This is a genomic window from Muricauda sp. MAR_2010_75, from assembly GCF_000745185.1.
GTDB lineage: Bacteria > Bacteroidota > Bacteroidia > Flavobacteriales > Flavobacteriaceae > Flagellimonas.
In genome coordinates this window covers 346029-461371 of sequence record NZ_JQNJ01000001.1, presented here as the reverse complement: position 1 = coordinate 461371, position 115343 = coordinate 346029, and the positions used below count along the sequence as shown (strand labels likewise).

At 41.8% G+C, this 115343-nt stretch carries 90 protein-coding genes, 2 tRNA genes and 4 pseudogenes (2 of these 96 cut by a window edge); 56 read left to right on the top strand and 40 right to left on the bottom strand.

From position 1 onward, the window contains the following. Positions 1-1566, top strand: partial view of a translational GTPase TypA gene (typA, locus tag FG28_RS02190; protein ID WP_036379545.1) — the 3' portion only. The gene continues 234 nt to the left of window position 1, outside the view; 1566 of the gene's 1800 nt are visible here — the last part of the coding sequence; the start codon falls outside the window, past its left edge; the stop codon is at positions 1564-1566. Positions 1567-1792: 226 nt separating this feature from the next. Here the strand turns inward: typA and ppgK are convergent, their stop codons facing one another. Next, entirely contained in the window at positions 1793-2554 is a 762-nt protein-coding gene (gene ppgK, locus FG28_RS02185; protein WP_036379544.1) for a polyphosphate--glucose phosphotransferase, read from the bottom strand. 346 nt (positions 2555-2900) lie between these two features. Then, on the bottom strand, positions 2901-3584 hold the full coding sequence (locus FG28_RS02180) for a cell division ATP-binding protein FtsE (protein ID WP_036379543.1): 684 nt from the start codon (positions 3582-3584) through the stop codon (positions 2901-2903). Between the two features lie 145 nt (positions 3585-3729). Here FG28_RS02180 and FG28_RS02175 point away from each other — a divergent pair, with 145 nt between their 5' ends. The 4 genes from FG28_RS02175 (at position 3730) to FG28_RS02160 (ending at position 11378) form a co-directional block, all read left to right on the top strand. Beyond that, on the top strand, positions 3730-6753 hold the full coding sequence (locus FG28_RS02175) for a tetratricopeptide repeat protein (RefSeq protein ID WP_036379541.1): 3024 nt from the start codon (positions 3730-3732) through the stop codon (positions 6751-6753). Positions 6754-6766: 13 nt separating this feature from the next. Beyond that, the gene (locus FG28_RS02170) at positions 6767-8518 is read left to right on the top strand and encodes a TonB-dependent receptor (RefSeq protein WP_036386056.1); all 1752 of its coding nucleotides are present in this window, start codon (positions 6767-6769) and stop codon (positions 8516-8518) included. A gap of 77 nt (positions 8519-8595) precedes the next feature. Further along, on the top strand, positions 8596-9711 hold the full coding sequence (locus FG28_RS02165) for an OmpA family protein (protein ID WP_051947153.1): 1116 nt from the start codon (positions 8596-8598) through the stop codon (positions 9709-9711). A 47-nt stretch (positions 9712-9758) separates the two neighbouring features. Beyond that, positions 9759-11378 carry an amidohydrolase gene (locus tag FG28_RS02160; protein ID WP_036379540.1) on the top strand — a complete coding sequence of 540 codons (1620 nt, stop codon included), beginning with the start codon at positions 9759-9761 and terminating at the stop codon, positions 11376-11378. A gap of 45 nt (positions 11379-11423) precedes the next feature. On the opposite strand, the gene FG28_RS02155 is transcribed toward FG28_RS02160, so the two are convergent. Continuing rightward, on the bottom strand, positions 11424-11954 hold the full coding sequence (locus FG28_RS02155) for a DUF2911 domain-containing protein (protein WP_036379537.1): 531 nt from the start codon (positions 11952-11954) through the stop codon (positions 11424-11426). Positions 11955-12196: 242 nt separating this feature from the next. Between FG28_RS02155 and asnB the strand changes: the two genes are divergently transcribed. From asnB to FG28_RS02140, 3 genes are all read left to right on the top strand, one after another. Then, positions 12197-13867: an asparagine synthase B gene (gene asnB / locus FG28_RS02150; RefSeq protein WP_036379535.1), complete on the top strand. Its 1671-nt coding sequence runs from the start codon at positions 12197-12199 to the stop codon at positions 13865-13867. 250 nt (positions 13868-14117) lie between these two features. Beyond that, complete coding sequence (gene gyrB / locus FG28_RS02145) at positions 14118-16058, top strand: DNA topoisomerase (ATP-hydrolyzing) subunit B (RefSeq protein WP_036379533.1); 1941 nt, start codon at positions 14118-14120, stop codon at positions 16056-16058. A 72-nt stretch (positions 16059-16130) separates the two neighbouring features. Continuing rightward, positions 16131-17141, top strand: coding sequence for a DUF6588 family protein (locus FG28_RS02140; protein WP_036379531.1), 1011 nt, complete (start codon positions 16131-16133; stop codon positions 17139-17141). 82 nt (positions 17142-17223) lie between these two features. Here the strand turns inward: FG28_RS02140 and FG28_RS02135 are convergent, their stop codons facing one another. Further along, complete coding sequence (locus FG28_RS02135) at positions 17224-17595, bottom strand: hypothetical protein (protein WP_036379529.1); 372 nt, start codon at positions 17593-17595, stop codon at positions 17224-17226. Between the two features lie 241 nt (positions 17596-17836). Here FG28_RS02135 and mdh point away from each other — a divergent pair, with 241 nt between their 5' ends. Together mdh and secDF are read left to right on the top strand one after the other, a co-directional pair. Then, positions 17837-18763: a malate dehydrogenase gene (gene mdh, locus FG28_RS02130; protein WP_036379527.1), complete on the top strand. Its 927-nt coding sequence runs from the start codon at positions 17837-17839 to the stop codon at positions 18761-18763. A gap of 244 nt (positions 18764-19007) precedes the next feature. After that, on the top strand, positions 19008-21977 hold the full coding sequence (secDF, locus tag FG28_RS02125) for a protein translocase subunit SecDF (protein ID WP_036379524.1): 2970 nt from the start codon (positions 19008-19010) through the stop codon (positions 21975-21977). A 77-nt stretch (positions 21978-22054) separates the two neighbouring features. Here the strand turns inward: secDF and FG28_RS02120 are convergent, their stop codons facing one another. The 8 genes from FG28_RS02120 to folE form a co-directional block, all read right to left on the bottom strand. Next, the gene (locus FG28_RS02120; RefSeq protein ID WP_036379522.1) at positions 22055-23518 is read right to left on the bottom strand and encodes a glycosyltransferase; all 1464 of its coding nucleotides are present in this window, start codon (positions 23516-23518) and stop codon (positions 22055-22057) included. An 80-nt stretch (positions 23519-23598) separates the two neighbouring features. Beyond that, positions 23599-24849 (bottom strand): ATP-binding cassette domain-containing protein, encoded by a 1251-nt coding sequence (locus tag FG28_RS02115; protein WP_036379519.1) that lies wholly within the window; start codon positions 24847-24849, stop codon positions 23599-23601. Positions 24850-24878: 29 nt separating this feature from the next. Continuing rightward, on the bottom strand, positions 24879-25403 hold the full coding sequence (locus FG28_RS02110) for a GNAT family N-acetyltransferase (RefSeq protein WP_036379518.1): 525 nt from the start codon (positions 25401-25403) through the stop codon (positions 24879-24881). Further along, the gene (locus FG28_RS02105; RefSeq protein ID WP_036379515.1) at positions 25404-25886 is read right to left on the bottom strand and encodes a DUF192 domain-containing protein; all 483 of its coding nucleotides are present in this window, start codon (positions 25884-25886) and stop codon (positions 25404-25406) included. Positions 25887-25890: 4 nt separating this feature from the next. Then, positions 25891-26853 (bottom strand): prolipoprotein diacylglyceryl transferase, encoded by a 963-nt coding sequence (gene lgt, locus FG28_RS02100; RefSeq protein ID WP_036379514.1) that lies wholly within the window; start codon positions 26851-26853, stop codon positions 25891-25893. Positions 26854-26992: 139 nt separating this feature from the next. Further along, positions 26993-27220, bottom strand: a complete 228-nt coding sequence (gene yidD, locus FG28_RS02095; protein ID WP_036379512.1) for a membrane protein insertion efficiency factor YidD — start codon at positions 27218-27220, stop codon at positions 26993-26995. A 19-nt stretch (positions 27221-27239) separates the two neighbouring features. Next, positions 27240-28721 (bottom strand): cysteine--tRNA ligase, encoded by a 1482-nt coding sequence (gene cysS / locus FG28_RS02090; protein ID WP_036379509.1) that lies wholly within the window; start codon positions 28719-28721, stop codon positions 27240-27242. A 14-nt stretch (positions 28722-28735) separates the two neighbouring features. Continuing rightward, positions 28736-29416 (bottom strand): GTP cyclohydrolase I FolE, encoded by a 681-nt coding sequence (folE, locus tag FG28_RS02085; protein WP_036379507.1) that lies wholly within the window; start codon positions 29414-29416, stop codon positions 28736-28738. 132 nt (positions 29417-29548) lie between these two features. Here folE and FG28_RS02080 point away from each other — a divergent pair, with 132 nt between their 5' ends. Together FG28_RS02080 and FG28_RS02075 are read left to right on the top strand one after the other, a co-directional pair. Then, the gene (locus FG28_RS02080) at positions 29549-31360 is read left to right on the top strand and encodes a T9SS type B sorting domain-containing protein (protein ID WP_036379505.1); all 1812 of its coding nucleotides are present in this window, start codon (positions 29549-29551) and stop codon (positions 31358-31360) included. A gap of 115 nt (positions 31361-31475) precedes the next feature. Then, positions 31476-32909: a T9SS type B sorting domain-containing protein gene (locus FG28_RS02075; protein ID WP_036379503.1), complete on the top strand. Its 1434-nt coding sequence runs from the start codon at positions 31476-31478 to the stop codon at positions 32907-32909. 60 nt (positions 32910-32969) lie between these two features. Here FG28_RS02075 and FG28_RS02070 read toward each other — a convergent pair whose 3' ends face one another. Further along, positions 32970-34469, bottom strand: a complete 1500-nt coding sequence (locus FG28_RS02070) for an OmpP1/FadL family transporter (RefSeq protein WP_036379501.1) — start codon at positions 34467-34469, stop codon at positions 32970-32972. A 39-nt stretch (positions 34470-34508) separates the two neighbouring features. Further along, positions 34509-35786, bottom strand: a complete 1278-nt coding sequence (locus tag FG28_RS19980) for a hypothetical protein (RefSeq protein ID WP_051947152.1) — start codon at positions 35784-35786, stop codon at positions 34509-34511. 95 nt (positions 35787-35881) lie between these two features. On the opposite strand from FG28_RS19980, the gene proS reads away from it, so the two are divergent. The 4 genes from proS to rpsT all read left to right on the top strand — a co-directional run bounded on the left by proS (position 35882) and on the right by rpsT (position 37926). Beyond that, positions 35882-37357, top strand: a complete 1476-nt coding sequence (proS, locus tag FG28_RS02060; protein ID WP_036379499.1) for a proline--tRNA ligase — start codon at positions 35882-35884, stop codon at positions 37355-37357. 81 nt (positions 37358-37438) lie between these two features. After that, positions 37439-37510: transfer RNA gene (locus tag FG28_RS02055), tRNA-Glu, on the top strand. Between the two features lie 59 nt (positions 37511-37569). Next, a tRNA-Glu gene (locus FG28_RS02050) sits at positions 37570-37641 on the top strand. Between the two features lie 33 nt (positions 37642-37674). Further along, entirely contained in the window at positions 37675-37926 is a 252-nt protein-coding gene (rpsT, locus tag FG28_RS02045; protein WP_036379498.1) for a 30S ribosomal protein S20, read from the top strand. 70 nt (positions 37927-37996) lie between these two features. Here rpsT and FG28_RS02040 read toward each other — a convergent pair whose 3' ends face one another. From FG28_RS02040 to rho, 3 genes are all read right to left on the bottom strand, one after another. Further along, entirely contained in the window at positions 37997-38689 is a 693-nt protein-coding gene (locus FG28_RS02040; protein WP_036379496.1) for a hypothetical protein, read from the bottom strand. A gap of 790 nt (positions 38690-39479) precedes the next feature. After that, the gene (locus FG28_RS02030) at positions 39480-40151 is read right to left on the bottom strand and encodes a hypothetical protein (protein WP_036379491.1); all 672 of its coding nucleotides are present in this window, start codon (positions 40149-40151) and stop codon (positions 39480-39482) included. Positions 40152-40283: 132 nt separating this feature from the next. Next, a complete protein-coding gene (gene rho, locus FG28_RS02025) occupies positions 40284-41879 on the bottom strand; it encodes a transcription termination factor Rho (RefSeq protein ID WP_036379489.1) in 1596 nt (531 codons plus the stop codon). A 195-nt stretch (positions 41880-42074) separates the two neighbouring features. Here rho and FG28_RS02020 point away from each other — a divergent pair, with 195 nt between their 5' ends. After that, on the top strand, positions 42075-42485 hold the full coding sequence (locus tag FG28_RS02020; protein ID WP_036379487.1) for a DUF4293 domain-containing protein: 411 nt from the start codon (positions 42075-42077) through the stop codon (positions 42483-42485). Between the two features lie 65 nt (positions 42486-42550). On the opposite strand, the gene FG28_RS02015 is transcribed toward FG28_RS02020, so the two are convergent. Next, a complete protein-coding gene (locus FG28_RS02015; RefSeq protein WP_036379485.1) occupies positions 42551-43045 on the bottom strand; it encodes a metallophosphoesterase in 495 nt (164 codons plus the stop codon). Positions 43046-43133: 88 nt separating this feature from the next. On the opposite strand from FG28_RS02015, the gene truA reads away from it, so the two are divergent. Together truA and FG28_RS02005 are read left to right on the top strand one after the other, a co-directional pair. Further along, the gene (truA, locus tag FG28_RS02010) at positions 43134-43886 is read left to right on the top strand and encodes a tRNA pseudouridine(38-40) synthase TruA (RefSeq protein WP_036379482.1); all 753 of its coding nucleotides are present in this window, start codon (positions 43134-43136) and stop codon (positions 43884-43886) included. Next, positions 43873-45645: an ABC transporter ATP-binding protein gene (locus FG28_RS02005; protein WP_036379479.1), complete on the top strand. Its 1773-nt coding sequence runs from the start codon at positions 43873-43875 to the stop codon at positions 45643-45645. Before truA ends, FG28_RS02005 begins: the two co-directional genes overlap by 14 nt. Position 45646: 1 nt before the next feature. On the opposite strand, the gene FG28_RS02000 is transcribed toward FG28_RS02005, so the two are convergent. From FG28_RS02000 to folP, 3 genes are read right to left on the bottom strand one after another with little or no spacing between them, the layout of a single operon-like run. Further along, entirely contained in the window at positions 45647-46411 is a 765-nt protein-coding gene (locus FG28_RS02000; RefSeq protein ID WP_036379478.1) for a DUF3667 domain-containing protein, read from the bottom strand. Then, positions 46411-47196: a diadenylate cyclase CdaA gene (gene cdaA / locus FG28_RS01995; RefSeq protein WP_036379476.1), complete on the bottom strand. Its 786-nt coding sequence runs from the start codon at positions 47194-47196 to the stop codon at positions 46411-46413. The genes FG28_RS02000 and cdaA overlap by 1 nt, the downstream gene beginning before the upstream one ends. A gap of 44 nt (positions 47197-47240) precedes the next feature. Next, positions 47241-48074, bottom strand: a complete 834-nt coding sequence (folP, locus tag FG28_RS01990) for a dihydropteroate synthase (RefSeq protein ID WP_036386051.1) — start codon at positions 48072-48074, stop codon at positions 47241-47243. Between the two features lie 95 nt (positions 48075-48169). Here folP and FG28_RS01985 point away from each other — a divergent pair, with 95 nt between their 5' ends. The 6 genes from FG28_RS01985 (at position 48170) to FG28_RS01960 (ending at position 52522) form a co-directional block, all read left to right on the top strand. Next, positions 48170-48712 carry a DUF1599 domain-containing protein gene (locus FG28_RS01985; RefSeq protein WP_036379474.1) on the top strand — a complete coding sequence of 181 codons (543 nt, stop codon included), beginning with the start codon at positions 48170-48172 and terminating at the stop codon, positions 48710-48712. Next, positions 48709-49803 carry a BT_3928 family protein gene (locus FG28_RS01980; RefSeq protein ID WP_036379472.1) on the top strand — a complete coding sequence of 365 codons (1095 nt, stop codon included), beginning with the start codon at positions 48709-48711 and terminating at the stop codon, positions 49801-49803. Before FG28_RS01985 ends, FG28_RS01980 begins: the two co-directional genes overlap by 4 nt. 27 nt (positions 49804-49830) lie before the next feature. After that, on the top strand, positions 49831-50580 hold the full coding sequence (tpiA, locus tag FG28_RS01975; protein WP_036379469.1) for a triose-phosphate isomerase: 750 nt from the start codon (positions 49831-49833) through the stop codon (positions 50578-50580). 8 nt (positions 50581-50588) lie between these two features. Then, positions 50589-51422, top strand: a complete 834-nt coding sequence (gene prmA / locus FG28_RS01970; RefSeq protein WP_036379467.1) for a 50S ribosomal protein L11 methyltransferase — start codon at positions 50589-50591, stop codon at positions 51420-51422. A gap of 21 nt (positions 51423-51443) precedes the next feature. Next, positions 51444-51719, top strand: coding sequence for an ATP-dependent Clp protease adaptor ClpS (locus FG28_RS01965; protein WP_036379465.1), 276 nt, complete (start codon positions 51444-51446; stop codon positions 51717-51719). Between the two features lie 194 nt (positions 51720-51913). Then, positions 51914-52522 (top strand): hypothetical protein, encoded by a 609-nt coding sequence (locus tag FG28_RS01960; RefSeq protein WP_036379461.1) that lies wholly within the window; start codon positions 51914-51916, stop codon positions 52520-52522. Positions 52523-52555: 33 nt separating this feature from the next. Here FG28_RS01960 and FG28_RS01955 read toward each other — a convergent pair whose 3' ends face one another. After that, positions 52556-54085: a DPP IV N-terminal domain-containing protein gene (locus FG28_RS01955; protein ID WP_036379459.1), complete on the bottom strand. Its 1530-nt coding sequence runs from the start codon at positions 54083-54085 to the stop codon at positions 52556-52558. Positions 54086-54411: 326 nt separating this feature from the next. On the opposite strand from FG28_RS01955, the gene FG28_RS01950 reads away from it, so the two are divergent. From FG28_RS01950 to FG28_RS01930, 5 genes are all read left to right on the top strand, one after another. Next, positions 54412-54996: a Crp/Fnr family transcriptional regulator gene (locus FG28_RS01950; RefSeq protein ID WP_036379457.1), complete on the top strand. Its 585-nt coding sequence runs from the start codon at positions 54412-54414 to the stop codon at positions 54994-54996. A 372-nt stretch (positions 54997-55368) separates the two neighbouring features. After that, positions 55369-58620, top strand: coding sequence for a SusC/RagA family TonB-linked outer membrane protein (locus FG28_RS01945; protein ID WP_036379455.1), 3252 nt, complete (start codon positions 55369-55371; stop codon positions 58618-58620). A gap of 19 nt (positions 58621-58639) precedes the next feature. After that, complete coding sequence (locus FG28_RS01940; RefSeq protein ID WP_036386050.1) at positions 58640-60373, top strand: SusD/RagB family nutrient-binding outer membrane lipoprotein; 1734 nt, start codon at positions 58640-58642, stop codon at positions 60371-60373. 2 nt (positions 60374-60375) lie between these two features. Next, positions 60376-61305, top strand: a complete 930-nt coding sequence (locus FG28_RS19975) for a hypothetical protein (RefSeq protein ID WP_051947151.1) — start codon at positions 60376-60378, stop codon at positions 61303-61305. Between the two features lie 96 nt (positions 61306-61401). Then, positions 61402-61980, top strand: a complete 579-nt coding sequence (locus FG28_RS01930) for a DUF1579 family protein (RefSeq protein ID WP_036379452.1) — start codon at positions 61402-61404, stop codon at positions 61978-61980. 32 nt (positions 61981-62012) lie between these two features. Here FG28_RS01930 and FG28_RS01925 read toward each other — a convergent pair whose 3' ends face one another. Beyond that, a complete protein-coding gene (locus FG28_RS01925) occupies positions 62013-63080 on the bottom strand; it encodes an AraC family transcriptional regulator (RefSeq protein ID WP_197062538.1) in 1068 nt (355 codons plus the stop codon). Between the two features lie 556 nt (positions 63081-63636). On the opposite strand from FG28_RS01925, the gene FG28_RS01920 reads away from it, so the two are divergent. From FG28_RS01920 to FG28_RS01870, 11 genes and pseudogenes are all read left to right on the top strand, one after another. Further along, a complete protein-coding gene (locus tag FG28_RS01920) occupies positions 63637-64530 on the top strand; it encodes a sigma-70 family RNA polymerase sigma factor (RefSeq protein WP_051947150.1) in 894 nt (297 codons plus the stop codon). A gap of 62 nt (positions 64531-64592) precedes the next feature. Beyond that, positions 64593-65189: an FMN-dependent NADH-azoreductase gene (locus FG28_RS01915; RefSeq protein WP_051947149.1), complete on the top strand. Its 597-nt coding sequence runs from the start codon at positions 64593-64595 to the stop codon at positions 65187-65189. A gap of 2 nt (positions 65190-65191) precedes the next feature. After that, positions 65192-65707, top strand: coding sequence for a cupin domain-containing protein (locus FG28_RS01910; protein ID WP_036379446.1), 516 nt, complete (start codon positions 65192-65194; stop codon positions 65705-65707). A 37-nt stretch (positions 65708-65744) separates the two neighbouring features. Next, positions 65745-66491: a Rid family hydrolase gene (locus FG28_RS20395; RefSeq protein ID WP_156102176.1), complete on the top strand. Its 747-nt coding sequence runs from the start codon at positions 65745-65747 to the stop codon at positions 66489-66491. A gap of 119 nt (positions 66492-66610) precedes the next feature. Further along, positions 66611-67105 (top strand): GNAT family N-acetyltransferase, encoded by a 495-nt coding sequence (locus FG28_RS01900; protein WP_036379444.1) that lies wholly within the window; start codon positions 66611-66613, stop codon positions 67103-67105. Positions 67106-67296: 191 nt separating this feature from the next. Then, on the top strand, positions 67297-68598 hold the full coding sequence (locus FG28_RS01895; protein ID WP_036379441.1) for a mandelate racemase/muconate lactonizing enzyme family protein: 1302 nt from the start codon (positions 67297-67299) through the stop codon (positions 68596-68598). 853 nt (positions 68599-69451) lie between these two features. Further along, positions 69452-70334 (top strand): annotated as a pseudogene (locus FG28_RS20390) (IS481 family transposase). A 108-nt stretch (positions 70335-70442) separates the two neighbouring features. Next, positions 70443-72182: a sulfatase gene (locus FG28_RS01885; RefSeq protein WP_051947148.1), complete on the top strand. Its 1740-nt coding sequence runs from the start codon at positions 70443-70445 to the stop codon at positions 72180-72182. Positions 72183-72188: 6 nt separating this feature from the next. Further along, the gene (locus FG28_RS01880) at positions 72189-73832 is read left to right on the top strand and encodes a sulfatase (RefSeq protein WP_036379439.1); all 1644 of its coding nucleotides are present in this window, start codon (positions 72189-72191) and stop codon (positions 73830-73832) included. Between the two features lie 54 nt (positions 73833-73886). Then, positions 73887-74996: a formylglycine-generating enzyme family protein gene (locus FG28_RS01875; RefSeq protein ID WP_036379437.1), complete on the top strand. Its 1110-nt coding sequence runs from the start codon at positions 73887-73889 to the stop codon at positions 74994-74996. Between the two features lie 283 nt (positions 74997-75279). Continuing rightward, positions 75280-76125: a glycoside hydrolase family 3 N-terminal domain-containing protein gene (locus tag FG28_RS01870; protein ID WP_394297318.1), complete on the top strand. Its 846-nt coding sequence runs from the start codon at positions 75280-75282 to the stop codon at positions 76123-76125. Between the two features lie 52 nt (positions 76126-76177). Here FG28_RS01870 and FG28_RS20385 read toward each other — a convergent pair whose 3' ends face one another. Continuing rightward, the gene (locus FG28_RS20385; protein ID WP_394297317.1) at positions 76178-76483 is read right to left on the bottom strand and encodes a transposase; all 306 of its coding nucleotides are present in this window, start codon (positions 76481-76483) and stop codon (positions 76178-76180) included. 286 nt (positions 76484-76769) lie between these two features. On the opposite strand from FG28_RS20385, the pseudogene FG28_RS01860 reads away from it, so the two are divergent. Next, positions 76770-76910 (top strand): annotated as a pseudogene (locus FG28_RS01860) (ATP-binding protein); the annotation flags it as partial. Positions 76911-77210: 300 nt separating this feature from the next. Here FG28_RS01860 and FG28_RS01855 read toward each other — a convergent pair. From FG28_RS01855 to FG28_RS01845, 3 genes are all read right to left on the bottom strand, one after another. Next, positions 77211-78632: a RagB/SusD family nutrient uptake outer membrane protein gene (locus FG28_RS01855; RefSeq protein WP_036386028.1), complete on the bottom strand. Its 1422-nt coding sequence runs from the start codon at positions 78630-78632 to the stop codon at positions 77211-77213. Positions 78633-78648: 16 nt separating this feature from the next. After that, a complete protein-coding gene (locus FG28_RS01850) occupies positions 78649-82011 on the bottom strand; it encodes a TonB-dependent receptor (RefSeq protein ID WP_163634982.1) in 3363 nt (1120 codons plus the stop codon). Between the two features lie 182 nt (positions 82012-82193). Beyond that, positions 82194-83255 carry a FecR family protein gene (locus FG28_RS01845; RefSeq protein ID WP_156102175.1) on the bottom strand — a complete coding sequence of 354 codons (1062 nt, stop codon included), beginning with the start codon at positions 83253-83255 and terminating at the stop codon, positions 82194-82196. A 215-nt stretch (positions 83256-83470) separates the two neighbouring features. On the opposite strand from FG28_RS01845, the gene FG28_RS01840 reads away from it, so the two are divergent. Further along, positions 83471-84064 carry an RNA polymerase sigma factor gene (locus FG28_RS01840; RefSeq protein ID WP_036379429.1) on the top strand — a complete coding sequence of 198 codons (594 nt, stop codon included), beginning with the start codon at positions 83471-83473 and terminating at the stop codon, positions 84062-84064. A 120-nt stretch (positions 84065-84184) separates the two neighbouring features. Here FG28_RS01840 and FG28_RS01835 read toward each other — a convergent pair whose 3' ends face one another. From FG28_RS01835 to FG28_RS01800, 8 genes and pseudogenes are all read right to left on the bottom strand, one after another. After that, positions 84185-84994 (bottom strand): sialate O-acetylesterase, encoded by an 810-nt coding sequence (locus FG28_RS01835; protein ID WP_197062537.1) that lies wholly within the window; start codon positions 84992-84994, stop codon positions 84185-84187. Between the two features lie 319 nt (positions 84995-85313). Further along, positions 85314-86096 carry an IS3 family transposase gene (locus FG28_RS01830; RefSeq protein ID WP_141673372.1) on the bottom strand — a complete coding sequence of 261 codons (783 nt, stop codon included), beginning with the start codon at positions 86094-86096 and terminating at the stop codon, positions 85314-85316. A 127-nt stretch (positions 86097-86223) separates the two neighbouring features. After that, positions 86224-87312 (bottom strand): hypothetical protein, encoded by a 1089-nt coding sequence (locus tag FG28_RS01825; protein ID WP_036379426.1) that lies wholly within the window; start codon positions 87310-87312, stop codon positions 86224-86226. A gap of 193 nt (positions 87313-87505) precedes the next feature. After that, a pseudogene (locus tag FG28_RS21105) lies at positions 87506-88279 on the bottom strand (IS3 family transposase); the annotation flags it as partial. Between the two features lie 204 nt (positions 88280-88483). After that, positions 88484-88696, bottom strand: coding sequence for a transposase (locus FG28_RS21100; protein ID WP_220123573.1), 213 nt, complete (start codon positions 88694-88696; stop codon positions 88484-88486). Between the two features lie 191 nt (positions 88697-88887). Next, a complete protein-coding gene (locus FG28_RS01810; protein ID WP_036379425.1) occupies positions 88888-89769 on the bottom strand; it encodes an esterase family protein in 882 nt (293 codons plus the stop codon). Positions 89770-89779: 10 nt separating this feature from the next. Beyond that, on the bottom strand, positions 89780-90667 hold the full coding sequence (locus tag FG28_RS01805) for a hypothetical protein (protein WP_036379423.1): 888 nt from the start codon (positions 90665-90667) through the stop codon (positions 89780-89782). Between the two features lie 34 nt (positions 90668-90701). Beyond that, positions 90702-92348, bottom strand: a complete 1647-nt coding sequence (locus FG28_RS01800; protein ID WP_051947143.1) for a sulfatase — start codon at positions 92346-92348, stop codon at positions 90702-90704. A 383-nt stretch (positions 92349-92731) separates the two neighbouring features. Here FG28_RS01800 and FG28_RS01795 point away from each other — a divergent pair, with 383 nt between their 5' ends. From FG28_RS01795 to FG28_RS01765, 7 genes are all read left to right on the top strand, one after another. Next, entirely contained in the window at positions 92732-93331 is a 600-nt protein-coding gene (locus FG28_RS01795; RefSeq protein ID WP_163634980.1) for an RNA polymerase sigma factor, read from the top strand. Positions 93332-93421: 90 nt separating this feature from the next. Beyond that, positions 93422-94498, top strand: a complete 1077-nt coding sequence (locus FG28_RS01790; RefSeq protein WP_036379419.1) for a FecR family protein — start codon at positions 93422-93424, stop codon at positions 94496-94498. Between the two features lie 92 nt (positions 94499-94590). Beyond that, complete coding sequence (locus FG28_RS01785) at positions 94591-97998, top strand: TonB-dependent receptor (protein WP_197062536.1); 3408 nt, start codon at positions 94591-94593, stop codon at positions 97996-97998. Positions 97999-98024: 26 nt separating this feature from the next. Beyond that, the gene (locus FG28_RS01780) at positions 98025-99452 is read left to right on the top strand and encodes a RagB/SusD family nutrient uptake outer membrane protein (protein ID WP_036379417.1); all 1428 of its coding nucleotides are present in this window, start codon (positions 98025-98027) and stop codon (positions 99450-99452) included. Positions 99453-99636: 184 nt separating this feature from the next. Beyond that, a complete protein-coding gene (locus FG28_RS01775) occupies positions 99637-101091 on the top strand; it encodes a sulfatase (RefSeq protein WP_036379415.1) in 1455 nt (484 codons plus the stop codon). Between the two features lie 59 nt (positions 101092-101150). Next, complete coding sequence (locus tag FG28_RS19970) at positions 101151-102257, top strand: alpha/beta hydrolase family protein (RefSeq protein ID WP_051947140.1); 1107 nt, start codon at positions 101151-101153, stop codon at positions 102255-102257. Positions 102258-102425: 168 nt separating this feature from the next. Beyond that, a complete protein-coding gene (locus FG28_RS01765; RefSeq protein WP_036379412.1) occupies positions 102426-103382 on the top strand; it encodes a hypothetical protein in 957 nt (318 codons plus the stop codon). 357 nt (positions 103383-103739) lie between these two features. Here FG28_RS01765 and FG28_RS01760 read toward each other — a convergent pair. Beyond that, positions 103740-104841: pseudogene (locus FG28_RS01760) on the bottom strand (IS3 family transposase). Positions 104842-104944: 103 nt separating this feature from the next. Here FG28_RS01760 and FG28_RS21030 point away from each other — a divergent pair. Next, a complete protein-coding gene (locus FG28_RS21030) occupies positions 104945-105067 on the top strand; it encodes a hypothetical protein (RefSeq protein WP_255307434.1) in 123 nt (40 codons plus the stop codon). A gap of 163 nt (positions 105068-105230) precedes the next feature. Here the strand turns inward: FG28_RS21030 and FG28_RS01750 are convergent, their stop codons facing one another. From FG28_RS01750 to FG28_RS19965, 4 genes are all read right to left on the bottom strand, one after another. After that, positions 105231-105827: a TetR/AcrR family transcriptional regulator gene (locus FG28_RS01750; RefSeq protein ID WP_036379408.1), complete on the bottom strand. Its 597-nt coding sequence runs from the start codon at positions 105825-105827 to the stop codon at positions 105231-105233. A gap of 137 nt (positions 105828-105964) precedes the next feature. After that, positions 105965-106177 carry a hypothetical protein gene (locus FG28_RS01745; protein WP_036379405.1) on the bottom strand — a complete coding sequence of 71 codons (213 nt, stop codon included), beginning with the start codon at positions 106175-106177 and terminating at the stop codon, positions 105965-105967. A 161-nt stretch (positions 106178-106338) separates the two neighbouring features. After that, positions 106339-106896 (bottom strand): lysophospholipid acyltransferase family protein, encoded by a 558-nt coding sequence (locus FG28_RS01740; protein WP_036379403.1) that lies wholly within the window; start codon positions 106894-106896, stop codon positions 106339-106341. Positions 106897-106965: 69 nt separating this feature from the next. Beyond that, positions 106966-107574, bottom strand: a complete 609-nt coding sequence (locus tag FG28_RS19965) for a TetR/AcrR family transcriptional regulator (RefSeq protein WP_051947139.1) — start codon at positions 107572-107574, stop codon at positions 106966-106968. A 79-nt stretch (positions 107575-107653) separates the two neighbouring features. Here FG28_RS19965 and FG28_RS01730 point away from each other — a divergent pair, with 79 nt between their 5' ends. The 5 genes from FG28_RS01730 to FG28_RS01710 form a co-directional block, all read left to right on the top strand. Further along, positions 107654-108094, top strand: coding sequence for a PaaI family thioesterase (locus tag FG28_RS01730; protein ID WP_036379402.1), 441 nt, complete (start codon positions 107654-107656; stop codon positions 108092-108094). A 100-nt stretch (positions 108095-108194) separates the two neighbouring features. Continuing rightward, a complete protein-coding gene (locus FG28_RS01725) occupies positions 108195-109532 on the top strand; it encodes a TolC family protein (RefSeq protein ID WP_036386003.1) in 1338 nt (445 codons plus the stop codon). 8 nt (positions 109533-109540) lie between these two features. Beyond that, positions 109541-110605, top strand: coding sequence for an efflux RND transporter periplasmic adaptor subunit (locus tag FG28_RS01720; RefSeq protein ID WP_036379401.1), 1065 nt, complete (start codon positions 109541-109543; stop codon positions 110603-110605). Between the two features lie 36 nt (positions 110606-110641). Beyond that, positions 110642-113812, top strand: coding sequence for an efflux RND transporter permease subunit (locus FG28_RS01715; protein ID WP_036379400.1), 3171 nt, complete (start codon positions 110642-110644; stop codon positions 113810-113812). 392 nt (positions 113813-114204) lie between these two features. After that, on the top strand, positions 114205-115343 hold the 5' portion of the coding sequence (locus tag FG28_RS01710; RefSeq protein ID WP_036379398.1) for an ABC transporter permease. The gene runs 706 nt beyond the window's last position; only the first 1139 of its 1845 coding nucleotides appear in the window; its start codon is at positions 114205-114207; the stop codon falls past the right edge of the window.

The window sequence follows — 115343 nt, the reverse complement described above, 5'->3', positions numbered from 1 at the left end:
GATTTTGGTGGGGAGGTAGAACGTGTTCTCAACATGGCCGATGGGGTGTTGTTGTTGGTGGATGCTTTTGAAGGACCCATGCCACAGACCCGTTTTGTGTTGCAAAAGGCTATTGATTTAGGTTTGAAGCCTTGTGTGGTCATCAATAAAGTTGATAAGGAGAACTGCACACCGGAAGAAGTACACGAGAAAGTGTTCGATTTGATGTTTGAGTTGGGTGCCGAAGAATGGCAGTTGGATTTCCCAACCGTTTACGGCTCTGCCAAGCAGAACTGGATGAGTGAGGATTGGCAAAAACCAACAGACAATATAGAACCGCTTTTGGATATGGTATTGGAACATGTTCCCGAATTTAAACCGGAGCAAGGTTCTACCCAAATGTTGATCACTTCCTTGGACTTTTCTTCTTTTACAGGTCGAATTGCCATTGGTCGTTTGCAACGTGGAACTTTGAAGGAAGGCCAGCAGATTTCCTTGGTGAAAAGAGACGGCAGAGTCGTGAAATCACGAATCAAGGAGCTGTACACTTTTGAAGGTTTGGGAAGAATTAAAGTGCAGGAAGTAAGAGCTGGAGATATTTGTGCTATTGTGGGTGTTGAGGGTTTTGAAATTGGTGATACCGTTGCCGATTTTGAAAATCCCGAAAAATTGAAAACCATCGCCATTGATGAGCCTACCATGAGCATGTTGTTTACCATCAATGACAGCCCATTTTTTGGAAAGGATGGTAAGTTTGTGACCTCTAGGCATATCAAGGAGCGTTTGGAGAAAGAGTTGGAGAAGAACTTGGCCCTTAGGGTACAGCCAACGGACAGTGCCGATAAATTCATGGTTTTTGGACGTGGGGTATTGCACCTTTCCGTGTTGATCGAGACCATGCGCCGAGAGGGATATGAACTTCAAATTGGTCAGCCCCAAGTTATCATTAAAGAGATTGATGGCGTAAAATGTGAGCCTGTGGAGCACCTCACCATCGATTTACCTGAGGAGGTTTCTGGAAAGGCTGTGGAAATGGTATCCATCCGAAAAGGGGAGATGACCAGTATGGAGGCCAAGGGTTCCCGTATGATCTGTGAATTTATTATTCCATCCCGTGGAATCATTGGTTTGCGAAACCAATTGTTGACCGCAACGGCAGGAGAAGCCATCATGTCCCACAGATTTAAGGAATACCAACCCTTAAAAGGAGAAATTGCACAGCGGCAGAACGGTTCTTTGGTTTCCATGGAGAATGGTACCGCCATTCCATATTCCATTGACAAATTGCAGGAACGCGGTAAGTTTTTCATTGACCCGGGAGAGGATATTTACGAAGGACAGGTCATTGGTGAAAACTCACGTGGAGATGATATGACGGTGAATGTGACCAAGACGAAAAAATTGTCAAACGTTCGCTCTTCAGGTGCTGATGAAAAGGCCAAAATTGTACCGGCCATCAAATTTTCATTGGAAGAAGCCTTGGAATACATCCAAAAAGATGAGTACGTTGAGGTAACACCAAATCACATACGACTTCGAAAGATTTACTTGAAGGAAGTAGATCGGAAAAGAAACAAGATTGACTAGGGAGTCAGTGTCATTTTGAGTTTCGCGAAAAATCTCTACCGTTGGTTCTCGACTTCGCTCGAACTGACCATTGTAAATTGATTATTGCAGATACTCTTGTTTTTGTTATTGAACCTGAATTTTACACTTGAACTTGTAAAGAGATTTCTCTTTGCTCCGTCGAAATGATGACCAGTCTTGTTTCCTGGTTCTTGAACTTTACCCTTTGTGCTTGTTTTTTTAAGTCCTAAGAACTTAAGTGCCCGTGGTGTTGTTCGCGAAGACATGCCACGGCCGCGCCAATAATCCCGGCATGGTTCATCAATTCGGCCTTGATTACATGGGTTTCAATGTCAATATGGTGACTGAACTCTTCCCAATCCTTTGAGGTGCCCCCACCGATGATGATCAAATCTGGGGAAACGATGAGCTCCACCAATGTCAAAAACTTATTGAAACGTTTTCCCCACTTTTTGTAGCTAAGGCCTTCCCGCTCTTTGGCTGAGGCAGCTGCCCATTTTTCAATCTTCTTGTGCTTTTTATAAGGAATCTGGCCTAGTTCAAAATTAGGAATGAGTTTTCCGTTGAAAAAGGCACCACTACCCAATCCGGTTCCAATGGTGATCATGATTACCAAGCCATCCTTTCCTTTTCCAGCACCGTAGTTCATGGAAGCATATCCGGCCGCATCTGCATCGTTCAGTACAGTAAATTCCTGTCCAGTGACTTCGGTAAATAGTTCATCAACATTAACACCTACCCAACTCGGGTGAAGGTTTCCTTGAGAAAGACAGACCCCATTTTTTACGATGGATGGAAAGCCGCAACCAACAGGGCCTTTGTAGTCAAAGTGCTCTACAATTTTGGCTACTACTTGGGCCATTTCGTCAGGTTTTCTGGATTTTGGGGTTGGGATTCGGTAGCGTTCCGTCAACATTTCACCAGTTTCGGCGTTGACCAAGGCACCTTTTATACCCGATCCGCCAATGTCAATTCCAAGAATATCCATATAGGAAAGAAAATTTATTTAGGCAAAGAAACAAAAAGTTTTGCGGTTCCTAGATATGTGAGGTAAATCATTCAAATTGATGGGTAAAGGGAGAAGGTTGAAAGGGTAATCTGTTTCTTGAGTGTACTTTTGATTCTTGCTCTTGAACTTGACACGTGCTCTTGGAAAGAGACTTCTCGTCGCTCATTCTTTGTTCTGTCGAAATGACCAGTCTTGCTTCTTGTTTCGTGACGCTTGATATTTGACACCAATCACACGAATGGTCACGAATTAGACCCAAAGTAGCCTAAAGTTTTATCTAGATCAGAACTGTAAATTGGATATTGTTAATTGTTTATTATTGGTATCACATTGCTTTTTGTATCACCTCAAACATTTTACTATCGTCGCATTTTAAGGTTTTGTGGGGATATTTAAGAATAAGCGCATAATCATGGGTGGCCATTACAATGGTACGTCCATTTTGATTAATGTCCTGCAATACCTTCATAACCTCAACACTGGTCTGTGGGTCCAAGTTTCCTGTCGGTTCATCGGCGAGAATGAGTTCTGGATCGTTCAAAAGTGCCCGTGCAATGGCAATGCGCTGTTGCTCCCCTCCTGAAAGTTCGTGGGGAAATTTAAAGCCTTTGGTTTTCATGCCCACCTTTGTCAATACCTCCTCGATTTTAGAGTCCATTTTGGAATCATCCGTCCACCCCGTGGCCTTGAGTACAAAACGAAGATTGTTATTGACGTTTCGGTCTGGCAGCAATTTAAAATCCTGGAATACGATGCCCAGTTTCCTTCTCAAAAAGGGAATATCCTTTTCTTGAAGTTTTTTCAAATCGAAATCGACCACCATGGCATTACCCTGTTTTAAGGGGATATCGGCATAAAGGGTTTTCATAAAACTACTTTTTCCACTGCCGGTCTTTCCAATGACATAGACAAATTCCCCCTGCTTTACTTCCAGATTTACATCCTTTAAAACAAGGTTCTCATTTTGAAATACGGCAACATCCTGTAATTTTACGATTGTCTCGGACATAATATCACTTTGAGTGAATAAAAGTACTAAGTTCTGAAATAATGTATGATTTTCGAGCATAATTATCACATCTTCGTTTTTAAATATACTTTGGCTCAAATTTTGACGTTATGGTAAAAGTCAGTCGAGAACAGCGTAGAACACTATGAATCGAAAAAACCTCCTTTTGTTTCCCATTCTTTTGGGAACTTTTTTTGTGCTTTCCGCACAGGAAACCAAGATATATACCCACGAAAATAAAGCGTACCAAGATGCTTTGGCCCTTTACAACAATGAGCAGTACCAGGCGGCCCAAACCATTTTTGAAAACGTAAAGTCTTCCACAACAGATTATGAAACCGAGGCCAACAGCGCTTATTATGCTGCCAATGCCGCCATTCGGTTGAACCAACGTGGTGCTGATAAAATGATGGAGGATTTTGTGGAGCGATATCCCACCTCCACCAAGCGAAACTCCGCTTTTTTGGATGTGGCCGATTACTATTTTGAGACCGGAAAATATCCCTATGCCCTAAAATGGTACAAAAAGGTGGATGAGTCCGCCATGTCCTATTCCGATCAGCAGCGGTTTAATTTTAACAATGGATATGCCCTTTACGCTTCCAAAAGGCCCAAGGAGGCGGAGCGTTATTTGAACAAGGTGAGCACTTCCCAAAAATATGGTTCGCAGGCCAAATATTATTTGGGATATATCGCTTACGAACAGGACGACTATGACCAAGCAAGTGCCCGGTTCGACCAAATTACCGATCCCAACCTGCTCAATGAAAAGCTATCCTACTATCAAGCCGACCTGAATTTTAAGCTGGGCAATTTTGAGGAAGCCATCGCTATGGCAGAAAAGCAAATGGGAAAATCGAATCGCAACGAGCAATCCGAACTTAATAAAATTATTGGCGAAAGCTATTTCAATCTAGAACAGTACGACAAGGCCATCCCGTATTTGGAAAAATATCGTGGCAAACGCGGTAGAATGAACAACACGGATTATTATCTGTTGGGGTACAGCCATTACAAACAGGGTGATTACCAGGCGGCCATTCAGCAATTCAACAAAATTATCGGGGAGACCAACAGCGTTTCCCAAAACGCTTATTACCATTTGGCGGAGTGTTATTTAAAGTTGGATAAAAAATCCGAGGCGCTCAATGCGTTCCGAAATGCATCCCAGATGGATTTCAGCCCCGAAATTCAAAAAGATGCTTGGCTGAACTATGCCCGATTGAGCTATGAAATCGGGAATGCCTACGAACCCGTTCCGCAGGTATTGACCTCCTATCTTGAGAAATATCCAAAGGATGGGCACCAACTGGAAATCCAGGAACTTTTGGTGGATTCCTATATCACCTCCAAGAATTTTGAGGGAGCCATGCAATTGTTGGAAGAAAACAAAAACTATGCGAGCAAGGAAACCTATCAAAAAGTAGCCTACTATCGGGGCATTGAACTTTTTATTGATGGCGATTACGAGGCGGCCGTTGAGCGCTTTTCCAAATCATTAAAAAGTGCCGAGAACAATGCCTTTAAGGCTAGAGCTTTATATTGGAAAGGAGAAGCGGAGTATCGATTAAACCGATTTGAAGAGGCCTTGGTGGATTTTGTGAAATTTCAGCAACTTCCCTCGGCCCGTTCCATGACAGAATACGAAGAGCTGGATTACAGCTTGGGCTATTGTTATTTTAAGTTGAAGGACTATAATAATGCAATAGCCTATTTCAAAAACGTGGTCAATTCCAATGCTTTGGATGACCAACGGAAAAACGATGGCTATTTGCGATTGGGGGATAGTTATTTTGTGACGAGCAACTATCAATTGGCCATGCGGGCCTATGATGAATCGTCCAAAATGAACGGTCCGGAGCGGGATTATGCTGCATTCCAAAAAACATTGTGTAACGGATTTTTGGGAAACAGTTCCGCCAAAATTGAGGGCTTAAATGAATTTTTGACCATGTACCCCACCTCATCACTGCGTGATGATGCGCTATTTGAACTGGGAAATTCATACGTCACAGGAGGCCAAGAAGCCATGGGATTGCAAACTTATGATCGCTTGATTGAGGAATATCCCACCAGCAAGTTTGCACCGCGCGGAATGCTTCGTCAAGGATTAGTACACTACAATGCCAGCCGAAATAACGAGGCATTAGATAAGCTAAAATTGGTAGTCCAAAAATACCCCAACACCCAAGAAGCAAAGCAAGCTGTGGCAACGGCCAAACTGGTCTATGTGGATGAAGGTCGCGTGAGCGAATATGCCGCTTGGGCCCGAAATCTCGATTTTGTTGAGGTCACTGATACTGAACTGGACAACGCCAGTTTTGAATCTGCGGACCGAAAATACGTGGAAGGGAAAACCGAAGCCGCCATAAAGGGCTACGAGGATTACCTCAAGGAATTTCCCAATGGGTTGCATGCCCAAAATGCCAACTTTTCTTTAGCTCAGCTCTATTTTTCCAAAGGGGAAAAGGATAAGGCTTTGCCTAAGTATCAAGCCGTGGCCAATGGAGGTACTGGAGAATACACGGAGCAGGCGTTGACCCGTGTCTGTGAAATTTATGTGGAAAAACAGGATTATCAAAGTGCCATTCCCTATTTGAAAAAATTGGAAAGCACAGCGGATATTTCAGAGAACCGCACATTCGCCCAATCTAATTTGATGAAAGGATATTATGGTCAAAAAGAGTATGGCCAGACCATTGCCTATGCCGAAAAAGTGTTGAACGCGCCAAAAATTGATGACCGCATTAAAAGTGATGCCCAGATTATGATTGCACGTTCGGCCATCGCCACCAAGAATGAAGCCTTGGCAAAAACGGCTTATCAGGATGTAAAGCAGATTGCCACGGGAGAACTGGCCGCTGAAGCTTGGTATTATGATGCCTATTTTAAAAATCAAGATGGGAATTACGAAGCTTCCAACGAATCCGTTCAAAAATTGGCGAAGGATTATTCGGCCTACAAGAAATGGGGCGGAAAGGGACTCGTGATCATGGCCAAAAACTTTTACAATTTAGGCGATGCCTTCCAAGCCACCTACATTTTGGAAAGCGTGGTTTCCAACTTTTCCGAGTTTGATGGGATTGTGACGGAGGCAAAAGAAGAACTGACGCGGATAAAGGCCAAGGAAGCGGAGAGCAATTCATCGGTTAACCCGGATGAAAACTAAATCGAGACACAGCATGCAAAAGAGAACCTATATATTTTCAACACTTTTTTTGAGCCTTTTTGGAGCCTTGGTGGCACAGGAAACCGACAATATTGGTACTGAAACGGTAACGGTGGTAAAACCGTATTCCCCTACCGTTTCGGATGCCTTTAAGATAAAATCGGCGCCGAGTCTCAATGACTCCATCGTGCTTCAAAAAAAGGATATCAACTACAACATATTTTCTGTTCCCGTGGCATCAACTTTTACCCCAGCCAAGGGTAAGGCCTCCGGTGTGGAGAAGACCCCGCCGCCCACATTGTATAATTCATATGCTTCGGTAGGACTTGGTAATTATAACAATGCGTTGGTGGATTTTTATACCAGCAGAGAGTTTAATCGAGGAGAGGACTTGTTGGATTTTGGTTTGATTCATCATTCCTCACGGGGAGATATGGATTCAACCCCGTTGGATACCGAGTTCTACAACACCAAACTCGATGCTTCCTATGCCAAAAAGGATCGTTATATGGATTGGGGAGCTAGTCTTGGGCTTCAACACCAACTCTACAATTGGTACGGAATTGAAAACGGTGAATTTGCCGAAACCACGGTAGCCGATATGGATGAGCAACAGAATTACTTCAATGCCGAGGCAAAGGCCCATTTGAACATGGAAGATTCCTTCTTTAAAAAAGGAAATGTTTTGCTTCGTCGTTTTTGGGATGCCACGGAATCTGCAGAGAATAGGGTTGTGGTAACCCCGACCATAGAGTTGCCGATCACTGAAGAATTGATCACCATCGGGGCAAAACTGGACTATGTGGGTGGAAATTTTAAGAATGCCTCGCTCAGCAACACAGCCAATGACGGTGAAATCAATTACAGTCTTTTTCAAGCGGGAGTAAATCCCAGTTTATTGATTCTTCGGGATGATTTGACCGTAAATCTTGGTGCCAATTTTGTTTATGGAATGGATACTGAAAACAGCGACAGTGACTTTTATATCTATCCGGCCATTACCGCTTCGTACCGTCTATTGGATGAAAACGTAATCGCTTACGGAGGAATAGAAGGCGATTTAAAGCAAAATTCCTATCACGATTTTGTGAATGAAAACCCATACGTATCACCAACCTTGACCATCTTGCCCACCGACCAACAATACATCGGCTATGTGGGGTTGAAGGGACAGTTGCTATCCAATGTGGGGTATAACATCAAAGGCTCGTATACCGCCGAGAACAGAAAGCCTTTGTTCCTGTTGAATCCAGAGAACCTCTTTCGAAATGATGAAAGCAGCTATTATTATGGAAACTCTTTTCAAGTTTTTTATGATGATGTAAAAACCTTGGGGATTTTTGGAGAATTGAACGTGGATGTCAACCGAAATTTTACTCTGGGTATCAACGCCGAATTTTATGACTATGACACGGAAACCGATAATCCTGCTTGGAACTTACCCTCCATAAAAGGGTCCGTGTTTATGGATTATCAAATAAACGACCAATGGTATATGGGCGCCAACCTGTTTTACGTAGGTGAACGTGATGATTTGTTGGCCGTGGCCCAGGAAAATGCCACACCATCCGAATTTCCCGCAGCCATAGTTACCTTAGACGGCTATTTTGATGCCAATGCCCACTTGGGCTATCACTTCAATGAACAGCTTTCCATTTTTGTAAAAGCAAGCAACATTGCCAACAGCGATTATCAGCGTTGGGCCAATTTTAGGGTACAAGGTTTTCAGGCTTTAGCAGGGGTCTCCTATAAGTTTGACTTCTAAATCCTGTAGGATATTACGCAATAAAATGTTAAAAAGGGCGTTTTAACCCCTCTGCCAGTATGTTTTTTTAATTCGTATTGGCAGTTCCAAATCAATTGGAAATCATGTTGTTGCGATTCTTTTACATAGTGTTCGGCTTAGTGGCCGCATTGTTTTGTGCAGAACTTCAATCCCAAAATTTGGTAAAGAACGGAGGGTTTGAGGATTACCTTCAATGTCCTACCAAAATGAGTAATCTGAACAAAGACGCAAAACATTGGAGTGCCCCAAGTTTAGGGACAACCGATTATTTTAACGAATGCAGCAGGACTAAGTTGGGAATCCCCATGAACTTTAAGGGAAAACAAGAAGCTTTTGAAGGTTCGGCCTATGCCGGACTTTACTTGTTTGCTCCGGATGATTACCGAGAATATATTCAAGTGCCTTTGACCGAGACTTTGGAAAAAGGACATAGGTACAGATTGAAACTTTCCTTGAGTCTCTCCGAAAAATCAGATGGAGCCGTGATGGATATTGGAGCCGTGCTTTCGGAAAAACCATTGTCTATCCATACCAAAAGGCACCTCTCCCATGCCGCATTGACCTCACAGAGCATTCAGACCACACACATGAAACAATTTTCAGCCGAGGGATTCTATGACAATAAAGAAAAATGGATGCAATTGAGTCTCGATATTGTGGCCAAAGGTTTTGAAAACTACTTGATCTTGGGTAATTTTATGAGCAATGCCGGCACGCATTATATGGATTTCAAAGATTCATCCCCTAGGGCAGAAGGCTATTCTTACTATTATATTGATGATATTTCCCTAACCTATTTGGGACCGGATTACAAGCCCAATGAAGTTTACGTGTTGGACCATGTAAATTTTAATTTTGATAGGTTCGATTTACAGCCAAAGGCCAAGCAAAGCCTCAAAGATGTTTTTGATTATCTCATAAAGAATCCCAATTTAAAGGTTTCCATTAGTGGTCATACAGATGACTTGGGTTCAGATGACTATAACGATGTGCTTTCTCGAGAAAGGGCCAATACCGTTGCAAAATACCTTATGGCATTGGGGCTGGAGAAAAATCGCATCACTTCAAAAGGATATGGGGATAAAGTGCCACTGGACAGTGCACAAACCGACCAAGCTCGACGAAAAAATCGCAGGGTGGAATTTGTAATGACCGAGTTTGTGGATCAATAGGTTGTCCATTCACTAGCATTTTCTATTTTTGGAGAAACCAGCTCTCCATGAAAAAGTTGCTTCTTTTTTGTTCCGTTTTGTTCTTTTTTGCTTGTACTTCCAAGGAAGAAGTGGACCTTATCGTTTACAATGCCAATATCTATACAGTTGATAAAGACTTTTCCAAGGCCAGTTGTGTGGCCATAAAAGATGGAAAGTTCGTGGCGGTTGCCGAAACTGCGGACATCTATAAAAAGTACACCGCCTTAGAAGAACTGGATGCCGAAGGCAAGACCATTGTACCCGGCTTAATGGATGCCCACTGTCATTTCTATGGATTGGGGTTGAACCAACAGGTTGTGGATTTGGTGGGGACTACCAGTTTTGAGGAGATTTTGGAGAAAGTGGTGGCTTTTCAAAAAGAGCGCCCTTCCAATTTTATCATGGGTAGTGGTTGGGATCAAAATGATTGGGAAGTGAAGGAATTTCCAACCAAGGAAAAGTTGGATGAGCTTTTTCCAGATATCCCGGTTGCCTTGGAGCGTATTGATGGCCATGCCCTAATTGTGAACCAAAAGGCATTGGACTTAGCAGAAATTACTGCTGAAACAGAGGTCGAAGGTGGTGAAATTGTTAAAAGAGACGGTAAAATAACGGGTGTATTGGTAGACAATCCTATGGGACTGATCTATGCCGTGATGCCACAATCCAGCAGGGAAACCCAGATTCAGGCCCTAAAAGATGCTGAAAAAATGTGCTTGGATTATGGCTTGACCACTGTAAATGATGCCGGTCTGGACAGGAAAACCATCGAACTGATTGACAGTCTTCAACAGTCGGGCGAATTGTCTATCCGTGTCTATGCCATGGTGAGCAATTCCCCGGATAATCTTGATTATTTTCTCAGTAAGGGAATAATCAAAACGGACCAATTGAATGTCCGCTCGGTAAAAGTATATGGCGATGGTGCTCTAGGTTCTAGGGGAGCTGCATTGCGTGCACCATATGCTGACCAACCAGGGCATTATGGTGCCATGGTCACCCCTGTAGACCAAATTGGAGCTTTGGCGGAACGGATTGCAGCTTCAGACTATCAAATGAACACCCATGCCATTGGTGATTCTGCCAATATTGTGGTATTACGCGCCTATCAAAAAGCCTTGGAAGGCAAGGAAGACCGTCGTTGGAAAGTGGAACATGCACAGGTCATTCCACAATCGGACTTTGATTATTTTGAAAATGGGATAATCCCTTCCGTGCAGCCTACCCATGCCACCAGTGATATGTACTGGGCCGAGGACCGTTTGGGGCCAGAACGTGTCAAAGGTGCCTATGCGTACAAACAATTATTGGACAAAGCAGGACTTGTGGCATTGGGAACCGATTTTCCGGTGGAGCAAGTCAGTCCATTTTTAACATTTTACGCAGCCGTGGCACGTCAAGATTTGGAGAACTATCCCGAAGGCGGGTACCAAATGGAGAATGCACTGTCCCGAGAGGAAACTTTAAAGGGAATGACCATTTGGGCGGCGTACTCCAATTTTGAAGAAAATGAGAAAGGAAGTATCGAGCCCGGGAAATTTGCAGACTTTGTCATTTTAAGCGATGACATCATGACCATGCCCATTGATAGCGTTCCCAACCTAAAAGCGGAGCAGGTTTTTGTGGGGGGTGTTTCCATGAAATAAAAAAGCGGACACAAGGCCCGCTTTTCCATAAGTTGTATAGCTTTTTTAGAAGCTCATCGGTAATGTAGCTCTAGTGGTGCCCCATCCCATGACCATATCACCATTGTCATCAAAAGCAATTGAAAACGCTTCCAATTCCTCATCATCGGTGCTGGTTTTGGCAGTTACCCTTGCAACATCAGCAGCGCTGTCATAGGAATAAGCGCCCCATTGGTGCAAATTGTTGTTCAGGATAACGGTCCATTCATCATCACCAGGAATGGTGAACAAGGAATATGTTCCCGCTTTCACGGCTTGGCCTCCCACTGTGGCATCTTTGTAAAATGTGATTTCGGTGGCCTCATTGGCTCCGGTTCTCCAAACCTTTCCCTTAGGGGCCAGTTCATCCAAGCTACGTCCTTTTAATTGCGGACGACTATAGATGATTCGGGCTGCTTTGTCCATTTCCCTGGAACTGGATGGGTAATAGGCAATATCTGCTGGACTTTTGTCCAAACCACTGAATTTCTGTGCTGTGGCTTCAGTGGTGAAAACCATAGCAAGGGTTAAAAAAGTAAATAATAGTACATTCTTCATGATTGCGATTTTAGTTGTTCTCAAAACTAGGATGTAATTAAATGGTGTTTTTATAAAAAGACGTTAAAATTTATGAACCTTACAAAACGATCAATTTTATGCCAATGCCCAATAATTCAATTACAATGTAATATATAAAAGTGTTTTTATATTTCATTTTATAACTTATATTGATTTTAAGCTTTTATTTAAAAAGGATAAGGTCAATATTTGCATCAAAATTGTTATAAAAATATTTTGATATGTGTGGAATTGTATGCGCGTTTGATGTGAAGGAAAGCACGGAAGTGTTACGCCCCCAATTATTGGAGATGTCCAAGAAGGTTAGGCACAGAGGTCCAGATTGGAGCGGTATTTATTCGGACGACAAGGCCATTTTGGCCCATGAAAGATTGGCTATTGTAGATCCAGCATCAGGAAAGCAACCTTTGTTCAGTGCCGATGGCAAGTTGGTATTGGCCGCAAATGGCGAAATATATAATCATCAAGAACTCAGAAAACAGTTTGATGGGAAATACGAGTTCAAAACACAATCCGACTGTGAGGTGATTTTGGCGCTCTACCAGGAAAAAGGACCTGAGTTTGTGGATGAAATGAACGGCATTTTTGGATTTGCCATCTACGATAGTGAAAAAGACGAATATTTTATTGCCCGTGACCACATGGGCATTATCCCCCTATATATTGGTTGGGACAAAAACGGAACGTTTTATGTGGCTTCCGAGTTGAAAGCTTTGGAGGGTACTTGTTCCAAAATTGAATTGTTCCCTCCCGGACATTATTTACACAGCTCCACCGGTGAGTTTGTAAGATGGTACCAGCGCGATTGGATGGAGTATGATGCCGTAAAAGAGAACGAAACCAGTATTCAGGCCATCAAAGATGCCTTGGAAGCTGCGGTGCACCGTCAATTGATGTCCGACGTACCTTACGGAGTATTGTTGTCCGGTGGTTTGGATTCTTCCGTAACCTCCGCCATTGCAAAAAGATATTCGCAAAAACGAATTGAATCTGGCGATACCGTTGATGCATGGTGGCCACAGTTACATTCGTTTTCAGTTGGACTGGAAGGTTCTCCGGATTTGGCTGCGGCACAAAAAGTGGCGGACCACATCGGTACGGTGCACCATGAGATAAAATTTACCATCCAAGAAGGTCTGGATGCCATCAAAGATGTCATCTACAACTTGGAAACCTATGATATCACCACTGTGAGAGCATCCACTCCAATGTACTTAATGGCGAGGGTCATTAAATCCATGGGGATTAAAATGGTACTTTCCGGAGAAGGAGCTGATGAGCTATTTGGGGGATATCTGTACTTCCACAAGGCACCGAGTCCAAAAGACTTCCATGAAGAGACGGTGCGAAAACTGAGCAAGTTGCACATGTACGATTGTCTTCGTGCCAACAAATCTTTGGCCGCTTGGGGAATTGAAGGTCGTGTTCCATTCTTGGACAAAGAGTTTATGGACGTGGCCATGAGCATCAACCCAAAAGACAAGATGATCAACGGGGAACGTATGGAAAAGTGGGTGGTACGAAAGGCTTTTGAGTCCTATTTGCCCGAAAGTGTTGCTTGGAGACAAAAAGAACAGTTTTCGGATGGGGTGGGATATAGCTGGATAGATACCTTAAAAGCTGTAGTGGCCGAGGAAATTACCGATGAGCAATTGGAAAACGCACATTTTAAATTCCCAATTCAGACCCCTACCTCTAAAGAAGAGTATTACTACCGTTCCATTTTTGAAAGTCATTTTCCATCCGATGCTGCTGCACTGAGCGTTCCACAGGAGCCTTCCGTAGCGTGCAGTACCAAAATAGCTTTGGAGTGGGATGAAGCGTTTAAAAACATGAACGACCCATCAGGAAGGGCGGTGGCCAAGGTTCACTCTGATGCCTACGTAAAATAACCAATCCTTTATAAGAAAATGTAGTGTGAAGATGCTGTTTTGTTTCATTTTCAATTAGTCGGAAAAGCCCCTTGCACAAGGGGCTTTTTGCATTTCATCGATAGATCTGCAAGACATCCTGAAAATGCTTTGTTTTCCACAGGTTTTTGTTGATAACTTAGGGTGTGCAAAGGGCTTCAACGACCTTATTTCGAGGGGTATTCTTTATATTTGTAAGATTTGAAAAATTCAAGGCAAATACGAAGAATATATGAGCGAAGAAGCGAATAAAAAAATGTACTCAGCGGACAGTATCCAGGCCCTTGAAGGTATGGAACACGTGCGTATGAGGCCTTCCATGTACATTGGCGATGTTGGGGTACGTGGACTTCACCATTTGGTATATGAAGTCGTTGATAACTCCATTGATGAAGCCATGGGAGGGCACTGTGACTCCATTCAGGTAATCATCAATGAGGACAATTCCATTACTACAAAAGATAATGGACGGGGTATCCCTGTTGACCTTCACAAAAAAGAGGGTGTTTCCGCTCTTGAGGTTGTAATGACCAAAATTGGGGCAGGAGGTAAATTTGATAAAGACTCTTATAAAGTTTCCGGGGGGCTTCATGGTGTAGGGGTCTCCGTGGTCAACGCGCTTTCTGTCCATTTAAAAGCAACTGTTTATAGGGATGGAAAGATTTGGGAACAGGAATATGAAAGGGGCAAGACCCTTTACCCGGTAAAAAGTGTTGGGGAAAGCAAGGAGACCGGTACGGTGGTCACCTTCAAGCCGGACGACACCATCTTTACCCAAACCATTGAATATAGTTATGAAACCTTGTCCAACAGGATGCGTGAGCTGTCCTATTTGAACAAAGGTGTCACCATAACCCTTACCGATAAGCGTCATAAGGACGATAAAGGAGAGTTTATTTCTGAAACCTTTCATTCAGAAGAGGGCCTTAAAGAATTCATCCGATTTTTGGATGGAAACCGTGAGCCATTGATTCAAAGTGTCATTGCTATGGAAGGCGAGAAAAATGGCATTCCTGTTGAAGTGGCCATGGTCTACAATACCGGATATACCGAAAACCTCCATTCCTATGTGAACAATATCAACACCCATGAAGGTGGGACACATCTCTCTGGCTTTAGAAGAGGATTGACCACTACCTTGAAAAAATATGCCGACAACTCTGGTATGTTGGACAAGTTGAAGTTTGAAATTGCAGGGGATGATTTTAGGGAAGGACTTACGGCTATTGTGTCCGTCAAAGTCGCAGAACCCCAATTTGAAGGTCAGACCAAGACCAAACTCGGGAACCGTGAGGTGACCAGTGCGGTGAGCCAGGCAGTATCAGAAATGTTGACCGATTACTTGGAAGAGCATCCAGAGGACGCCAAGCAAATCGTTGAAAAAGTAAAATTGGCCGCTCAGGCCAGACATGCCGCTGCCAAGGCTCGCGAAATGGTTCAGCGTAAAAACCCAATGAGCGTTGGGGGATTGCCCGGGAAATTATCAGATTGCTCCGAACAAGATCCAACCAAATGTGAAGTGTTCTTGGTTGAGGGGGATTCTGCGGGTGGTACCGCAAAGCAAGGCCGCGATAGAAACTTTCAGGCGATTTTGCCACTTCGGGGTAAAATTTTGAATGTGGAAAAAGCCATGCAGCATAAAGTTTTTGAAAACGAGGAAATCAAGAACATTTATACCGCATTGGGTGTGACCATCGGTACCGAAGAGGACAGCAAGGCCTTGAATTTGGACAAGTTGCGTTACCATAAAGTCGTGATTATGTGTGATGCCGATGTTGATGGTAGCCACATTGAAACTTTGATCCTTACCTTCTTTTTCCGTTATATGAGGGAGTTGATAGAGGGAGGTCACGTGTATATCGCCACTCCACCCTTGTATTTGGTTAAGAAAGGGGCAAAGAAACGATATGCATGGAATGATAAGGAACGTGATGCTATTATGGCAGAGATGAATGGAGGGGCAAGTATCCAACGTTACAAAGGTCTCGGTGAGATGAATGCGGAACAATTGTGGGATACCACGATGAACCCGGAATTTAGGACTTTGCGCCAAGTTAGCATAGACAATGCTACGGAATCTGACCGAATCTTCTCCATGTTAATGGGAGATGAAGTGCCACCAAGACGTGAATTTATAGAGAAAAATGCCGTCTATGCCAACATAGATGTATAGATAACGGTTGTTTCACAACAAAAACTCGCTCTTACAAAGCGAGTTTTTTAGTTTTAGGAAAAATTTTACAAAATGAAAAGAATTCTTTTGTTGGTTGCACTCTCAATTGTGACCGTTTCTAAAGCGCAAGATTTGAATGACCTCTTTGTTGCCGGTGTCAATGATGCCGAACGTTATGCCAATTCCTATTTGGCTCCCGTTTCAGAAGCAACAATTTACAGTATCTCCAATGGATGGTACAATACCGCCGATGCCAAGCCGCTGGGCGGCTTTGAAATATCCATTGTGGGAAATATGACAGGGTTTAAGAACAAGGATGACAAAAAGGCCTTTATTTTGGACCCCAATGAGTATGAAAACTTGGATTTTGTGGACAATCCGGGGCAGGCCAGACCAGTGTCAACGGCATTGGGAGATATTCAAGGGATAGAAGTTTTTGTAGAAGATGAAAGCGGACTGTTCCGGGAAGAGTTTGAATTGCCTTCCGGATTGGCTTCCGAGAATTTCAACTTTATCCCATCAGGATATATCCAAGCAAGTGTGGGATTGGTAAAAGGACTGGAGGTAAAAGCCCGTTTTTTACCAAAGATAAAATTTGATGACGATGCCAAAATCGGACTTTTCGGTGCTGGTATCCAATATGATTTTACCAAATTACTTCCCGCCGATAAAGTATTGCCTGTTGCCGTTTCTGCGGTAATTGGATATACAGGACTTTCAGGCGAGTATGATTTTACGGATACTGGAGTGATTGCCGGAAGTGATCAGCGTATTGATGCCAAGGTTAAAACATGGAACTTCAGTGCAGTGGTTTCCACTAAAAATATCCCTGTAATCAATTTTTATGGTGGACTGGGGTATATTACGGGTAAATCGGACATTGATTTGTTGGGAACCTATGAGGCCAACGGACCTTTCTTTACGGAAACCATTGAAGATCCTTTTACGGTATCTAAAAAAGCCAGTGGCGTAGCAGCTACACTGGGTACCAAAATAAAACTGGGCTTCTTTAGGCTCAATGCAGATTACAATTTTTCCGAGTTCAGTACCTTTACCTTTGGTATAAACTTCGGATTCAGATAGTATCAAACCAAATAATCAGCCATTAAAAAGGCCCCAACAATCACGTTGGGGCCTTCTATTTTCATATAAGTAGTCTTCCTGTCTATTCCCTGGTGGCGAAGACCGAACCGTTCTCCAGGGCTAAAATTTCAGGGTCGCTGCTTTGTTCCAGACTTACCGTAATGTCCTCAACTTGGGGATCACCGTATATAATGGTATACGTCCCTTTTTCTTCGGACCATTTAAAATCGGTATAAAAAACCAGTTTGTTGTTGGAATAACTTTGGTATCTGCCCAAATAAACATCGTTGAAAATCCATTCCTCCCGAGTGGAGTCGGTACCTTTACCATCTATTGAAGAAGATTCGGTTTTGGCCCAGATACCCAAAATGGGATCATTGTTTTCAGGCACACGGGTACAGTTGCTTATGGCGATTATGCCAATAATGGACAACAATGAAAAGAGCTTTTTCATAGGTCAAGTAGGTTTAATTTGGGACTAATAGAACGTAAGTTTGTAAGAAATTATTGCTAAAGCATTGCAAAAGATTTCATTGAAATCAAATTCTTCGATAAACGGTACATTTTGTTAACATGCCCATAGATTTCAGCGAATTGTGTTAAGGGTCAAAATCCTTCCTTAAAACTGGCGGAAGTCAGCTTTTTTCTGACCTAAATGCCTTATTTTTGAGCGATTAAAATTTAAACCCATAAAAATGAAAGTTACCGTAGTTGGAGCAGGCGCAGTGGGAGCAAGCTGTGCAGAGTATATAGCGATAAAGGATTTTGCAGCAGAAGTTGTTTTGTTGGATATTAAGGAAGGATATGCCGAAGGAAAGGCCATGGATTTGATGCAAACCGCATCCCTGAATGGTTTTGATACCAAGATCACCGGAAGCACCAATGATTATTCCAAAACAGCCAATAGCGATATTGCGGTAATTACCTCGGGGATTCCACGTAAACCGGGAATGACCCGTGAGGAACTTATAGGGATCAATGCAGGAATTGTAAAAACCGTGGCCACCAATCTTTTGGAACATTCTCCGAATGCAACGATCATTGTGGTGAGTAACCCAATGGACACCATGACCTATTTGGTGCACAAGGCCACTGGTTTGCCAAAGAACAAGATTATAGGAATGGGCGGTGCTTTGGACAGTGCCCGTTTTAAATACAGATTGGCCGAAGCCTTGGGCGCGCCCATCTCTGATGTGGACGGAATGGTAATCGGAGGACACAGCGATACGGGAATGGTGCCATTGATTGCCCATGCCACCAGAAATAGCATAAAAGTATCAGAGTTCCTTTCCGAAGAAAAAATGCAATGGGTAGTGGAAGAAACCAAAGTAGGGGGTGCCACCTTGACCAAATTGTTGGGCACCAGTGCTTGGTACGCTCCCGGAGCCGCAGTTTCAGGCTTGGTGCAGGCCATTGCGTGCGACCAAAAGAAGATGTTCCCATGTTCCACATTCTTGGAAGGAGAGTACGACCTTGACGATATCTGTATCGGGGTGCCCGTAATTTTGGGTAAAAATGGTATTGAAAAAATCGTTGAAATTGAACTGACCGATGCCGAAAAGGCAAAAATGCAGGAAAGTGCTGCCGGCGTTAAAAAGACCAATGGTCTGCTAGACGTTTAATAGCAACGAACCACATTAATAGGAATTGTCATTTCGAGCTGGGACCCTGAGTAAAGTTGAGGGAAAAGCGAGAAATCCCATAATACAATTGGAGATTTTTTGCCCCTTGGTTCGAAATGGCAATTTTATTTTTGGGCATGACCATGGGATCAAATTGCAATTACATCAATTTCTATTGGCAAATCTTATGGGAAATGATATATTTGCACGCTGTTTAAGAAAACTTCTAAAAATTTAATAATCAATGCAAAATAAAGGACTAATAAGGCTTTTCGCTATCCTTTTTGGCTTGGTGAGTATCTATCAGCTATCCTTTACTTTCATAACAAGTAAGTTGGAAAAGGATGCTGAGGCTTACGCAGTTAGCCAAATTTCGGAGGCAGAGGAAGATTATGTGGCTAAGCGTGAAGCTTTAGAGGCATCGTATTTAGATTCCATCAGCGATAATTCCGTTTTAGGTTTTACCAGCTATGAAGATGCCAAGACAAAAGAGTTGAACAAAGGTCTTGACCTTAAAGGGGGAATCAATGTTACCCTACAGATTTCCGTAAAGGATATTTTAAAAGGATTGGCCAACAATACCAAAAACCCCGTTTTCAACAAAGCATTGGCAGATGCCGATAATGCCTCCAAAAGTAGTGATGCTACCTATTTGGAGCTGTTCTTTGAAGCGTTTGACAATATTAAAGGAGATACCAAATTGGCTTCTCCCGATATCTTTGCCAACAAAGGATTGAGTGATGACATCAATTTTCAAATGACGGATGATGAGGTTAAACCCGTCATCAGAAGAAAGATTGATGAATCCATTGTTTCTGCATTTGAGGTACTTCGTGAACGTATTGATGGTTTTGGGGTGACCCAGCCCAACATTCAGCGAGAAGGAAATTCTGGTCGTATTTTGGTAGAGCTTCCAGGCGCAAGGGATATTGCCAGAGCTCAGGAATTGTTGTCCAGCACCGCCCAATTGGAATTTTGGGAAACCTATACCCAAGGCAACCAAAGCTTGGGAACGTTTTTTGTAAACGCCAATGAAAGGTTGAAAGAAATTTTGGAACCAGTCGAGTCTAATCAAGATGAGCTTTCCAAACCAGAATCTGAAATAGATTCCTTGTTATCTGATGTAGCACAGGATTCTTTGGATATGGCTCCCCAGACCAATCCATTGTTGGGAAAATTGATTCCAGCAGACCCCGGAAGTCACGCCATTGCCCGGGCGATGGTGACCGATACGGCTGAAATTGGCGGGTATTTAAGAATGCCCGAGATTAAGCGGTTGTTGCCCAATGATGTACAGTTCACCAAATTTTTATGGGAAAGGCCTTCTCAAGATTCTGAAGTTGTTGAATTGTATGCCCTAAAATCCAATAGGGATGGAACTCCACGAATCAGTGGTGATGTAGTTTCCGATGCACAGGACACTTTTGATCAGTTCAACAAACCGTCGGTGAATATGACCATGAACACCCGTGGTGCCAAAGAATGGGAGGAACTGACAGGGGATGCCTACAACAACCAGACCGGTATTGCCATTGTATTGGACAACAAAGTATACACTGCACCTGGGGTTTCTTCAGGTCCAATTTCAGGTGGACGTTCCGAAATTACGGGAACCTTTACCGTAAACGAAACCAAAGATATTGCCAATGTATTGCGCGCTGGTAAATTACCGGCATCTGCAGAAATCATTCAATCTGAAGTAGTGGGACCATCTTTGGGTCAAGAGGCTATTGACAGTGGGTTTATGTCCTTCGTCATTGCCATGCTATTTGTATTGGTATGGATGATCTTCTACTACGGTAAGGCCGGTATTTTTGCCGATATTGCCTTGGTGTTCAACATCCTGTTGATTTTTGGAGTGTTGACCAGTTTGGGAGCGGTATTGACACTTCCCGGTATTGCCGGTATCGTTTTGACCATAGGAATGTCGGTGGATGCCAACGTACTTATTTTTGAACGAGTAAAAGAAGAATTGGCTCGTGGTAAAGGAAAGGCACAAGCCATTGCCGATGGTTTTGGTAACGCTTTGTCTTCCATCTTGGATGCCAACATTACCACAGGTTTGACCGCGATTATACTGTTCATCTTTGGTTCTGGCCCCATTAAAGGATTTGCCACAACCTTATTGATTGGTATCGTGACATCGCTGTTCACAGCTATTTTTGTGACCCGTTTAATGGTCGATGCGTACTCAGCCAAAAAAGGCAGACGATTGGATTTCTCTACTGGAATCACTAAAAACTTGTTCAGTAAAATGAACATTGATTTCTTGGTGAAGCGTAGGATTGCTTATGTGGTTTCTGGAATTTTAGTGGCTGTAAGTATTTTTTCTTTGGTTACGACTGGTCTTAATCAAGGAGTGGATTTTATCGGAGGACGTTCGTACCAAATTCGTTTTGAGAAAGCGGTGAGCCCTTCTGAAATTGCCACGGAGCTGAACGAGGTATTTGGTAGTGGTACCAATGTAAAAACGTTTGGTGATGCCAATCAGATAAAAGTGACTACACCTTATAAAGTGGATGAAGAAGGTATTGAAGTCGATACCGAAATTCAAAACAAACTTTATACATCACTGCAAAAATATTTGCCAGATGGCACCTCTTTTGATGATTTCACCGTAGGAGCCTCTGAAAAATCAATAGGAATATTGCAATCGGTAAAGGTTGGACCAACCATTGCCGATGACATTAAAAAGAACGCCTTTTTGGCCATTTTGGGGTCTTTGGCGGTTGTGTTCCTTTATATCTTATTGCGATTTAGAAAATGGCAGTTCTCTTTGGGGGCCGTTGTTGCGGTTTTCCACGATGTAATGGTAGTTTTGGGAATTTTCTCCCTTACCGGAAGCATCATGCCATTTAATATGGAGATTGACCAAGCTTTTATTGCGGCAATCCTTACGGTAATTGGGTATTCCTTGAACGATACCGTAGTGGTGTTTGACCGTATTCGCGAGATTGTTGGACTGAAAGGTTGGAAGGCCGGTGAAAATATCAATGAAGCCTTGAACAGCACCTTGAGCCGTACGTTGAATACGTCATTGACCACTTTGATCGTACTGTTGGCCATCTTCGTATTCGGAGGTGAAAGCTTAAGAGGATTTATGTTCGCTATGATCGTAGGTGTTATTGTGGGTACCTATTCTTCGGTATTCATTGCAACGCCCGTCATGTTCGATTCATTAAAAAAGAAAGTTGCTCCTGCTGATAAAGCATAGCAATAGTTTTGGATTACACCTTAAAAGGCCGTTCTTTCCTAATAGAACGGCCTTTTATTTTTTGGAATCAAACAGCACTATTTTTTGTTAAGGGACAATACTTCCAACCATGAAATCAATTGGCTAAAAAGGGTGAAGTTTTGTATGACCCTTAACTGCCCATTAAACCCCCATTTGTCCCTGTCTTTTGGGTGATTGAGCATAAAGGTGAGTGTTTTGGTCAGACTTTCAATATCAGTAGGATCTTCATTGATCATCCCAGTTTTATTGTGCTCTACCTGCAACTTAAGCCCAGCAGCACCTGACACCAAAACGGGTTTTCGCTTCCACATGGCCTCTGTTGCCGTAAGTCCGAACCCTTCTTGGATGGAATTCTGAACAATGATACTGGAAGTCCTTTGTAGAGCATTTACGATCAGTGCATTTTCTTTAGGATTGTCCAGGGGTAGAAGTAGGATGGCAATATCATTTTTCATATCATCATCTACAGCTTTATAGGCCTCTGTAAGTTCCTTCAATACCGCTTCACCTTCTGGATCGTCCGAAACAAATGCAGGATCTGGTCCAGCCATGACCAAAAGGGTCATTTCAATGCGTTTATATTCCAAACTCTTGGGATCCCCATTTTTTCGGTTATCCTGTTTCATTTTAATGAAGGCCTGCATAAGTTCCTTAAAACCTTTAAGGCGGTCCCAACGCGATATTTCTGTGACAATGGGCCGATAGATTAGATCTAGGTTTTCATCAGCATCCAGAAAATCAAAAGTGCCATCGGGCATAACTTTCCGTACTTTGTGCTCATATCGGTGGTACAACATGGCCTTGTGGTCATCCAAAACCCCGGATTGGTAAAGAATCCCGATGCATTTGTGCAATTGCAACTCTCTATTCTTATGGCTTAAAGGGTCTATGGCAGGAGGGATAATGGTAGTTTTCTTTTTTAGCCCTTTGGGCACGTATGAAGGCAAACTAAAGATAAAATGATCGTAGTCATTGGTGTACGGTTTTAAAAAATTCCAGACCGCATCGGTTACTTCGGTATCTTCCTCTAGACCAATATGGCAACGCCAAATAATGGAAACTTTTTTTTCTTTTTTGATCATGGCGGCCAAGGGCATGGGCTGGGGGTCGTGTACCACCACAATATCACCTTCATTGATAAGTTCCAGTGCCTTTGAAAGGTTCTGACGGTTCACTTCTTCAAATATTGTACGGTCTTTCTCAGTAAAAATGCCATCACCACTGCCATGAATGGCATTGTGGATACGCTTGGTGATATCAAAAAAGGCCTTCTCCTTTGCCTCAATGACCAACCATTCTATAGAGACACCGAGTTCTCTCAGAATCCGCATTTGACTTGGGAGCATTTCGGCAACCCCACCGCCAATTGCCGTAGAGTTGATCATCCAAACAGTTGTTCCTTTAAGGGTTTTGGTTGGTTTCTTGGCCTGTTCCAAGAAGTCCAGAACGGAAGAATAGAGAGAGCCATAGGCCTTATAATCTTCTATTTTGGCCCCTGGCTTTACATTGATTTTTTGCATGGGAAGGAAGGTTAGTTTTTGAAATCTTTATAAGATAAAAAAAATAATACGAACCTTACAGCAAGGATTGGAGAAGGTGGTCAATGCGAAGTTTGTTTGCCAACAGACCCTTCGGGTGAAGGAAGAAGTTCAAAAATAAATTGGGGATCAAGATAAGGTTCCTTTCTGTGGGAAACAAATAAGATGGCCGAATCACTTTCCTTTGCAATTTTGTTCACCAAGGCTACGAACAAAGCTGCGCTTTTATCATCCAGACCAGCGGTGGGTTCGTCCAAAATAAGAAGTGGAGGATGTTTCACCATGGCCCTGGAGGTCATGACCAATCGTTTTTCACCTGGGGTAAGCTCACGGAAATGTGTATCTCGTTTATCGTAAAGTCCCAATAATTTTAACCATTGTCCGGCAAGTCGTTTTTCCGTTTCGGTTGGGAGAACGTACAAACCAATGGAATCATGTAGGCCCGATATGATCATGTTCTCCAAACTGTGGTATCCTCTAAACTTATCGGTCACCGAAGGGGTAAAGTAGCCAATCTTTTGCTTTAGGTCCCATACGCTTTCACCACTGCCTTTCTTTTGACCAAATAAGGTCAGGTTTTGTCCATAACCTTTATGGCTATCCCCCGTGATCATGGACAACATTGTGGTTTTTCCACTACCGTTGGGGCCAATCAATTGCCAAAACTCGCCCCGCTTTACAGACCAATTGATGTTCTTCAAGACTTGACGACCATCAAAACTCACGGAAACATTGGTGAAATTGACCAATTCAGTATTTTCTACTTTAATGGGATTGATGGGAGCGGGGATTGTTCCCGTAAATTGATGTGCATTCCGTTTGTTTGCTTCCCAAAAAGCCTCTGGGGACGGATATTTTTCCAATTCACTACCATTCAGCGAGAAAAAATCGGTGGTTACAGGAAGAATGTCAACCAATCGGCTGACCAATTGTACCAAAGTCCTTGAAGTTGAAATGGTGCACAACCGTTCCTTTAAATTGGCCTGTGTGTCCACATCCAAATTATCAAACGGGTTGACGAGCACCAAAAAATCAGGTTCTTGCTTCAACAAATGGCTCAACAGGGCTTTTTTCTGTTCACCACTGCTCATTGTTTTTAAGGATTGGTCGGTGTCCTTAGTCAGGATTTTAATATCGTGACGCTCTTCCTCATCCATAAACCGCTCTATTTCAGATCTGGAAAAAAGAAGCCCTCTCATATTTTTTAGGGACTCCAGTTGGTTTATGGCGGTGTTGCCCAGCAATTTGGCGACCAATTCCTTGGTCCGCGATGTGTTGTTGGTAAGAATTGCGTAGTTTTTCGGTTGGCTCATGCGAAGAGAAATCTCCCTCAAAATTACGATTATCCTTTGGTAACTCTAAAAATATGGACGGGATTATCCTTGTACGTAGTGGTTTTATCCAAATGCATCCCATTTTTTAAAGCCACTTTTTGGGAGGGAACATTGTCCACATGGACAATGGAGATCAAGGAATCTGAAAAGTCATTGGCAAAGGCAAAATCCTTGCATTTTTGGGCGGCTTCAATGGCAAAACCCTGAAGCCAAAATTTAGGTAACACCGAGTAGCCTATTTCCAGCTCTTCCACATCATCAACCACCTGCACCAAAAGGCCACAAATGCCAACCAGCTCATTTGTTTCTTTCAAAATCAAGGCGTTCATGCCGCCCAAATCGTTCTCGTAGCGTTCAAAGATTCGGTTAAATTGGATTTGGCACGCTTCAACAGGGTCGGAGGGGAGCCCTTCCCAAAATTGGGTTGATTTGGGGTTATGGTAAAAGGGGAGCCAATCCTCAAAATCCGAAGATGATATCTTTCGGAACAGCAAACGTTCCGAACTTTGGTTTTCCAATAGATATTTTGGCATCTAGTTTCGGGTAAAGGAAATACTATCGCCCACCTGAAGCCCCAATTGGTCAGATACCCCGGCATTGACCTCGAGGACGTATTGGACAGGAACTTTTGAAGGTAGGCTACTTTCATTGTACGGTTGGGCATTCTTCTGAAAGCTGGCAATTTTTTGGTTGCCATCAATATAAATGATGTCCAACGGAAATTCTGTATTTTTCATGTAAAAGGAATGCATGGCCTCTTTTGGAAAAATAAACAACATACCCTGATTTTCTTCCATGGAAGCCCGATACATAAGGCCGGTCTGGGTTTCATAGTCCGTATCAGCAATTTCAATATCAAAATTTGATACGATGGAATCCGTACCTACTTTAAAAATAGACAGGTCACCTTCTTTTTTGAAGGCAATGGTCTCAGTCTTGATTTCACGTTTTGATTCGGTTTTGCACGAAATCAACACAAAAAATGAAACGGAAACAAGAAGAAAAATGTTTCGCATGGTATTATGCTTTTGATTGTATTGGCCTGAACATGAAGTACAGTCCAATAATGATCATGGGAATGCTCAACCATTGTCCAGTGGAGAGGAGACCCAAAGATTCCTCAAACCCACCTTGACTTTTCTTGAAGAATTCCACAATAAATCGAACGACAAAAAGGAGCACCATAAACAGGCCGAAAAGATAACCGGTCTTGTCTTTTTTATCCGTTTTCCAATACAACAAGTATAGGGCAATGAAGACAAAAACATAACAAATGGCCTCATATAACTGTGCCGGGTGCCGAAAAGGAATAGACTCCAAAATATTGGCAAAATCCGGATTGTGCTCAATGGCTTTGTAGGCTGCATTGGCACTTTGTTCATTGGTATAGCCCATAGCCTTATAGGCAGGCATATCATCGGAATCCCTGATAAATCGTGTGGCCATAAAGAAGGACTCGTCCACCACTTTTCCATTGATTTCTGAATTAAAAAAGTTTCCCAATCGAACAAAACAAGCTCCAATGGCCGAAGGGATCACCAAGCGGTCCAACAACCAAAGCATATTGATATCTTTCCATTTTCGGGTATACAGCCAAACACCAAGAATAGCCGCAATGGTAGCACCGTGGCTGGCCAATCCGGTAAATCCGGTAAATTCATACCCGTTTATGATGCCAAACAAGGATTCATTGGCATTTTCCCTGATGGGCAGCAAAATTTCTGCCAAATGGTTTTTGTAGTAATCCCAGTCGTAAAAGAAAACGTGCCCCAAACGTGCCCCGAGCATAATGGAAACCACGGTGTAAATGAAGAGGGAGTCCAACTTTTCCATTGACTTTTTCTCGTTCTGGAAGATTCGTTTCATAATAAACCAGCCCACTACAAAAGCGGCAATCCAAAGTAGATTGTAGTATTTTATCTGAATAAAACCCAGTTTGAATAGGGTGCCTTCGGGGTTCCAGTTAAAGCCTAGGAAATACATCGATATAAATTTTGGACTAATATAACTACTTTGTGCGGTTGGGCAGTTGGATTGTTTAATTTTTGGTCACTATTAACCTTTTTGAAACCTTTTTGAACTTATGCCTGAACTTGATTCTTGCACTTGGTGCTTGAACTTATTAAGGCACAGGATCATACCCACTACCACCCCAAGGATTACAACTTACAATTCGTTTTATGGAAAGCCAGCCTCCTTTAAAAAGACCATGCTTTTTTAAAGCTTCCAAAGTATAGGCTGAGCACGTAGGGGTATATCTGCAGGTAGCCGGAAGATAAGGGGAGATAAGCAGTTGGTACCCTCTGACCAAGAATACAAAAGGGGCAATTAGAATCTTTTTTAATGTCATAATTCCCCAATTATGCTGTTTAATTTATACTGAACGTAGTTCCGTCCTTACCATCTTTGAGTTGAATTCCCAGAGCAGTAAGCTCGTCCCGAATCTTATCTGAAGTGGCAAAATCCTTATTGGCCCGTGCTTCGTTGCGCAATTGGATCAAGAGTTCCATAACCCCTGTCAACGCATTGGAGTCGTCTTTGGCCATGGATTGGCTTTCAATGCCCAAAACCTCATAAACAAATCCTTTAAGAGTGTTTTCCAACTCCGTTTTGTCCTCCTCTGTGATATTCTCCTTTCCTTCCTTTATCAAATTGATGTGCTTTACGGCATCAAAAAGGTGTGCAATGAGAATGGGCGTGTTAAAATCATCGTTCATGGCGTCGTAGCATTTCTGCTTCCATGTGGCAACTTCAAAATCAGATTTTGAGCCTGATTTGAGTGAACCAAGACTGCCCATGGCTTCCATCAAACGATTATATCCCTTTTCGGAGGCTTGCAATGCTTCATCACTCAAGTCCAAAATGCTGGTGTAATGGGCCTGCATCATAAAAAATCGAATTACAGCGGGTGAGTACGCTTTGCTCAAAATATCATTGTTACCACTGATGATTTCTGATGGATAAATATTATTTCCCGTGGATTTGGACATTTTCTTTCCGTTCAAGGTCAGCATATTGGCATGCAACCAATACTTTACGGGGGATTTTCCTGTACTGGCCTCGGCTTGTGCGATTTCGCATTCGTGGTGCGGAAATTTAAGGTCCATTCCACCACCGTGGATGTCAAAAGTTTCTCCCAAATACTTGGTGCTCATGGCTGTGCACTCCAAATGCCATCCAGGGAAACCATCGCCCCAAGGAGACGGCCAGCGCATAATATGCTGGGGTTCTGCCTTTTTCCAAAGTGCAAAATCCTGCGGATTGCGTTTTTCATCCTGTGCGGTAAGCTCACGGGTGTTGGCGATCATATCCTCCAACTTTCTTCCGCTGAGTTTACCGTATTCATGGTCCTTGTTGAATTTGATCACATCAAAATAGACAGAACCATTGGCTTCATATGCATATCCTTTTTCAAGAATTTCCTTGATGATCTCTATCTGCTCAATAATATGTCCCGTTGCGGTAGGCTCAATACTGGGAGGTAATAAGTTGAACTGTTGTAGGGTATTGTGAAAATCCACGGTGTAGCGTTGCACCACTTCCATGGGTTCAATCTGTTCCAGTTTTGCTTTTTTGGCGATTTTATCCTCGCCATCATCCGCATCATTTTCCAAATGCCCGGCATCAGTAATGTTGCGGACATAACGCACTTTGTAGCCCAAATGCTTAAAGTACCTGAAAATCATATCGAAAGACATAAACGTACGGCAGTTCCCTAAATGCACATTGCTGTACACCGTTGGTCCACAGACATACATGCCAATATGGCCTTCATTTATGGGTTGAAAAACCTCTTTTTTTCCTGTAAGTGAATTGTGTACTCTAAGGGTTTGGTCCTTGTAAAGTTGCATTGAAAAACGTGGCGTTAAAAGTCGGTATCCAGATTGATGTAGTCCAAAAATTCCCTTCGTATGGCTTCATCCTTGAATTTACCACCATATTCTGCGGTAACGGTGCTGCTTTCAATATCGCGAATGCCTCGGGAATTCACACATAAATGTTTAGCATCTATGACACAGGCCACATCTTCGGTTCCCAGAACCTGCTGGAGTTCTTTTACAATTTGTATATTCAATCGTTCCTGAACCTGTGGACGTTTGGCATAGTAATCCACCACGCGATTCATTTTCGACAAACCAACCACGGTACCATTGGAAATATAGGCAATATGGGCCCTACCAATGATGGGCAACAAGTGGTGCTCGCAAGTGGAGTAAAGCACAATGTTCTTTTCCACCAACATTTCACCGTACTTGTATTTGTTTTGAAAAGTGGACGATTCAGGTTTGCGCTTTGGGTGCAATCCGCCGAACACCTCTTTCACATACATTTTGGCCACCCTTTTTGGGGTGCCCGCAAGACTGTCGTCGTCCAAATCAAGTCCTAAAGTCAACATGATTTCACGGACATTTTTCTGTATTCTTTCGATTTTTTCCTCATCGCTCAATACAAAAGCATCATCCCTGATTGGAGTCTCCGTTGAAGAGCCAACATGGTCGTTGCCCCTTTCCTCATACTGTTCTTCCAAAGCCTGCTCTAATTTCATAGCTGTTTCTTCAAGACAGCAAAGATAACATTAATGAATGATTTAACATCCGCTATGGGGAGTTTGACAACATAAATTATTGTTAAGGCAAGTGCTGTACTACTTTTATAATGCCCAAACCTACAGTCTTTTATGGTAAAATCGGTTACTGGAACTTTACTCTTTTGCCTTTTCTGGCAATTTTCGCATGCCCAGGTCTCCCAAGAATGCGTCAATGCCATACCTATATGCAGTAATACGCCCATTAACGGAGGAACGAATGGCTTTGGAGTGGATGATTTTAATGGGGCAGCTTCCAGTGGCTGTTTGGAGCAGACCTTGTCCGGAGCCATAGAATCCAACTCTGCCTGGTATAGATTCAGAACTTCAGCCTCAGGTCAATTGGGCTTTAATATTGGGCATAACAGTAATGAAGATTGGGATTTTGCATTATATCAAGCTTCTGATTGCAATAATTTGGGAGAACCCGTCCGCTGTAATTTTTTCGACAATAGCGAAAACAAAAGTTTCATTGGGGTAGGCGTAGACCCAATGGGAGACGAAGATTCGGTACATTACGAGGACTGGCTCGACGTAAACGCCGGAGAGGATTATTATCTCTTCATCAATAATTTTAGCAACGCAAATTCCGGTTTTTCCATTCAATTTACCGGAGATATTTGGGTAACCAACCCTACCGACGCGTTGGACTGTTCAATCATCAATAACCTTTTGGGGCCTCCCATAGCGGCTTGTGAAAACGATACCGTTGTTTTGGATGCCACTACTTCAGGAGCCATGAGCTATGAATGGTATAGTGATACAGGAAGTGGATTCCAACTCATTTCGGGGGCTACAGCATCCACCTATACAGCAACAAATTCGGCACAATATCGCGTGGTGGTCACCACCAGTATAGAGACTATTATTAGTGATGTCCAGGTTGGATTTACCCCTGTGCCTTTTACTCAGGTCATGGCAGATGAGGTGTTTTGCCATGTTCCTGATATGATTTTTGATCTTGGTACCAAAGATTCAGAAGCTTTGGGTTCGCAAAACCCCGATGATTTTGTGATAAGTTACCACGGTTCCCAAACGGATGCTAATTTGGGAATCAATCCCTTGCAAAAAGAATATGCAAAAAGTTCAGGTCAGGAGACAATTTATGTACGAACTACCTCTTTGGCCAATCCAAATTGTTACGATGCTTCTGAAAACTTTGTTTTGGATGCTATTGAGACTCCTGAGCTCACTTTTTCGGAGGAAGCAGTTATTTGTGAAAGCATGGGCTATGTTGAAATTGGGGAAACCATGCCCAATCCGGCCTACACGTATCAGTGGAGCACTGGGGAACAGACCCCAACTATTATGGTCTCCAATGCGGGAGAATACACAGTAACAGCCACAAATTCTTCCAGTGGATCATCCTGTGAGGTGAGCAGAACCGTTATGGTGAGCATATCCACTTTGCCGAGCATAGCCGATGTAACCATAGACGTTCAAGATTTGCGGACCAATAATACAGTTACCATTATTACCGAAACGGATGCCACAAATCTGGAATACCGGTTAGATGATGGTCCCTATCAAGCCAGTAACATTTTTGAAGGTGTCTCCCCGGGCGACCACAAAGTATACATGCGAGATATTTATGGCTGTGGTGAGGTTGAGGACGATATTGTTGTGGTTGGATTTTTGACGACTTTTTCACCAAATGGGGATGTGCTCAACGAAAGCTGGCATATTGATGGATTATCAGAACTCAATTCTCCTATCGTGACCATTTACGATAGGTATGGAAAGTTGATCAAGCAGATGACCGAATTTGATGCTGGATGGGACGGAAGCCTTAATGGCCAACCACTGCCATCTACCGATTATTGGTTTAAATTGTCCTATGTGGATGATAATGGGAATCGGGTCAATGCCAAATACCTTCAGAGTCATTTTTCATTAGTGCGATAGGCTGATGCGCATTTTGTCGATTAACTGCACATTTTTTCGACTAGCGTATACTAAAATAGTGGTAGTGGGAGTTATACAGGTTAGATTGTAGAATAACCTTTAGCCCCAAAATTCTATGAGAGCTCTATTTAGCGCTATCTGTTTATTGCTATTCTCCTTTGCAGCCAGCGCCCAAAACTCCCCAGATTGTAGAACAGCCATACCTGTTTGTGCAGACGCCCCTATTTTGGGGACTACGGATGGAAGCGGTGATATTGATGATTTTGACCCAGAAGTGATTACCCAGACCGGTTGTTTGGAAAAAGGGAGCAATAGTTCGGCGAATATAGAAAACAATACAGAATGGTACGTTTTCAGAGCCGGAACGGATGGGCAGATAGGTTTTGATATTGAGGCGCTCCCAGGCCCTACCGGAATTATAACTGCTGAATGGGATTTTGCGTTGTACGGACCTTTTGATGAGACCTCGGGACAGACCTTTTGTACCATTATTGGGGATGGAAGCGCCCAACCCATTCGATGCAACTATGAAACCAACGATACCAATTTTACCGGAATAGGGGTAAATCCTGTGGATGGAAGGGAAGGGGCCCCTTTTGTAAAGCAAAGCCAGAATACCTACGATGAATGGTTGGATGTAACCGCTGGTGAAATCTATTATCTCTATATCAACAACTACAACACCAATTTTGATGGAGACCCAGAATCGTTTGAGTTGACCTTTACCGGAAGCTCTGTTGATGCCGATCAAGACAATGCGTTGGACTGTACCCTTCGCGATGAATTTTTGGGATTGGATATTGTGGCCTGTGAAGGTGATCCCGATATTGTGCTCAGTGCATTGAATTCGCCGGCAGGGCCCAATATTTCCAATATTACCTGGACTTTGGACAGGGATGATGACGGTACCATTGACGAAATTTTAGCCACTGGCGCCACTGAGACCGAATATACAGTCACCAGTCCAAACTCTGGTCGTTATTTTGTTTCCATTGAAAACAATGTAGGGCAAATTTATTCTGATGATATTCTCATCACTTTCCACGGAGAACCCGTTTTGGAAGATATCGTGATAACAGACCTTGAAACCAGCAATCAATCCGACCCCTATAGTGTTGAATTTATAGTGGAAGGCAATAGTGATTATGAGTATGCCATCAATGGGGGAGAGTTTCAGGATGATCCCGTATTTCCAGATGTGCCACCGGGCATGAATGAGGTCACTGTTAACGATAAAAATGGATGCGGGACCCTGATCAGTCAGTTTTTGGTGGTGGGCTACCCTAAATTCTTTACACCCAATGGCGATGGACTACACGACAACTGGAATGTTTTTGGTATAGAAAGGCTCACGGACCCTGTTATCTATATTTTTGATCGTTACGGTAAATTGTTAAAAGAACTAGATCCCAGTCTTGGATGGGACGGTACTTTTAATGGCAGGGATTTACCTTCTTCCGACTATTGGTTCCGGTTGGATTATGATCGTGATGACAGCGGTGTGATAGTGGCGCGTTCTGTGCGCAGGCACTTTTCTTTAGTGCGATAAGATTTAAACAGAAAAAGGCCGGAATTCCTTCGGACCTTAATTTTTTTTCTTTACTAGCTGTTAGAATTTAAAGGTATACCCCAATGAAATATTAGTGTTTATCCGGTTTACCATGGCAGCACTGTTTATACCAGAATCAAAAAAGAAGGCATTCACATCTTGTTCTGTTCTGCTGAAGGCCAAATCCAACCTGCTTCCGCCAAAACTATAGCCAATACCTCCAGAGAAGCCATTAAGGTCGCCTACAATGTCCCCATTTTCATAGGGACTACTTTCAAAACGGTAACCACCTCGTAGACTAACTTCATCAAAACGGATTTCGCCTCCCAATCTATAGGTATTTACCACGCCCAATGCATCGGCGATGAAATCGTTTTCAGCAGAAAAATTTGGGTCCGAGGTAGGTCGAAGTTCTGCTTGCGACATATCCTGATAGCCGTAATCAAAACTCAAAAGTCCGTCCTCCCCAAAAACAACAGCAACACTACCGGTAAGTTTTCCTGGCGTTTTTATTCGGTATTCATCATAAAGGTTTACGATGCCAAAGTCTATAAAATTGATGTCGGAAACGGCCAAACTGGAGTTGATGCGTTGCGAAAAATCATCGGTCAGTTCATACCAGGTAGGGGACTGATAGCTGCCGCCAACACGGACACTTTCGTTCAATTTTGCTATAGCTCCCAAACTAAAAGAGAACCCAAAACCTTCGGTGTGCAAGAGATTGTCAAATGAGGTAAACTGAACGGGGGAATCTTGATCATACCCATCTTCATCCAAAAAAGTTATCCGATCGTAAAGCACGGTGTGAAAATTCAAGGACGCCCCCAAATAGAGATTTTCCTCATACTGGCTAGCAAAGTTCAGGGTAAATTTACTGTTATACCCTGATGTGCTACGTAAATACTCTTGTCGCACATTACTGTAGGAAGCATTTGAAAAATAAGACGTATTGGCATCGTCATCCTCGGTAGGCTCGATAAGCCCTGCCTGAAAGCCCAAAAAGGCCTGCTGGGCTCCAAAACCAAGACTTGACCCTATATCCAAATAGGCCTCCTCAATGAATTCGCCTTGCTGCACACGAAGCGGCCCCAAAGGCTCTCCATCAGCAAAGTTCAAGAAATAATTGTCTATGCCCAATGCTGTATTTCCGGCGGCATAAAACTCATTGTCAAAGTTTTGAGCCATATCATAGTTAAAGGCCAGTGCAATTTTTTTCCAAGGGCTATTATTGGATTTAAAGATAAGAACGCCTCCCACTTGGTTCAAATCCAAAGAGTTGATTGTTGTGTTGCGGACATTGTTACCGAAAAGCGCATCATTGTTCCTGTGGTAATTGGAACCGGTCACGCTCAGCTCGCTGTAATTGAAAACTGCAGAGCCAGCTGGGTTGACATTTAGGGAGGAAAGGTCGCCGCCAAGGGCTCCAAAAGCCCCGCCCATGGCTTGAAATCTTGCCGTTCCAATAAGGTCTTCCGTGCTATATCTAAGTACGTCATCTATGATTTGGGCACTTGAGTATGCGCATACCAACACCATAATGAGAGTTGAAATTCGTTTCATTTCCCGAGATTTAGTTTTACGATAAATTTTATAGGAATATTAGTTTCTTCCGTTACCTCTTCCAGATCTGGAACCACCTGATCTACTTGCACCTCCTGAACTTCTTGAGCTGCCACCAGAGCTTCTGTAGCTTCCGCTACTGGAACTTCTAGATCCGCTACTTCTATAGCTTCTGGAACTGGAACTACTTGAAGACCTGTTATAGCTACCTCTACTAGGTGCTGAAGTCCTTGGAGCAGATTGATAACTTCTAGTGCTTCTTCCAGAGCTTCGGTATGTTGGAGAAGAGGAACTCCTGTTCAGGTTTCCACTCCTGCTATAGGAGCTATTGCTTCTGGATGATGGTGAAGTACCGTACGATCGGTAGTTTCTGGAACTATTACTGTAGTTGGGAGAAGTACGGGTACTTCTACTGGTCCTGTAATTTCTGTTTCTTGCAATGGCGTCGGCGCTGACATTTCTTCTGGCCGTTGTTCCACTGTTATATGATCGAGACGTTCTGGATGCACCCACAGATCTATTGGAACGACCACTATCGGTACTGTACCTTGAGGTGTATCCACTTGTTCTTGAGGCCAAGTTGGATCGTCCCCGCAATGCGGTACCTGGGATTGTGGAAGAGGAATATCCTCTACGTCCACGACTGAAGGCATAGTTTCTTCCGTAGTAATTATTATAGTAATAGGGTCTCCAACCGTAATTGTAATAGCCTCCCCAGCCCCAATAACCGGCATAGCCCCAGCCCCAATATGGACTGTTCCAACCACCGTAGTAGCCACCCCAGCCCCAACGGTTCCATCTCCAGGGGTTGTTCCATCCCCAATTGTAATAGGGATATCCACCCCAACCATAGCCAAAGCCCCAGTATGGACTGTTCCAGCCCCAACCATAGCCACCCCAGCCCGAGTTGTCATAGACATTGATAGTCAGGCTTTGGGGGTTATCACCCCATCCAGGATTACCATTATAGGTATTGTTGTAAGCGAAATAATCGGTTTGTTCACCATAAGGAATGGAGTCATTTTGTGCTTGACTGGAATAGCTATCAACATCGGTGAAAATATCATCATCAAGAATTTCTCCATATTCATTGGCCTTATCGCCAAAATAATCACCATAAAGGTTGCTTTCTCGGTCCTCAAGGCGAACGGCTTCTGCAGATTTTTTCTCTACATGTACCACTCTATTGCTGCTGGCATAGATGCCATCATCATAATATGAGGCTTGCTGATACGATCCACAGGAAGCCGCAAGTAGAGCGACCACAGGGAGTATGGCAAATGCCTTAAATTTTGGAAGGGGTGTAGACTTTATCATTGTGCAATTTTTATTGTTGAACATACTAAAAATAATTAGTTTTACCGAATTATTCTTGCTAATAAAAACACAAGTTTTGTGCCAAACTACAGTAGATGGGTAAAAATTTAACAAGTCGCGCCGAAGATTATTCCAAATGGTATAATGAACTTGTCGTAAAATCGGATTTAGCTGAAAACTCTGGAGTTAGGGGTTGTATGGTGATAAAACCCTACGGGTACGCCATATGGGAGAAAATGCAGGCGCAACTCGATAAAATGTTCAAGGAAACGGGTCATGAAAATGCCTATTTCCCACTTTTCATTCCAAAATCATACCTTAGTAAAGAAGCAAGCCACGTAGAGGGTTTTGCCAAGGAATGTGCCGTTGTGACGCACTATCGCCTGAAGAATGCCGAGGATGGCAGTGGTATTGTGGTTGATGAAGATGCAAAGTTGGAGGAGGAGCTTATTGTTAGGCCTACATCAGAAACCATTATTTGGGATACCTATAGAAGATGGGTACAGTCCTACCGTGATTTGCCCATATTGGTGAACCAATGGGCCAATGTGGTACGTTGGGAAATGCGGACTCGTCTGTTTCTGAGAACTGCTGAATTTTTATGGCAAGAAGGCCATACCGCCCATGCTACTAAACAGGAAGCTGTAGAGGAAGCGGAATTGATCATGAATTTGTACGCAGAATTTGCGGAAGAACACATGGGGGTACCTGTAATAAAAGGGACCAAGACCGAGAGTGAACGTTTTGCCGGAGCGGAGGAGACCTATTGCATTGAGGCATTGATGCAAGATGGAAAGGCGCTTCAGGCTGGAACATCACACTTTTTGGGGCAAAATTTTGCCAAGGCATTTGACGTGAAATTTGCCAACAAGGAAGGGCAACAAGAATATGTTTGGGCCACATCTTGGGGGGTCTCTACCCGATTGATGGGCGCTTTGGTGATGACGCACAGTGATGATAACGGATTGGTACTTCCTCCAAAATTGGCTCCCATTCAGGTGGTGATCGTGCCTATTTATAAGGGATTGGACCAACTGGATGCCATTTCAGAGAAAGTGGAACCTTTGGTGAGGGAACTAAAGGCCAAAGGCCTTTCCGTAAAATACGATAAAAGGGATACCCATAAGCCCGGGTTCAAATTCAATGAGTACGAATTGAAGGGGGTTCCCGTACGTTTGGCTGTGGGGCAGCGCGATTTGGAGAATGGCACGTATGAGGTGGCCCGACGTGATACGCTTCAAAAAGAATCGGTGAAGGCCGATGAGGTTGTAGATAAAGTAGTTTCCTTGATGGACGAGATTCAGGAAAACATCTTTAACAAAGCACTGGATTACAGAAAAGAGCATATCACCGAGGTTGATTCTTATGAGGAATTCAAGCAAGTGATTGAGGAAAAAGGTGGATTTGTTTCGGCACATTGGGATGGTACTTCGGAAACCGAGGATAAGATAAAAGAGGAGACCAAAGCAACCATTCGATGTATTCCCTTGGATGCAAAACAGGAGGATGGAAAATGTATGGTGACGGGAAATCCATCCAACCAAAGGGTGCTGTTTGCGAAGGCCTATTAAGCAGTGGTCAAAAAATAAAAATTACTGTTGCAAGACTTAAAAATAGTTGTATTTTTGCATCCGCAATTGTGCAACCTTAATGGCCCGTTCGTCTAGGGGTTAGGACGCCAGGTTTTCATCCTGGTAACAGGGGTTCGATTCCCCTACGGGCTACAACGTTTATTGAAATTGGGAAAACGAGGTTGAGTAGCCTGGGTTTTTCCGAAAATAATGGCCCGTTCGTCTAGGGGTTAGGACGCCAGGTTTTCATCCTGGTAACAGGGGTTCGATTCCCCTACGGGCTACTAAAAAAGAATTAGAAAGTATAAATCAAGACAATGGCAAATCATAAGTCAGCATTAAAGAGAATCAGAAGAAACGAAGCGGTTCGTTTGCGTAATAGATATCAGCATAAGACCGTGCGTAATGCCATCAAAAAATTGCGCACCGAAGAGGACAAGAAAGCTGCTGAAGCCTTGTTGCCCACTGTTGTTGGTATGATCGATAAATTGGCCAAGAAAAACATTATTCACAGCAACAAAGCGGCCAACTTAAAGAGCAAATTAATGAGCAAGGTTGCTGCCATGTAATCCATTTGTTCATTTAAGTATATAAAAAAGCCCCAATTTTGGGGCTTTTTTATTGGTATTAAATCAATTTTTATTGAAAATTCCTTCTTCTATGGATAATCACCCCTACCAAAAAAGTTCCATATAAAACGAAGATGAGCCCGATTAACCAATCATGCAAATGAAATTTGGTATATAGTTCAGGTGCCCAATATAGGAACAGTAATGTAAATGGAAAGTAGGCATAGAATATGCCCAACCCCACGCTGGTCCAAAACATTAAATTGTATTTCAATGATTTGAAACTGTTCCACTGAAACTTCTCCTTCAAATATAAGGCTATGGCAGACAACAGAATCAATGCGGAAATGAGTTCGGCAATGTACAAATGGGAGTAATGGGGATTTTGAAAAAATAAACTGATCAGAAAACTCCCCATACTGACGGATGCGCCATACAGCACCCATTTTTTATGTTTTTTGTCATTTAAAATTTTCCAATAAATGTAGAAGAAATAGCTATAGGTGACCACCGAATAAATATTGTAAATAATCACATTGTACCAGTGATACCTATCATCTGAAACCAATTGGAAACTATCGGTGAACTTTACCAAATACCCCAGCAATTCGGTGAGCAGGGTGTACATAAGGTATATAGGGTAATATTTTAAAACCGTGTCGTAGTAGGTGCGATACCATATAACCGAGGCCAGCCACACAATGAAGTAAAAGGGGAGGATTATAAAATCCGTATTTAAAGTTTCAATGAATTCCTCAATCATTTATGTGTTGGCATATTGGGCAAAGAAATTAGATTTATGCTGAAAATATAAAAAAAGCCCCAATGTTTGGGACCTTTATTTTTTCAACGGCGTTGAAACTATCGAAATGCTTTTCTTTTTCCCGCCAAAAGACCTATAATGAAACATCCGTACATTATTCCAATTAGACTGAGCAATGTACGTCTTAAATAAAATTGTACATCAATACTGATATTCCCAAAAATCAAAACCAAGGGAAAAATCAGATAAAAGGTAAGTAGACCCATACTGACCCAAAACAATAAATTATGTTTTTGGGGATAAAAACTTTCTTCGGATTTCTTTTCAAGAAAATACAAGACAAGTATAAAAATCAGGATAAAGGAACCAACAATATGTGCATAGCTTAATCTATTGTGCAGAGGGTTGGCAATGATAGAATTGACGATGTACGCCAAAATGCAAAGATAACTACCATACTTCACCCATTTTTTATGAGATTCTTTTTTAAGCGCTCTATGATAAACACGGTAGAAAAACAAAAAGAAGATCAATTGGTAAATGTTATAAATAATCACATTATGCCATGCGTATCGATCATCGGAAAAAAACAAAAATTGATCGTTGTACTTGATAAAATAACCCAAAAGCTCAGTGAAAAAGGTATAGATTACAAGCATGGGAAGGTACTTCAAAGGCGTGTCAAAAAACCTCTTATATCGAATTACTGAAATTATCCAGGTGATTAAATAAAGAAATAAAGGAAACTGACTGCTAATTAGTTTGACAAGATTTTCGGTAGTCATCCTTTTTAGAAATCTCCATCAGGTGGTGGCCCTGAATTACTATGGTTTAGGTTAAGACTTTTGCCTTGTTGTAGTATTGCCGGAGTGGCAAAACTGGGGGCAAAACTGGCATAAGACTTATTTCCATCTTTGGTAGTACTGCCTACGGCAGTTTGTCCAACAGCATTTTTGATGAGTTTGGCCTTGCCATCTTCACCAATATAAAAGCCGTATTCCCCATCAGCTGTTTCCATGGTGGGTACTATAAAAATGGAATTTTGTCTCGGGTGCACTATTTTTTTTCCATCGGGAAAATCCGCCTTATCAGGATAATTGGCAAAATAGAACCGCAATGAAGAAATATCCACCTCGGCGTCTTTGGCCTCCTGTTCAATATAGTCCATATATTGCTTAATGTCGGCATAACTGAATGAACTAAAACGGGCAGCTTCAAATTTTTCGGTACTCCGCTCGGCTTCATATTTATGAATGATGTCCAAACGGTTCTTGGTGTAATTGTCATACAGGGACTTTGATTCCTCCAAGGAGATGATTCCCTCCGGTGGTGCAACAGGTTCTTGCTCTTCCGCTGCTTTTGATTCGGCGGGTTCCTCTTTCTTAGGGCCTTGTTGGCATGCAGTAAGTGTGAATAAAAAAGCACCTAGCAATACAGTGGCAACTTTTTTGAGGTTTTTCATAGTTAAAGTGTTTTAGAGTTCGGTTTTGGGGAAACTGATTTAAAGATAGGTTTTTTCTTTAAAACTATTCAAGAAAAAACCCTTTGAGATTTCTCAAAGGGTTTTTAAATAGCTGTATATCAATCATTTGATTTAATTGTTCATCGTAAGCAGAAACTCTTCGTTGTTTTTGGTCTGCTTAATGCGCTGCTCCATAAATTCCATGGCCTCCACAGGATTCATGTCTGCCAAATACTTACGCATGATCCACATACGTTGAATGGTGTTTTCGTCCAACAATAGATCGTCCCTTCGGGTAGATGAAGAAATAAGGTCGATGGCAGGGAAAATTCTTCGGTTGGAAATACGTCTGTCCAACTGAAGCTCCATGTTACCGGTACCCTTAAATTCTTCAAAAATTACCTCGTCCATTTTAGAGCCGGTCTCTGTTAACGCCGTAGCAATAATGGAAAGCGAACCTCCATTTTCAATGTTACGGGCCGCACCAAAGAAACGTTTCGGTTTATGCAATGCATTGGCATCCACACCACCACTCAATACCTTACCAGAAGCAGGTTGTACAGTGTTGTAGGCACGGGCCAATCGGGTAATGGAATCCAAAAGGATCACCACATCATGGCCACATTCCACCAAACGTTTGGCTTTTTCCAACACAATATTGGCCACGCGAACGTGTTCAGTAGCTTCTTTGTCGAATGTTGAGGCAACCACCTCGCCACGCACATTACGTTGCATGTCGGTAACTTCCTCAGGCCGCTCATCAATCAAAAGGATGATTTGGTATACCTCTGGGTGATTGGCAGCAATGGCATTGGCTATATCCTTCAACAACATGGTCTTACCCGTTTTGGGCTGGGACACGATCATACCACGTTGTCCCTTGCCAATAGGGGAGAACAAGTCCATAATCCGGGTGGAAATGGTGCTCTGACGTTCTGCCAGTTTAAATTTTTCCTTTGGAAACAAGGGGGTAAGGTGCTCAAAGGATACCCGATCCCGAACCACTTGTGGATCTAGACCGTTGATTTTGTTCACCTTGATCAGGGGGAAATATTTCTCACCTTCTTTTGGAGGTCTAATGTTACCCAAAACCGTGTCCCCGGTCTTCAGCCCAAACAATCTGATCTGCGATTGCGATACATAAATATCATCGGGTGAAGAAAGGTAGTTGTAGTCCGAAGAGCGCAAGAACCCATAACCATCCTGCATGATATCCAAGACACCTTCACTCTCAATAATGCTGTCAAACTCAAATTCAGGTTCTTTGTACCTATTTTTTAAGTCTTTGTCAAAATTGCTGTTCTTTTTGTCGTGGCTACCACCTTTTTGGTGCTGGCTGGTTCTTCTATTGTTGTTTTGTCCCTTTGAAGCAGTGTTGTTCTGCTTGTGATCCTTTTTTTGAGGCGGACCTTTAGGCTCCTCTTTTTTGGAGTTGGTGTCATCTTGCACGGATGCTGGTTTTTCGCTGGCCTCGGCCACTTTTTCCTTTGGCTCATTTTTTTTTGGCCTTGGGGCTCTGGTACGCTTTGGTTTTGGGGTGGGGGTACCATTGTTTTGCGGTGCTGAGGTGCTTTCTGCTACGGCCTTTGGGTTGGAAGCCTGGACATCTAGTATTTGATAAACTAGATCAAGCTTTTTCAATGATTTGAATTTGGGAACGTTAAGACCCTTGGCAATCTCTTGCAACTCAGGAAGCTTTTTAGCTTTTAGATCTGAAATCTCGAACATTAAGTAATGAATAAGTTAAACTGTGTATAATCTGAAAATATTGAAGTAAAAAAGTTATTTGAGTGCTACTGGAGGAAAGATTTCCTAGGTAAGTGCTTCGCTAATAACACCACAAGTATACAAATTATTTTTCAAGAATAAGGCCTGATTTCTCAAAAAGACGCCTATTTTTGCATTTTGAAATCAAATTACACAATGATTCAACGAATTCAGACGTTTTTTTTGGTGGTTGTTGCACTTATTACAGGTGTACTGCCCTTTTTTCTGAATTTGTGGATTGATGTGGATGGGAAGGAAATCTATGCCGAAAACGAACTGTGGATCAGTATTGCATTTTATGCCTCGGCAGTGTTGGCAGCGGTTTCAATTTTTATGTATAAGAACAGACAAAATCAATTTGTGGTAAACAGATTGAATATGATATTGAACCTTTTTTTACTAGGATTTTTCGTTTATCGATCGCTAAGCTTATCCGGAGAGACCGTGGTTTCTGAGAAGGGTATTGGGATGCTGATTCCTGTATTTTCTATCGTTTTTCTGGTCCTGGCCAACAGGGCCATCAAAAAGGATGAAGATCTTGTAAAATCTGTTGATCGCTTACGTTGAACCTAACATCTTAGTAGTATTAGTGCGAAAAAACCCTGGCCTCGGCCGGGGTTTTTATGTTTTATTCATCGTTTTCCCAACTCCACAACCTCCAAATCTGAAATTTTATCTCCATCAATCGCAAACCGTAACATGGTACGAACTTGGTGAAAACCATGTTTCCCGCACGCACCGGGATTCATGTGAAGCAATCCCAATTTTTTGTCGTTCATCACTTTAAGGATATGGGAATGCCCACAAATGAATAGTTTTGGGGGATTCAACTTGATTTCTTCGCGTATTCGTACATCATATCTATTAGGGTAGCCACCTATGTGTGTGATCCAAACATCCACCCCTTCGCACATAAACCTATTGTGTTCAGGGAATTCTTTTCGCACATTGTGGTCATCGATGTTACCATACACCGCCCTGACTGGTTTCAATGCCTTAAGTTGGTCAGTTACGCTGATGTCTCCAATGTCCCCAGCGTGCCAGATTTCATCGGTCTGGGCAGCGTATTTTAAAATAGTTGGATCTATATGGCCATGAGTGTCCGATAGCAATAGAATTTTGGTCATAACGCTAAAAATATGCTAAAAAATAGGGGTTGGATTCCTATTGGAAGGGATTGAATTATCTTTAACGACTTAAAAGTAAGGCATTCCATTGAGATATTTTATCCAATTTTCCTATTTCGGAAAAGCATACCACGGATGGCAGAACCAACCCAACGCCATTACCTTGCAAGAGGTATTGGAAAAAGCCCTATCTACCTTATTGCGACAAAAAGTGGAAGTCGTTGGTGCGGGCAGGACCGATACTGGGGTGCATGCCAAGGAAATGTTTGCCCATTTTGATTTTGATGAAATTGAAAATAAGGAGGATTTGGTCTATCGGCTCAATGCCTTTCTGCCCGGAGATATTGCTGTGCAACAACTGTATCAAATGGTTTCTGAGGCACACGCCAGGTTTGATGCTTTTGAACGGACTTACGAATATTGGGTGGTACAGGAAAAGAATCCATTTTACTTTGATTCTGCCCATTTTGTGAAATATCCATTGGATTTAGAGGTCATGAACAAAGCGGCAACCTATTTATTGGATCATACGGATTTTGAATGTTTTTCCAAATCCAATACCGATGTAAAGACCTATAGATGTGATGTGCGTCAGGCCATTTGGGAAGAAAAGAAAGATAAATTAGTGTTCACCATTACCGCAGACCGCTTTCTAAGGAATATGGTGCGGGCCGTAGTGGGAACCTTGTTGGATGTAGGGATGGGCAAGATGGCTCCCGAGGAAATCCACACCATAATTGAAAGCAAGAGCAGAAGTGAGGCCGGGGCGTCTGTCCCCGCAAAAGGATTATATTTGACCAAGGTTTTGTATCCTAAAGAAATATTTGATGAGCAAAAGTGAAGAAATAGGCAAAGCGTTTGATTTTAGACTTTTCAAACGTGTATTTGCGCATACCAAACCCTACAGGGTCATTTTTTGGGTAGTAGCCATTGCAGCCATATTATCTGCTGCATTTGCCGTAGAGATTCCCATTTTGGTAAGGGATATCATCAATGAGGCGCTTGACAATAAAAACTCCCAAGAATTATTGACCGCTGTTCTGTTGATGCTTGCCGTACTCGTTGGTCAGGTGACCACACAATTGGCCTTTAATTACTACGCCAACCTTTTGGGGGAGTCCGTGATCAAGGATATTCGGGTAAGGCTCTTCAAAAAAATGATGGGTTTTAAAATGACCTATTTCGATAATTCCTCAATCGGGGTATTGGTGACACGAGCCGTGGCCGATATGCAGCGTATCGGGGAGATTTTCAGTCAAGGATTTTTTATGATTGTGGCCGATGTACTCAAAATGTTATTGGCGGCAGCCATAATGCTCTACACCAGTTGGAAATTGGCGCTCATTGTTTTTGCTATTTTGCCAGTGATCCTTATCGCTACGAGACTCTTTCAGCAAGCCATGAAAGTGGCCTTTATTGAAGTGAGGGCCCAAGTGGCCAATCTCAATTCCTTTGTGCAGGAACGCATCGCCGGAATGAAGATCGTACAACTTTTTAATCGTGAAGAGATTGAAAAGGAAAAATTCAGGGTCATCAATGAAAAACACCAAAATGCTTGGTTGAAAACCGTTTGGTACAACTCCATTTTCTTTCCTGTTGCCGAAATTTCCTATTCCATAGGCATTGGATTGGTGGTGTATTTTGGAGTTATTCAGAACATTGAGAATGTGGGATTGGATGATACAGGCTCCATTTTTGCCTTTTTCTTTTTGATGGACCTCCTGTTCCGTCCCCTGAGACAAATTGCAGATAAGTTCAACACCCTACAAATGGGAATGGTGGCTGCCAACCGCGTGTTCAAGATTTTGGATACCGATAGCCATATTGCCGATGAAGGTTCCGTGATAAAAGAGGATGTCAAGGGAGACATCAAATTCAAGGATGTTCGGTTTGGCTACGTTAAGGACGAAGAGGTGCTGCACGGTATTTCCTTTGAGGTAAAAGCGGGCGAAACCGTGGCCATTGTGGGAGCCACCGGTGCCGGAAAATCCACCATCATCAACTTGCTCAACCGTTTTTACGAAATTAATTCTGGGCAAATTTTAATTGATGGGATCAGTATACATGATTATACTTTGCAATCCCTTCGTTCACACATTGCCATTGTATTGCAGGATGTTTTTCTTTTTGCGGATACCATTGCCAATAACATCTCACTACGTGATGAAAATATTTCGGTATCAGAAATAGAGACGGCCGCCAAACAAATTGGGGTGCACGAATTCATTTCGAGCCTTCCAGGGGGCTATCAATATAATGTAAAGGAAAGGGGAACCATGCTATCTAGTGGACAACGACAATTAATAGCTTTCTTGCGGGCCTATGTGAGCAACCCCAGTATATTGATCTTGGATGAGGCCACATCTTCTGTAGATACCTATTCTGAGCAATTGATCCAACAAGCTACAGACAAGATTACCGAAGGAAGGACATCGATCATCATTGCACACCGACTGGCGACCATCAAAAAAGCCAGTAAAATTATTGTGATGGATGAGGGACAGATCGTAGAGATTGGAACTCATAAAGAGCTCCTCAAAAAAGGAGGCTACTATAACGATCTGTACAAGGCACAGTTCTTGGAAGAGGAAGTGGCCTAACTTATTTCGGAGAAAGCATCTCCATGCTTACCTGACCTGTCCATAATAACATATAGATGATTAAGGAGCCTATGGCTATCATCAAAATAGATAGTAAAACAAGATAGGCCAAGCCACGGAAGAACGTGCCTCCAAATCGGGTTTGGTGTATTTTTCCCAATACATAGAATTGATAAACAATAGTTATCAGCAGATATACCCAATTGAATACGTCGTATTGTAGCTTGAGCAGTCCAAATAAAATTAGCGACACTATTACTTGTACAAAGGAAACTTGTCCAATAATGTAAGCGTTGGCCACCAAATGTTCCGTGTAGTTCATTTTTTTACGACCTAAAAACAGCAACCAGGTGAAGAGGGCATAAAAGGGTAGGATCAAATAGGCCAGAAGGGTTCTGTAATCAAAAACGGTAACCATATAAGGGTTGTCTTGATCGGTGATGCTACTATGAGTGAGGTTTACATGGTATATATTTCTCAATATAAAAATCAGCAACCCACCAAGTGTGGCTGCAATGGCAAAATAACCAGTAGGATTCATGTATTTTTTCCGCACACCAGAAATGTAACTGGTTATTACAACCTCTGGTAGGGAAATAAGATGCCGAAAAGTTTTAAAGAGGGTATTGTCCAGATTAAAGACGAGATGGCCTAGATCTTGGCTAACATTTTTCAGGGTCAATCTTTTATGGATGACTTTTGCACCGCAAGTAGGGCAGTAGTCAAAAAGGGATTGTAAATTGGCATGGCAGTTTTTGCACTCCATCACCCCAAATCTTTCTTGATGAATTGAATAAGCTCTTCTGACGTTTTAAAAGGAACAAACTCTCCATTCTTAATATAGGAAATGGAACCGGTTTCTTCACTCACCACAAGGCAAATGGCATCCGTTTTTTCGGTGATGCCCACAGCGGCGCGGTGCCTCAATCCAAATCGAAGTGGAATGTTCCGGTCATTGGAAACGGGCAAAATCACCCTAGTTGCCGTGATAAAATTATCCTGAATCACTGCGGCACCATCGTGCAAAGGACTGTTCTTAAAAAAGATGCTTTCCAAAATGGGTTGTGTTACCTCAATGTTCATGGCATCTCCGGTAGATTTTATAAAATCCAGGGAATTATTGCGTTCAATCACAATGATGGCCCCGGTTTTGGTACTTCCCATCCGTTCACAGGCTGCAACAACGGCCTCAACATCAGTAACTGTGGGAACAGCCTCCTGTTTCAAAAATTTAAAGTGACGGATAAAATTCCGTTTGGAAGCAAAATTGGTAGAACCGATCATCAACAGGAATTTTCGTATCTCTTGTTGAAACACGATGATCAAGGCAATAAGCCCAATGTTCATGAACCCACCGACCATGCTGCTGATCATTTTCATTTGCAGAAGTTCCGTGAGTTTCCAAAGCGCCCAGACTATAACGATACCTATAAAAATGTTGATGGCCACCGTACCCTTGACCAATTTGTAGATATAATAGAGCAGCGCGGCCACGAGCACAATGTCTATGATGTCTGTGATTTTAAACTCAAGAAAATTTAAAAATTCCAACCGCGGTGTTTTTGTAAAATTAGCAAAAATAGCAGAACCAAAAATTAGAGGGCGTTTGCTTTCAATGCTTCCACAAGTTTAACACATTCCACGGCTTCTTTTACATCGTGTACCCGCAAAATGTTGGCCCCTTTTAAAAGCGCAATCGTATGCAAAGCCGTGGTTCCGTTCAAGGCCTCTTTTGGATTTGAGTTCAACACCTTGTAGACCATGGATTTTCGACTTAACCCTATAAGTAAGGGCACTTCAAAGGTTTTAAAAAGGTCCAGATGGTTCAAAAGGGTATAATTCTGCTCAGTGGTCTTGGCAAACCCAAAGCCAGGATCAATAATGATGTCGTTTATTTTTTTTGAATTGGCCTCTTGCATTTTTTTTGAAAAATAAAATCGGAGGTCTTTGATCAAGTCATCATATTTAGCTTCTTTTTGCATGGACTGTGGCGTACCCTTCAAATGCATCATAATGTAAGGAACTTGATAATGGGCAACGGTATTGAACATTCCAGTATCCAGATTTCCTGCAGCAATATCATTGATCAGGGCAGCACCCCGTTCTAAACTTTCGGCGGCAACCTTACTCCTAAAGGTATCCACAGAAATCAGGGTTTTGGGAAAATGTTTCAAAATCAACCCAATTATGGGGAGCATTCGTTTGAGTTCCTCGTCTTCATCCACATGCTCCGCACCGGGCCGGGAACTATAGGCGCCCATATCAATAAAAGAGGCACCATCCTCCAACATCATTTCAACTTGTTTCAAAATAGCGGCTTCATCCTTATATTTTCCACCGTCATAAAAAGAATCCGGGGTAAGGTTAAGAATGCCCATTACTTTAGGCACGGATAGGTCTACGAGTTCACCTTTGCAGTTTATGGTCATAAAGAATACCTGCTTCGTTTGGGTTTCATTATCTTTGGCGAAGTGCTTTTGGGCACTTTCATTTGGACGAAATTTACGCAAATTAGCAACAATACATGCAGCAGACTTCCCAACAATATGATGCGGTGATTCAAACCTGCCGGGAATTGTTTTTAAAAAAGGCGCAAGACTATGGTACCGCATGGCGTATTTTGCGGCTTCCTTCCCTTACCGACCAGATTTTTATCAAGGCACAGCGTATTCGAAGCCTGCAACAAAATGCAGTTCGGAAAGTGGACGAGGGGGAGCAGTCAGAATTTATGGGGATCATCAATTATTCCATCATGGCACTCATCCAAATTAAGAAAGGTATTGTGGAACAACCTGATTTAACGGCTGAGGAAGCCATTGCCCTGTACGATGAGGAAGTTGCTATCACCAAAAAGTTGATGGAGGATAAAAACCACGATTATGGAGAGGCATGGCGCGATATGCGGGTGAGTTCCTTGACGGATTTGATTTTGCAGAAAGTACTTCGGGTCAAACAGATTGAGAATAATCAAGGCGCAACTTTAGTTAGCGAAGGTGTGGATGCCAATTATCAAGATATGGTCAATTATGCAGTGTTTGCACTGATACATTTAAGCAAAAAAGAATGAAATATTTGGTTTGGATTTCAAGAATCCTTGTTGGGGTGTTGTTCATTATCAGTGGACTCATCAAATTGAACGACCCTGTTGGGTTTTCGTTCAAATTGGAAGAATATTTTAGCCCCGCTGTGTTGGATTTACCTTTTTTAGAGCCCATAGCTTTGGGAATCTCCATTTTTGTGGTCATCGTCGAGGTGCTATTGGGTGTACTTTTATTGATAGGATTTAAACCCAAGATTACCGTGTGGAGTCTTTTGGCGATGATCGTTTTCTTCACCTTTCTCACTTTTTATTCTGCATACTTTAATAAAGTAACCGACTGTGGCTGTTTTGGCGATGCCATAAAATTGACGCCGTGGGAGTCCTTCACGAAAGATGTAATTCTGTTGGTGTTGATTCTGATTTTGTTTTTCGGGCAGAAATACATCACGCCACTTTTCAATACAAAAACCAACTGGATTGTGGGTGGAGCGGCACTATTGGCCTGTATCCTCTTTGCCAACCATGTATTGAACCATTTGCCATCAGTAGATTTTAGACCCTATAAAATCGGAGCTAATATTGAAGAAGGGATGACCGTACCGGAAGGTGCCCCAGAGCCCATTTACGAATACGCATGGCGATTTAAGGTAAATGGAGAGGACCAAATTGTGGTTACGAATGGTGATTATCCTTCAGTGGATGGTGAATTTGTGGATGTGGAGACCACACAAATACAAGAAGGATATGAACCACCCATTCATGATTTTACCATTGAGAAGGACGGCCAAAACTTTGCCTCTGAATTTTTGAACGAAGATAAATTGGTGATGGTGGTTGCCTACGACTTGGCCAAAAGCAACTATAGTGCTTTTACAGAAGTGGCCCAAGTCACCGAAAAAGCCAAGCAAAAAGGATATAAGGTGATTGGCATGTCAGCCTCCAACGATGAATTGGCCAATACGATGGAACAGCAATACAAATTGCCTTTCGATTTTTATTTTACCGATGAGACCGCTTTAAAAACCATTGTTCGCTCCAATCCGGCCGTATTGGTATTGAAACGCGGAACCATTCAACAAAAAGTACATTACAACGACCTCGATGAACTTTCTTTTTAATTATAGAACACAAGAAAAACCAACAACATGAGAACAAAAATAGTGGCAGGAAACTGGAAGATGAACAAGAACATGGAAGAAACAGAGGCATTATTGGCCGAACTTTCCGCAAAACTGCCCGATACCAAAGCCCAAGTTATTGTCTCACCCACGTTTGTGAATTTAGCAGCGGCGAAAAGGAGCCTTCAAGCGTCCACCATTCAAGTGGCAGCCCAGAACATGCATTTTGCAGAAAGTGGTGCCTACACTGGTGAGATTTCTGCGGATATGCTATTGAACATTGATGTGGATATTGTCATCCTCGGTCACTCTGAGCGCCGCGCCTATTTCGGGGAAACCGATGAACTGTTGGCCAAAAAAGTGAAAACCGCTGTGGAAAAAGGAATGAAGACCATTTTCTGTTTTGGCGAGGAATTGGAAGACCGAAAGTCTGATAACCACTTCTCCGTAGTGGAAAGTCAGTTGAAAAATGCCCTGTTCGATTTGGATGCCGAAGCGTGGAAGAACATCATTTTGGCTTACGAACCCGTTTGGGCCATCGGTACAGGTGAAACTGCTTCACCGGAGCAAGCCCAAGAGATGCATGCCTTTATCAGAAAAACCATTGCGTCCGCTTACGACGCTTCCGTAGCCGATGAGGTTTCCATTCTGTACGGGGGCAGTGTTAAGCCCGACAATGCTTCGGACATTTTCTCAAAACCTGATGTTGACGGCGGATTGATAGGAGGTGCTTCTTTGAAATCAGATGATTTTGTGGCCATTATAGCCGCAATTTAATTGACATCATGGCACTGGTGTATTTGGAGTACGATTTCAAAATAAGCCCCACCCAGCCCGCTACGGATATTCTCATTGCGGAATTGGGCGAAGTCGGATTTGAAAGTTTTGTGGAAACCGATTCTGGTGTGTTGGCCTACATCTTAAAATCAGAATGGAAAGAAGGTGTTTTGGATGACCTGTTCATTTTGGAAAGCCCTGATTTTGAAATCAGTTGGACCAGCAAGGAAATTGAACAACAAAACTGGAATGCAGAGTGGGAAAAAAACTTCCATCCCATAAAAGTAGGGGATAAATGCATGGTCAGAGCACCCTTTCATGAGGCAATTGATGTGGAGTACGACATTGTCATTGAGCCCAAAATGAGTTTTGGTACAGGCCACCATGAGACCACGCACATGATGCTGGAACACATCCTTGAAAACGATTTTGATGGAAAATCAGTTCTGGATATGGGATGTGGTACCGGTGTACTGGCCATTTTGGCCAAAAAAAGGGGCGCTGGCCCTGTGGATGCCATTGATATTGATGAATGGTGCTTCTTGAACACCCAAGAAAATGTGGAACGAAATGACTGCTCGGAGATCCAAGTTTTTATGGGCGATAGCAATTTGCTGAAAAACAAGAAGTACGATGTTATTTTGGCAAATATCAACCGGAATATTTTGTTGGAAGACATCCCCATTTATGCACAATGCCTCAATCCAAAAGGGCAACTATTTCTAAGTGGATTTTATTTAGACGATTTGGATGCCATTTCTTCAAAATGTAAGGCCAATGGTTTGGAATTTGAAAAAAAGCTGGAGAAGAACCGCTGGATTTCAGTAAAATATGTAAATTAGAAAGGCATTAACTCCACGATTATGGGCACAAAAGAAAAAGGCTTGGAAGACCTTCTTCTGGAAGAGGAGACGGTTAAGCAAAACGAGATTGTACTTTTTAATGACGATGTGAACACATTTGATCATGTTATTGAAACATTGATTGACGTCTGTGAACATACTCCGGAACAGGCTGAACAATGCTCCCTTATTGTGCACTACAATGGTAAATGTACCGTAAAAACGGGGGAATACTCTTACCTAAAACCAAAATGTTCCAAGTTGTTGCAAGCGGGCTTAAGTGCGGAAATCATCTAATTTAAGCCCATATACAGTCCTTCAAATTCCAGTAAGGGTTGAAATTTCCGAATTGTTGATAATCTTTTAGGGCTGTATGTTTCATCGTCACAAATTCTTTACGTTGAAATTTCAACCAACAGAAATTATATATCCTAAATTTGTGTGAACAGTAATACAAGCAAAAAAACAACATCTAATTTTCTTATTCAGGAATGAGCGAATTCTTTAAGGCCGAATTAAAAGACCGTTTTTTGGAATATGCTCTAGAGCGCAATGACTATTTTGAAATACAAACATTGTATGATGAGTTTCTGCGTCCAAATTATAGCTTGCAGTTTGCTGAAAAACTGATCAAGGAAATTCAAGAGTACGACCCGGAACTTTTGGATGTTATGAGCGGAAATGGAATGGATATATTCATGTTGGCCTCTACCCCAAGCACCGAGGATTTTTTAGAAGAAGGAGGCTTCATGGACATGTATGTCAAAGAAGAGGAAAAATGGGATGCGTTTGTGGAGCAATTGTCCAGCACCCGAAAATTGAGCAAGGATGAAAAGCAGCTTCTAAAAAAAAGCTCACCTAAACTAAAAAGAGAAAAAACGTTGCTCATTGTCCTTATTTCTGCCATAGCCATTAGTTTTTTGTTCACCCTGATCAGTATCTTGAACAGCTCGTTCTTGGAGCCCGAATATGTCCCAGCCGATGAGTTTGAGCGAAGAATGGAACAGTTGCATCTCCAATATATTGAAGAAAATCAACGTCTGGAGGAAGAATTAAAAGAGTCCAGAAACCTGTTGGATTCCATCATGCGTAGCCCCTAAAAAAGATTTTCAATTATTGCAGAAAGCGTTTGTTTAATCACTATTGGTCACAAATGCAATATGTTTACTATCCTTTGCCCAACTGGGAACATTAATGGTCCCCTGGCCACCATAGAGATACCCGATTATCTTTGGTTCCCCACCTTCAGCAGGCATTAAACGTAGGGTACAGTGCTCATAAAAAGGGTGTTCCCCAAACCCTATGGTTGGAGGGAAGGAGATGAACACAATCCATTTTCCGTCAGGGGAAATATGTGGAAACCAATCTTTGTATTTTGGGTCGTTGGTCAATTGAATTGGATCACTTCCGTCAGCATTCATTCGCCAAAGGTGCATATTACCCGTTCTATTTGAGTTGAAATAGATGTATTTGCCATTGGGGGAATATTCTGAACCATCGTCCAGGTCCTTGGTGTCCGTGATTTGGATTTCCTTCCCCGTTGCTAAATCCACTGCATAAATGTCAAATTTTCCTTTGCGTTCCGCCGTAAATAGGATGCGCTTGTTGTCTGGAGAAATGCTATGGAGATAGGAAACGCCAACACCATCTTTTGTTATTTTTTTTGGAAGGGAGTCTCCCTCGGGGTTCATCAGGTAAATGGAAGACAACCCATTATCCTCTTGATTGTGATTGCTGATGCCCAAGATGGTCTCGTCAAAAGAAAAAACATGATCGTTGTTGTTGTTTACCGCAAATCCTGTATTTAATTGGGATATTTCATCCGTTTCAAAAGAATATCGGTACAGATACCCGTTGGAGTTGAAGACCAATTCTTTATCTTGGTTGACCCAGTTTGGCGCCTGAATGGAGTGTGCCGAATTGAATAAAATCTTCCGGTTACCGGTCTCCACATTCATTATTTCCATATTACTACCGATATAATCCCGGTACGGTTGAAAATCGGGGTCGGCTGGCTTAATAATCCGAACATTCGAGAAAACTGCTTTTTCAATTACTTCGGGGTTGTGGGAACACACATAAAGACCCACAAAAACCTCATTTCTAAGATTTACATCCTTGAGTTCTACGGTAGTGAACGGTTGACCAAATTTAGCGGTGGACATGTAATATACGCCTGCCCTGCGTTCCAGTTGAACCACATCAGGTGCCGCATCGGTAGAGACAATTTGTTCGGTTTCGCTCCCGGTTTCCCTTCTGTATTGAAGCGAGGTGAGGCCATCACCATGGATGGAAGCATTTACATGGGGCGAATCTCCCCTAAGGTTGTTCCGAACGATCCATCCAATTTTACGGTGTGGGTCAACCCCCTCACCAATAAACCGAACCCGGGCCCTTAGAATAAAATCCCCTTGAATGGATTTGTAGAGGTATTGGAATTCATCATTGTTTGCCCACATATTAAACCCGGAACCTTCTATAGTGTATTGCTGGTTATCAGGATCGTAATCAACAGTTCCTTGAATGGCTGGGTCCCCAATATTGATTTGATGGTCAAAAATGCCATATTTACCAAAAATGCCCATTTTTTCAACCGGTATTGTACTTGATTTGAATCCAAGTAGGGAAACGGTCAATATGGCAATCAGCAGTGTTCTTTTCATTTGTTGAAGTTTGTTTAGATGTTAGGTTTGTTGAAAATCTTGCAAAAGATAATTAAATTGGACAAACAACTTGTTGAAAAACAATATTTTAAATAATTCGCTCCAGATTGTGACAAAGTCTCATAAGAAGAATTGAAACGCTTATCGATTGTTTACCTTGGTCATCAAAACATGACACATATCATTTGCTGTCCATAAATGAAGTGGGTATTTTTGTGGTATAAGCTAAAAACCTATAATAACAACCGTAAAAATGTTAAAATGGATGAATAGTCGCAATAGTTCATTTTAATAACATTGATTTGTTCCAAAAACCATCAATTTAGATGCCGCCTATCCAAAAAACCGCAAAGAATCTCTTTATTGTACAATATCTCAATTCCATTTACCCACTTAGTCCAGGGTTTACATCTTTTTTGGTCGATAAAATCAAGAACATTTCTTTCAAGAAAAATGAGATAATAAGTAGGGAAGGGGAAATTTGCGATAAACTGTTCCTTATAAAAAAAGGCTTGGTACGGGGTTATTTTGTAAGCGAGAACAAGGATATTACAACCTGGATAGATTCTGAAAATGAGATTTTTACTTCCATAACGGGATTTTTTAAGCATGAAACCTCCAGGGAATATATTCAGGCCATGGAAGATACCTATTGCGATTATCTGGAATATGACGATTACAAATATTGCCTCGACAATTTTCCTGAAATGCTCCAGATTTATAGGATAATGCTAGAACAATACTATGTGTTGGCCGAGCATAGGGTATATTTGGCCCGAATACCAAACGGTAGGAAGCGGTTGGAATTTTTTATGGAGACCAGTAAGCCAGAAATTGTAGAACGAATTCCCAAGAAATATTTGGCATCCTATTTGGCAATGCGCCCTGAGACACTTTCCAGACTATTGTAAGAAAAGCTTTGAATTCTATGACCCATTGAAAGACCGCCCTAAACAAGGGCGTTTTTTTATTGAAAGCGGCAAACAAAAGGTTCAATAAAAATGCTCTATTCTGTTGGTTTTGGTACTGTTCTTTTTTGTAAATGTAAATCTGCAGCGGAGAATTTGAATACCTCCATCGGTACGTACAATCCCTCGATTTTAATTCAATTCTTTTATCCTGCAATTGTAAAGGTAGGGCGGTGAGATGCCTTACCAAAAATAGAGACAACCATTGAGTTCTGTTCTCATTTTTTGATTTCTTGAATTAGCTATTCTCCGCTTCTCCCGCCCGCCTTTCTCAATTGTACTAGCTCATTTATTACTAACAAAACTCTAAACTCTATGAAAGAAAGTAAAGTGTTCTTGGTCATTGTGGTTTTCTTAATTGGAACTACAATTTTACTAGGTCAAGAAAGAGACATTTCAGGTAATGTTACAGACTCGCAAGGGTTACCCTTGCCTGGCGTAAACATTATTGTTGAAGGGACCAATTCTGGCACCCAAACCGATTTTGACGGAAATTACTCAATTGCTGCCTCTACAGGTCAAGTACTCTTGTTCACCTATATTGGTCAAAGAACGGAACGCAGGACAATTGGCACTGAAAACATAATCAATGTTCAGATGCAGGAGGATGCCCAAGCCCTTGAAGAGGTCGTAGTGACCGCATTGGGCATTAAAAGGGAGAAACAGGCTCTTGGATATGCCGTGGCTGAGGTAGGGTCCGAAGACCTTGAACAACGAGCAGAAGGCGACATAGGTAGAGCTCTGTTGGGTAAAGCATCTGGCGTAAATATCACCCAACAAAGTGGACTCTCTGGGTCGGGAACAAATATTATAATTCGAGGATATAACTCGTTCAGTCAAAGTAACCAGCCGCTTTTTATTGTTGATGGTGTTCCCTTTAATGCTGACACCAATTCTGTTGGTAGGCAAGGGGACCGACAGGATTTCATAAATGGAAATAATGGATCCAGCAGGTTTCTTGATCTTGACCCAAATGCCATTGAAAGTGTTAATGTATTAAAAGGTTTGGCGGCCGCAACGCTTTATGGCTCATTAGGTAGAAACGGAGTTATACTAATAACCACCAAGGCAGGAGCTGGTGGTCAAGGTGTAAAAAAGACCGAAATCACCGTAAACTCTTCGATTTTTTTTAACGAAATCGCTTCAACCCCTGATTACCAAAATCAATTCGGTAATGGGTTTGATCAAGCTTTTGGATGGTTTTTCAGTAACTGGGGTCCCAGTTTTGATCGTGAAGGTATTGCCGGTTGGGGCAATAGCTCAGCATTTGATGCCCAAGGGACTTTACCGCATCCTTATACCCTTTCGGTGGCAGGTCAGCAAGGATTTCCAGAGTTTGCCAACGTACGATATGAATGGAAACCATACGACAGTTTCGGCAACTTTTTTAGAACGGGAACAGTGGTCAACACTTCAATCAATGTCAGTGGTGCCTCGGATGATGGCAAAATATCGTACAATGCAAATTATGGTTACCTCAAGGATCAGGGTTTTACACCAGGTAATAGCCTAAATAGAAATAATTTAGGTGTTGGAGGAAGAGCTGTTCTCAGTAATAAGTTCACGGTATCCGGTACATTGAATTTTGCCAGGACCAAATTTATTTCGCCTCCAGTTGCTTACAGCGCAGGTAATGGGGCCACTGGATCGGGTTCTTCGGTATTTGGAGACCTCTTTTTTACCCCAAGAAGTATAGATATAGTTAATCTTCCATACCAAAGTCCAATTGATGGACGGAGTGTATACTATAGGAATGGCAACGACATACAGCATCCGTTGTGGACCGTTAACAATTCAGGTACAGGGCAAGAAACCAATCGTGTATTTGGTCAAGCATCGTTGCAATATGAGATCAATGACAATCTAAATGTCATATATAGAGCGGGCATCGATGTCTATAGTGAAAACAATGTAAACTATCAGAATAAAGGGGGTATAAACGGGAATGTTCCACAGCCCAGATTGGCCAGCGGTATTTACGAAACATGGAACAATACCAATACCATTTGGGATCATAATCTCGCTATTAATGGAGACTATGAAATTACGGAAAGGATTGGAGCCACTTTTAATTTTGGGGTTAACTCCAGAAGAGAACTTTTTTACCAAAGTGGTGTAGCCAGTGACAACCAACAAGTTTTTGGAGTTCTACGACATTTCAACTTTTTAAACCAAAATGAAATTCAAAGTTCGGCGGAAAGGAATTTGGCCGGAGCTTATGGACAAATAGAACTGGATTATGACAACTATGTTTACTTGACCTTGGCTGGACGAAATGATTGGGCATCAAACCTGTCTAGGGCCAATAGATCAATTTTCTACCCAAGCGCAAGTCTTTCCTTCGTACCAACTACTGCTTTCGATGGGTTAAAGGGTAAGAATGCACTCAACTACTTAAAGCTTCGTGCAGGTTATGGTACTTCTGCTGGTTTCCCGGATGCCAATTCGGACAACTATCCGGTTGCAAATCGCTTAATTCTTGACGCACAAGACTTTCAGGATAATACTGGAAGAAACATTGTTACCAATACAAGTCCGTTGACACTGGGTAATCCAAATTTAAAACCTGAGCGTGTTGATGAGATTGAAGTAGGTATCGAATCCAGATGGTGGCAAAATAAGATTACCCTTGATATGTCTTTGTACAAAAGGGTTACAACAGATTTGATTGTAACACAACCCTTGGATCCTGCATCTGGTTTCTTTAGAACGAATACCAATGTAGGGGAAATTCAGGGTGAGGGTATTGAGATAGACTTGGGGGCTCAATGGTTCAGACCCAAAGAGGATGGCGACTTTTCATGGACATCCAATCTGAATTTTACTGCCAATGAATCTGAGGTGACCGATTTGGGTCAGGATACAGACCAAATTGTGTATTCAGGATTTGGCAATTTAGGTAACGCAGCCATAGAAGGAGAGCCCATGGGCGTAATTTTTGGTTCTCGTGTATTAAGGGATGATGAAGGCAATTTGGTAGTGGATTCTGTTGGGGATTATGATACGGATCCCCAAAACGGAGTTATCGGAGATCCCAATCCAGATTGGGTGGCCAACCTTATCAACACCCTTTCATTCAAGAACTTTACACTAGGCTTTCAATGGAACTATACCCATGGGGGAGATATATGGTCAAGTACTATCTCCACACTATTGGGGAGAGGGCTTATAGTGGAGACGGTAGATCGCCTAAATACGTATGTGCTGCCTGGAGTTACCCCAGACGGTAGGGTAAACGACCTCCAGATAAACAACTCAGATTATTATTTCAGCAACATTTTTGGTGGCCCGTCAGAATTGCAGGTATGGGATGCCACAGTTGTTCGTTTGCAAGAGGCTTCATTGAGCTATGACCTGCCTAAAAAGTTTTTGGACAACACTCCCTTTGGTGCCCTTACGTTCAAGATTTCCGGTCAAAACCTTTGGTATGATGCCATTAACACTCCAGACGGGGCCAATTTTGATCCCAATACTTCAGGAACAGGTGTGGGCAATGGTTTTGGATTTGATTTCCTAAACGGGCCTAGTTCAAGAAGGTATGGTTTCAGCGTAAAAGCAACATTCTAAGATGAAAAAAGAAAATAAGATGAAAAAAATGAATAAATATATCGTACTCGTGCTATCTGTGATGTTGCTTGGGGTAACATCTTGTGAGACCACGGAATTAGATCTTACCGAAGACCCCAATTTTTTGACACCGACACAGGCCAGTCCGGACCTATTTCTATTATCTATTCAGGAAGATTTTGTGCGACAATTGGACGGAGATGCCAATGGTGATCCCAATGACAATTTTGTTACTGGAGGATTTCAATTTGGTGATGGCCTATCGCCCATTGGAATGGAACTGACCAGGATTATGCAAATGTCAAGTAGAAATTACGGAAGCACATATCAGGACAGTGATGTTGACGATGAATGGGACAATGCCTATCGGGGGATTCTTTTTGATATCCGCCTGATGACCCCTCTGGCAGAAGAAGCAGGGCTTACTCGTCACTTGGGGATTGCCCAGTTCATAGAGGCTTACGTTATTACCGCGATGGTTGATTTTTTTGGAGATATCCCTTACACGGAAGCTGCAAGGGCACCGGAAATAGTGAACCCAAAATTGGATAGTGGAGAATCTGTTTATGAGGCTGCTTTTTCACTCTTGGACCAAGCTATTGTAAATTTTACCAATACCACTACAGGGACTCCATCCATTGATTATTATTATAACAATGACTATTCAAAATGGGTAAGGGCGGCCAATACTTTGAAGATGAAACTCTACCTTCAAACCCGATTGGTTGACCCCAGTGCTGTGGATGCCTTTAATGCCATTGTATCTTCAGGTAACTACATAACGGATACCGCAGATGACTTTGAGTTCAAATGGCCAGCGACCAGTGCCGCACAGCCAGATAACAGGCATCCAAGGTATGGGCTCAACTATGTATCGAATGGAGCTGGGGACTATACTTCAAACTGGTTGGTCAACCAAATGCTAACCAATGATGATCCCCGGATTAGATACTATTTCTACAGACAGGTAAGTGTGGTGCCTGGTGAGGGAGGGACCCCTCCAGATGAGCAAACCTTACGGTGCTCCTTGCAGACACCGCCTCAACATTACATCAATGGGGGATTTACCTTTTGCAGTTTACCTAATGGTTATTGGGGAAGAGATCATGGAGACAATCAAGGTACGCCCCCAGATGGTCTTTTCAGAACTACCTGGGGTGTTTATCCTGCTGGAGGACGGTTTGACGATGACAGTTTTAATCCAATCGGTCAATCGAATGCTGCTTCCTTGGGGGCTGGAGGAGTTGGAATTACGCCCATTCTCAATGCCTTTATGGTTGATTTTTGGCGAGCGGAACTTGCCCTGGCTGATGGAGATGTAGCTTCCGCACAAGTATTCTTTGAAGCCGGCCTGAGAAAGCAGATAGCCAAAGTTCGCGCCTCAGTAACAAATGATATGGTATCTGACTTGTCTTTTCAACCAACAGACGCCGATTTTGACAATTTCATTAACAACGTGGTGACTTCTTTTGGGAACGCTACAGGGGATGATCAATGGGACATTTTTGCCGAGAACCACTTTTTAGCGCATTACGGAAACGGTATAGAGGCCTATAATTTTTACAGGCGTACTGGATTTCCCTCTACGTTACAGCCAAATAGGGAGCCAGATCCGGGAAATTTCCCTAGATCTATGTTTTACCCTAATCAGGCAGTTACCTCAAATGCGAACATTACACAAAAACCTAATGTTGGGGTACAGGTGTTTTGGGATAACAATCCAGCAGGACCCTCATTCCCCAGATCAAACTAGCAATGAAAAATTTTAATGTAAAGATTATGAAAAATACATGGAAATATACTGCAGTGTCAATGGTAATGTTGCTTTTGGCCGCTTGCAGTTCCGATGATAAATTGGTAGACGAAGTTGAAGCTACGGTTGCCCGTGGACTTGTACTTCGTACAGTATCCATTAATAGTGGGACGTTTGATTTTTTTGATACATCAAAGGCATGGAGCGTCACACTTGAGGCACAGGATGCTGAAAATGGTGATCTGCTTACTGAACTAGATGTGTTGATGACCTTTATAAATGATGGTGAGCCTGGTTCAGAGACGCTTGTTAAAACCATACCAGCTTCTTCATTTTCAGAGGGCCCTTTTGGCTATCCAAGAGCGGAAGTTTCAGCAACATTGACAGAAGTACTTTCGGCATTGGGACTTCAGGAAGGCGATTATGATAGTGCTGATTCATTTTCAATTCGATTGGTGGCAAAGCTGTCAGATGGAAGGGAATTTACCAATAGAGGTAAGGGTACGGTCTTGAATGGGAGCTTTTTCAACTCCCCTTTTGCCTATTCAGCACAGTTTTTTTGTGCGCTTTCTGATGCATCCTTGTTTGAAGGTGAGTATATGGTAGTAGCAGACGCTTGGGCAGATTATGGTGGTGGCGAAGTTGTGCAAGCGGAGTTTTTACCCTCAGAGGACGGGGACTTTACCTTTAGGCTGCCCAATACCGTTAGACCTTTTGTGGTCAACAAGGATTCATCGTATTTGATAGTGACAATAGATGCGACTACCGGTAATGTTACAGTAAGTTCCAATGAACCATGGGACTACGGGGGCGGATTTATTACAACCGTAACAGGAGATGGTACCATTGGCACCTGTACCGGAGACATTAACCTTAGTTTGGATTTTTCCGGCTCCTCACAGAACCAAGCCTTTATCTTATCAAAGATATAGCTAGGTGTTTAATTATTTAATTTGCGAACCTTGGAATGCCTTATTCCAAGGTTTTTTGGCCTATGGTTCTTGTTGGATAATTTATAAATAGCGAAAATGGAAGCGGACATCATAATATTATCTTTAAAAAAGCATAAACTCAAAACCATACTTTGCTTACTTTTTTTAGGATTCTTTTCAGAAGTTGGCGCACAGAAAAGAACCGAAGACCTCTCTTTTTTATTGGGCAAGTGGAATGTTGAAAGGATTTATTATCCAGAAACCGAAAACCCGAACATAATGAATGGCACAATGGAATGTGAGCTTGCGGGTAACAATACGTTTATTAAATGCGAATATGAAATGGAGCAATTTGACCGTCCAAATGCAACGGATATTGTTTACTATAATTATAATAAAATCTACCAGAAGTATGAAAGCCTATGGTTAAGCTCTACTTGGCCCATAAAGGTCTTATTGCAAGGGGATTTAACAACAGCTGATAATGGAACATTGTTGAACACAACAGCCTCTTTTTTAATTGAGAATGGAATTACTGAGTATGTTATGGACAAATTGCTTCTGACAAAGGATGATCCTAAAGTATTTATTAGAAAAACGTATGTAAGAACCTCTGTAGATGAAAATGAAAAGTTTACATACCACATGTTGGAAAAGACAAGGCGAGTGGATTGATATTAATGTTGGAATCGCACTTATCGGATAAACTAGGAAGCTAGATTTTTGCTCCGAAATTCTGAAGGTGTTACACCAAAATGTTTTCTAAAAGTGTTGTAAAAGGACATGCGATTATTGAATCCGGATTTATAAGCAATATCCGTAATGTTCAAGTCTATGGCCTCATTGTCCATCAGTAATTTTTCAGCCTCCTGAATACGTAAATTATTTAGGTATTCATAAAAGCTGACACCGAAACATTCATTAATGATTTGGGATGCGTGATGTCTTGAAACATTTAGTTCATCCGCAATATCGGCCAGTTTAAGTTCGCAGTCCAGGTACAATCCATCGCGTTCCATTAGGTTGATCAATTTTAGCTTTAGTTCATTGAGCACTTTTCTGGAAAGCCCGGAGTTCTTGTATTTTATAATAGGGAATACCCTACGTAATGGCTTACCATTGAACACATCGGAATAGTTGAAACCAAAATAGGAGGTCAGCCCTATCATGAAAATCATAAAAAAGCCGATAAAATAGTCATGCTCAATTTGTAACACACCTGTTCTGGCAAGAATAAAATAAACTATCCATGATATTCCGAACAAGGCAAATACACTTGCAATCAGAGTTGACCACAACTTCATTTCGGCATCCCATTTAAAAAGGCTCTTTAAATTTTTATAGGCCAAAAAAGTATAAAAAAGTAACATGATACAGATGAAAACGTAAACAATGCCCGGATGTACTATAATGGTGCCACCAAAGACATCTTCCTGACTTTCAAAAAGAATTTTTGTCTCAACAGGTAAACTGAAATAGTATGCAAAGTTGGCAAATATTAAAATGGTTGGAATAAAATGCACCAATGTTTTCTTGCTGAAAAATTGCATTGTGTCATTTTTTACCAAAAAAAGCATATACAGATAGAACAAGGGACCGTATAATGAAAATGGAATGAGGTACATAAGGTTTAACGAGTTGGTAAACTTGGAGTCCTCAAAGGCCCAAAAAAGAACATTGTAAGCAATATTCAATGAGAACAGGACCAAAAAAAAAGCCCAGATTCTATTGGCTTCTTTAACATTGCTTTTGCGGCCAACAAGAAAAATGGCCATTAGTAAGCCTTGGCCAGCAAAAAATAATGATATGATTTCCCAAACGTTCATCCTGTAAAAAAACTGCATTTCAATGAACTAAAATTACTAAATACTTACTATTGAAGGTGTAAATCTGTATCGGAAGATGCTAGATTTACACTAATAAAGGACTCAGTACAAGTTGAAAAATACCAAATGTACAAAGCGTATGGCCTTTTTAAAGATAAAGGGTTTTGGTAAATCAAACATGTAATGCTTCAGCAATATGGAACCTTGTGAACAATGTGGGGTTGCAAGATTTCTTTGTTATGGCATTGTGTTGCCCAGTTGACCCATCAGAAATTAATTGTAATTATACAACCTTGATGCTAACATGATTAAAATACTTCCTCAGTGTAGTATACTACTTTTTTAAAGAAAAAAGCTTTTTGTACATTGATTTTGAAACATTTGAAACGGCCTTAATTCTTGACTTCAAATAATTTTGTAGAAGTTTGTCACATAAGTTGGGTTTCAATTGTCATTAGCATTGGGATAGTACAATGGCTTATCCCATTACTTTCAATTCCATACCATGACAAAGTCCATTTATTCCAAATTACTTACCTACTCCTATAATATTGTGGGGTCTTTTGAGGATGCCCATGATGTTGTACAAGATGCTATGGAAAAATATATCACATTGGACAAATCCAAAGTAGAAAACGAGGTTAATTACCTCATAAAAATGGTAATCAATCTTTCCATAAACTTTAAGAAAAGGAGCAAGAAATTTTCCAAATATGGGATTTGGTTGCCAGAACCCATAACAACCGAGTCGGCGGATGCCCCATTGATAAAGGAACAAGTGGCCAATTATTCCTTAATGGTACTTTTTGAGGAGCTCAACCCCAAAGAAAGGGCAGTCTTCATTCTAAGGGAAGGGTTCGACTATGGGCATGGGGATATTGCTGATGTGCTTAACGTATCCAAAGACAATAGCAGACAATTATATGTAAGGGCCAAAAAAAAGTTGAAAAACCAGTCTTTTAAAAAAGAAGTGCCCACAAAAGATTGCCTAAATCCCTATGTTGATGCTTTAATGGCTGCCGATACCGATACATTGGAGTCCCTTTTTGCCGAAGATATCTGTTTAATGGCAGATGGGGGCAACTCGGTTAAAGTGGTCACTAAAATCACTCAGGGAAAACAAAGGACCGCAGAATTGTTGCAGTATGTTTATGGCATGTTCTTGGATGGCAAAGAACGCTCCTTTACCTACATCAACCATCAACCCGCCCTATGGTTTAAGACCAATAATAGAATAATGAGTTGCATGGTGTTCAATTTTAATGAGCATAACAAGTTGTCAGCAATCTATTCCATTGTGGATCCCGAAAAATTAAGGAACCTTCACCAACCCAAAGGGGTTGTGGCCAACCAGCATATGGCAAAATTGTTGGCCTATCTGGACCAGCATATCAACTGAAAATTCCCAATCGTTGTCACGTAAACGCTTCTTCATTTGTCTATTGGATAAAACGAAGAGGTATGAAAACACTTTTAAGAATTGATTCAAGTTTTAACGTAGAGGATTCCTTCAGTAGAAATGCAGCCGATCATTACGAAACCCTGTGGAGGGAACTCCATCCAGCATCAAAGGTAGTTTATCGAGATTTGGAAAAATTTGAGATGCCGCATCTTACACAATCGGTCTTTTCCGCATTCAACACTACCGAGGTCAGTGACAATGGCCTGCACATATCCAATATGCTGATTGATGAATTGGAATCGGCAGACACCGTATTGATAAGCTCACCGGTATATAATTATGCCACTCCCAGCACCTTAAAAGCCTATATAGATCATGTAGTGCGCATCAACAGGACTTTTGGCTATGATCCAGAAAATTATACTAGAAAAGGGTTGCTTTCTGGGAAAAAAGCGGCGGTAATCGTTTCTAGGGGAGGAATGCCCATAAACGGGGAATCACCGGATGGTGTGGAAAGATACCTCCAAGGTATTTTAAACTTTATTGGGATTGTGGAGGTGGACACTTTCTCCATTTATGGCACCACCCATGAAGGTTCCGCAAACCGATTTAGATCCACAAAGGAACAAATAACACAATGCTTTAATCAAAATTGATAATGGACATCAAGGAAGAAAATTATCTTGAAGATACGTTGGTAGACAATTCCCACATCATTTATCCAAGTGAAGGAGAGAAAATGGAACTGGGCAGTGGATCGTTCACATTTAAGGTTACCAGCGACCTCACCAACGACCAAATGGGTATTTACGAAATTATCCTACAACCCATGGCCATTGGGGCACATTTGCATTACCATCGGTTTATGGATGAAACTTTTATAGTAACCGAGGGTACGTTAACGGTGATGCATGGCACTGAAACAAAACAGCTTTCCAAAGGTGCTGTGGTTTTCATTCCCAGGTTTACGCCACATGGATTTAAAAATGATTCTGATACCATAGTTAAGTTGATGCTTGTTTTTACCCCTTCAATGAAAAGAGAGGGATTTTTTAAAGGTTTACATCAGATATTGGGTGAAGACCCGATAGATCCAGAAAAGCATCAAAAACTGTATAACAAGTACGATAGTTTTCCAGTGGATCAAAACCAATTGGAGCTGACCAAAAAGTAACTCACGAATCACTATGAAAATTAAAAAAATGATACCAATGAGAAAACAACATATTACCTCCGGGTCAACTTTTGAAGAACAAATTGGATACTCAAGGGCCTTGGTATGTGGCAATTGGATTTTTGTTTCGGGAACCACGGGATTTGATTATGAAACCATGACCATATCCGATGATATAGTGGTTCAGGCTGATCAATGCATCAGAAATATCCAAAATGCCCTGCAAAATGCCAATGCTAGTTTAGAAGATGTGGTTAGGATTACGTATATCCTACCAAATGCAAGTGATTTTGAAGCATGCTGGCCCCTATTGAGAAACCACTTTGGTACGTCCAAGCCAGCTGCCACAATGATCGCCGCAGGACTTTCGGACCCAAGAATGAAAATTGAAATACAGGTAACCGCAATAAAACAACCCAATATGCAATCCACAGAAGTAATGGAAACCTTAAATGCCTTTATAAAGGGAGGTGATACTAATGATGTTGAACTTTTGGCCAGTACCCTTCACAAGAACTACCGAAATGTGCAATCTGGCTTTTTTACCCAAAAAGGGATTTTTCATTTGGATAAGGAGGAATACATTGGGCTGGTCAAAGACGGTACCTTTGGGGGAATTCCCAGAACAATGGAGACAATCCATGTAGAGGTTTTGGACGATTTGGCCTACGCTAGGGTGAGGTTAAAAAGCAAAGAATTGCAATTTGAATCTTTGATAGTCTTGGTCAGGGAAGACCATAAATGGTGGATTTTGGGCAATTACCCCAGCATTGTAAATGCGTAGAGCTTTCTTAAATAGATAAATAAGGGTTTAAAAATGCTTAGAATCCTCTTGTCCAATGGATTTTGCAGGTTTTTCCTTTAATTTGGTTTACAATAAGGGCAACCTAATTATTTTAAGGAATGATCAACATCGTACCAGTAAAATTAAAAGCAAATATTGGTGTAGTGGCCGATTTGGCAAAAATCATTTGGACCGAACATTACACCCCCATCATCGGATTGGAGCAGGTAAACTATATGCTAGATAAGTTTCAATCTGAAAACGCAATTCAAGAGCAATTGGAAAAGGGAATTGCGTATTACCTACTCCAATTTAAAGATGAGTTTGTTGGATATTTTTCTTATAGTATCAATGAGGATGCTCTCTTTTTGAGTAAGTTGTATGTCTTAAAATCGGCAAGAGGAAATGGAGTGGCTAAAGTGGGCCTTTCCTTTATGCAATCGCAAGCCAAAGAGCTTAATCTTGCCAAAATTAGGTTGACTGTAAACAAGTATAATTCAGACTCCATTGCCGCCTATGAAAAAATGGGCTTCCTCAACGTGGATTCCATAGTGCAGGATATTGGCGGGGGCTATGTAATGGATGATTATGTGCTGGAGCGAAAACTCGATTAATTTGGCATTGCTGCCCCTTCCTGTCTCCGCGTATTGAAAATCAAAAACTATAAAAGCAAGTTTTATTACTTACTTCCTTTCTCCATTTGTCCGTACCTACGTGCTGGCATTCCCTTAAAAACCTATTTTCATTTTTAGTATATTTAGTAGTTTACAAATCAAAATCAAAATCAAAATCAAAATCAAATTCAATGAAATTATTTTCTTCGTCCGTTGGCAAAAAGACGTCGCGCCGTTCTTTTTTGTCCAGGACCACTTTGGGTATTAGCGGTGCAATGTTGGCCACTTCCTATAATGGGTTGGCATCCTCTATGGAAAGAACACCAAAATCATCAGCACCGTCCGATCTTAAGATCACGGCGGTGAAATGCGGGTTTATTCGCAATGAGCACAGTCTTTTCGTGAAAATCTACACCAATCAGGATATCGTTGGCCATGGCCAGGGTGTTGACGGGGTTTACGGAACATACCACGTTGTGCACCACTTGGCTAAAAATCACTTGATTGGTCAAAACCCCTTGAACATTAATCGACTCCAAGAAGAAATGCGCAGGGGAGGTCTCTTTAAAGGAGCCCAGGCCGGTATGTATGTCTGTGTGATGACAGCTTTGGAAACAGCATTGTGGGATTTAGTGGGCAAGGCTTTGGGATTGCCCGTTTACCAATTAATGGGTGGCAAATTCCGTGATAAAATCCGAGTTTACTGCGATACGGCGGGAAGTCGGCTTGAACCAACAGAGATGGGTAGAAGAGCCAAGGAAGATGTGGACAAATACGGTTTTACTGCGGTAAAATTTGATATTGATGATCGTCAGGATCCCAATAAATTGGATCCGTACAACTGGAGTGTAAGTATTCCGGAACTACGGCGTATGGAAGCCCAAATTGCTGCGGTTCGTGAGGCTGTAGGCCCGGACATTGATATTTGTGTGGACTGTCATGGTAGATTTGATGAAGCTTCGGGCATGAAAATAGCCAAAGCTTTAGAGCCTTACAATCTCATGTGGTTGGAAGAACCAGTGCCTGCTGAGGTTCCGGAGTCGTATGCACGTATTCGTGAATCCACTACCACTCCCATTTGCGGTGGCGAAAATTGGTACTTGACCTATGGGTTTAGGCATCCCTTTGAAATTGGTGCCGTAGACGTTATTATGCCTGATCTTCAAAAATGCGGAGGTTTGGGAGAAGGATTGCGCATAGCTAATATGGCCAATACCTATAATACCCCTTTTGCACCGCATATGGTCGCCTCATATCTTGGAGCCGTATCTTCGGCACATGTTTGCGCGGCCGTGCCAAATTTCCTTATCCTTGAATGGCAGATTTACTTCCATGAAAATGATATGTATAAGGAAATAGTCACTTTTGAAGGGGATGATTTTTTAACTAAGGACGGTTACATACCATTACCAGATAAACCTGGACTTGGCGTAGAGATCAATCAGGAAGCCATGCGGAAATATGCCACACCCGGAATACCTTTTTTTGAATAGTATTTTCTTAGTAGAAGATTGGGTTTGGCCAAAACCTAAGAAAACCTTGCAATTAGTGGATTTTGCAAGGTTTTCCATTTGTTTGGCATTGCTGCCCAGTGACCGCGGCAGGATGGTTTCGCGTCCTTAGCGCTACGCGCTGAAAATCAAAAAGGCGCAAAATCAAAAAAGCAAGCTTTATGATTTTGCTTGCTTTTCGATTTATTCGTGACCTCGGCAGGACAGAATTCGAACTTTTTAAAGAAAGATATTGAAATCATTTTAAATAAGTCATTTCATATCAGAAGAGCTTGATTTTAGCCCATCAAGGAGTATAAATATTCTCCACCTCATATGTCGTCAAGCGGTAAAGCTTAGAGAAATCGATGTGCTTGTCCACCGTGTTCGGAAGATGCCTAACTTCTGGCTTATCCGCCGCTTGCTCACACCCCAGGTGTAGAATTTGAATATCTATTTATTTTTGCACGTCTACCTGCTTGTTCGCCATGGTCCTCTTTGGCAAAAAAAGACCTTTGGGACTTTACAAACAGCACAAATCAAAAGTGGCTCACTTTCACTGGCCAGCTACACTCACTTTGACCCGACGAAGATGATATACTATGTCTGGCGTTTCCACTAATTCAAGGGTTAAACTAATATATTGAGATTGTCAGATTAAGTATTAACTAATATACATAAGTGCTCGATTTTATTATATTTATCCAGGGAAAATCCCTCCCCTTTAAGTGAGACTTTAGGTTGTATATTATTTATGTAGAATGTAGGACCTCCTGAAGGCTCCCTGTTACTTGTTCATGTATGTGACTACGTCAACTAAAAGTGTACTATTTTGATAATATTTAAAGAGACACTTTTGAGATGGAAGTTCAAACTGAGGGTATTGGACTTTGCAATAGATTATGGAAAGGTCAAGGAAACCTGTGAGATGTTCAATGTGAGCAGGAGCACTTTCTTTAGCTGGAAAAGAAAGTATGATTAGTATGGGACAGAGGGTCTTTTAAGGAAAAAAAGGGAAGCGGATACCTACCCCAATAGAATCAATCAAAAAACGGTTGATCTGATATTGGACCTTAGAAGGAAATACAAACTTGGCGCATGGCGTATCAAATGGTACTTGGAAAGATACCATGACATCAATATTTCTGAATCAAGTGTTTATAGGACCCTTAAAAGAAACGGTATCAAACCGCTCAAACGAGCAGTTACCAGAAAAGCGATGGGACCTAAACGTTACGCCAAGGAAACTCCGGGACACCATGTCCAAGTGGATGTTAAATTCTTGATTTTCCACACCAACGAAGGAAAAAAGATAAAACGATATCAGTACACGGCCATTGATGATTACACGCGTATCAGGGCATTGAAAGTATATGAAAGTCACAACCAGTCAAGTTCCATTGACTTTATGGATTATGTTGCCAATAAGTTCCCTTTCCGAATCCATGCAGTCCAGACAGACAATTGACATGAGTTCCAATCTAGGTTCAATTGGCACGTGAAGGACCTTGGCATGGAGCACCGTTACATAGAGCCAGGAAGACCACAGCTCACGGAAAGGTGGAACGATCACACCTCACGGACAAGAAAGAGTTTTATCAACTACTAGATTATTCTGATGATGTTGATTTGAACAAGAAAATAAAACAATGGGAAGACTTTTATAACTTTATAGAACACAAGGTGCATTTAAGGGAAAGACACCCTATGAGATTTTAATGTTTCACTTAAAAGAATGAGAGTTTATTGCCATTTTAGCTGAAGTAGCACACTAGAAAAAAAAATCAAAATCTTGTCTATAAAAGGAAAATGGATCGCTCTAATTAGTGAAGCCAATCTTGTACAACATGATTTTTGATTCTTTTTCGCATACTGTAACATTATTTTTAAGAACGATTACCAAACGATTTACGATTCTTCTTATATTTATTTTCACCGCGCACACATTTTCCCAGACCAAATCTAATATTGTTTGGATCGTTTGTGAAGATATTTCCCCCTATATCGGGGTTTATGGGGATGCCACTGTGCGGACTCCCAATATTGACGCACTGGCAAGGGATGGCGTTAGGTATACGCGGGTATATACGACTGCTGGGGTCTGTGCCCCAAGTAGGTCCTCTATCATTACGGGAATGAACCAGATCTCCATCGGGACTTCCCATATGAGAACTACTCATAACAACTCAAAATTGATGCCCGAAGGGGTCCCCAGCTATTCGGCCGTGTTACCACCAAAAGTCAAGGCTTTTCCCGAGTATCTGAGAAAAGTTGGGTATTACACATCGAACAACGCAAAAGAAGATTATCAATTTGAGGAGCCCGTGACCGTTTGGGACGAAAGCAGTATTGGTGCCTCCTACCAAAACAGGAAGGCTGGGCAACCTTTCTTCAGTGTCTTTAACTTTGCCATTTCGCATGAGTCCCAAATCATTTCTCCTCCAGATTCCCTCTACTACGATCCATCTAAAATGGTGCTGCCCCTTTATTACCAGAATACGGAACAAATGAGGCACGACAAGGCTGCCTTGTATACTCGGATTGAGCAAATGGACAGTGATGTGGGAGAATTGATCCAACAACTAAAAAAAGATGGGGTCTATGATGATAGTTATGTGATCTTTTATAGTGATCATGGAGGCAATTTGCCCTGGATGAAACGTGAAATCTTGGAGAGAGGCACCCATATCCCATTTGTTGTGAAACATCCAGGATCTGAAATGGCCGGTACCGTGAACAATGACTTGATCAGTTCCGTTGATTTCGCCCCCAGTATGTTATCCATTGCCAGGGCTGATATTCCAGACTACTTGCAGGGCAAGCCATTTTTGGGCCCAAAATCGGGAAGTGAAAAGAACCAATATGTATTTGCCGGCAGGGATAGAATGGCGGATAAATATGATAGAGTTCGCTCTGTGACCGATGGGACCTTTAGGTACGTTTATAATTTTCATCCCGAATTGCCCAAATACCAGGATTTGGCCTACAGAAGACAAATGGTCAGCATGCAGGAAATCATTGATATGAGGGATGCAGGCAAGATTACCAATCCATACCTTTCGGACTGGTTCAATACGCCAAAACCGCAAGAAGAATTCTATTATACCACCAAAGATCCGGACGAAGTACACAATCTAGCAGACGACCCCGCATACCAAGACAAGAAAAACGAGTTGAAAGAAGTACTTTTTAACTGGCTGGAAGTTGTTGGGGACACCGGTAAAATTCCAGAAAAAGAAATGGTCAGGAACATGTGGTGGAAAGGTAAGGATGATGCCCCTATGACCGAAAAACCAGTCATAAAAAAAAGCAAGGAAGGTGTAACACTTTCATGTGCCACCGATGGTGCCTCCATAGGTTATCGAATATTCAAGGACAATGTAGCGGATTCCACCTTGGTACGGGACATAAAAACTTGGGACTTTTTCTACCTAATGCCACATAACAACAAAAAAACAGTGACCGTGCCCAAGCCGTGGAATGTTTACACCGGTGGTAACATATCACTCAAAAAAGGGCAGACCATTCAAGTCAATGCGCATCGTATAGGATATAAGCCAACAGAAATCATCTATAAGTTTAAATAAAATAACATGAAGAATCCTTTTCAAATCATACTGGTATTCGTAATGTTGTGGTCGTTCAGCATTACCAAAATACAGGCCCAACAAAAAGATGAAAACCAAAAAAGGCCCAATATTGTCTTCATTATCAGTGATGACCATGCCTATCAGGCCATCAGTGCCTATGGCGGTAGATTGGCCCAAGTAGCACCAACTCCCAATATTGATCGGATTGCCAAGGAAGGCATGCTCTTTGAGAATTGTCTGGTTGCCAATTCTATTTGTGGGCCATCAAGGGCTACCATACTCACGGGCAAGTACAGTCATAAAAATGGATTTATCGACAATAGGTTCGGTACCAAATTCGACTTTGACCAACAAACCTTTGGTGAATTGCTCCAACAGGCGGGATACAAAACCGGGGTGCTCGGTAAACTACATCTGGGCGATAAACCGACCAAAGGATTCGATTATATCGACATTCTACCAGGTCAGGGATCCTATTACAATCCCCTTTTCATCAATAATGAGGGACAATATCAATTGGAAGGATACACTACGGAAATCATTACGGAGAAAGCCATCAAATGGATTGACGCCATCAAATCCGATGACCAGCCCTTTATGCTGTTTTTGGGACACAAATCCTCACACAGACCATGGCAGCCGGGACCAAATGAGTTGGGCATGTATGAAAATGTAGAGATTCCAGAACCAAAGACTTTGTTCGATGATTACTCAGGAAACAGGGAGGTAGCCGCCATGAACTATATGTCCATTTCCGAAGCCATGAAAATGGCACAGGATATTAAAATAACGGACCAACCCCAAGCTGGTTTTACAGAGGAACAACAGAAAAAATGGGATTCTATCTATGGGCCTATCAACGAAAAGGTCAAGAAAGCTAATCTTAAGGGAGACAATCTGACCCGTTTTAAGTATCAACGTTACATGCGGGATTATTTGGCCTGTATTGCCGGCGTGGACAAAGGGGTTGGCCAAGTATTGGATTATTTAAAGGAAGCTGGGCTCGATGAGAACACTATTGTTATTTATACCTCCGACCAAGGATTCTATTTGGGGGAACACGGCTGGTTTGATAAAAGATGGATGTATAAGGAATCTTTGCAAACTCCATTACTGGTAAAGTTGCCCGGTAAGGTCAGCCCAGGAACGACCAATAAGGACCTGGTTTCCAATCTGGATTTTGCCGAAACCTTTTTGGATATCGCACAAACCGAAATTTCAGCGGACATGCAAGGGAAAAGCATGCTGCCCATTTTAGAGGGAAACACACCTAAGGATTGGAGAAAAGCCCATTACTACCACTACTACGAACATCCTTCCGAGCACGATGTAAGAAGGCATTACGGAATTACCACCGATAGATACATGTTGATCCATTTCTACTATGATTTGGATAAATGGGAATTATACGACTTCCAAAAGGATCCTAATGAACTGAACAATGTATATGGAGATCTATCCTATGCAAGCATCCAAAAAGAGCTTCACAAGGAACTTGAACAATTAAGGGTGAAATACGGGGACAACGATGCCCAAAACCGGCAATTCATTGAGGAATATTATGAAAAGGTCAAAGCCAACCCATTGGTTGAATATTGGAAACTTTCCCCCGAAAAAAGAAAAAGGTTGTACCAAGAATATTTATAAACACGAAATTAACCATATAGTCCAGGTCAAAACATCTTCATAGAACCAAGAACAATGGTATTAAAGCATAAATCGGCACTTTTTATTATCCTGTTTGTCTTCCTGATAGGGTGCAGGACCAAAACAGATGGAGCAAATGAATCCATTGGCATAACAGAAATAGAGGGGCCTCCAAAATTAACAGATTCACCGACCGAAGCACCAGAAGGTATGGTTTGGATACCAGGTGGAGAATTTATGGAGGGTGCCGTCGCTAAGGACAAAATGGCCATGATGCATGAAAAGCCGGCGCACCAGGTGCACGTTGACGGTTTTTTTATGGACATCCATGAGGTCACCAATGAACAGTTCGTCAAATTTGTGGATGAGACCGGTTACGTAACTGTCGCAGAACGGGAAATTGATTGGGAGGAAATGAAGAAACAATTGCCAGAGGGCACTCCCAAACCCCATGACTCCATTTTGCAGCCAGGGTCCCTTGTGTTCAAAAAAACCAAATCCAGTGTGACTAACCTATATGATTATTCGCAATGGTGGGAATGGAAGATAGGTGCCAATTGGAAACATCCCAACGGGCCGGAAAGCACTATTAAGGACAAGGAAAATGAGCCTGTGGTGCACATTGCCCTTGAGGATGCCCTGGCCTATTGTAAGTGGGCGGGAAGGAGATTACCCACCGAGGCCGAGTGGGAATATGCCGCACGGGCAGGCAAAAAGGACGAGCTGTTCTTTTGGGGAAGCGATGTCTCGCAGTTGAGTTCCCATGCCAATTCGTGGGAAGGGGAATTTCCGTTGAACAATACCAAAGAGGATGGATTTGAGCGTAGGGCCCCCGTGATGAGCTATCCCAAGAACGACTTTGGCCTTTACGATATGGCCGGAAATGTCTGGGAATGGACTAGCGACTGGTACAACACGAATTATTATAAGGAACTTGCGGACAAAAACGAGGTTACCCAAAACCCTAAAGGGGCTTTTGAGGCCTATAATCCCTCGAACCCATATGCCAAGGAAAAAGTGATCAAGGGCGGGTCTTTCCTATGCAGTGCCTCCTATTGTGCCAGCTACCGGATAAGTGCCCGTATGGCCACCAGTCCTGATTCGGGAATGGAGCATTTAGGGTTTAGGACAGTAATGCCGGTAAAAATGCCCAGAAACAAATAGCATCTATATGATTCCTCCCAAAAATCCTAAAAACGGAAAGCCAAAAAACAGTCTTTGAACACAAAATACACCAATATGAAATCCTAAAAGCGCCCATTCTATTTTAGCATTGCTGTTTCAGTTATACTCTTGACGGGCTGCAGTGGTCCAAAATTTACCGAAGAGAATAAAGGAGAATTCAATCTTGTACACCAACAAGTTGGGAAAAGTTTAGGGTATTGCTCTAAATCCGGGGTTCTCATCCTTGAAGTAGATCAATTGGCCTTCAAGGATCTAAATCAAAATGGGACTGGATTCCTATGAGGATTGGCGATTGCCCGTTGAGGAACGAGCCCAGGACTTGGCTTCCAAGATGAGCATTGAGCGAATTGCCGGATTGATGTTGTACAGTGCCCACCAATCCATTCCAGGAGGTGGGAACCGTTTTTTTGGTCCGGCGACCTACAATGTAAAGCCTTTTGCGGAAAGTGGGGCAAAGGCAAGTGACCTTTCCGATGCCCAACAAGTTTTTTTAAAGTATGACAACTTACGGCATGTATTGATTACCAGCGTGGAATCTCCCGGAGTTGCTGCGCAATGGAACAACAATGCGCAAGCCTTTGTGGAAGGTATCGGCATGGGCATTCCGGTGAACACGAGTTCGTATCCAAGGCATGGCAGCGATTCCTATGCGGAATTCAATGCAGGATCGGGCGGACAGATTTCCATGTGGCCCAGTAGCTTGGGCATTGCGGCCAGTTTTGATCCTGGATTGATGAAGCAATTTGGGGAGATTGCTTCCAAGGAATATCGTGCCTTGTGCATTGCCACGGCACTCTCCTCCCAAATTGATTTGGCCACGGAACCCCGTTGGTCCCGTTTTGATGGTACCATGGGTGAGGACCCTAAATTGGCCACCGATATGGCCAGGGCCTATGTGGATGGATTTCAATCTTCCGGTGATGGCGGTTGGGGCTACCAAAGCGTGAATGCGATGGTGAAACACTGGCCTGGGGGTGGTCCCGAAGAAGGAGGGCATGACGCCCATTTTGGTTATGGAGCCTACGCAGTACCTCGATGTCAAAAAGGTCATTGTGGTTACCGGATACCGGTTCCGAGATGGCCAAGGGCAGTCCCTGCCTATCGGTAAGGAAGAGGGCATTGGTGGTCCTGCCCTTTTTGCGGCCTTGGTATTCCACGGCCTAGCCTCCCCTGATGGCAGTGTGGCTGCCGTCAAGATCGACACTGGAGAGGTCGAACATGTCCCTGTACCGTTTTAAAATACCGATCCAACAATCCAGAAATGTCCCTGAACGGCACCATTTGCGATAATGGTGGTAGACCGATTGCCAACTCAGGACCTTTTGGGAGAACAGCGAGCTCGTGGGCAGGTACTCCCATTGCACGCCCGTCTTCAACTTGTAGAGTATCGCATTGACAATCTCGTACAAGGGAGCCGTTGGGGCAAAACCCCTTTTCGGTAAAGGTATGTGCGGAACTATCTCCATTTCTATGGTATCTTTTGTACATGGGCTATGGTATTTATGTTTGGCGACACAAATGTCCGTAGCCCTATCTTTCGATCCAAAAAAAGTTTAAATCACTTCTCATTAAGAAGTTATATGATAAAATAAGTAGAAAGGATTGTTTTGAAAGTATTTTTCCTATAAAGGTTTTCTGATTACAAGTTCTATCAAACCCTTTATTTTATGATGGGTAGAGCCTATTTTACTAAAAAATGTGAATGGTACCATGTACGGTTATTCTGAGATAAAAACACAGAATTATAGTCCACAATTGCCCGTATCAAAATGGCACGACATCATCGGGGAGAGAACACTAGCCGATGCCATCCTCGATCGTTTGGTGCATACAGCCTACAGAATAGATATAAAAGGAGAATCAATGAGAAGAAAATTGAAAAATAAAAACTAAGTTTAACCCACGGATAGATCAAATCTGGGCAGTCCATTTGCCCTGGTCGGTTTCATCCGGCGAAGGTGGGTCAGTTTACGCGGGCTTATCCAGACCCATTTCAAACCCTTCCTTTGTTCTAAATCCGTGGGGGGATTTATTGAAGCTATGTGTGCGAATCACACAATTTAAGCTTGTAGCTCAGCATCTATTTTTTGGAAACCATTTCAATCATTCCGTCCTTAAAGATTGTTAATTCTTCTCTAAATGCAACGAATTTTCCTTTTCCACTGTGCTCGAAATAAAAATGTTCTACAAAAATCAATAACCCTCGTTTTGCACCAATTTTGGATTTGCATCTAAATTGATCTGAGGAATTGGGAACAATACATGAAACGTTTGGGCAAGCTTACCTCTTTCAACAGCTTTAGATATGAATACATCTTGTCTAAGCTGGTCTTCCCTTCCTTTGCCTTCCCAGAAAAATTCTCTTTTTCTTTCATCCAATATGAAACTCTTCAAACTTTGTTTTGAAAAATCAGCAAGTGAGATTTCACTTGCTCCGGCTCTGCTGCGAACCTGATTTATCAAATCGATTGATTCTTGAACAGGTCCGTTGAGTTCGTTCAAAGCCTCAGCTCTCGATAACAAAATATCTGAGTAACGAATATCAGGGATGTCGTTTCCTTGCCCATCTCCCGATCCATTGGGATCCATGGGATATTTAGCAGGAAAAGAACGGTCGTTGCCAAAAAGCTGAATCTCATCCCCGGCCGTATTGGTGTATTCAGTAACAATCAAGTTTTTCCTAGCATCATTATCCTCGAACGATAATACAAATTCATCTTCAAAAAATATGATGACCGGATACAGCCTAAGGTCTCCCGGTCTAGGAAAATCACTTGGGTAAGTGAGCGCATTTATTTGGTTGCCAGCATCAGGAGCTACGTGAGGCAGTGCCCATACCATTTCATCATTGATTTCATTGTCCAAACTGAAAACTTCTTCGTAATCGGGCAAAAGTTCATAAACCCCCAAAGAGATGATTTCGTTTGCCTTTTCCGCACTTTTCTGCCATTCTTTGGTATTCAAATAATGTTTGCATAAGGTGCCAAGCGCAGCTCCTTTGGTCGCCCTACCTTCTTCAATTGCTCTAATTGGAAGGTTTGTTGACGCAAAAATCAATTCTTGTTCGATGAACGATTCTATTTCGGCCTCTGTACTTCTGGGTAGTAAAAGGTCTTCGTTAAATAAATCCTTATACAAGGGCACTGGGCCAAAAAGGTTATATAGCTTAGAATAGCTATACCCTCTAATAAAGCGAGCCTCGGCGGTAATCAGAGTTTTGAAATCTTCACTAAATGGGCCATTGTCAATATTGCTCAACACCACGTTTGCATCTCTGATAGCTGCATAATATAGGTCCCACTGCCCTAAAATATGTCTATTATTGCTGTCCCATGTGAAATCGGAAAGCTGCCTATAAAATATTTCAATGCTCCCGTTTAAGCTTGACACTTCTCCCGAAGAAAGTCCCGATAATGCATAAATACCTTGCTGGGGTATGCCAGGTTGCACTTGTATTGAACTGTATGCGGAACCAAGCAACGACCTAATTCCTTTCTCAGTGGCCAAAAATGTTTCGGGTTCCAGTTCGGAGAATGTTTCTTCCTCCAAGATATCAGTGCACGATGCCGATAGGGCCAGCACCGCAATTCCATAGTATTTATATAGTGATTTCATATTAGTAAATTTAATTTTATAATCCAATGTTTACACCCAAAATCCAGCTGCTTGCCAAGGGGTAGCTGCTATAGTCAACCTTGGTGTTATTTCTTCCAAAGGAATTGGCCTCTGGATCGAAACCTGAATAATCTGTTATGGTCAACAAGTTTTGTCCTGTCAAATAGAGCTTTAAAGAAGACAAGAACTTTATGTTGTCAACAGGTACTTGATAGCTGATGTTTATGCTTTTTAACCTTATATAGGACGCGTCTTCGACAACCAGTGAATTGACCCTTCCTCCACCGTATGATGAAGGATTGGTACCCGAAGGCCATATAGTGTTTGTGTTTTGGGGAGTCCATCTATCCAAGTATTGATGTGCATATCTGTTCAACCTAAACGTACCAGGATAGAGGCTTTGAATGGCATTGACATTTAAGAGCTCAACCCCCTCTTGACCTTGTATGAAAATATCCAGGGTCAAGCCCTTATAACTGAAACTGTTGTTTATCCCATATGTAAAATCAGGAAATGGATCCCCTAAAATGATTTGGTCATCGGGGTCGATTGTGCCATCTTGATCAGCATCTCTAAAGATTGGAAATCCAGGTTGTGCTGTAGGTTGCGGCGAATTGGCAATGTCATCGCCTTCTTGAAAAATGCCCGTTACCTCATAGCCGAAATAGGATGCCAACGGCTCACCTCTCCTGATTATGGCATTGTTTCCAATATCAGCTATGTTTCCCGTGGGAATCTCATCTATTCTGCCCAAATCGGATACTTCATTTTTGATCATAGAAAAATTTACTGCGGTAGTCCACATAAAGTCGGGTGAAGATACATTTATGCTGTTGATCAATGCCTCGAAACCTTTGTTCTGTATTTTTCCGACATTCGATAAGATAGAATTAAAGCCGGATGCCGAAGGTAAAGGCAAGTCAAAGAGTAAATCTCTTGTGTTTTTGACAAAAAAGTCTACCGAGGTACGTAGCCTTCCTTTTAGTATAGACATATCCAAACCAATATTGAGCTGTTCTGTAGTCTCCCACTTCAAATCGGGATTTGAAATCCTTGAAGGTCTTGTGGTGGTAATAGGTTGATTATCAAAAACGGCGTTTGTACTACTGCTGAAAGTAAGTAAGGAACTGTAGTTGCCTATTTCTTGATTGCCCGTCTGACCCCAACTCGCCCTAAGTTTCAGTTCCTCAAAAAAATCAGGTACAAAGACTTCATTTGAAAGTTTCCAACCAAAAGCTGCCGAAGGAAAATAACCGAATTTGTTATTCTCTCCAAAACGAGAAGAACCGTCAGTTCGAACCGTTGCCGTAAAGAGATAGCGATCCATAAGATTATAGTTAAATCTTGCTAGGTACGAGGTTAGCACATTTTCTTCTTTCAGGCTTCTTAGGTTGTCATTTCCAGTGTCCCCCAATGATAGATTGTTGGTTTCTATTATATCATCAGGAAAACCTCCAATGGTTCCCGAAAATTCCCTCACACTGAAATCTTGATAGGTAGCACCGGCCAAAACGCTCAAATTACTTTCAGAACCAAACTTCTTATTATAATTCATGGTAAATTCAACGAGGTTGCTGTTGCGTTCTAATGTCGAGACATTGGCAACCCCGCCCTGTGCCCTTCCGTTCACGGTCAAAGTAGAGTTATAAACATCTCTTCGGGAGTTCGACCTATCTGACCCAAAACTTAGTTTGGCATTCAATAAATTACTGATTTCATACTGAAAGTATATATTCCCGAGTGTGCGGTTTGTGAGGTTTTCGCTCAACACACCCTCAACTAAGCTCAAAGGGTTGTTCACGGTCAATTGGGAAGATTCGCTGAAATTGCCATTCTCATCAAATACCTGTTCAGTGGGGTCATATGAAAGTGCTGAAAAAATGGGCCCCGAACTGTAATTGAATCCAACGCCATCAACACTATTTTTGTCCTTGATATGGCTTGTATTAAGATTGAGGCCCATTCTGACCTTGTTGCCAAGTGTGCTCTCGTAATTTACTCGGCCGATATATTTTTTAATACCGGTATTTTTGACCACCCCATCTTGATTGTATTGGTTTAAAGAGACAAAAAACTTGGAATTTTCACTTCCTCCTGAAATTGATAAATTTCTATTTTGTATAATGGCTGTTCTGAAAATTTGGTCCTGCCAATCAGTACCGGCACCTATTTGTTGGATGTCTACTTGGGTGAACACAGGCTCATTGCCATTGTCTACAGCAATACCGTTGATAACATCAATATATTCTGATGCAGAGAGAAGATTTATTCTATTGTGAACTTGCTGAAACCCTACCGATTCATCATAATTTACGGTCAGTCTTTGTGCTGACCCCTTTTTGGTTGTAATCAAGACAACTCCATTGGCGCCCCTAGACCCATAGATTGCTGTTGCTGATGCGTCTTTTAGAATTTCAATAGATTCTACATCTTGGGGGTTCAAGGTATTTAAGGGGTTCCTAGGGTTTACGTTGGTGCCCATACCCGTATTGGGGTCAGATCCAGAAAGCCCTTGTGAATTGTCGATTGGAAAACCATCGATGACGTACAATGGCTCATTGCCAGCTGATATAGAACTTGCACCTCGCACCCTAATGGAAATTCCTCCTCCAGGTTCCGCACTTGTCTGGCTTATCTGTACTCCTGCTGCTCTGCCCACCAGCAACTGATCAACGGACACATTGGTACCGGGATTAAGGTCATCACTCTTCAAAGAACTCAAGGCACCGGTAAAATCACTCTTACGTTGGGTACCATAGCCGACAACAACCACTTCATCAAGGCCTGCGGCACTCTCCTCTAATATGATATCGAAACTGGTTCTTCCATTTACCTCGATTTCTTTTTTTGCAAACCCTATATAAGAAATCACCAAGGTGGCATTTTCATTGGTGACCTCCAACGAAAAATTACCATCAAAGTCAGATTGCGTTCCATTCGCGGTACCCTTTTCTACAATGCTAGCACCCGGCAATGGTTGTCCATTACCATCTTTGACCGATCCAGAAACCAATTCCTGGAACAGAAGAATACTTGTCTTCATAGGTAATGGCATTTTGGGTGTTGATTCCAACTTATTTGCTACCCCATGTAGGATTATTTGTTTCTTAAACACTTTAAAACCCAACCCTTCACCTTCAAACAATTTTGTTAAAACCGATGGCAAGGGTTCTTTTATTGCCTCAATTGAAACCTTGCGATCAAGGTCCACATCTCGTCGGTTCAATAAGAACTTAAAATCAGATATAGCCTCTATTTCCTGAATCACATCGGCAATAGTGACATTTTGCATATTCAAGGAAATCTTTTTGTTCTGTGAATAAGAATTCGCATTGATTTGGAATAGGGTAAGAATTAAGAAAAGTATGGTTAGTTTCATTTTCAACTTTGATAGCGAAATATGCTTACGCAAATTGTTTGGTTCTATGAATTTTTTCATAATTTCGAGTTAGTTATTTAATTTTTATAAATCTTTTTACCGAACCGGAAAATGCTGGCACATTTTTCGGTTTTTTATTTGAAGAGGCTATTTATTGTTTTGCATAACGTCTTTTTTTTGGATTATTCAATAATTATTTCGTTGTTTACAATTTTGTAATCCATATCATAGCTCCTACTGAATGATTGCAACACTTCATCAATAGATTCTATATCAAAAGAGGCATCAAAACGCTGTTGGTCTAAATCACCGTTCAGATTTTTAATGGTTACGTTATACTTTCTCTCCAAAGCATGTCTAATACTCTTGAAAGTGGCAAACCTGAAGATCAATTTATCCTGCATCCATGCCGTATGAATATAGGTATCTACACTTTCGATAGACATTTTTTGGGTTTTCTTGTTCCATTTACCCATTTTCCCTGGTTTGAGCTTAATTGACTGATAGTCTATCATTTTACGGTTCTTGATTTCAACTGACCCTTCTACAAGAACTGTTTGGATTTCGGGATTCTCTGGATAATAAGATATATTGAACATAGTACCCAATACAACCAGCTCAATTTCATCGGCATGAACTTTAAAGGGGCGGGCGGAATCTTCGGCGACATCAAAGTAGGCCTCCCCAGATAGGAACACCTGTCTATCTTGCCCCTTTAAAAATTCGACAGGATATTTTAAAGAAGTGCCTGAATTCAAATAAACACGGGTACCGTCTGAAAGAACCACATTAAACCGCTTGCCGTAGGGAACACGGATAGTATTGTAGGATAATGATTTTAAATTATGCGTATGTAAATAGACCAGCTGTGCACCATTTTGCTTACCAAGTACCTTACCATCTTTACTACGGATTATTTTACTTCCTTCCTCCGATAATGGTTGAACATCCCCGTTACTAGTTTCAATGATCACTGATTGTCCTATATTTAGGGGTTCCTGATGTCCACTCCTATCTAGATGATCTTTTAGAATATTATATCCAAGACCTAATAACAGTATGCCCACGGATGCATATGCCATAAGTTTCCTGGCCGTTTGTTTCATTAATCTTGTTTTATCCTTTTTAATCTCACTTAAAAGGTTCTTCTTTATTTTTTCGACATCAGGTTTGTTCAAGGAAATAGTAATTTTATAATGGGATTGTATATATTTTTGAAATTTTTTTTGATTTTTAGGCTCCATAATCCATTGAGACAGTTGATCCAATTCTCCTGATGTTGACTCGTTGAGGAGGTATTTAACAATATGATTTTCAATCTTGGAACTTACCACAACAATTCACATTTATGTAATGAAGACAAATCCATTTGATAAAACCCTAACTTAATATCAATATTTTTTTCATATTTGTAATATTTCACATCCTTTATTAAAGGAAATAAATTCTTTGATTTTTTATGAAGTATTCAGATGAGAGACTGCTAATCGAAGGCTTGAAGGCAGGAACCGAGGATGCCTACATCTGTTTAGTAGATAGATATAGTAGAAGGCTATTCGGATATTCACTTACGTTGGCCAACGACCATGCAATGGCCGAGGATATATTACAAAATGTATTCTTGCGTACATGGGAGAAAAGACGGAAATTGAATGTTACGACCTCTCTGCAGAATTATCTATTCCGATCTATCCACAATGAATTTATAAACCAATACAAAAAACGGCAGTCCAACTTGTTGTTGGAACAGAAATATTACGAAAACCTTGAAAAGGCTGCCAGAACGGAGGACTATAGTAGGCTGGAAAAATTAATCGTATTAGTAATCAGAGAAATTGAGAAATTACCCCCGAAATGTCAAGAGGTTTTTAATTTGAGCCGAAGAGAAGGTCTGACAAATTTAGAAATATCGAACCATCTCAATATATCGGTAAAAACTGTGGAAGCACAGATTACCAAAGCATTTGGTATACTTCGAAAAAACCTTGGAGAAAAATATTCTGGGATTCTTGTTCTCATATTGGGAAAACGTTTAAAATTGCCGTTGAACTAAAAATACCCTAAGTTGATTAGGTTCAAAGAAAGAAACACTTTCAAAGTTTGAACAGAATAACAGAAAAGTACAATGAATATCAATTGAGTGACAACAAAATTTATGACTTGTTTGCATATTCTAATTTTTCAATAACTCTGATATTTTTTCTCCAAATTTAATGCCTAAATTAATTTGTCCGTTTGAAGAATAATGAATGTCATCGTTCAGTTTTTCGAGACTATCCGTATCAATGAAGTAAGTATTTGGTATTTCTTCACTAATGCGAATTTGTGCATCAACGACATTGTCTAATGCTGGGAACCAAGCTTTGGGTGGATTAATCTTCCCAAAAATTATAGGCATCTCTTGGTTTTCATAATCTATTCTAACCGAATTGATTAATTTTTCAAAGTTGCCATAATAATCTTTACCAGCCTCAGGAATTCGAGCATCACGTTCTCCCTGCATCCAAATTAGAGCTTTGACTTTTGCATTGAGCCCCTCAGTGAGACTATCTGTGAGTTTTATCAACCTATTGTACATGCTACCGAATTGAGGATTCCCCGTTATTTCAGCCTTATCTTTACTGTAGTTGGGTGCCCAGTCCAATAATGAAGCTCCGCCAATTGCATATTTGATCAAAATAAATTTTTTGTTCGGATTGTTTTTGCTCAATTGCATAGAAATTCCAATTTCTGGTCCAAAATTATCTTTTGGGTTTATCAAGCCGGGACTTAGACCAAAATCGAAAAAAGAAATATTGGAAAACATCATTTCATCCAAATCAATTTGTTTTCCTCTCCCAACCATATTTGATTGGCCACCCATCAATATAACACAGTATTGTTCATCTTTGGATAAATTCTCAGCGTACTTAACCTTTAAATCTTGAGAATAGCCATACAAAACTGGTAACAATGTCAAAATAATAAATAGTCTTAATGCCATCATAGCATAGTTTGTTTATTACATGTAATCATAATAAATGTATTGTTTTGATTTCTGACAAATATAGCAGAATCTTTCATTTAAGATGAAGTAAATATTTCTTCATGCACCGTAATCAAATAAAGAATCAGAAAAGCTACAACCTTCCTAAGATAGAAGCCCGTCTTTTTATTGATTCTGAAGAAGTTACCAAAAGAAATATATGAAAGAGTTTTCAAAGAGGATGCTACTTTATTTTGTTAATCTCTATTACTCCCTGTATGTCTTAAGCAGATTTGAACTTGGACTTGCAACAAAAAAATGGACAACCAGTTAAGAGTCATGCCTCTGATGCCTCTGATTTTTGGTTATACATTTCGTTTTCAAATTCCTCTATTGTTTTATAGTCCAATGTCGAGTGTGTCCTGCTTCTATTGTACCAGGTCTCTATCCACTCGAATATCGATAGTTCCGCTTCGGACCTGAAGCTATAGTTTTGATGGTACACCCATTCGACCTTCAAGCTCTTGAAGAAGGATTCCGCCACTGCCTTGTCCCAGCAGTTCCCTTTTCGGCTCATTGATTGTACCACTGGACCATTATGCTCTTTAAGGATATCGGCAAACTCGTAACTGGCATATTGTGAGTTCCTATCGGAATGGAAAATAAGCCTGTCCGTGGTATTGTTCGACCTTATCGCCATCTTCCAAGCGGGAATTATGGTGTCGGCAGTCCCCAAGGTCTTGCCCATCGACCTTCCAACGACCTTTCGTTGGAACGGGTCCATGATCACCGTCAGGTACATCCATCCCTCACCGGTCCTTATGCGGGTCATGTCGGATACCCATACCTGGTTTTTCCTGTGTACCGTAAAGTCACGGTCCAATATATTGGGCGCTATCGGATAATCGTGTCTGCTGTCCGTGGTGACCCTGAACTTTCTCTTTCTTTTGGCGAAAAGCCTGTTGGCCCTCACTATCCTGGTCTCCCTGCGCCAGCGTCCCAATACCGAGGGGTTCAGCCCAAGTTCCCTACATACCTCTGCTGCATTGCCCCTTGCATGGCTCAGTTCGACAGCCTTTTGCTTGAACTCCATTGTGTACTCTCTTTTTTGTTTTGACATGTTTTCAAAGTTAATTCAAACAGTCAACATGCTCTTTTCTCAATGTCCAGTCAAATGTAGTAAGTCCACAATTAAGTTTTCCAAATTTTCGAGACTTGCGCAACGGTGATCATTGTTGGGCCCAGTGTTATTCATTTATTTCACTCACGAAAGTATTCCAAGCTGGTTTAGGTTGCCCAGTTTCCCAACTGTGAAGACCTAAGTTATCCATAAAACCACATAAATAAGTTGAATCGACACCTTGTTGCTGGGCATATTGGTTGCAGAATCCTTGAGGATAATCATACATACCGTGATAGTAAACGAACGCTACTTTTTTACTGTCTATATATGGTTTCAAAGAGCTAAACATTACTTGCACAAATTCTGTTTGTTGTACTTCAGATGATGAATTTTCACTTGAAGATGTATATCCTATTTCTGTAAATGCAATTGGTTTACCCGCTGCATTCTGAACCATCCAGTCAATATCATCTTTAACTTGGTTGGTTGGACGCATTTGCCAAGGAATGCTATTTTGCTCGTCTGTTGGGTAATAGGTATAGCAAATAAAATCGCCTACATATTTAAATGTGTCAAACAAGGTTGGATTAGTTTTAGCTGAGTTAAAAGTAATAATTGTGCCTACTTTTACTTTTGGATTTAATGCGTGTATTTTCTGAATAGCAGATACATAAAATACTTTGAATCCTTGTAATTGATTTGGATTGGTACTTAAATATCCATCAATTTCATTTCCTATTAAAATATAGGAAACTCTTTCGATGGATGGAACTTCTGAAAAAATTTTATCTAAAAGCAGTGAAAATCTATTTATCATATCGGGATCATCGAAATCCAAGTTTTCTAAATCATCTGGAACTGATTTGATATTTGTATCTATCATTTTCAAGACAAGAATATAACTATTCAATTTGGTCTTATCTGGATCGAGTAAATTAAGAGGATTTGCCAGATTATCTTGTAATGAATAAGAATTAGGATTAGTTTCCAATGTATTCCATTCAGGGCTCATTCCAAATATATTAATGCCATTTCGAACCGCATAGTCCAGTCCTTCAAGATATCCGTCTAAACCGGGAGCTGTATTTTTATATTGTTGCAGAGAAAGTCCAATTAGTAATTTAGGTTTCGGCATTTCAGTAGGTGTAACTGAATTTTTGCTACAAGAAAGAAGCAGTATGGTTAAAAGTAGGTTTGTAAGTATTCTAAACATTGCGTTGTCTTTTAAGTATTAGACAATTCAAATTGCTAATAGGTTACAGAAACTATGTGTTTTCCAGATTGTGCCCAACTAGCTTATATCTCCAACTTTCTTAAGCATATAACGCCAATTTCGTCAGCTATGCCCAAGTGGATAAGCCGTGTAAACTGGGCTTGCAACAAAAAAATGGACAACCAGTTAAGAGTCATGCCTCTGATGCCTCTGATTTTTGGTTATACATTTCGTTTTCAAATTCCTCTATTGTTTTATAGTCCAATGTCGAGCGTGTCCTGCTTCTATTGTACCAGGTCTCTATCCACTCGAATATCGATAGTTCCGCTTCGGACCTGAAGCTATAGTTTTGATGGTACACCCATTCGACCTTCAAGCTCTTGAAGAAGGATTCCGCCACTGCCTTGTCCCAGCAGTTCCCTTTTCGGCTCATTGATTGTACCACTGGACCATTATGCTCTTTAAGGATATCGGCAAACTCGTAACTGGCATATTGTGAGTTCCTATCGGAATGGAAAATAAGCCTGTCCGTGGTATTGTTCGACCTTATCGCCATCTTCCAAGCGGGAATTATGGTGTCGGCAGTCCCCAAGGTCTTGCCCATCGACCTTCCAACGACCTTTCGTTGGAACGGGTCCATGATCACCGTCAGGTACATCCATCCCTCACCGGTCCTTATGCGGGTCATGTCGGATACCCATACCTGGTTTTTCCTGTGTACCGTAAAGTCACGATCCAATATATTGGGCGCTATCGGATAATCGTGTCTGCTGTCCGTGGTGACCCTGAACTTTCTCTTTCTTTTGGCGAAAAGCCTGTTGGCCCTCACTATCCTGGCCTCCCTCGGTCTTGAGGCCCCATATCCCCTTTTCAAGAGCTCATCCTGGATCCTTGGTGCCCCGTAACTCCCAAAGCTGTCCTTGAAAATACCATGTATGGCCACCGTCAGGGCCTCGTTCTCCAACCATCTTCTGGAAGGCCCGGTTCAACCAATTGTAATACCCACTTTTGCTTATCTTGAACATTTTGCACATCTTCCCGACAGGAAATTTGAACCTGTGGTGTTTTATGAACCTATATTTTTCCTGTCGCCCTAGGAGAAGATGGCTATTGCCTTTTTTAGGATATCGCGCTCGATCTCCACGCTCCTCAGTTTTTTCTTGAGCTAGGTTTATCTCCCTTTGTTCATCAGTAAGCTTGGGGTTCCCCTTTCCGGGAAAAAACTGTTCTCCCCATTTTTTTTGGCCTCCCTGCGCCAGCGTCCCAATACCGAGGGGTTCAGCCCAAGTTCCCTACATACCTCTGCTGCATTGCCCCTTGCATGGCTCAGTTCGACAGCCTTTTGCTTGAACTCCATTGTGTACTCTCTTTTTTGTTTTGACATGTTTTCAAAGTTAATTCAAACAGTCAACATGCTCTTTTCTCAATGTCCAGTCAAATGTAGTAAGTCCAAAGCGAAAGGGAATAGAGACCAAACCCCTAGGGCAAGGCGCGTTGTTTTTCCAATATAACGGGAAATGAAGATTACGCATAGTGCCTGCCCGCATGGGGCTTGGCTCTCTCCCTGTTTTAAGTTCACTGTCTCATAAAGCCCAGCCCTATATATTTTAGAAAATCGGGGATAGAGGACCGCCAAAATGTCCAATCATGCCCACCATCAATGATGCGGAACTCATGGTCTATTTTCATGTTTCGTAATGAGACATGGGCCGCGGCATTACCTGTATATAGAAAATCATCATCGCCGATGTTAAAGTAAAGTCTTAATTTCAGGTTATCCTTTGCTATTGTATTAATCAATTTCATGGGGTTGTTGGCATCCCAATGGCTAGTATCCGGGTTTTCAGAATCTACATCCATCCCATAAAGGTTTTTAGCCAGTCCTTTCCACATGGGGTTTTTGGTCATTGGATCATCCATTGAAATAATTGCCGCACTGAGTGGCACACAGGTACCGAACATATCATGGTGTTTCACCCCATACAAAAAGGCGCCATAGCCACCCATTGAATTGCCTACAACGGCCCGGTGTTCCTTTGTCTTTTTAATCCTATAGGTTTTTTCGACCATTGGTATAAATTCTTGAAAGAACATATCTTCAAACCTTGAATTGCCTTGGAAATCATTGATGTAAAAATACTGCCCTCCATCAGGCATTATTACAATTGAAGGAGGGATTTGTGCCTTCTCAATGGCAGAATCCATGAAATGGTCTATAAGCCCATATTGTACCCAAACATTTTCATCACCCCCATAACCGTGCAAAAGATAGATTACAGGGTAGCTTCTTGTAGAGTCATCATAACCGGTTGGCAAATAAACGGTATAATCAACCTCTTTGCCCAAAATGGCGCTTTTTACCGACTGTCCTTCCAAAACTTTTCCCTGGCCAAAACAAAACATCGTGCTTAGTAGAGTTATGGCAATTGAAGTAATAGAACTTCTTGATTTTTTCATTTTTTGTTATTTATAGATTATCCAAGTTGATCTTTTTGCTGCCGAACAAAGGGGCATAGGTCCGAGCCTCGGCAAAAGTCAGTCGATTCCGCAAATAAACGATTTGGGCATGTACTCGTGTAAAAGGGGTGTCAATCTCAGGTGGGATATCATACCATTCGTCATCAAAAATCAAGATAACGCTTCTATTTCCAGGTAATGCGCCCGGGGTGAGCACTCCGTGCAACTTTGGGGCTGGGTCACCTTCGTTGGCATAATGGACATATTGGGGGCCTCGGGGGAACCACATACCTGCACCACCCGATGTTTCTACCATGAGTTGGCCCAATTGGCTGTTCGAAAGCTGGTTTTCCAGCGAACGTAGTGATCTGGCCAAGTGAAAGGCCCCCTGACTGTGTCCCAACAAAAGTACCCTGGTCTCTGTATCAATGATTTCGAGCACACTCTTTTCAATAGCGGCCTCCACGACCTCGTTGGTGGGCAAGATGATTTCAAGAGCATCCAGTTTTCCTCCTTTGGTGCCATTGTGTATGCCAACAACGGGGCGACCTGTAAATTCTGCAATTTCAAGCATGCTTTTGAACTGTCTTGTCACATCGTTGCCGGCACCGTTGATAAACCATATGGGTTCGTCGTTTGTGATTGTTTCTGGGTATACTGGGGGCACATCCAGAATACTGGTGGTCCGATAATCAAAAAGTAAGGTGTCCGCCCCTACGTAGTAACCATCAAATTGAATGTCTTCGGACATGTTGCCGAACAGCGATACTTTATCCGACTCGGTTAGGTTTTTGGAAGCATTCAGGTTTTCTTCCTCAAAAGATGTGTCCGAGCAGGAGGCGAACAATAGCAATGACAAAAATGCCGTTCCAAAAAATAAGCGATTGATTTTCTTCATAGTTAAATTGATTTATATAATTTTTGTTAAAATTCTAATATGTATAGGTCACTTCATTGGGCAAATACCCGATTCTATGGGCATTGATGATAAGTGTCTGTCCCTTTTCCAAATTAATGGTTTCTCCTAGGTAGATCTTCCATGGCTTGTGCACATCAACAAGTTCAATGGTCTTTTCTTGGTCGATTGTAAAACCAAAATCCCAACTTTTGGCCCTACGCCTTGATTTCGCGTCAAGGAGGTCACCTTGGTCAACTATGCGATAACCGATCGAAGCTCCTTTAGTAGCACATTCTATAGTAACCCCATTTTTGTTACCTATTATTTTCGGGGGAGATGTTTTAGGAGGTTCCTTTGTGTTTTTCCACCAATTGTTGAATACCATCTCTTTTTCGCCGACCGAGGATAGGTCGCCCACTTTTGTTATCCAATCAAAAAGAGTTTCTTTAAGTTCTTTCTTTTTTGCCGCATATTGGGGCTCTTCCGCAATATTTAACAACTCATTGGGATCCATTTTCGTGTGATAGAGTTCTTCGGAAGGTTTATTTCCGGCAAACCAGTCCAACAGATAGGGGTTATCTAAATTTCCCTCTTTATAGAGTTCCAATATTTCTTTCATCGTGGGTATGCCCTTTCTGTATTGCAGGTCTTGGTATTTGGGGAGTTCTGGCATAAAGTTGTACACATACCTGAAGTCACCGTCGCTCACAGACCGTACCCTATCATATTTATTTGCCATACGGTCTCTCGCCGCAAAGACATACTTTCTTCCTTCCGAAGATTTGTATGCCCCCAGAAAAGCGGTTCCCTGAAGATGGTCGGGAGGCTTGATACCCGCTATGGAAAGCATTGTTGGTGCCAAGTCCACTGCACTGATCAACCTATCGTCTTTGGTGCCGGAAAAACGGTTTTTGGGAAATTTAATGATTAAAGGTATATGCGTCCCCCTTTCAAGAATTTCCCGCTTGGTCCAAGGCATGCATCCACCATGATCGCTAAAAAATATCACATAAGAGTCATCATAGACTTGATCTTTTTTTAACTTGTCAACAATCTCGCCCACAGCCTGATCCATTTGTTCGATACGGGTATAGAGAACTGCCATATCTTTGCGCACAGTTTCGGTATCGACGTAATATGGAGGCAACTTCATGTCATTGGGGTCGAAAAAAATGCTGTCTGGCGACGCCATCAACTTTGATTCGTGTGTGACAGCCAAGTTGAACACACTGAAGAACGGAACGTTTTTAGGCCTATATTCATAAGAAGCCGCTGGGCTACTGTCATCCCAAACTGTAACCGGCACTTCAAACTGATAATCTTCTTTATAGTTGTTTGTCGTATAATAGCCCCGTGCCCTTAGATATTCAGGAAAAGCCTTTACATTGTCCGGCAAAACGGCTGAATAGCTTGGCAGGCCTTCCGGCATAAAAATTGTTGAGTTAGAAAGGGTGCGCATGTGTTGTGTGCCTATAGAAATTGCATGCATGCCGGTAATAATGGATGATCTACTAGGTGCGCATACCCCGGACGTGGTATATGCTTTTGTAAAAACAACCGCATCTTGAGCCAGAGCATTTATGTTAGGGGTTTTCGCAATTGAATCGCCATATACTTCCAAAAAAGGGGAAATATCCTCGCATACTATCCAAACTATATTCGGGCTTTGCTGAGAAAACATCACCTTACACATAAGAAAAACCAATAAGATGGCAACCATAAGCAACAACCTAGTCGTTCCTTGACCTATTTTTTTAAGATGACTTTTCATGTCTGCAGAGTTTTAACTTGTTGGTCGCCCATTTTTAGTAAGAGATGAAAACCCTTTTTTTATAGACATCATTTTTTGTTTTCTTGACACTCTTAGCCCTTTTGAGCTGGGCACCCAACTTCTCATATCATTAAAAAGTTAATTTGTAAAAAAATTTATCATTGTTATCAATTCTTTATTTTTTTTATACATTAGTTGCGATAATTTCAATAATGGGACATGATAATATTCCATTTACTAATTATGATTTTGTCAATCGGCAAATTTGCCATACCATTTGGATTACGGTATCAATGGGAAGAGAAAAAAAAATAGACCAAGTACTAGACTCTATAGAGAAACTGCTCTGGAAAGATCTGAAGAAAGGCTGTTTGGCATCTTTGGGGTCTCTATATGACCTTTACGTTGACAAACTTTTTGCCTATGGGTACAAAATCAGTGGAGATAGAGCTAAAGTTCAAGATGAAATCCACAATCTTTTTCTAGACCTTTATAGATACCACAAGAAATTATCGGATGTCAAAAACATAGAGGCCTATTTGATAATGTCCCTTAAAAGAAAACTCATTAAGCAAAGCGACCATAAGATCAAGAGTTTGGAGAGCGAATTGGAAACCTTTAACAATAGTTACTCTACTGCAGGCCTGACGGTTATTTCACATGAGGAAGAAATGATCGAAGATGAAAAAGAAAATGAACTGTCAAAGAGGCTAAAAAAAATAATGGTTAATTTAACGGATCATCAACGAAAGATACTTCGACTTCGTTTCGCCCAAGAAAAGACATATCAACAGATCGCCGGAGATTTGGGACTTTCTGTTGCTTCTGCCAGAACGCTGGTTTACAGAACGTTAAAAACGATCCGCGACACGGCCTTAACATTGTTCTTTTAAAAAAGCGTTTTTTTTTGTCTATAAATATCAAAAACTGCCCTCTTATATATGGACGGTAAGTTCCATTTACCCCATAATTACAAATAAAGTATGAACTTTAGCGAGAACGAACCACTTTCCGACTTAGAGCGGACAAAGCTTAAGAGCCGTATTATAAGATCGGCCAAACTTCTAAGAAAAAATGCAAAAAGGCAACGAAGGGCAACGTTGTTGTACGGTGCGGCGGCATCGATAGCGCTGTTGTTTGCTGTTTTTACCGTTTTTGACAAATCTAGCGAACAGTCATTGCAGGATTATATTGATGAAAATAAATCAATTGTTGACTTTGGCAGTAGCAGCCAAGTAATCGTGGTGCTCGGAGAGAGAGAAAAAATTCAACTAAATGAAAAGAACAACACATTAAGGTACTCGTCAACGGGAAAAGATCTGCACGTGGGAACAGGTGAAAAATATAGACAAACTATAGAAGATGAAAAAAAACCTGTATTCAACACGATACTGGTGCCCTTTGGAAAACGTACCGACGTGACCCTTTCTGATGGAACGAAAATATGGATAAATTCAGGGTCTAGGCTTATCTACCCTGCGTTTTTCAGGGATAAGGAGCGGGAGGTCTTTCTCGAAGGTGAGGCCATATTCGAAGTTGCACATAACCCATCAAAACCCTTTCGGGTGATCTCGACCAATCAGGAGATCAATGTATTGGGAACCGTTTTCAATGTCAGCACTTATCCCGATGATGAAATGGCTAGTACAGTTCTTAAGAGCGGCAGTGTTTTGGTGACCTATGACCATGATGACGAAAAGTCTTTTAAGATGGCCCCGGGCACAATGGCTGGCTATAATACCAAAACCAAAGAAATAGAAATGCACGATGTGAACATTGATGAATATTTTGGGTGGAGAGAAGGCTTCCTAAATCTGAAAAACCGTGATTTGGAATATATCACCACAAAATTGTCGAGATATTATGGTGTGGAAATTTTCATAAAGGAAAATCATTTAAAAACAGAAACATTTTCTGGAAAACTTGACTTAAAGGAAAATCTGGGGCAAGTCATACAAACTATAGGAGAAGCATCTAACTTTTTTGCGGAATATCAAACCGACAAAATCATACTGGCCTCCACCAAGTTAAATTTAAAAGATACAGTGCCTATGAAATAAAATATACAGAATGAAATGAAAACCGACAGATGTTGGCGCATCTGCCGGTAAAATGTATTACCGAAGTAATAACTAAACTGAACTCTAAAATTATGAATAATTACTTAAGTATTGCCCATGTTCTAGGCAAATTAAATGGTCAATCCATTTCAATAAAAATAATGAGGTCCTTTCTTTGTTACATATTATTGGGGTTAACCGCTCTCTATGCAAACCACTCTTACTCACAGACCAAGTTTAATCTTGACCTTAAAAATGTAAGTTTAGAGACACTATTCAACCAGTTACAGGATGAAAGCGAGTACATCTTTTTTTACAAAGATGGTATTTTGCCCAATGATAATTCAATTACTCTCAAGAAAAACAATATAACCTTACCTAACGTTCTTGACTCTTTATTAGAATCGTACGGTCTAGGTTACAATATTATTGGCAGACAAGTAACAGTCTTTAAAGATCAAACCTATCATATACCAAACACCGACGCCGTTTTTTTTCAAGATTTTACGGTCAGCGGAACGGTTTTGGATGATTCAGGAGTTCCTTTGGCAGGAGCAAATATCATCGAAAAGGGAACCACGAACGGCACCCAAACCGATTTTGATGGAAATTTTTCGATCAAGGTAACTGACGGTGATGTCATATTGACCGTATCCTATATCGGGTTCACTACGAAAGAAATCCCTGTCAACGGACAATCGGTTTTGAACATTGTTTTGCAGGAAAGTACTGCCGTCCTTGATGAAATCGTGGTTGTCGGCTATGGAACGCAGAAGAAAAGTGACTTAACTGGGTCCGTGGCGTCATTGGGTCAAGACGACATGAACCCGGGGGCGAACGTATCCGTGGACCAAATGATGCTAGGTAGGGCTGCTGGGGTACAGATAAACCAAGCCAGTTCAGCCCCTGGAGGTGGGTTGGCAATTAGGATCAGGGGCTCCAACTCTTTGAATGCCAGTAACGAGCCTTTGTATGTAATAGATGGGTTCCCGATTGACAACAGCCCCAACCTTGGTTCTGGCGGGGTGGCCGAAGTAGGTCAAAACCTGAGCCCTAGGAATCCCTTGAATTCCCTGAATCCAGCTGATGTGGAATCGATAGAGATTTTAAAGGATGCCTCAGCAACGGCAATTTACGGTTCAAGAGGGGCAAATGGGGTAATTTTGATCACTACCAAGAAGGGAAGCAAAGGCAAGGTAAATGTCACGTATGATGTATATGCAGGTATCCAATCGGTCGCTGAAAAAATCGATGTGCTTTCCACCTCACAATACATAGATGCCATAAACGACTTGTCAATTGCACAAGGAAACGCAGTGGTTTTCAACAATGAGGATATTTCAAGAATCGGCAGGGGGACCGATTGGCAAGATGAAGTCTTTCGCTCGGCTCCTTTGACCAATCACAACCTGGCTGTGAGCGGGGGCAGCGAAAACACAAACTATTATGCCTCATTCAACTATTTTGATCAAGAAGGTGTTGTAAAAAATACGGGGATAAAAAGATATACCGGAAGAATAAACCTTGAGACAAAAATTGGGAACAAGACCCAGATAGGCCTAAACTTCAACACAAGTTTGGTCAAGGACAACAACAATGTCGATGGCGTCAATACCAATGAGCAAGCAGGGCCTATTTATTCTTCATTGTTATATGATCCTACGGAGACCATATTTAATGACGATGGTACTTTTAGCCAGTCGGCGAATCTGACTGTCAACAATCCAGTTACCTTGATAAATGCCATCATTAGCGAGAGCGAGACCAATAGAACATTCGGAAGTGCTTTTTTGAACTACGATTTCACTGAAGATCTTTCAGGCAAGTTCAATTTCGGGACCGACAGACAAACATCGAGACGTGACATTTACAATACCACCCAGACCATTCGTGGCGGTGCCGCTGGCGGTATCGCGAACATCAACGTATTGGAACGCTCCAACTATCTGTTCGAGTACACGATGACCTATGACAAAGCTTTTAACGAAGACCATGCACTTACGGTATTGGGTGGTATCACCTTTCAAAAGTTCAGTTCGCGGTTCTTTTCCGGTAATATCAGCGGTTTTCCGACAGATGATATCAAAACTAACAATTTGGCACTGGGCGACACCAATACGGATGTACTCTCTAGTGGCAAGGAAGAAAATACCTTGTTGTCATATCTAGGCAGGGTGAACTATAACCTTTTTGACAAATTTTTATTTACCGCCTCAATAAGGGCGGATGGGTCATCAAGGTTTGGAGAGAACAACAAATGGGGTTATTTTCCATCCTTTGCCTTGGGCTATAAACTTGACCAAGAAGAATTTATTCCCGATAGTTTCAGCCAGTTCAAGCTACGGGCGAGTTGGGGTCAGACAGGTAACCAGGAAATTGGCAACTATGCATCGCAACTGACCTTTGGAACAGGACCCAACGTAGTGTTTGGTGGCACCATTTCAGGCAGTGTCTCCCCCCAGCGTATTCCAAATCCAGACCTTAAGTGGGAAACCACCGAACAACTCAACATCGGTCTTGATTTCGGTATTTCAGGGGGCAGATTCAGTGGTAGTTTAGATTATTTTTCAAAAGAATCGAAGGATTTGTTGTTTGACCTTCCATTGCCATTTGCTTCCGGTTATTCATCAATATTGACAAATGTAGGCGAAGTTAAGAACAGTGGGGTTGAGTTTCTTTTTAACTCGACCAACATAGTGACCGATGATTTTAAATGGGATACTTCATTGAATTTTTCCGCCATTAAGAATGAAGTGGTGGATTTGGGACGAATTGAAAGTATTGTGACGGGAAGTGTACAAGCAGTGGGCAACACGGCGATCATTCAAGAAGGTGATCCCCTGGCCTCCTATTATGGATATGTTGTCACCGGCATTTTTCAGGAAGGTGACGATATAGCCAATTCACCACAGCCCACAGCCCAGCCAGGCTTTCCAATTTTTGAAGATAGAAATGGAGATGGGGCCATTACGCCTACCGACCAGACCATTATAGGCACCCCATATCCTGATTTTACCTATGGTATACAAAATTCAATTTCCTACAAGAATTTGACGTTGGACTTCTTTTTTCAAGGTCAGGCAGGTGTCGACCTATTGAATATCAACCTGATAGAGTCTCTCTATCCTGCAAACTTCAGAAGAAACCGACTTGCGCACCAAATATTGGATCGATGGACGCCCCAAAATACAGGTGCTAAATGGCCATCAGGGGTAAACCCCAATGCCTATGGTGCAGGAAAAGTGAATACCCTGACCATTCAAGATGCATCTTACCTGCGTTTGAAAAATGTCAGGCTATCGTACAACGTTCCAGTTCAAAATATTGATTTTTTGAACTCACTTCAAGTCTATGTGACCGGCCAGAACCTGTTTACAATTACTGATTATGTGGGATTTGATCCTGAGGCTAATTCATTCGGTAGAAGTAACGTTAGGATCGATTATAGTAGTTATCCCCTGGCAACAACCTATATGTTGGGTCTTACTGCCAATTTTTAGGTCAAACAATTAAAAAAATCATAATTATGAAAACTTATTATTATAGAATAGCTCTCACTATAATGCTGTCTGGCCTGCTGGGCTGTGAAGAACGTTTGGAGGAAGAGGTGTTCTCTGAGCTCTCGCCCTCAACACTTTTTACCTCTGAGCAAGGTCTCAGCTCCTTATTGAATGCAGCTTATGCCTATTCGCATAGGGCTGGGGATGATGAATCCTGGTCCCCTTATTATTTGGGAACCATGCCAGCCGGTGAGGTATGGGGCGCTGGTGGGTCGATTGAAAGTGTATGGCAATCATTGATCGATTACAATTGGGACAGCAACCATGGCCAATTGATTCCTGTATGGATAGTGTACTTTAGTTCCATTCGTGATGCGAATCTGGTCCTGGACAACCTGGACAATGATTCTTTTTCGAATGATTTTAAGCAGAGAACGGAAGCCGAGGCCCATTTTATAAGGGGATGGGCCTATTCGGAGCTTTACAAGCTTTTTGGTAGGGTGCCGATTTATCGGTCTTCTACTGATGATCCTTTGCTGCCCCGATCAACTGACGAAGAGACTCAGGCCTTTATAGAGCAGGAACTGTTGGGGGCAATAGCCACTTTACCCAACCAACCTCCGGCCTTTGGAAAAGCATCCAAAGGCGTGGCCATGTCGGTCTTGGCAAAGTTTTACCTGAACACCAAGCAATGGCAAAAAGCGGCCGACATGTCCTCGGGCGTTATCGATTTGGGACTGTACAGTCTTTTACCCAATTACTCAGACGTGTTTGAAATATCGAACGAGGGCAATGCCGAGGTCATTTGGGCACTTCCCAAAGATGCTGCTGGGGCGGGCCAGTTTATGAATGCGCTGATTTTCCCACCGGATTATCCAAGACCTTTCCCGAACAATTCTGTATTTGCTGCACGCACTTACTTATTTGATGATTTTGTAAACTCCTTTGAGGCGACAGATACTAGAACCAGCCGTATAATAACCGAATGGCAGAGTACGGCAACCGGTGAACTGGTAATGGGGTTGGGCAACGATCAATCACACCCCTATAAATTACCTTTTGACCCAAATGCCGTGGGAGCGTCAGCTGGCAATGATATTATTGTCATCAGGTATGCGGACATATTGTTGACAAGGGCAGAAGCACTCAATGAACTCAATGGTCCCACCCAAGAGGCCATCGACCTGATCAACGAGGTCAGGAACCGGGCCGGTGCCACCCCCTTGAATCTGGGAAGTTTTGGCAAAGATTCCTTAAGAGATGCCATATTGAGTGAAAGGGAGTGGGAATTTTACTTTGAAGGAAATGCGAGGGAAGACCAAATAAGACACGGGGTCATGATTTCTAGGGCCCAAGCAAGGGGGAAAAATGCCCAGGATTTTCATGTGCTCTATCCGATTCCCCAAAGAGAACTGGATGCCAATTCAAATTTGGAACAAAATCCTGGATATTAAAAACATCAGTGTTCTTTTTGGGAGTCGAGAATATAATATATAATGAAAAGAAAAGTATTCCAGATTAATTTAATGGTCGGCCTACCTCAAGGTTTCTTCCAACCTTTTCGCTTTACTGAAGTCTATCTTGGTAGACTTCTGTGGATTTACCAGGCCTTGCTTGAATATTAAAAATTAAATTTAGATGAAAGTAAATACGATTAGATTCATGAACATAAAGCTGTTTTTGACACTTGCCTTCTTGTCATGGGTTGGCACCTGCACGGGACAACAAGCCAATGTCGACCAAGTTACACAGAGAGAAGACGTACCTCCGAACTTTGTTGTCATTTTTGCCGATGACCTTGGGTATGGTGATTTAAGCTCATATGGGCACCCTACAATACACACCAAAAACCTGGACCAAATGGCGGTCGAAGGCCAAAAATGGACGAACTTCTATGTTGGGTCGAGCGTATGCACACCCAGCAGGGCAGCATTGATGACCGGGAGATTGCCCATCAGAAATGGAATGACCAGTAAGGTGAACCGTGTTCTTTTTCCCGATTCCCATAAAGGATTGCCGCAAAGTGAGATAACCTTGGCCGAACAATTAAAAAAAGTCGATTATGTGACGGCTTGCATTGGCAAATGGCATTTGGGACATAAAGAGGAGTATTTGCCAACGAGCCAAGGGTTCGACTATTATTTTGGTATTCCTTACAGCAATGACATGGACAACATTATTCCATTCAGGTCAACTCAAGGGTATATTGATTTTTGGAAATCGGAAGAGAGGAAAGATATAAATACTTTCAATGTTCCACTGATGCGCAATACGGAGATAGTGGAGCGCCCAGCTGATCAGAACACATTGACAAAACGTTATAATGAAGAGGCGGTACAGTTCATAAGGAAGAACAAGGAAAAACCTTTTTTCCTTTATTTGGCCCATAATCTTCCACATGTGCCCCTTTTCGCATCAAAGGACTTTCTGGGCACCAGCGATAGGGGGCTCTATGGCGATGTTGTTGAAGAAATTGACCATGGGGTGGGACAAATATTGGCCGAATTAAAAAATAGTGGCCTAGATAAGAATACAATTGTAGTCTTCACCTCAGACAACGGACCATGGCTCATCATGAACCAAGAAGGTGGAAGTGCAGGGTTATTGAGGGAAGGAAAAGGATCTACATGGGAAGGGGGTATGCGTGAGCCATGTATTTTTTGGGGACCAGGCCGAATCCAACCTGGTTTGGTCACCCAAATTGGCACCACCATGGATTTGTTTACCACTTTCAGCAAATTGGCAAACGTGCCATTGCCCGAAGATCGACAGATGGATGGAAATGACCTTGGGCCAACACTCTTTGAAAAAAAACCAAGTGAGAGAAAAGAAGTGTTTTATTACAGGGGAGATGAGCTTTATGCGGTTAGGCTGGGAGCCTTCAAAGCCCATTTCATAACGGAAGGTGCCTATGGCCCACCGATGCGTGAAGAACATGACCCCCCACTCCTATACAATCTTGAAGTGGACCCATCTGAAAAATATAATGTTGCCGAAAGTAACCCTGATGTCATTGAGCAAATCAAAGCCTTGGTCAAAATCCATAATTTAAATTTGGTCAAAGGGGAAGATCAGTTGAAAGACAGGGGTTGACCTTTGAATTATCAATTAAATTTCAAACTAGTTTTAATTTATCAATATACAATATATATATGAAAAAACGAGGTCAAATTCAATGTGTGGTTATTTTATTGCTTCTATTAGGCGGGGGCATAGTAGCACAGGACCAAAAAAGCAACTATTCGCTGGTGGAGATTCCGGCTCCATCACTTAAGGATAATTTAATAGGCACGAAAGATGTGCAAAAGATTGGGGTTTATTTACCACCGTCTTACTTAGACTCAGATCAATTGTTTCCAGTTGTCTATTTTTTGAACGGTTATACCGTTGAGGCTGGCGAATATCCCAAAACGGAGGCTTTTGACAGTTATATGAAGAATAGTAAAGAACACGAGTTCATCTTAATAGAACTCAACGGCCATAATCTGTTTGAAGGGTCGATGTATGCCAATTCACCTGTTTCGGGAAATTGGGAAGATTTTATTGTAAGAGATGTCATTACTTATGTTGACAGCCATTACAAAACTTTGGCGAAACGGGAATCTCGTGGAATAAGTGGACATTCAATGGGCGGAGGTGGAACAATCAATATCAGCTTAAGGCATCCCGAGGTATTTTCTGTGGCCTATGCCATGAGTCCTGCCGTTTTGGCAAATGATAATTTATTGAATGGTATGTTTAAGAACGATTCGACCTTGGTGCAGGTTCAGAATTTATCCGAAAAAATGGTAAATGTGAGGGATGAGGATTTTTCTGAAACCTTGCAACAAGAATTAAAATCGTATGACCGAAAGATAACGAGCATATTTGGTATTCTTGCCTTTGGATCTGCATTCTCTCCCGATCTTTCACAACCCTTAAAGATTGCATTCCCGTTTACGATGAATGCCGATGGCACCTTTTCCAAGAAAGAAGAAGTCCTAGAGAAATGGGTAGCTGGTTTTGGGAATTTGGAAGAAAAAGTGAAAAATTACAAGAACAATTTAACCCAGTACAAAAAAATTGCATTGAGTTGTGGCTATCAGGACGAAACTCCCGGATTGCTCGAAGGTTCAGTTTATTTCTCTACATTGTTGAAAGAGGAAAAAATACCACATAGCACCTGCTGGTACACCGGCAAACATAGTGACAAGGTCAGTGAGCAACTCATCGGTGAGGTATTTCCGACTATGTCCGCTTACCTACATGGTGAAAAGTAATATGATAGGTTGATTTTGAGTTAGTTTTTTTAAGGGAGCGCAGCTTGTCTGCGCTTTTTTACTTTTGCTTCCAGTTCCTGTCCTTATGCTGATTTTCTTATTATGAACTAATACATTCACACCGTGAAACCAACAGATTCGAAAAAGACTTTTAAGTGGGATTGTAAAATGCCACACCTGAAAGTATTGGCTTTTTTATTTATTTTTTTGACATTTTTCTTTACAGTCCATGGCCAAGGTTCTGAGTTACTTTGGCTCGAAAATGATTCCATTAGGGTATCAATAAGCAAAAAAGGGGCTGAACTTCAAAGCATAAAAGGCAAAATCAGTGAGTTTGAGTACCTATGGCAGGGCAATGGTGAATATTGGGCGGACAGGGCTCCCATAATGTTTCCAGTAAATGTCAGATTCAGGGACAACGAATTTTATTTTCGGAACGTCAAATACGATATGCCGAAAATGGGAATTTTAAAAGAGCGCTTTATGACAGTAAAACATAAATCAAATGATGAGGTTACATTAAGTTTTGTTCCCAACAAAGAAATATTGCATGAAAACTATCCCTTTTTGTTCAAAATTTCAGTTCGATATAAATTGACCGATAATACCATCTTGAACGAATACGTCATCAGAAATGACGATACCCATAGCATGTATTTTGCACTTGGGGGGCATCCTGGGTTTAATCTGTCACTTGGTCAACCAAATGATAGAAAAAAGCATGAGTTGTTTTTTTATAAATCCCTTTCTGCCCAAAGAGAACTAATTAAAAATAGTCTTCTGAAAGATTCGGTAGCCCCCTTTTTACAAAATGAGACAACTCTTGGATTTGATGATGACAGGATACCTAATACTGGGATTTTCATCAAAGATTCAGTTATCACTAAAATTGGTCTGGCCAAATCTGGCCAAAAACCATACATAAGTTTGATTCTGGGTAATTTTCCGAATGTCAATATTTGGAGCCCTCCAGGATATCCGTTTGTGTGCATTGAGCCTATGGCCTCACATCATGATTTTGAGGATTCTCCAAAAGATATTGAAAAAAAGTCACACCTCGTCACATTGAAACCGGGCGAAACCGTTAAGTATTATTTTTTAATACAAATAGACCAAAGCCTTTAAACAACAATCTACATATTATCAAAACATGGTTTTGCATTTGCTTCTAATGCCTAATTATGTAACGAATTTATGGTGTTTTGTGTTTCGTTTCTGCTTTTCTAAAGAAGGTAATTACTGGCAGTGCCTGTTGTCTTTGGCGTTACTTTAAAACATGAAATATTACATTTGAGGTTTATTGAGAAAATTTGATAAGTTTTGGAATAACCATTTTTCAATATAAGTCATAAACACGACCTTGCTTCAGTAGGTTATTTTGCATATGAAGTGATTTAAACTTTTTTTGGACGAGAGATAGTGTAAGGTTCCCCTAAAGCAAAGCGTCCATAAATATACTTTCTTTTGTGAAATGGCTGTCCATTAGCAATTAGGGAAAGCTGGATTTCCCTCGGCTTTCCAAAATTTTTTCGGTGGCCTGTTGCCCAATGATTCATGTGGTCGGACATTGTTGTATTCCCGGAACCATCTCTGGGTCTGGTCCCTGACCAGATCAAGCTCCGTGAACAGATAAGCATCCAAAACCTCTTTACGGTAGATGCCGTTGAACCTCTCGACCAAAGTGTTCTGGGTCGGTTTTCCCGGTTGGAAATACCGGATCTCGACACCGTTCTTTGTGGCCCATGTATTGAAAATGGCCGAAGTGAACTCAGGGCCATTGTCCACGCGGATGGTCTCCGGTGAACCCCTCCATTCGATGAGCCTGTCCAGTTCTCTTGTTATCCTCCTCGCACTGAGCGAAGTGTCGACGGTGGACACCAGGGGTTCCCTGTTTAGGTCGTCGATTACGTTGAAGACCCTGAACGATTTTCCGTTGGTCAAGGTATCCTGCATGAAATCGGCACTCCATGTGATGTTACAGTCCACGGGGTGTATATGTGGGCTCTTTACCCTTTCGGGCAACCTTCTCTTTCGCTTTCTTCGAATGTTCAGCCCCATCAACACATAGACCCTGTAGACTTTTTTGTGGTTCCAGCCGTGGCCCATTGCCCTGAGCATATGGAACATCTTTCTGAACCCGTAGGTCGGGTGACCTTCGGCCAGCTTTTCCAAAGAATCCATAATCACTTCGTCTTCGGGCTTCCTCTTGAAACGGTAATAATAGACCGACAGACTAAGGCTCACCGCCCCACAGGCCGCCTGATACTCAACCCTACCTCTTTGGCCAGGTATCCGACAGCTTCTCGCTTCTCGGCGGGCTTAGCTTTTTTCGATAAGGTTCTTCAGGGCGTTGTTCTCAAAGGCAAGATCGGCTTACATGCGCTTGAACTCGGCAAGTTCCGACTCCATCTCCTTCATCTTCTTGAGTTGGTCTACTCCCATGCCCCCCTTATTTTGCCTTCCAGTTGTAAAAGGTCGGTTGGCTGATACCGTGCTCGCGGCATATCTCGGCAACGGTCTTTCCCTTTTCTTGTGCCGTTAGGACCTTGATGATCTGTGTCTCGGTGAATCTGCTTTTTTTCATTGCCTCAAATTTAAACGTTGAACTCTAATTTCCAACGCTTCGTTTTTCAGGGAACCTTACAGACTTCTGAGATCAGTGTTACCATACTTAAATTCCATAGTCCATGCACAAAGTACACGATAAAGATACTATTGAAATGGAGATAGTTCCGCAGATTTTTCTTTCCCAAAGTGGTTTTCCACCGACAGCCCCGATTTCTGAAATTATCAATGCCATCCTAGTCTAGTTGAAGAGCGGTGCGTAAGGAAAGGAAGAGGCGCAAAAATGACCAATGCACTTTATCTGATCGCTAGGCGAGTTTATGGGCTAGCTCGTCAAGTTTTTGTTTGTAATTGTCCCTGTCCCTGTCCTAAGGATGGGGGCAATTATAATACATGACGGTTGTCAGTCTATTTTTGGATAAACCTGTTGGTGTAATCTTCGGTTACAATACCTTTTATGGTGTTGATTATGAGATGTTGTAGAATCTCGTGCTGGGTATATTTATCAAACAGACTGGTTTTACCAAAAGCGATAGTGTTCAAATTCAAAAAGTACAGTTCACAAACCAATCTCAAGTTCACCTCATTTTGAATAAAGCCCAATTTTTGTGCATCGACAAAGAGTTCGTAAATAGTTTTATTTACCAAATCATTTCGAAAGCTATAATAGAGATCATAGGCCTTAGGGTAATATTTCTTTAGTCCGAAAAGGAACGTGGGACTGAAAAATTTTAAATGTTCGAAACCCTTTTTGTATATCAGTATTATCTTTTCCAGAGGATCTTTACAGAAAGCAATCTCCGATTCTTGGATCTCCCTTGAATATCTTTGCAGTAGATAGACCGTACTCTCTTGAACCAATTCTTCTTTTTTCCTAAAATAATTGTAGATGGTCTTCTTTGATATGCCAAGCTGATTTGCCAACTCATCGAGTGTGAACCGTTTACTCCCAAATTGAGCGAAGTTTAAGGCGGAGCATGCAACAAGTTCGGATTTACAGATCATTGGGTTAAATTATTAAGGCAACATAAAGTTACGTATTTATAACGATAGCGAAATATGATAAAGATCACCAAAATGATAAATAATATTAGGTCGTTAAACCTTTTGTTTCGGTTCTTTCTAGTCAAATATAACTGGTCTTAAATTTCAATAGCATTTTGGATAGACCAAATAATGCCGGGTACTTTAAAATCCCAAATTGAGGCACTTAACTTCCATCTTCTTTGGCTCCATAGCCAAAGTTCCGGCGATTTAAAGATCACGTTTTCCAATGCCTCTGCATAGTCTTCTATAATCCCATTGATTCTCACGGAAACGGGACTTTCCGTTATCAAACTAAAAATGTAGTCCATAGTACCCTCTTTTTATTTTTTTGTAAGAAGGGAACAAAACAACTTCACTGGTTTTTTTGGCAAGCTTTTCGGCCCCTAGAAAAAAGCTGTTTCCCTGTTCAAAAAATGGCAGCAATGTTTGGTACTGATTCTGACAGGGCTTTGATCGCCGATGATGCAGTTCAACATAATGACATTCTTTCGTTCAAGGTCGATAATGGTCCTATATCCCTTGGTGGATTCAATGCAATGGACACCAAATCGTTCTCTGATAATTTTAAATAGGCTATTGAAATAGTGGTTTTTAATTGGTTTGTATAAAGTGTCTGATCGGTAAGGAAAAAAAGTGGTAGGAATATCAACCATTCCCAATTTCCCTGATGGGCAGTGTAAAGCAAAATATTTTTATTCTCGCTTAAATAATGTTCTACCAAATCCGGATTCTCTATACGCAAACGTTTCATTGCCGACCTTTTACTGATGGTCAATGTCTTAATCGATTCGACAAGTATATCACAGAAATGCCGATAGAAGTTCTTTTCAATTTTTCTCAGTGTAATTTGTGGTTTTTGAGGAAAGGATTTTTTGATATTGTCCGAGACTAAGTTCCTTCTATACTTCATGAGGTAATAGACCACTACAAACAATATGTCCGATAACAGGTACAGAACAGGCATCGGCAGGGTCGAGATGGCATAAAAAGGCAAATATCTAATCTTGGGCAGCATCTTGTTTTTCATTACAAAAAAATTATAATGGCACAGGCAACAAATAATTAGTTTCCTTTTTTCTAAAGGCCGGCCTACGATTTATTTTTTGATTCCTTTCACGAACATTTTTAATGCGCTTTCATATTGTCTCTGCAATAGAGAATACTCAATTTCCGTGATATTTATTGTGTCTTTTTTAATAAGTACATTGTGCCGCAACCCTTGGAAAATGGCAATGAACAATTGCGAATAATAAGCAATATCAAGATTTTCAAAATCTTGGGCGGCAATACCTTTTTCCAATATTTTACTCACAAGTCGTATTTCTTCTTTGCGAAGGTTTTCGAATAGGCGGGCGTAAACGGGTTTTAAACTGTTTATAGATTCCAGGCTCAAAGAACTGAGGTGTGCAAAATCGCGAAAGTAGATCAGTCGCCTTTCTAGGTAAATATGGAATAACTCTTCTGCAGGGACAACCGAAGAAAGAAGACCTTCAATCTCGTTTAAAAATGTTTTATGTTCTTGCTTTACTACTTCCTTGAAAAGTTCTTCTTTAGTGGAGAAGTAGTAGTATAGGGATGCTTTTGATAGACCTATATCCCCGGCAATCTCCGTCATTGTTGTTTTTTTAAGGCCATAACGGCAAAATCTTTTTTTGGCGGAATCAAGTATTAACGAAAAATTATCGGTACTTTCAATATTGAACATTTGACTTTTTTAGTTAGAAAGTCTAAAATAATATTTATTTTAGCAAAAAAAAAATCTTTTAATTTTTAAAATCTGACCAATGCAGGAAATAGGGCAAGACGACTATTTGTTTTTAAAGCATGCTATTGAAAACATGATGCCGGCCAATAAAATATTCGGGTTAGAAATTATGGAAATCAGACTTGGGTACGTGTGCATCAAAGTCCCTTTTAAGAAAGAATTCATAGGCGACTATCTGCAAAAACGATGGCATGGAGGAATTTTGGCCGCTATGGCCGATACGGCTGGAGGAGCTGCCGGAGCGACGACCCTCGATTCCTTACAGGACAGGATAAATACCTTGGATATGCGGATCGATTATCTCCATCCTACCGTTGAAGGGGATATTTTGGCCAAGGCAAAGATTGTTAAAAGTGGTAAATCCATCAACGTGGTGGACGTGGAACTTTTCCAAAGTGGACAAAAAGATTTAGTGGCTTTGGCAAGATGTATATATAGCATCCATAGAAACGGCTCCTAAACTTTAGGTAATAAAGAATTATACATAAAACAAGAGGATCTTAAAAAACCCTATAGGACATCCTAAAATTTCTCCCCCATTAAATACGTATCCGTTTATGATCAAAAAAATTTTAAGCATTTCCCTTTTATGCCTTGTTTGCGTAGCCAATGCCCAGGAAATAAAGCAGCTTAGCCTAAAGGATGCCGTTTCCTATGCTCTTGAATACAAGGCCGATGCACAAAAATCGAAGCTGGCCATTGAAAATAGTGAGTACCAAATCCAGGAAGTTCGTTCGCGAGCATTGCCACAGATCACAGGAAATGGTAGTTTGGTCTATAATCCCATCCTACAGACCAATGTGATCGATGGAAGTTCCTTTGGGCAACCGGGCACCGTTATACAGGCAACTTTGGGGCAAAAATGGAATTCGGTCTTTGGTGTTTCGTTGAACCAGAACTTATTTGACCAATCGGTTTACACAGGTTTAAAAGCAGCAAAAACTACCCGTGAGTTTTATCAGATCAATAATCGATTAACTCAAGAGCAGGTAATAGAAAAGGTAGCCAATAGTTACTATCAAGTATATCTACAGCGTTTAAACCTTCAGGTACTTGATAGTACGTTGGCAAATACGATCAAGGCGAAAAATATCATTGAGGGCCAGTTTCAAAATGGGCTAGCGAAGAAAATCGATTTGGACAGGATTATTGTTAAAATTTCAAATCTAGAGACCCAACGGCTCCAGATAAACAATGCGCTACAACTTCAAGAAAATACCCTGAAATTTTTTATGGGAATGCCCATAACCGCCCAAATCGAAATTCCGGAAATCGAGTTCGAATTCAGACCAAGCGAGGTAGTTTCATCCCCGGATACCGAGAATCGATCGGAGTATCTGCTTCTCAAAAAGCAGGAACAATTGTTGACTTACCAGAAAATGGCGGTCAAGGCGGAATATTATCCAACGCTTTCCCTAACAGTTGGGTACAACTATCTTGGCCAAGGCCCGGACCTTCCCTGGTTCAAAAAGCCTGAGGACAAGGTATATTGGTCCGATTTTTCATCGATAGGATTGAATTTGAAAATTCCCATTTTCGCAGGTTTTGGTACACGTTCCAAAGTAATGCAGGCCGATATAGATCTGCGGATCTTACAAGAGGATATCAAGGATACCGAATTGGCCTTAGATCTTGATTACGAAAATGCCCGAACCCAAATAAACAATAGTATTGCGACCGTCAACAATCAAAACGAAAATGTCAGGTTGGCACAGGCAGTTTTGGACAATACCAGAAACAATTACGTCCAAGGTTTGGCTCCGCTAACGGATCTATTGGATGCGGAAAACGCCTTGACCGAGGCTAGGAACAACTTTAACTCCGCAATTTTACAATACAAACTGGCAGAAATCCTGTTGTTGAAGTCTAAAGGGGAATTAAAGTCACTAACAAACTAATAAGCACGATGAAAAAGAACATAATATACATACTTACAATTTTAGTGGTATTGGCCCTGATTGCCTTCATCTTAATGAACAACAAACAAGAAAATCAAGCAAAAACGGATATAGTTGCACAGAAAAATGCTAGTGTCACTGTAAAGGTTGATACGGTAAAGATGGAAACTATTCCCCTCAATTTTACCGCCAATGGAAACTTCGAGCCCTTTAAAGAACTGGATTTTTCTGCGGAAAAGCCAGGTAGAGTCGTTAGGGTATTGGTAGAAGAAGGTGATCATGTCAGAGTGGGCAAGACTTTGGCAGTTGTGAGAAGTGAGCAGGTATCGGCAGAACTGCACGCGGCCGAAGCGGCCTATCAGAATGCGTCCAAAAATTTCAACCGTTTTGAAAATGCCTTAAAAACCGGTGGAGTGACCGAACAACAAATGGATCAGGCCAAGTTGACCTTGGTTACTGCACAATCGAGACTGGAACAAGCGAGGGTAAATGCGAGTGATGTCAGCATAAAAGCTACGATAAAAGGAGTTGTAAATAAGCGTTTTATCGAACCAGGTTCTGTTCTGGCAACAGCAACACCAATGTTCGAAATTGTCGATGTCTCCAAACTTAAACTTAGGGTTACGGTCAACGAGTCCCAAGTGGCCAGTTTAAAAACGGGTGCCCCGGTAAATGTAAAAGCCAGTGTCTTACCAGACAGGACATTTGCAGGGAAAATCACGTTTATAGCACCGAAATCGGATAGCAGTTTGAATTTTCCTGTGGAAATCGAGATATCGAACAATCCGGACAACGCCTTGAAGGCGGGCATGTACGGGACGGCATCCTTCACCTCGTCAGACCGGGAAAGCGAAAAGATACTGGTGGCCCCTAGAAATGCGTTCCTGGGAAGTGTAAGCAGTAACCAGGTTTTTGTCGCTGAGGATGGAGTTGCAAAACTGACCGGTGTAACGGCTGGAAGAATATTCGGTGATAAGGTCGAAATATTAGATGGTCTGGACAGCAATGAACTCGTAATAGTTACCGGGCAGATCAATCTACAGAACGGTTCCAAGATAGACATCATCGACTAGAACCGGACAATAACCTGAAACATTTTATTCCATACTATGAAATTAGCGGAAATTTCCATAAAAAGGCCTTCATTGGTCATTGTGCTATTCACCATACTTACCCTTGGGGGCCTGTTCAGTTATAACCAACTGGGGTATGAATTGATACCCAAATTCGACCGAAATGTCATAACCGTCGCCACTATCTACCCCGGTGCCTCGCCCAGCGAGATCGAAAATACCGTGACAAAAAAAATAGAGGATGCGGTTGCCTCTCTGGAGAACATCAAAAAAATAGAATCCCGTTCTTATGAAAGCCTTTCCACGGTTGCGATTACCTTGACGGATGATGCCAATGTTGATATTTCCCTAAACGATGCACAACGGAAAATCAATGCCATTATCAGTGATCTGCCCGATGATGCCAAAACACCCTCCTTAAGCAAATTTTCATTGAGCGACCTTCCGATTATGACAATTGGTGCTAATGGCACTATGGATGAAATTAAGTTTTATGACCTGATTGATAAAAAAATTGCCCCTTTGCTTTCCCGGGTCAATGGTGTGGCACAGATAAATTTGATCGGGGGGCAAGAAAGGGAAATCCAGGTAAATTTAGACGCCGACCGACTTCATGGATATAACCTTTCCATACCCCAGGTCCAACAGACCATCCTGGCCTCGAATTTGGATTTCCCCACAGGAAATATTCAGACCAGGCAGCAAAAAATATTGATCCGGTTGGCCGGAAAATATAAAAATGTTGAAGAGCTGCGCAATCTGGTAGTCGCTGATAAAGATGGCATCCAAGTGAGGCTCAGTGATATTGCGGATGTTCAGGACAGTCAAAAAATACCTGAAAAAATTGCACGGGTAAAGCAAAAAAGTGCCATCCTACTGCAGGTGATCAAGCAGTCCGATGCCAATGCCGTAGCTGTAAGTGAAGATATATTAAAACGGATAGCACAGCTCGAGACCGATTATAAAACCATAGACCTCAGTCTCAATGTCGCCAATGACAGTAGTGTTTTTACCCTAGAGGCGGCCGATTCCGTAATCCATGACCTATTGATCGCCGTGTTATTGGTGGCGATCGTAATGCTGTTCTTCTTGCACAGTGTAAGAAACTCGCTAATTGTAATGGTGTCCATACCCGCATCGTTGGTTGCGACATTTATAGGCTTTTTGTTGTTGGATTATACCTTGAACTTAATGAGTTTATTAGGATTGTCTTTGGTCGTAGGCATCTTGGTGGACGATGCCATCGTTGTACTCGAAAACATTTACCGGCATATGGAAATGGGCAAAAACCGTGTCCGTGCGGCCTATGACGGTACCGCTGAAATCGGGGGCACGGTAACATCCATAACGCTGGTAATCGTGGTCGTCTTTTTTCCCATTGCCATGAGCAGCGGTCTGGTGTCCAAAATCATTACCCAATTTTGTGTGACCATAATTATTTCGACCTTGTTGTCCCTATTGGCATCGTTTACCATTATTCCTTGGTTATCGTCCCGTTTCGGAAAATTGGAGCATATCACAGGTAAAAACCTGTTCGGTAGGCTTATCATCAAATTCGAAACACAATTAAAACGTTTCACGAATTGGATCTCCGGCTTATTGACCTGGTGCCTGGATCATTATAAAACCACGCTGTCCATCGTTTTGGTTATCTTCTTTGCTTCGATCGCCTTGGTAGCGGCAGGATTTATTGGAGGCGAATTCTTTGCCACATCGGATAGGGGCGAGTTTTTGGTGCAGATAGAACTACCAAAAGATGCCTCATTGGAAGAAAGTAATTTTATGGCCCAAAAAGCAGAGGCCTTTTTGAATACACAGGAAGAAGTCAAGAGCCTTATCACCACTGTAGGCCAGACCAGCGAAGGCTTAGGAGCTTCACAGGCTACAGCTTACAAGGCGGAAATAAACGTCCAAATGGTTGATGAAAATGAAAGGCAGGACGATTCTTATGTATTTGCCGCCAAAACAAAACGTCGTTTAGAGAAAATTTTGGTCGGAGCCAAGGTGAAAACCGTCCCTATAAGTCTTTTGGGAGTGGCGGAGGAAGCCCCGTTGGCCTTGGTAGTGACCGGACCTAGTTTGGATAGTGCCATGGTCTTTGCCAGAAAGGCGGAGGCGGAACTGCATAAGATTCCTGGGGCCACGGAAATTGAATTGTCCGTAGAAACGGGAAATCCTGAAATCAATGTTCAAGTAGATCGGGATAAAATGGCCTCCCTGGGATTATCGTTACAAACGGTGGGGTTGACAATGCAAACAGCATTTAACGGGAATACCGATGGCAAATTCAGGGCAGGGGAATATGAATATGATATTAACATTCGCTACAATAGTTTTGATAGAAAAAGCATTGTCGATGTAGGGGATTTGATCCTTACTAATGACCAAGGGCAAGAGGTAAAACTCTCACAGTTCGCCGACATCACCGAAACGTTGGGCCCGAGCCAATTGGAACGCCGGGATAAGACCGCGTCGGTTACCGTAAAAGGGCAGTCCGTTGGCAGACCAGCTGGTACGGTCGCGGATGAATGGGAAGCTGCCTTCCAGGATGTCGAACGGCCCACGGGGGTCGATTACGTATGGGGTGGGGATAAAGAAAGGCAATCGGAAGGGTTCGGAACACTGGGAATTGCTATGTTGGCAGCTATTATATTGGTCTATTTGGTAATGGTTTCCCTGTACGACAGTTTTGTGCACCCGTTCGTAGTTCTTTTTTCCATTCCCTTATCGTTCATCGGAGCTTTGCTGGCATTGGCGTTAACGAACAATTCCCTGAACATCTTTACCATTCTTGGTATAATTATGTTGATCGGGCTAGTGTGTAAAAACGCCATTATCCTGGTTGACTTTGCCAACGAAAGGGTCCGGTCAGGGGAAACGGTCAGGAACGCCTTGATACAGGCCAACCACGCACGTCTCCGCCCAATTCTAATGACTACCATTGCCATGGTTTTCGGGATGCTTCCCATTGCGTTGGCCTCAGGCCCGGGATCGGGATGGAAAAATGGTCTTGCCTGGGTTATCATCGGGGGATTGATAAGTTCGCTTTTCTTGACCTTGATAATAGTACCGGTAATATACAATTTAATGGAAAAATTGGTACATAAGTTTACCAAGGGAACAAAAACTGATTATGAGGAGCTTATGGTGGCCGATTACGAGCATAAAAAATTGGTAGATGGCTTTAACCCAGACCACACGCTGTGATATGCTGGCCGTGTTCCGGTTGTTGAGCTTTATCGACATCTAAAATGCTATCCCCATGGCGGTCCTTGGCGACCTTTTTGTTAGATTTGAATCGATGTTCATCATTATAATGTACAATGATACACCAAGTGAAATCTTGGATAAGTAACTAACTACTGACCTCTAAAAATTAATACTTAATTACTTTCAGACAGAGTTTAATTTGCAGACCCGTTTTTTCTTTGGTTTTATCATGGAAATCGTGCCTCAAAAAATACAATTAAATCGATTTTGGTGATTGTTCCATTTTTAAAAAATTCTTACCCAATATAATGATTTACCCAATGGTGATTTTGATGCTAAAAAACCTTCTTTAGAAGATGCCTATTTTAAAATTTTAAGCGAACACTAAAATGAAAACAATATTTTCCATAGTAAAAAACGAGCTAAGACAGCGTGTATTTAGTTGGGTTACCCTTGTTTTCTTTCTCATGCTTGCCTTTCAGATGATATGGTATACCAAGGGATCGTTTGATTTCTTTTCCAACGAAGGGGTGCTTATGAACGCTTCGAGCATTTTGTATAGAAACTATGCGGCCATGGGTATGCTTATGATCATCATCATTGCCATAGCTACCGGAGGTGTGCTTTACAAAGAGATCAGGTATAAATCCGCGGAGTGGACCTATGCACTGCCCATCAATGAAAAACAATTTTTTATAGGCCGCTTTTTGGCCGCTTTCCTATACCTTGTCATTCTAAGTACGGGTATGATTGTTGGGCATTTGTTGGTGCCGTTTTCCGGCATTGGCGAGGCTGGTCGTTTTGGTCCGGTTCAATGGGGCCCTTTGTTTCACGGTTGGATCATGTTTACCGTACCCAACCTCTTTTTTTATGTATCCGTTGTATTTTTTGCCATTGTGTTTACCCGTAGAATGACCACAAGTTATTTGGCCGTATTCTTGGTGGTCATTCTATTTTTAATCGCCCAAACTTCCTACGAAACCGGGGGTGGGGATAATCTAATGGCTTACATCTTGGCGGATTCGGGAGGCTATGTAGCGGCACAGCACTATACCGAACTGTTGAGTCCCACACAAAAAAATACCGAACTGTTCAAACTGACCGGCTATGTTTTAAAGAACCGATTGCTTTGGATGGGACTTGCCATGGTGTTTGCCATAGCGGCATATCTACGCTTCTCTTTCAAGTACGTCATACAGGCCGGTACCGATAAATCCAAAAAAATCAAAGAAGGCAAGAAAGTGTCATTTTCTACGGCATCCATAAAATTGCCAGAGGTCGTGAAACAATACAAAGTACCTAATTTTCTCACTAAACTATGGTCACTCTCAAAATTGGAGTTCCTGAACATTGTTCGCCCTACTTCCTTCAAAATAATCCTCGGTATTATCTTATTGATGGTGTTTTTGCAAAATGTTACTTGGAATGCGGCTTATTATATTGGTAATGAATATCCCATCAGTAGCAATATGACCTATTTTAGGTTGCAATGGGGCGTTTTTATAACCATGTTGATCATGATTTGGGC

Bases quoted from the DNA above. Each gene is read 5' to 3' on its own strand.
- folE (WP_036379507.1), bottom strand. From the start codon at position 29,416: ATGAAATTAGAGCAGGCTTTGGAAGAACAGTATGAGGAAAGGGGCAAC.
- FG28_RS01845 (WP_156102175.1), bottom strand. From the start codon at position 83,255: ATGGAGCCTAAAAATCAAAAAAAATTTCAAAAATATATACAATCCCAT.
- FG28_RS01840 (WP_036379429.1), top strand. From the start codon at position 83,471: ATGAAGTATTCAGATGAGAGACTGCTAATCGAAGGCTTGAAGGCAGGA.
- FG28_RS01855 (WP_036386028.1), bottom strand. From the start codon at position 78,632: ATGAAATCACTATATAAATACTATGGAATTGCGGTGCTGGCCCTATCG.
- gyrB (WP_036379533.1), top strand. From the start codon at position 14,118: ATGAGCGAAGAAGCGAATAAAAAAATGTACTCAGCGGACAGTATCCAG.
- FG28_RS19965 (WP_051947139.1), bottom strand. From the start codon at position 107,574: ATGTTCAATATTGAAAGTACCGATAATTTTTCGTTAATACTTGATTCC.
- FG28_RS01775 (WP_036379415.1), top strand. From the start codon at position 99,637: ATGAAAGTAAATACGATTAGATTCATGAACATAAAGCTGTTTTTGACA.
- FG28_RS02040 (WP_036379496.1), bottom strand. From the start codon at position 38,689: ATGATTGAGGAATTCATTGAAACTTTAAATACGGATTTTATAATCCTC.
- FG28_RS19975 (WP_051947151.1), top strand. From the start codon at position 60,376: ATGAAAAATTTTAATGTAAAGATTATGAAAAATACATGGAAATATACT.
- FG28_RS01730 (WP_036379402.1), top strand. From the start codon at position 107,654: ATGCAGGAAATAGGGCAAGACGACTATTTGTTTTTAAAGCATGCTATT.
- FG28_RS02080 (WP_036379505.1), top strand. From the start codon at position 29,549: ATGGTAAAATCGGTTACTGGAACTTTACTCTTTTGCCTTTTCTGGCAA.
- FG28_RS01980 (WP_036379472.1), top strand. From the start codon at position 48,709: ATGAAATATTTGGTTTGGATTTCAAGAATCCTTGTTGGGGTGTTGTTC.
- FG28_RS20385 (WP_394297317.1), bottom strand. From the start codon at position 76,483: ATGGAGATAGTTCCGCACATACCTTTACCGAAAAGGGGTTTTGCCCCA.
- FG28_RS02015 (WP_036379485.1), bottom strand. From the start codon at position 43,045: ATGACCAAAATTCTATTGCTATCGGACACTCATGGCCATATAGATCCA.
- FG28_RS01955 (WP_036379459.1), bottom strand. From the start codon at position 54,085: ATGAAAAGAACACTGCTGATTGCCATATTGACCGTTTCCCTACTTGGA.
- FG28_RS01910 (WP_036379446.1), top strand. From the start codon at position 65,192: ATGGACATCAAGGAAGAAAATTATCTTGAAGATACGTTGGTAGACAAT.
- tpiA (WP_036379469.1), top strand. From the start codon at position 49,831: ATGAGAACAAAAATAGTGGCAGGAAACTGGAAGATGAACAAGAACATG.
- FG28_RS02105 (WP_036379515.1), bottom strand. From the start codon at position 25,886: ATGCGAAACATTTTTCTTCTTGTTTCCGTTTCATTTTTTGTGTTGATT.
- FG28_RS01780 (WP_036379417.1), top strand. From the start codon at position 98,025: ATGAAAACTTATTATTATAGAATAGCTCTCACTATAATGCTGTCTGGC.
- FG28_RS02170 (WP_036386056.1), top strand. From the start codon at position 6,767: ATGCAAAAGAGAACCTATATATTTTCAACACTTTTTTTGAGCCTTTTT.
- FG28_RS01765 (WP_036379412.1), top strand. From the start codon at position 102,426: ATGCCACACCTGAAAGTATTGGCTTTTTTATTTATTTTTTTGACATTT.
- FG28_RS01795 (WP_163634980.1), top strand. From the start codon at position 92,732: ATGGGAAGAGAAAAAAAAATAGACCAAGTACTAGACTCTATAGAGAAA.
- FG28_RS01835 (WP_197062537.1), bottom strand. From the start codon at position 84,994: ATGGCATTAAGACTATTTATTATTTTGACATTGTTACCAGTTTTGTAT.
- FG28_RS01720 (WP_036379401.1), top strand. From the start codon at position 109,541: ATGAAAAAGAACATAATATACATACTTACAATTTTAGTGGTATTGGCC.
- cysS (WP_036379509.1), bottom strand. From the start codon at position 28,721: ATGCAACTTTACAAGGACCAAACCCTTAGAGTACACAATTCACTTACA.
- FG28_RS01920 (WP_051947150.1), top strand. From the start codon at position 63,637: ATGACAAAGTCCATTTATTCCAAATTACTTACCTACTCCTATAATATT.
- FG28_RS01875 (WP_036379437.1), top strand. From the start codon at position 73,887: ATGGTATTAAAGCATAAATCGGCACTTTTTATTATCCTGTTTGTCTTC.
- FG28_RS20395 (WP_156102176.1), top strand. From the start codon at position 65,745: ATGAGAAAACAACATATTACCTCCGGGTCAACTTTTGAAGAACAAATT.
- FG28_RS19980 (WP_051947152.1), bottom strand. From the start codon at position 35,786: ATGATAAAGTCTACACCCCTTCCAAAATTTAAGGCATTTGCCATACTC.
- FG28_RS02000 (WP_036379478.1), bottom strand. From the start codon at position 46,411: ATGGAGTGCAAAAACTGCCATGCCAATTTACAATCCCTTTTTGACTAC.
- FG28_RS01895 (WP_036379441.1), top strand. From the start codon at position 67,297: ATGAAATTATTTTCTTCGTCCGTTGGCAAAAAGACGTCGCGCCGTTCT.
- FG28_RS21100 (WP_220123573.1), bottom strand. From the start codon at position 88,696: ATGTCAAAACAAAAAAGAGAGTACACAATGGAGTTCAAGCAAAAGGCT.
- FG28_RS01985 (WP_036379474.1), top strand. From the start codon at position 48,170: ATGCAGCAGACTTCCCAACAATATGATGCGGTGATTCAAACCTGCCGG.
- FG28_RS01805 (WP_036379423.1), bottom strand. From the start codon at position 90,667: ATGAAGAAAATCAATCGCTTATTTTTTGGAACGGCATTTTTGTCATTG.
- FG28_RS02115 (WP_036379519.1), bottom strand. From the start codon at position 24,849: ATGAGCCAACCGAAAAACTACGCAATTCTTACCAACAACACATCGCGG.
- FG28_RS21030 (WP_255307434.1), top strand. From the start codon at position 104,945: ATGCACAAAGTACACGATAAAGATACTATTGAAATGGAGATAGTTCCG.
- FG28_RS02030 (WP_036379491.1), bottom strand. From the start codon at position 40,151: ATGAAAAACCTCAAAAAAGTTGCCACTGTATTGCTAGGTGCTTTTTTA.
- asnB (WP_036379535.1), top strand. From the start codon at position 12,197: ATGTGTGGAATTGTATGCGCGTTTGATGTGAAGGAAAGCACGGAAGTG.
- FG28_RS01940 (WP_036386050.1), top strand. From the start codon at position 58,640: ATGAAAAAAATGAATAAATATATCGTACTCGTGCTATCTGTGATGTTG.
- proS (WP_036379499.1), top strand. From the start codon at position 35,882: ATGGGTAAAAATTTAACAAGTCGCGCCGAAGATTATTCCAAATGGTAT.
- FG28_RS02120 (WP_036379522.1), bottom strand. From the start codon at position 23,518: ATGCAAAAAATCAATGTAAAGCCAGGGGCCAAAATAGAAGATTATAAG.
- FG28_RS01830 (WP_141673372.1), bottom strand. From the start codon at position 86,096: ATGTCAAAACAAAAAAGAGAGTACACAATGGAGTTCAAGCAAAAGGCT.
- FG28_RS01745 (WP_036379405.1), bottom strand. From the start codon at position 106,177: ATGGACTACATTTTTAGTTTGATAACGGAAAGTCCCGTTTCCGTGAGA.
- FG28_RS01915 (WP_051947149.1), top strand. From the start codon at position 64,593: ATGAAAACACTTTTAAGAATTGATTCAAGTTTTAACGTAGAGGATTCC.
- FG28_RS01800 (WP_051947143.1), bottom strand. From the start codon at position 92,348: ATGTTTTCTCAGCAAAGCCCGAATATAGTTTGGATAGTATGCGAGGAT.
- FG28_RS01950 (WP_036379457.1), top strand. From the start codon at position 54,412: ATGCCGCCTATCCAAAAAACCGCAAAGAATCTCTTTATTGTACAATAT.
- FG28_RS02135 (WP_036379529.1), bottom strand. From the start codon at position 17,595: ATGAAAAAGCTCTTTTCATTGTTGTCCATTATTGGCATAATCGCCATA.
- FG28_RS01870 (WP_394297318.1), top strand. From the start codon at position 75,280: ATGGGACTGGATTCCTATGAGGATTGGCGATTGCCCGTTGAGGAACGA.
- FG28_RS02175 (WP_036379541.1), top strand. From the start codon at position 3,730: ATGAATCGAAAAAACCTCCTTTTGTTTCCCATTCTTTTGGGAACTTTT.
- FG28_RS01810 (WP_036379425.1), bottom strand. From the start codon at position 89,769: ATGAAAAAATCAAGAAGTTCTATTACTTCAATTGCCATAACTCTACTA.
- rho (WP_036379489.1), bottom strand. From the start codon at position 41,879: ATGTTCGAGATTTCAGATCTAAAAGCTAAAAAGCTTCCTGAGTTGCAA.
- FG28_RS01790 (WP_036379419.1), top strand. From the start codon at position 93,422: ATGAACTTTAGCGAGAACGAACCACTTTCCGACTTAGAGCGGACAAAG.
- FG28_RS01850 (WP_163634982.1), bottom strand. From the start codon at position 82,011: ATGAAACTAACCATACTTTTCTTAATTCTTACCCTATTCCAAATCAAT.
- prmA (WP_036379467.1), top strand. From the start codon at position 50,589: ATGGCACTGGTGTATTTGGAGTACGATTTCAAAATAAGCCCCACCCAG.
- mdh (WP_036379527.1), top strand. From the start codon at position 17,837: ATGAAAGTTACCGTAGTTGGAGCAGGCGCAGTGGGAGCAAGCTGTGCA.
- FG28_RS02005 (WP_036379479.1), top strand. From the start codon at position 43,873: ATGAGCAAAAGTGAAGAAATAGGCAAAGCGTTTGATTTTAGACTTTTC.
- FG28_RS19970 (WP_051947140.1), top strand. From the start codon at position 101,151: ATGAAAAAACGAGGTCAAATTCAATGTGTGGTTATTTTATTGCTTCTA.
- FG28_RS01960 (WP_036379461.1), top strand. From the start codon at position 51,914: ATGAGCGAATTCTTTAAGGCCGAATTAAAAGACCGTTTTTTGGAATAT.
- yidD (WP_036379512.1), bottom strand. From the start codon at position 27,220: ATGACATTAAAAAAGATTCTAATTGCCCCTTTTGTATTCTTGGTCAGA.
- FG28_RS01965 (WP_036379465.1), top strand. From the start codon at position 51,444: ATGGGCACAAAAGAAAAAGGCTTGGAAGACCTTCTTCTGGAAGAGGAG.
- FG28_RS01880 (WP_036379439.1), top strand. From the start codon at position 72,189: ATGAAGAATCCTTTTCAAATCATACTGGTATTCGTAATGTTGTGGTCG.
- secDF (WP_036379524.1), top strand. From the start codon at position 19,008: ATGCAAAATAAAGGACTAATAAGGCTTTTCGCTATCCTTTTTGGCTTG.
- ppgK (WP_036379544.1), bottom strand. From the start codon at position 2,554: ATGGATATTCTTGGAATTGACATTGGCGGATCGGGTATAAAAGGTGCC.
- FG28_RS02070 (WP_036379501.1), bottom strand. From the start codon at position 34,469: ATGAAACGAATTTCAACTCTCATTATGGTGTTGGTATGCGCATACTCA.
- lgt (WP_036379514.1), bottom strand. From the start codon at position 26,853: ATGTATTTCCTAGGCTTTAACTGGAACCCCGAAGGCACCCTATTCAAA.
- FG28_RS01885 (WP_051947148.1), top strand. From the start codon at position 70,443: ATGATTTTTGATTCTTTTTCGCATACTGTAACATTATTTTTAAGAACG.
- FG28_RS02020 (WP_036379487.1), top strand. From the start codon at position 42,075: ATGATTCAACGAATTCAGACGTTTTTTTTGGTGGTTGTTGCACTTATT.
- FG28_RS01945 (WP_036379455.1), top strand. From the start codon at position 55,369: ATGAAAGAAAGTAAAGTGTTCTTGGTCATTGTGGTTTTCTTAATTGGA.
- folP (WP_036386051.1), bottom strand. From the start codon at position 48,074: ATGACCATAAACTGCAAAGGTGAACTCGTAGACCTATCCGTGCCTAAA.
- FG28_RS01740 (WP_036379403.1), bottom strand. From the start codon at position 106,896: ATGAAAAACAAGATGCTGCCCAAGATTAGATATTTGCCTTTTTATGCC.
- FG28_RS01900 (WP_036379444.1), top strand. From the start codon at position 66,611: ATGATCAACATCGTACCAGTAAAATTAAAAGCAAATATTGGTGTAGTG.
- FG28_RS01930 (WP_036379452.1), top strand. From the start codon at position 61,402: ATGGAAGCGGACATCATAATATTATCTTTAAAAAAGCATAAACTCAAA.
- FG28_RS01925 (WP_197062538.1), bottom strand. From the start codon at position 63,080: ATGGCCATTTTTCTTGTTGGCCGCAAAAGCAATGTTAAAGAAGCCAAT.
- FG28_RS02160 (WP_036379540.1), top strand. From the start codon at position 9,759: ATGAAAAAGTTGCTTCTTTTTTGTTCCGTTTTGTTCTTTTTTGCTTGT.
- FG28_RS02075 (WP_036379503.1), top strand. From the start codon at position 31,476: ATGAGAGCTCTATTTAGCGCTATCTGTTTATTGCTATTCTCCTTTGCA.
- FG28_RS02155 (WP_036379537.1), bottom strand. From the start codon at position 11,954: ATGAAGAATGTACTATTATTTACTTTTTTAACCCTTGCTATGGTTTTC.
- rpsT (WP_036379498.1), top strand. From the start codon at position 37,675: ATGGCAAATCATAAGTCAGCATTAAAGAGAATCAGAAGAAACGAAGCG.
- FG28_RS02180 (WP_036379543.1), bottom strand. From the start codon at position 3,584: ATGTCCGAGACAATCGTAAAATTACAGGATGTTGCCGTATTTCAAAAT.
- FG28_RS01715 (WP_036379400.1), top strand. From the start codon at position 110,642: ATGAAATTAGCGGAAATTTCCATAAAAAGGCCTTCATTGGTCATTGTG.
- FG28_RS01825 (WP_036379426.1), bottom strand. From the start codon at position 87,312: ATGTTTAGAATACTTACAAACCTACTTTTAACCATACTGCTTCTTTCT.
- FG28_RS02110 (WP_036379518.1), bottom strand. From the start codon at position 25,403: ATGCCAAAATATCTATTGGAAAACCAAAGTTCGGAACGTTTGCTGTTC.
- FG28_RS02140 (WP_036379531.1), top strand. From the start codon at position 16,131: ATGAAAAGAATTCTTTTGTTGGTTGCACTCTCAATTGTGACCGTTTCT.
- FG28_RS01750 (WP_036379408.1), bottom strand. From the start codon at position 105,827: ATGATCTGTAAATCCGAACTTGTTGCATGCTCCGCCTTAAACTTCGCT.
- FG28_RS01785 (WP_197062536.1), top strand. From the start codon at position 94,591: ATGAATAATTACTTAAGTATTGCCCATGTTCTAGGCAAATTAAATGGT.